General features: G+C 46.5%; 113 protein-coding genes and 3 pseudogenes (1 of these 116 running past the window's edge). 54 read left to right on the top strand and 62 right to left on the bottom strand.

From position 1 onward, the window contains the following. Positions 1-348, top strand: partial view of a PAS domain S-box protein gene (locus Y696_RS08665; RefSeq protein WP_121510285.1) — the 3' end only. It extends 2,811 nt beyond the left edge of the window; only the last 348 of its 3,159 coding nucleotides appear in the window; the start codon falls outside the window, past its left edge; it ends in the stop codon at positions 346-348. Between the two features lie 42 nt (positions 349-390). On the opposite strand, the gene Y696_RS08660 is transcribed toward Y696_RS08665, so the two are convergent. Genes Y696_RS08660 through Y696_RS08645 form a run of 4 tightly spaced genes read right to left on the bottom strand, consistent with a single transcriptional unit; the run spans position 391 to position 5,143 of the window. After that, on the bottom strand, positions 391-1,305 hold the full coding sequence (locus tag Y696_RS08660; protein WP_259459901.1) for a hypothetical protein: 915 nt from the start codon (positions 1,303-1,305) through the stop codon (positions 391-393). A gap of 19 nt (positions 1,306-1,324) precedes the next feature. After that, positions 1,325-2,404, bottom strand: a complete 1,080-nt coding sequence (locus Y696_RS08655; protein WP_006488340.1) for an ABC transporter ATP-binding protein — start codon at positions 2,402-2,404, stop codon at positions 1,325-1,327. Between the two features lie 4 nt (positions 2,405-2,408). Next, positions 2,409-4,103: an iron ABC transporter permease gene (locus tag Y696_RS08650; protein WP_006488342.1), complete on the bottom strand. Its 1,695-nt coding sequence runs from the start codon at positions 4,101-4,103 to the stop codon at positions 2,409-2,411. A 59-nt stretch (positions 4,104-4,162) separates the two neighbouring features. Next, positions 4,163-5,143: an ABC transporter substrate-binding protein gene (locus Y696_RS08645; RefSeq protein WP_121510283.1), complete on the bottom strand. Its 981-nt coding sequence runs from the start codon at positions 5,141-5,143 to the stop codon at positions 4,163-4,165. A gap of 320 nt (positions 5,144-5,463) precedes the next feature. On the opposite strand from Y696_RS08645, the gene Y696_RS08640 reads away from it, so the two are divergent. Further along, on the top strand, positions 5,464-6,330 hold the full coding sequence (locus Y696_RS08640; RefSeq protein ID WP_014731314.1) for a MurR/RpiR family transcriptional regulator: 867 nt from the start codon (positions 5,464-5,466) through the stop codon (positions 6,328-6,330). A gap of 162 nt (positions 6,331-6,492) precedes the next feature. Further along, on the top strand, positions 6,493-7,398 hold the full coding sequence (locus Y696_RS08635) for an isoaspartyl peptidase/L-asparaginase family protein (protein WP_006488348.1): 906 nt from the start codon (positions 6,493-6,495) through the stop codon (positions 7,396-7,398). Here the strand turns inward: Y696_RS08635 and Y696_RS08630 are convergent. From Y696_RS08630 to Y696_RS08605, 5 genes and pseudogenes are all read right to left on the bottom strand, one after another. Next, entirely contained in the window at positions 7,364-7,816 is a 453-nt protein-coding gene (locus Y696_RS08630; RefSeq protein WP_147431779.1) for a hypothetical protein, read from the bottom strand. The two genes, Y696_RS08635 and Y696_RS08630, sit on opposite strands and share 35 nt — an antisense overlap. Continuing rightward, entirely contained in the window at positions 7,734-8,024 is a 291-nt protein-coding gene (locus tag Y696_RS14495) for an MATE family efflux transporter (protein ID WP_121510281.1), read from the bottom strand. Before Y696_RS14495 ends, Y696_RS08630 begins: the two co-directional genes overlap by 83 nt. Before the next feature lie 102 nt (positions 8,025-8,126). Continuing rightward, positions 8,127-8,690, bottom strand: a pseudogene (locus Y696_RS14490) (MATE family efflux transporter). Between the two features lie 926 nt (positions 8,691-9,616). Then, positions 9,617-10,510 carry an MBL fold metallo-hydrolase gene (locus Y696_RS08610; RefSeq protein ID WP_259459905.1) on the bottom strand — a complete coding sequence of 298 codons (894 nt, stop codon included), beginning with the start codon at positions 10,508-10,510 and terminating at the stop codon, positions 9,617-9,619. A 26-nt stretch (positions 10,511-10,536) separates the two neighbouring features. Continuing rightward, positions 10,537-11,172, bottom strand: coding sequence for a cyclase family protein (locus tag Y696_RS08605; RefSeq protein ID WP_121510277.1), 636 nt, complete (start codon positions 11,170-11,172; stop codon positions 10,537-10,539). A 178-nt stretch (positions 11,173-11,350) separates the two neighbouring features. Between Y696_RS08605 and Y696_RS08600 the strand changes: the two genes are divergently transcribed. The 4 genes from Y696_RS08600 to Y696_RS08585 all read left to right on the top strand — a co-directional run bounded on the left by Y696_RS08600 (position 11,351) and on the right by Y696_RS08585 (position 16,027). Further along, complete coding sequence (locus Y696_RS08600) at positions 11,351-11,728, top strand: hypothetical protein (protein ID WP_014731310.1); 378 nt, start codon at positions 11,351-11,353, stop codon at positions 11,726-11,728. A 139-nt stretch (positions 11,729-11,867) separates the two neighbouring features. Further along, positions 11,868-12,770 (top strand): HD-GYP domain-containing protein, encoded by a 903-nt coding sequence (locus Y696_RS08595; RefSeq protein ID WP_121510276.1) that lies wholly within the window; start codon positions 11,868-11,870, stop codon positions 12,768-12,770. Between the two features lie 166 nt (positions 12,771-12,936). Continuing rightward, the gene (locus tag Y696_RS08590) at positions 12,937-13,881 is read left to right on the top strand and encodes a pyruvate kinase (RefSeq protein WP_014731308.1); all 945 of its coding nucleotides are present in this window, start codon (positions 12,937-12,939) and stop codon (positions 13,879-13,881) included. Next, positions 13,874-16,027, top strand: a complete 2,154-nt coding sequence (locus Y696_RS08585) for a Tex family protein (protein WP_121510275.1) — start codon at positions 13,874-13,876, stop codon at positions 16,025-16,027. The genes Y696_RS08590 and Y696_RS08585 overlap by 8 nt, the downstream gene beginning before the upstream one ends. Before the next feature lie 143 nt (positions 16,028-16,170). Here Y696_RS08585 and Y696_RS08580 read toward each other — a convergent pair whose 3' ends face one another. Further along, on the bottom strand, positions 16,171-16,824 hold the full coding sequence (locus tag Y696_RS08580) for a YggS family pyridoxal phosphate-dependent enzyme (protein ID WP_121510274.1): 654 nt from the start codon (positions 16,822-16,824) through the stop codon (positions 16,171-16,173). A 116-nt stretch (positions 16,825-16,940) separates the two neighbouring features. Between Y696_RS08580 and Y696_RS08575 the strand changes: the two genes are divergently transcribed. The 3 genes from Y696_RS08575 (at position 16,941) to Y696_RS08560 (ending at position 19,208) form a co-directional block, all read left to right on the top strand. Then, positions 16,941-17,735, top strand: coding sequence for a hypothetical protein (locus Y696_RS08575; protein ID WP_121510273.1), 795 nt, complete (start codon positions 16,941-16,943; stop codon positions 17,733-17,735). A gap of 72 nt (positions 17,736-17,807) precedes the next feature. Beyond that, positions 17,808-18,428, top strand: a complete 621-nt coding sequence (locus Y696_RS08570) for a hypothetical protein (protein ID WP_121510272.1) — start codon at positions 17,808-17,810, stop codon at positions 18,426-18,428. 111 nt (positions 18,429-18,539) lie between these two features. After that, positions 18,540-19,208, top strand: a complete 669-nt coding sequence (locus Y696_RS08560) for a hypothetical protein (RefSeq protein WP_259459899.1) — start codon at positions 18,540-18,542, stop codon at positions 19,206-19,208. Between the two features lie 107 nt (positions 19,209-19,315). On the opposite strand, the gene Y696_RS08555 is transcribed toward Y696_RS08560, so the two are convergent. The 12 genes from Y696_RS08555 to Y696_RS08500 form a co-directional block, all read right to left on the bottom strand. After that, complete coding sequence (locus Y696_RS08555) at positions 19,316-20,083, bottom strand: prephenate dehydrogenase (protein ID WP_121510271.1); 768 nt, start codon at positions 20,081-20,083, stop codon at positions 19,316-19,318. After that, complete coding sequence (gene aroH, locus Y696_RS08550; RefSeq protein ID WP_006488387.1) at positions 20,080-20,439, bottom strand: chorismate mutase; 360 nt, start codon at positions 20,437-20,439, stop codon at positions 20,080-20,082. The genes Y696_RS08555 and aroH overlap by 4 nt, the downstream gene beginning before the upstream one ends. Beyond that, entirely contained in the window at positions 20,436-20,888 is a 453-nt protein-coding gene (gene aroQ, locus Y696_RS08545; RefSeq protein WP_006488389.1) for a type II 3-dehydroquinate dehydratase, read from the bottom strand. The genes aroH and aroQ overlap by 4 nt, the downstream gene beginning before the upstream one ends. Beyond that, positions 20,885-22,372 carry a bifunctional shikimate kinase AroK/3-dehydroquinate synthase AroB gene (aroB, locus tag Y696_RS08540; protein WP_014731304.1) on the bottom strand — a complete coding sequence of 496 codons (1,488 nt, stop codon included), beginning with the start codon at positions 22,370-22,372 and terminating at the stop codon, positions 20,885-20,887. Before aroB ends, aroQ begins: the two co-directional genes overlap by 4 nt. Further along, a complete protein-coding gene (gene aroC / locus Y696_RS08535) occupies positions 22,320-23,447 on the bottom strand; it encodes a chorismate synthase (RefSeq protein ID WP_121510270.1) in 1,128 nt (375 codons plus the stop codon). The genes aroB and aroC overlap by 53 nt, the downstream gene beginning before the upstream one ends. Continuing rightward, a complete protein-coding gene (locus tag Y696_RS08530; protein ID WP_121510269.1) occupies positions 23,444-24,226 on the bottom strand; it encodes a shikimate dehydrogenase in 783 nt (260 codons plus the stop codon). Before Y696_RS08530 ends, aroC begins: the two co-directional genes overlap by 4 nt. Next, positions 24,223-25,482, bottom strand: a complete 1,260-nt coding sequence (gene aroA, locus Y696_RS08525) for a 3-phosphoshikimate 1-carboxyvinyltransferase (protein WP_121510268.1) — start codon at positions 25,480-25,482, stop codon at positions 24,223-24,225. Before aroA ends, Y696_RS08530 begins: the two co-directional genes overlap by 4 nt. 17 nt (positions 25,483-25,499) lie before the next feature. After that, the gene (gene aroF / locus Y696_RS08520) at positions 25,500-26,516 is read right to left on the bottom strand and encodes a 3-deoxy-7-phosphoheptulonate synthase (protein ID WP_121510267.1); all 1,017 of its coding nucleotides are present in this window, start codon (positions 26,514-26,516) and stop codon (positions 25,500-25,502) included. Between the two features lie 361 nt (positions 26,517-26,877). Next, positions 26,878-27,594 carry a GNAT family N-acetyltransferase gene (locus Y696_RS08515; RefSeq protein ID WP_121510266.1) on the bottom strand — a complete coding sequence of 239 codons (717 nt, stop codon included), beginning with the start codon at positions 27,592-27,594 and terminating at the stop codon, positions 26,878-26,880. Between the two features lie 86 nt (positions 27,595-27,680). Next, entirely contained in the window at positions 27,681-28,037 is a 357-nt protein-coding gene (locus tag Y696_RS08510) for a DUF4345 family protein (RefSeq protein ID WP_006488403.1), read from the bottom strand. Positions 28,038-28,087: 50 nt separating this feature from the next. Next, positions 28,088-28,699 carry a TMEM175 family protein gene (locus Y696_RS08505; RefSeq protein WP_014731298.1) on the bottom strand — a complete coding sequence of 204 codons (612 nt, stop codon included), beginning with the start codon at positions 28,697-28,699 and terminating at the stop codon, positions 28,088-28,090. Between the two features lie 12 nt (positions 28,700-28,711). Beyond that, positions 28,712-29,338, bottom strand: coding sequence for an NAD(P)-dependent oxidoreductase (locus tag Y696_RS08500; protein WP_099773092.1), 627 nt, complete (start codon positions 29,336-29,338; stop codon positions 28,712-28,714). A 277-nt stretch (positions 29,339-29,615) separates the two neighbouring features. On the opposite strand from Y696_RS08500, the gene Y696_RS08495 reads away from it, so the two are divergent. The 3 genes from Y696_RS08495 to gpmA all read left to right on the top strand — a co-directional run bounded on the left by Y696_RS08495 (position 29,616) and on the right by gpmA (position 31,713). Further along, positions 29,616-30,011 carry a hypothetical protein gene (locus Y696_RS08495; protein ID WP_236609133.1) on the top strand — a complete coding sequence of 132 codons (396 nt, stop codon included), beginning with the start codon at positions 29,616-29,618 and terminating at the stop codon, positions 30,009-30,011. Between the two features lie 35 nt (positions 30,012-30,046). After that, positions 30,047-30,868 carry an aminoglycoside N(3)-acetyltransferase gene (locus Y696_RS08490; protein WP_014731296.1) on the top strand — a complete coding sequence of 274 codons (822 nt, stop codon included), beginning with the start codon at positions 30,047-30,049 and terminating at the stop codon, positions 30,866-30,868. 98 nt (positions 30,869-30,966) lie between these two features. Next, positions 30,967-31,713, top strand: coding sequence for a 2,3-diphosphoglycerate-dependent phosphoglycerate mutase (gene gpmA, locus Y696_RS08485; RefSeq protein ID WP_121510265.1), 747 nt, complete (start codon positions 30,967-30,969; stop codon positions 31,711-31,713). 59 nt (positions 31,714-31,772) lie between these two features. Here the strand turns inward: gpmA and Y696_RS08480 are convergent, their stop codons facing one another. Further along, positions 31,773-33,119, bottom strand: coding sequence for an FAD-dependent oxidoreductase (locus Y696_RS08480; protein ID WP_099773090.1), 1,347 nt, complete (start codon positions 33,117-33,119; stop codon positions 31,773-31,775). 90 nt (positions 33,120-33,209) lie between these two features. Between Y696_RS08480 and Y696_RS08475 the strand changes: the two genes are divergently transcribed. Continuing rightward, positions 33,210-34,445: a radical SAM protein gene (locus tag Y696_RS08475; protein WP_121510264.1), complete on the top strand. Its 1,236-nt coding sequence runs from the start codon at positions 33,210-33,212 to the stop codon at positions 34,443-34,445. Here Y696_RS08475 and ylqF read toward each other — a convergent pair. Next, positions 34,415-35,251 (bottom strand): ribosome biogenesis GTPase YlqF, encoded by an 837-nt coding sequence (gene ylqF, locus Y696_RS08470; RefSeq protein WP_121510263.1) that lies wholly within the window; start codon positions 35,249-35,251, stop codon positions 34,415-34,417. The genes Y696_RS08475 and ylqF overlap by 31 nt on opposite strands. A 108-nt stretch (positions 35,252-35,359) precedes the next feature. Between ylqF and Y696_RS08465 the strand changes: the two genes are divergently transcribed. Genes Y696_RS08465 through pncA form a run of 3 tightly spaced genes read left to right on the top strand, consistent with a single transcriptional unit; the run spans position 35,360 to position 37,899 of the window. After that, positions 35,360-36,211, top strand: coding sequence for a DUF4438 domain-containing protein (locus Y696_RS08465; protein WP_014731295.1), 852 nt, complete (start codon positions 35,360-35,362; stop codon positions 36,209-36,211). A gap of 41 nt (positions 36,212-36,252) precedes the next feature. Beyond that, on the top strand, positions 36,253-37,266 hold the full coding sequence (locus Y696_RS08460) for a glycoside hydrolase family 10 protein (RefSeq protein WP_259459898.1): 1,014 nt from the start codon (positions 36,253-36,255) through the stop codon (positions 37,264-37,266). Positions 37,267-37,290: 24 nt separating this feature from the next. Next, a complete protein-coding gene (pncA, locus tag Y696_RS08455) occupies positions 37,291-37,899 on the top strand; it encodes a bifunctional nicotinamidase/pyrazinamidase (protein WP_121510261.1) in 609 nt (202 codons plus the stop codon). A gap of 674 nt (positions 37,900-38,573) precedes the next feature. On the opposite strand, the gene msrA is transcribed toward pncA, so the two are convergent. From msrA to heR, 17 genes are all read right to left on the bottom strand, one after another. Further along, positions 38,574-39,275 carry a peptide-methionine (S)-S-oxide reductase MsrA gene (gene msrA, locus Y696_RS08450; protein WP_121510260.1) on the bottom strand — a complete coding sequence of 234 codons (702 nt, stop codon included), beginning with the start codon at positions 39,273-39,275 and terminating at the stop codon, positions 38,574-38,576. Between the two features lie 1,062 nt (positions 39,276-40,337). After that, positions 40,338-40,835, bottom strand: coding sequence for a ferritin family protein (locus Y696_RS08445; RefSeq protein WP_121510259.1), 498 nt, complete (start codon positions 40,833-40,835; stop codon positions 40,338-40,340). After that, positions 40,835-42,664, bottom strand: coding sequence for an FAD-dependent oxidoreductase (locus Y696_RS08440; RefSeq protein WP_014731289.1), 1,830 nt, complete (start codon positions 42,662-42,664; stop codon positions 40,835-40,837). The genes Y696_RS08445 and Y696_RS08440 overlap by 1 nt, the downstream gene beginning before the upstream one ends. A gap of 12 nt (positions 42,665-42,676) precedes the next feature. Continuing rightward, complete coding sequence (locus Y696_RS08435) at positions 42,677-43,783, bottom strand: NADH-quinone oxidoreductase subunit D (protein WP_099773150.1); 1,107 nt, start codon at positions 43,781-43,783, stop codon at positions 42,677-42,679. Beyond that, the gene (locus Y696_RS08430; RefSeq protein WP_121510258.1) at positions 43,776-44,291 is read right to left on the bottom strand and encodes an NADH-quinone oxidoreductase subunit C; all 516 of its coding nucleotides are present in this window, start codon (positions 44,289-44,291) and stop codon (positions 43,776-43,778) included. The genes Y696_RS08435 and Y696_RS08430 overlap by 8 nt, the downstream gene beginning before the upstream one ends. Continuing rightward, positions 44,275-44,814, bottom strand: coding sequence for an NADH-quinone oxidoreductase subunit NuoB (gene nuoB / locus Y696_RS08425; protein WP_006488760.1), 540 nt, complete (start codon positions 44,812-44,814; stop codon positions 44,275-44,277). The genes Y696_RS08430 and nuoB overlap by 17 nt, the downstream gene beginning before the upstream one ends. Before the next feature lie 4 nt (positions 44,815-44,818). Further along, positions 44,819-45,727, bottom strand: coding sequence for a respiratory chain complex I subunit 1 family protein (locus Y696_RS08420; RefSeq protein WP_099773080.1), 909 nt, complete (start codon positions 45,725-45,727; stop codon positions 44,819-44,821). Positions 45,728-45,731: 4 nt separating this feature from the next. Continuing rightward, positions 45,732-47,564 (bottom strand): proton-conducting transporter membrane subunit, encoded by a 1,833-nt coding sequence (locus Y696_RS08415; protein ID WP_121510257.1) that lies wholly within the window; start codon positions 47,562-47,564, stop codon positions 45,732-45,734. Further along, positions 47,565-49,013, bottom strand: coding sequence for a complex I subunit 5 family protein (locus Y696_RS08410; protein WP_121510256.1), 1,449 nt, complete (start codon positions 49,011-49,013; stop codon positions 47,565-47,567). Then, positions 49,010-49,360 carry a sodium:proton antiporter gene (locus Y696_RS08405; protein ID WP_099773077.1) on the bottom strand — a complete coding sequence of 117 codons (351 nt, stop codon included), beginning with the start codon at positions 49,358-49,360 and terminating at the stop codon, positions 49,010-49,012. The genes Y696_RS08410 and Y696_RS08405 overlap by 4 nt, the downstream gene beginning before the upstream one ends. After that, positions 49,357-50,115, bottom strand: coding sequence for a Na(+)/H(+) antiporter subunit B (locus Y696_RS08400; protein ID WP_121510255.1), 759 nt, complete (start codon positions 50,113-50,115; stop codon positions 49,357-49,359). Before Y696_RS08400 ends, Y696_RS08405 begins: the two co-directional genes overlap by 4 nt. Further along, a complete protein-coding gene (locus Y696_RS08395) occupies positions 50,112-50,354 on the bottom strand; it encodes a hydrogenase subunit MbhD domain-containing protein (RefSeq protein ID WP_014731281.1) in 243 nt (80 codons plus the stop codon). The genes Y696_RS08400 and Y696_RS08395 overlap by 4 nt, the downstream gene beginning before the upstream one ends. Next, entirely contained in the window at positions 50,351-50,695 is a 345-nt protein-coding gene (mnhG, locus tag Y696_RS08390; protein ID WP_014731280.1) for a monovalent cation/H(+) antiporter subunit G, read from the bottom strand. Before mnhG ends, Y696_RS08395 begins: the two co-directional genes overlap by 4 nt. Next, a complete protein-coding gene (locus Y696_RS08385) occupies positions 50,692-50,946 on the bottom strand; it encodes a cation:proton antiporter (protein ID WP_014731279.1) in 255 nt (84 codons plus the stop codon). Before Y696_RS08385 ends, mnhG begins: the two co-directional genes overlap by 4 nt. Beyond that, the gene (locus Y696_RS08380; protein ID WP_014731278.1) at positions 50,943-51,434 is read right to left on the bottom strand and encodes a Na+/H+ antiporter subunit E; all 492 of its coding nucleotides are present in this window, start codon (positions 51,432-51,434) and stop codon (positions 50,943-50,945) included. Before Y696_RS08380 ends, Y696_RS08385 begins: the two co-directional genes overlap by 4 nt. A 225-nt stretch (positions 51,435-51,659) precedes the next feature. Then, positions 51,660-52,397, bottom strand: coding sequence for a class I SAM-dependent methyltransferase (locus Y696_RS08375; RefSeq protein ID WP_121510254.1), 738 nt, complete (start codon positions 52,395-52,397; stop codon positions 51,660-51,662). A 72-nt stretch (positions 52,398-52,469) separates the two neighbouring features. Continuing rightward, on the bottom strand, positions 52,470-53,234 hold the full coding sequence (gene heR / locus Y696_RS08370; RefSeq protein WP_121510253.1) for a heliorhodopsin HeR: 765 nt from the start codon (positions 53,232-53,234) through the stop codon (positions 52,470-52,472). A gap of 454 nt (positions 53,235-53,688) precedes the next feature. Here heR and Y696_RS08365 point away from each other — a divergent pair, with 454 nt between their 5' ends. From Y696_RS08365 to Y696_RS08275, 19 genes and pseudogenes are all read left to right on the top strand, one after another. Next, positions 53,689-54,102, top strand: a complete 414-nt coding sequence (locus tag Y696_RS08365; protein WP_409071681.1) for a protease inhibitor I42 family protein — start codon at positions 53,689-53,691, stop codon at positions 54,100-54,102. Then, positions 54,075-54,317, top strand: a pseudogene (locus Y696_RS08360) (hypothetical protein); the annotation flags it as partial. The gene Y696_RS08365 and the pseudogene Y696_RS08360, both read left to right, overlap by 28 nt. Before the next feature lie 138 nt (positions 54,318-54,455). Beyond that, a pseudogene (locus tag Y696_RS08355) lies at positions 54,456-55,130 on the top strand (bifunctional 4-hydroxy-2-oxoglutarate aldolase/2-dehydro-3-deoxy-phosphogluconate aldolase). Then, on the top strand, positions 55,117-56,016 hold the full coding sequence (locus tag Y696_RS08350) for an ROK family protein (RefSeq protein WP_121510250.1): 900 nt from the start codon (positions 55,117-55,119) through the stop codon (positions 56,014-56,016). The pseudogene Y696_RS08355 and the gene Y696_RS08350 overlap by 14 nt, the downstream one beginning before the upstream one ends. Before the next feature lie 119 nt (positions 56,017-56,135). After that, positions 56,136-57,161 (top strand): LacI family DNA-binding transcriptional regulator, encoded by a 1,026-nt coding sequence (locus tag Y696_RS08345; protein WP_259459897.1) that lies wholly within the window; start codon positions 56,136-56,138, stop codon positions 57,159-57,161. Between the two features lie 40 nt (positions 57,162-57,201). Further along, positions 57,202-58,620: an L-fucose/L-arabinose isomerase family protein gene (locus tag Y696_RS08340; protein WP_006489189.1), complete on the top strand. Its 1,419-nt coding sequence runs from the start codon at positions 57,202-57,204 to the stop codon at positions 58,618-58,620. A gap of 43 nt (positions 58,621-58,663) precedes the next feature. Next, positions 58,664-59,311 carry a transaldolase family protein gene (locus Y696_RS08335; RefSeq protein WP_099773063.1) on the top strand — a complete coding sequence of 216 codons (648 nt, stop codon included), beginning with the start codon at positions 58,664-58,666 and terminating at the stop codon, positions 59,309-59,311. Beyond that, positions 59,308-60,297 (top strand): carbohydrate kinase, encoded by a 990-nt coding sequence (locus Y696_RS08330; RefSeq protein WP_121510248.1) that lies wholly within the window; start codon positions 59,308-59,310, stop codon positions 60,295-60,297. Before Y696_RS08335 ends, Y696_RS08330 begins: the two co-directional genes overlap by 4 nt. Then, positions 60,294-61,703: a rhamnulokinase family protein gene (locus tag Y696_RS08325; protein ID WP_121510247.1), complete on the top strand. Its 1,410-nt coding sequence runs from the start codon at positions 60,294-60,296 to the stop codon at positions 61,701-61,703. The genes Y696_RS08330 and Y696_RS08325 overlap by 4 nt, the downstream gene beginning before the upstream one ends. A gap of 181 nt (positions 61,704-61,884) precedes the next feature. Beyond that, complete coding sequence (locus Y696_RS08320) at positions 61,885-62,628, top strand: IclR family transcriptional regulator (RefSeq protein WP_121510246.1); 744 nt, start codon at positions 61,885-61,887, stop codon at positions 62,626-62,628. A gap of 8 nt (positions 62,629-62,636) precedes the next feature. Continuing rightward, complete coding sequence (locus Y696_RS08315) at positions 62,637-63,401, top strand: ABC transporter ATP-binding protein (RefSeq protein WP_121510245.1); 765 nt, start codon at positions 62,637-62,639, stop codon at positions 63,399-63,401. Further along, positions 63,401-64,183: an ABC transporter permease gene (locus tag Y696_RS08310; RefSeq protein WP_121510244.1), complete on the top strand. Its 783-nt coding sequence runs from the start codon at positions 63,401-63,403 to the stop codon at positions 64,181-64,183. The genes Y696_RS08315 and Y696_RS08310 overlap by 1 nt, the downstream gene beginning before the upstream one ends. Further along, complete coding sequence (locus Y696_RS08305) at positions 64,183-64,965, top strand: nucleoside phosphorylase (RefSeq protein WP_121510243.1); 783 nt, start codon at positions 64,183-64,185, stop codon at positions 64,963-64,965. Before Y696_RS08310 ends, Y696_RS08305 begins: the two co-directional genes overlap by 1 nt. Before the next feature lie 16 nt (positions 64,966-64,981). After that, positions 64,982-65,947, top strand: a complete 966-nt coding sequence (locus Y696_RS08300; RefSeq protein WP_121510242.1) for an ABC transporter substrate-binding protein — start codon at positions 64,982-64,984, stop codon at positions 65,945-65,947. 28 nt (positions 65,948-65,975) lie between these two features. Further along, complete coding sequence (locus Y696_RS08295; protein ID WP_121510241.1) at positions 65,976-66,743, top strand: ABC transporter permease; 768 nt, start codon at positions 65,976-65,978, stop codon at positions 66,741-66,743. 10 nt (positions 66,744-66,753) lie between these two features. After that, positions 66,754-67,980, top strand: a complete 1,227-nt coding sequence (locus tag Y696_RS08290; RefSeq protein WP_121510240.1) for a hydantoinase/carbamoylase family amidase — start codon at positions 66,754-66,756, stop codon at positions 67,978-67,980. Then, on the top strand, positions 67,967-69,184 hold the full coding sequence (locus Y696_RS08285) for a dihydroorotase (protein WP_121510239.1): 1,218 nt from the start codon (positions 67,967-67,969) through the stop codon (positions 69,182-69,184). The genes Y696_RS08290 and Y696_RS08285 overlap by 14 nt, the downstream gene beginning before the upstream one ends. After that, positions 69,181-69,951, top strand: a complete 771-nt coding sequence (locus Y696_RS08280) for a dihydroorotate dehydrogenase electron transfer subunit (protein ID WP_121510238.1) — start codon at positions 69,181-69,183, stop codon at positions 69,949-69,951. The genes Y696_RS08285 and Y696_RS08280 overlap by 4 nt, the downstream gene beginning before the upstream one ends. Then, positions 69,941-70,867, top strand: a complete 927-nt coding sequence (locus Y696_RS08275; protein ID WP_183084202.1) for a dihydroorotate dehydrogenase — start codon at positions 69,941-69,943, stop codon at positions 70,865-70,867. The genes Y696_RS08280 and Y696_RS08275 overlap by 11 nt, the downstream gene beginning before the upstream one ends. Here the strand turns inward: Y696_RS08275 and Y696_RS08270 are convergent. The 3 genes from Y696_RS08270 to Y696_RS08260 are packed head-to-tail and all read right to left on the bottom strand — an operon-like array spanning position 70,848 to position 74,058. Further along, complete coding sequence (locus Y696_RS08270) at positions 70,848-71,456, bottom strand: bifunctional 4-hydroxy-2-oxoglutarate aldolase/2-dehydro-3-deoxy-phosphogluconate aldolase (RefSeq protein WP_121510236.1); 609 nt, start codon at positions 71,454-71,456, stop codon at positions 70,848-70,850. The two genes, Y696_RS08275 and Y696_RS08270, sit on opposite strands and share 20 nt — an antisense overlap. 25 nt (positions 71,457-71,481) lie before the next feature. Beyond that, positions 71,482-72,402, bottom strand: a complete 921-nt coding sequence (locus Y696_RS08265; RefSeq protein WP_121510235.1) for a hypothetical protein — start codon at positions 72,400-72,402, stop codon at positions 71,482-71,484. A gap of 27 nt (positions 72,403-72,429) precedes the next feature. Further along, positions 72,430-74,058 (bottom strand): ABC transporter substrate-binding protein, encoded by a 1,629-nt coding sequence (locus Y696_RS08260; protein WP_121510234.1) that lies wholly within the window; start codon positions 74,056-74,058, stop codon positions 72,430-72,432. 199 nt (positions 74,059-74,257) lie between these two features. Between Y696_RS08260 and Y696_RS08255 the strand changes: the two genes are divergently transcribed. The 7 genes from Y696_RS08255 (at position 74,258) to Y696_RS08225 (ending at position 81,024) form a co-directional block, all read left to right on the top strand. Beyond that, entirely contained in the window at positions 74,258-74,407 is a 150-nt protein-coding gene (locus Y696_RS08255) for a hydrolase-like protein (RefSeq protein WP_121510233.1), read from the top strand. Between the two features lie 1,249 nt (positions 74,408-75,656). Then, complete coding sequence (locus Y696_RS08250; protein ID WP_121510232.1) at positions 75,657-76,397, top strand: GntR family transcriptional regulator; 741 nt, start codon at positions 75,657-75,659, stop codon at positions 76,395-76,397. A gap of 30 nt (positions 76,398-76,427) precedes the next feature. Next, positions 76,428-77,672: an ABC transporter substrate-binding protein gene (locus Y696_RS08245; protein ID WP_121510231.1), complete on the top strand. Its 1,245-nt coding sequence runs from the start codon at positions 76,428-76,430 to the stop codon at positions 77,670-77,672. A gap of 48 nt (positions 77,673-77,720) precedes the next feature. Further along, on the top strand, positions 77,721-78,587 hold the full coding sequence (locus Y696_RS08240) for a carbohydrate ABC transporter permease (RefSeq protein ID WP_121510230.1): 867 nt from the start codon (positions 77,721-77,723) through the stop codon (positions 78,585-78,587). 9 nt (positions 78,588-78,596) lie between these two features. Beyond that, positions 78,597-79,439, top strand: a complete 843-nt coding sequence (locus tag Y696_RS08235; RefSeq protein WP_121510229.1) for a carbohydrate ABC transporter permease — start codon at positions 78,597-78,599, stop codon at positions 79,437-79,439. 4 nt (positions 79,440-79,443) lie between these two features. Further along, entirely contained in the window at positions 79,444-80,256 is an 813-nt protein-coding gene (locus Y696_RS08230; protein WP_121510228.1) for a nucleoside phosphorylase, read from the top strand. A gap of 6 nt (positions 80,257-80,262) precedes the next feature. Then, positions 80,263-81,024 (top strand): SDR family NAD(P)-dependent oxidoreductase, encoded by a 762-nt coding sequence (locus tag Y696_RS08225; protein WP_121510227.1) that lies wholly within the window; start codon positions 80,263-80,265, stop codon positions 81,022-81,024. Positions 81,025-81,095: 71 nt separating this feature from the next. On the opposite strand, the gene eis is transcribed toward Y696_RS08225, so the two are convergent. After that, on the bottom strand, positions 81,096-82,280 hold the full coding sequence (eis, locus tag Y696_RS08220) for an enhanced intracellular survival protein Eis (protein ID WP_259459896.1): 1,185 nt from the start codon (positions 82,278-82,280) through the stop codon (positions 81,096-81,098). An 84-nt stretch (positions 82,281-82,364) separates the two neighbouring features. Between eis and Y696_RS08215 the strand changes: the two genes are divergently transcribed. Next, on the top strand, positions 82,365-82,514 hold the full coding sequence (locus tag Y696_RS08215; protein ID WP_121510225.1) for a hydrolase-like protein: 150 nt from the start codon (positions 82,365-82,367) through the stop codon (positions 82,512-82,514). A 1,320-nt stretch (positions 82,515-83,834) separates the two neighbouring features. Here Y696_RS08215 and Y696_RS08200 read toward each other — a convergent pair. Then, on the bottom strand, positions 83,835-84,680 hold the full coding sequence (locus tag Y696_RS08200; RefSeq protein WP_121510224.1) for a formate/nitrite transporter family protein: 846 nt from the start codon (positions 84,678-84,680) through the stop codon (positions 83,835-83,837). Between the two features lie 1,103 nt (positions 84,681-85,783). On the opposite strand from Y696_RS08200, the gene Y696_RS08190 reads away from it, so the two are divergent. Continuing rightward, complete coding sequence (locus tag Y696_RS08190) at positions 85,784-87,349, top strand: tetratricopeptide repeat-containing diguanylate cyclase (protein ID WP_099772493.1); 1,566 nt, start codon at positions 85,784-85,786, stop codon at positions 87,347-87,349. A 91-nt stretch (positions 87,350-87,440) separates the two neighbouring features. Here Y696_RS08190 and Y696_RS08185 read toward each other — a convergent pair whose 3' ends face one another. The 3 genes from Y696_RS08185 to Y696_RS08175 are packed head-to-tail and all read right to left on the bottom strand — an operon-like array spanning position 87,441 to position 89,544. Beyond that, positions 87,441-88,172 (bottom strand): ABC transporter permease, encoded by a 732-nt coding sequence (locus Y696_RS08185; RefSeq protein ID WP_014731249.1) that lies wholly within the window; start codon positions 88,170-88,172, stop codon positions 87,441-87,443. Continuing rightward, the gene (locus Y696_RS08180) at positions 88,169-89,134 is read right to left on the bottom strand and encodes an ABC transporter ATP-binding protein (protein ID WP_099772492.1); all 966 of its coding nucleotides are present in this window, start codon (positions 89,132-89,134) and stop codon (positions 88,169-88,171) included. The genes Y696_RS08185 and Y696_RS08180 overlap by 4 nt, the downstream gene beginning before the upstream one ends. 59 nt (positions 89,135-89,193) lie before the next feature. Next, complete coding sequence (locus tag Y696_RS08175) at positions 89,194-89,544, bottom strand: helix-turn-helix transcriptional regulator (protein WP_257212040.1); 351 nt, start codon at positions 89,542-89,544, stop codon at positions 89,194-89,196. Between the two features lie 376 nt (positions 89,545-89,920). Between Y696_RS08175 and Y696_RS08170 the strand changes: the two genes are divergently transcribed. Beyond that, positions 89,921-90,163, top strand: a complete 243-nt coding sequence (locus tag Y696_RS08170) for a hypothetical protein (protein WP_014731246.1) — start codon at positions 89,921-89,923, stop codon at positions 90,161-90,163. Beyond that, positions 90,150-90,587 carry a MarR family winged helix-turn-helix transcriptional regulator gene (locus Y696_RS08165; protein WP_121510223.1) on the top strand — a complete coding sequence of 146 codons (438 nt, stop codon included), beginning with the start codon at positions 90,150-90,152 and terminating at the stop codon, positions 90,585-90,587. The genes Y696_RS08170 and Y696_RS08165 overlap by 14 nt, the downstream gene beginning before the upstream one ends. Before the next feature lie 18 nt (positions 90,588-90,605). On the opposite strand, the gene Y696_RS08160 is transcribed toward Y696_RS08165, so the two are convergent. The 3 genes from Y696_RS08160 to Y696_RS08150 all read right to left on the bottom strand — a co-directional run bounded on the left by Y696_RS08160 (position 90,606) and on the right by Y696_RS08150 (position 94,402). After that, on the bottom strand, positions 90,606-91,844 hold the full coding sequence (locus Y696_RS08160) for an anaerobic sulfatase maturase (protein ID WP_121510222.1): 1,239 nt from the start codon (positions 91,842-91,844) through the stop codon (positions 90,606-90,608). A gap of 40 nt (positions 91,845-91,884) precedes the next feature. Continuing rightward, positions 91,885-93,495 (bottom strand): arylsulfatase, encoded by a 1,611-nt coding sequence (locus Y696_RS08155; RefSeq protein ID WP_121510221.1) that lies wholly within the window; start codon positions 93,493-93,495, stop codon positions 91,885-91,887. Between the two features lie 574 nt (positions 93,496-94,069). Then, positions 94,070-94,402 (bottom strand): hypothetical protein, encoded by a 333-nt coding sequence (locus Y696_RS08150; RefSeq protein WP_259459904.1) that lies wholly within the window; start codon positions 94,400-94,402, stop codon positions 94,070-94,072. 199 nt (positions 94,403-94,601) lie between these two features. Between Y696_RS08150 and Y696_RS08145 the strand changes: the two genes are divergently transcribed. Further along, positions 94,602-95,111, top strand: coding sequence for a PH domain-containing protein (locus Y696_RS08145; RefSeq protein ID WP_121510219.1), 510 nt, complete (start codon positions 94,602-94,604; stop codon positions 95,109-95,111). Between the two features lie 960 nt (positions 95,112-96,071). On the opposite strand, the gene Y696_RS08130 is transcribed toward Y696_RS08145, so the two are convergent. Beyond that, positions 96,072-96,299, bottom strand: coding sequence for a hypothetical protein (locus Y696_RS08130; protein WP_099772484.1), 228 nt, complete (start codon positions 96,297-96,299; stop codon positions 96,072-96,074). 106 nt (positions 96,300-96,405) lie between these two features. Between Y696_RS08130 and Y696_RS08125 the strand changes: the two genes are divergently transcribed. The 5 genes from Y696_RS08125 (at position 96,406) to Y696_RS08105 (ending at position 102,124) form a co-directional block, all read left to right on the top strand. Next, positions 96,406-97,095 carry a response regulator transcription factor gene (locus Y696_RS08125; protein ID WP_121510218.1) on the top strand — a complete coding sequence of 230 codons (690 nt, stop codon included), beginning with the start codon at positions 96,406-96,408 and terminating at the stop codon, positions 97,093-97,095. After that, on the top strand, positions 97,096-98,352 hold the full coding sequence (locus Y696_RS08120; protein WP_121510217.1) for a sensor histidine kinase KdpD: 1,257 nt from the start codon (positions 97,096-97,098) through the stop codon (positions 98,350-98,352). A gap of 93 nt (positions 98,353-98,445) precedes the next feature. Then, positions 98,446-99,171, top strand: coding sequence for an ABC transporter ATP-binding protein (locus Y696_RS08115; RefSeq protein ID WP_121510216.1), 726 nt, complete (start codon positions 98,446-98,448; stop codon positions 99,169-99,171). Further along, positions 99,168-101,672, top strand: a complete 2,505-nt coding sequence (locus Y696_RS08110) for an FtsX-like permease family protein (protein WP_121510215.1) — start codon at positions 99,168-99,170, stop codon at positions 101,670-101,672. Before Y696_RS08115 ends, Y696_RS08110 begins: the two co-directional genes overlap by 4 nt. Positions 101,673-101,770: 98 nt before the next feature. After that, positions 101,771-102,124 (top strand): VOC family protein, encoded by a 354-nt coding sequence (locus tag Y696_RS08105; RefSeq protein WP_121510214.1) that lies wholly within the window; start codon positions 101,771-101,773, stop codon positions 102,122-102,124. Between the two features lie 84 nt (positions 102,125-102,208). On the opposite strand, the gene Y696_RS08100 is transcribed toward Y696_RS08105, so the two are convergent. The 8 genes from Y696_RS08100 to Y696_RS08065 form a co-directional block, all read right to left on the bottom strand. Beyond that, entirely contained in the window at positions 102,209-104,317 is a 2,109-nt protein-coding gene (locus Y696_RS08100) for an InlB B-repeat-containing protein (protein ID WP_183084200.1), read from the bottom strand. Between the two features lie 778 nt (positions 104,318-105,095). Continuing rightward, positions 105,096-105,302 (bottom strand): ATP-binding cassette domain-containing protein, encoded by a 207-nt coding sequence (locus tag Y696_RS08095; protein ID WP_121510212.1) that lies wholly within the window; start codon positions 105,300-105,302, stop codon positions 105,096-105,098. Between the two features lie 87 nt (positions 105,303-105,389). Then, positions 105,390-105,653 (bottom strand): hypothetical protein, encoded by a 264-nt coding sequence (locus Y696_RS08090; protein ID WP_147431778.1) that lies wholly within the window; start codon positions 105,651-105,653, stop codon positions 105,390-105,392. 186 nt (positions 105,654-105,839) lie between these two features. Continuing rightward, a complete protein-coding gene (locus Y696_RS14050) occupies positions 105,840-105,983 on the bottom strand; it encodes a BMP family ABC transporter substrate-binding protein (RefSeq protein ID WP_183084199.1) in 144 nt (47 codons plus the stop codon). Between the two features lie 163 nt (positions 105,984-106,146). Beyond that, on the bottom strand, positions 106,147-106,317 hold the full coding sequence (locus Y696_RS14045; protein WP_183084198.1) for a hypothetical protein: 171 nt from the start codon (positions 106,315-106,317) through the stop codon (positions 106,147-106,149). Between the two features lie 215 nt (positions 106,318-106,532). Then, positions 106,533-108,494, bottom strand: coding sequence for an alkaline phosphatase family protein (locus tag Y696_RS08075; RefSeq protein WP_121510208.1), 1,962 nt, complete (start codon positions 108,492-108,494; stop codon positions 106,533-106,535). A gap of 398 nt (positions 108,495-108,892) precedes the next feature. Then, positions 108,893-110,116, bottom strand: a complete 1,224-nt coding sequence (locus Y696_RS08070) for a YibE/F family protein (protein WP_259459895.1) — start codon at positions 110,114-110,116, stop codon at positions 108,893-108,895. 64 nt (positions 110,117-110,180) lie between these two features. Next, entirely contained in the window at positions 110,181-111,584 is a 1,404-nt protein-coding gene (locus Y696_RS08065) for an alkaline phosphatase (RefSeq protein ID WP_099772476.1), read from the bottom strand. 593 nt (positions 111,585-112,177) lie between these two features. On the opposite strand from Y696_RS08065, the gene Y696_RS08060 reads away from it, so the two are divergent. After that, positions 112,178-114,259, top strand: a complete 2,082-nt coding sequence (locus tag Y696_RS08060) for an SIR2 family protein (protein WP_121510206.1) — start codon at positions 112,178-112,180, stop codon at positions 114,257-114,259. Positions 114,260-114,494: 235 nt separating this feature from the next. Here the strand turns inward: Y696_RS08060 and Y696_RS08055 are convergent, their stop codons facing one another. Continuing rightward, positions 114,495-114,677: a hypothetical protein gene (locus tag Y696_RS08055; protein WP_099772474.1), complete on the bottom strand. Its 183-nt coding sequence runs from the start codon at positions 114,675-114,677 to the stop codon at positions 114,495-114,497. Positions 114,678-115,343 lie beyond the last annotated feature (666 nt).

Genomic DNA, 115,343 nt, shown 5'->3' with positions numbered 1-115,343 from the left:
AATCTCGAATACGATTTAGTCAGAGAGCATTCAAAGAAGGGGTACGACATACTGAAAGAGGTTTACTTCCCATGGCCGATAGCTGACATCGTTGCTCAACACCATGAGAGACTTGATGGATCCGGATATCCAAGAGGATTAACGGGCGATGAAATCAGAATAGAGGCCCGTATTATTGCCGTTGCCGATGTAGTTGAGGCAATGTCTTCTCACAGACCTTATAGAGCATCTCTTGGAATAGAGGCGGCACTGGATGAAATACGGCAGAACTCCGGAAGGTTCTACGATCGCAGAGTCGTCGAGGCCTGCCTTGAACTTTTCGAAGAGGGGTTTCAATTCACCGAGTAATCCAGGCCGCTTTTCCAGTGATAAGGAAGTTCCAAGCGACTTTCAGTTAAGCCTTCTTTCCAGGTGATTCAGGTAAAACTTCACTCCCGAAGAGAGATTACGAAGTACCTTGCAGCTTACTTCATCCAGTCGACGGGTATCCTGGGAACTGACGAGTTTGTCATAATACTCCTTTGACAACTCTGGTGATGGATTCTCGAATGAATTGCCGCCGATAAGTCTTTTCACAGACAGTTCTACCTCGGGCAGAAGATCGAAGGCTCTCCTTCTAATTGTCTTCGCCATTTTTTCGAGCCTATCGAAGACGCCGGCCTCAGTCCCCTCTATCTCCTCCAAAAAAGGTTCGTAACCTCTCCACAATCGGTAGCCCAGGTATCTGTCGTGAAATTTGTGATAAAAGCCGATTTTCTTGAACTGCTTCCTGTACAGAAAGGGTATCTTGAATATTTCGATGGGAGTGCCCGGAGAGGCGTGATACGGTGTTCCGCAGTCCTCAAGATAGTGGAGAGCCCTGGCTGCAAATCTTAGAGCCCAATACCTATCTCCCTTTTCATTGGCCAGCATGCTCATACGGTCGAAGTGTAGAAATCTGTCTGTCACTTCGCCGAATCGGAGAATAATATGAAACTCCTCATGACGCCACGTTCCACTTCCTCCCATGAATTTCTGTAAAGGTGAAAGACTTAAGCCTTCATCCATGCCAAAGTCTGGTTCATATGAATAAACTGTCAGAATCTGCCATGCGGGAGCTCTGCCGCTTCTGGGGGCCTTATTGTCGAAAAAGGGTAAATACAGCTCTTCATCTGAGCGAGAGAGGTACGGCCTTCCAAGGTAATCTTCAAAACCATCCTTAGAGCTATTGTACGGACCCTGATCATAAGCCCGATAGCAGTACGGTTTAATCTCGACTTTCTCAGATAGAAAGGCTTTTTTCATATCCATGCATTTGTTAGTCAAGACATCGTGGCCATCCATCTCAGTTGTTTATAACCCAAGCGCTCTCCTTCGAGAAATACAGATCCGTTTCCTTTCCTACGACTGGAAACTTCCTCTCAATCGGGTTGAAAGTCACTGCGTTTAGTATCTTTCCATCGGGAAGCTCAATTTCGTACTCGACGTTCGATCCCAGAAACACGTATTTCAACACCTTTCCACTTAGAACATTGATCTTGTCTTCTTCTCTGTCAGATAAAGACTCCGGTCTTAAGACTATCCTTACACCGTCTCCAGGGGAGAGCTCTCCACCTTTTCTGCCCACAAACTTCTTTCCCAGTGAACTGGATGAAACAGTTACCGAGTCTCCATTGATAGATTCTACCTCGCCGTCAATGAAGTTAACTCTTCCTATGAAATCCGCTACGAAGCTGTTCTGAGGTCTCGCATAAATGTCGAACGGGCTCCCTATCTGCATAACCTTCCCATCGTTCATTACAACAATTATGTCGGAAATACTCATCGCCTCGACCTGGTCGTGAGTAACATATACACTGGTAATATTTACCTCCTGCTGAATTCGCCGGATCTCAAGCCTCATAGACTCTCTCAGTTTCGCATCCAGATTCGAAAGCGGCTCATCGAAGAGCAGAACACTTGGTTCCATAACAAGACTTCTTGCTAGTGCCACCCTTTGTTGCTGACCTCCCGACAACTGATCCGGTCTTCTCTTTTCAAGTCCCTTGAGTCCTACGAGATCTGTCATTTCCCTTATCTTCTTCTTCATGGTGCTTCTGTCCAGTCTCTTGAGCTTCAAACCAAAAGAGATATTTTCTTCCACTGTTAAATGGGGGAAGAGAGCGTAACTCTGGAAGACCATCGAAATGTTTCTCCGGTTGGGAGGTAGGTTTGTGACGTCCTTTCCATCCAGCAAGACGCGCCCGTTTGTAGGAACTTCAAAACCCGCGATGATCCTCAATGTGGTAGTCTTTCCACAACCCGAAGGCCCCAGAAGCGTTACCAGTTGCCCTCTTCGGATCTCCTGATCGAAATCGTCTACGGCAACCGTTTCCGTTCCGTAGCTCGTGAAGACCTTTCTCACATTTTTTAATATTAGACTCATCAAATCACCCCTGTCCTGCCGTTCCACCACTGGATAGACTAATTTTGTTCTTAAGGAAGATCTTCAGAATCAGAATGAAGCCCATAATCATACCAATCAATAGCACTGAAAAGGCACATGCTTCCGATAGACGTCCGGAATCGCTCTGACTCAGTATTTGAACTGTTATCAGGTTCCATCTGGCCGAAACAAGAAATATCGCCGCGCTGATTGCAGTCATAGCTCTCACAAAGGCAAAGACTAAAGCAGAGAAAAAGGCCGGCATAATCAAGGGAAGCGTGACTTTCGTGAAAACCTGCCTGTTATCTGCGCCAAGCGTGTATGCCGCCTCTTCAATCGCTGGATCTACCTGGTTTAGCAAAGCAACACCCGACTGTATTCCAACCGGTATATACCTGAAAACGAAGTTGAGAACAAGTATCGCCAGAGTTCCCGTGAGCAGCAACGGGGGTTTGTTGAATGAAAGAATATATCCTATTCCAATAACCGTTCCAGGAACTGCAAAACTCAGCATCGAGGTGAACTCCATCACCCTTCTTCCAGGAAAGACCTTCCTGACAAGGAGAAAAGCAATTATCATACCAAGGACGGCAGATATCGGCGTAGAAGTGAAAGCAATAACGAGAGTGTCCTTTATTGCCTCGAGTCCGACGTCGAAGACATACTTGAAGTTCTCCAGAGTAAGAGTATTGTTCATTCCCCACGCCTTCACAAAGGCTCCCCAGAAAATTGTGGCATAGATTGTGAGTGTGAAGACAGCGATAAGCATACACAGTGAAAAGAGAATCCATTTTACCGGTTTACTTACACTCTTAAGGACAGAAGTCGTCGGTTTACCGGTCACCGTGACATACTTCTTCTTTCCAACCCAGTATTTCTGTATAATAAATGCGGCTATTGAAGGAAACAGGAGCCATACTGCAAGCGCTGCTCCCCCTTTAGTATCAAACATCCCCGTTATTTGAAGATAAGCCTGGACGGAAAGCACAGGAAATTTGCTGCCAGCCAGAATAAGTGGATTTCCAAAGTCGGCGAGCGACTCTATGAAAAGAACAAGCATTGTGCTTGCAATACCCGGAACCGACATCGGAAGAATTACTTTCCTGAAGGCCTGCCACCGATTTGCACCGAGATTGAAGGCAGCATCCTCAAGCGTCGGACTGATAGTTCCTATAACACCATCCAGTGTGATGAACGCAACCGGAAAAAAGCAAACCACCTGGGCCATCATGAGACCCCATAAACCGTACACAGGAAAATTTCTTATCCCGAATATCCCGGCGGTAATGATCCCGTTGAACCCGAATAGCATTATGATCGAAAGTGCGCCAATAAACGGCGGGAAGACTATCGGCAGAACGGCAACGGTTCTGAAAAAGCCCTTCAGCGGAATATCCGTTCTGTTAAGCGTGTACGCAAATAGATACCCTACAAGCATTCCGAATATTGCCGTAAGGCCGGCCACCAGAAGACTGTTGAAAAAGCCCTGCCTCATGTATCGATTCGAAAAGGCATGACTGTACGCGCTCAGGTCAAACCCGCCTTCCTTGTCGGTCATACTAACCGCAAAAACCCTGAATAGGGGATAGACAATGAATATGGCCAAGGCGGCGAAAATCAGAACTATTATCAAAAGCAGAACTGGATCCTTAAGAAGATTAAGAAACCTATTTTTTGCTTCTTCTCCCCTTATAGCCACAGGACGACCTCCTATTAAAGAGGGGGATTTCTCCCCCTCAAAGCAAATCTAAGTGATCGTTAGTATGGAAGTACTTCGTTAATCCATCTCTCGATAAGTCTGGTCTTGTTTTCTGCGGCCCAAGCAGGATCGATGGAAAGAAGATTGATCGTTGAAAGCGGCTGTAGGCTGCCGAAATCGACATCGGGTCTTATGGGGTAGAAGTATGTCTTCTGGTCAACTATCTGCTGCTGACCGGCCTTGGAAACGACCCAATCGATAAGCTTCTGAGCATCCGCAAGGTTCTTGGCTCCCTTCAGAATCGAGACTGAAGCCACTTCGTAGGGCACTCCTTCCTTGGGGAACACAACGGATACAGGGTATCCCTGTTCCATGAACTGGAAGAAAGCCGGGGTGAACTGAATTCCAAGCGCAACCTGACCAGGGCCGACGGCCTTGGAGGGTCCAGTTCCGCTCTGTGTATAGGTCTGGATATTTGGAGCTAGATTCTTCAGGTACTGGAAGGCCCCATCTTCACCGTAAATCTTTACTAAACCAGTGATCAAGCTGTAGGCAGTTCCAGAAGACTGGGGATTTGGATACTGAATCATTCTTCTGTATTCGGAAGCGAGGAGATCTTCCCAGGATTCCGGCAAAGAGGCCTTTATCTGCTCCAGGACGGAGGTATTAACTCCAACACCGAGAGGATTCATATAAATCGGATGGTAATAACCCTCAACGTCATAGAACTCGGGTGAGACACCGTATACACTTAACGTCTTGTAGGTCTGTGTCAACCCACGTTCTTTTGCGATAATATGGTTTTCCAGTGGTGCGCCAAACCACACATCGGCCTGCGGATTGCTGGATTCGGCTTCAATCCTTGCCAGGGCAGGTCCCGAAGAAAGGAAGACAAAGTCAACTTCGATCCCCGTGTCCTCAACAAATGCATTCAATATCTTCCTCGCATTTGCCTCATCGACGCTGGAATAGACCACGAGATTTGCAAAGGCTGATGCAAAGAACACCAAAAAGATCACAGAGATAAGAACTCGCTTCATACAAACACCTCCTAATTAATGTAACTATATTCTATCATCTGCGCTGTTACGTGGAATAACTCCCTCTTGAGTAGATTTAATTATGATGCATTACGGCTCCAAACTACTCCAATGGATCTTCAACATATCATATCAATCAGACTGAATCTCTCAAAGTGGAGGATCAAGATCCAAGCTTCCATAGTTCAGTTATCAACTTTGTTTCTAGCGAGAAGAAGTATATGCTGTTATGAAAACATAGTTTCAATATGCTATCATTATGAAAAGATAGTTTCATGAGTCAGATAATTAACTAATTTCTTGCCGAAAGGTTGATGGGAATGGTATCCGAAGAGATAACGAAAATCAAAGATGACTTATCGCCTGCATACAAAAGGATAGCAACCTTCATTCTCAAAGAATACTCTCAGGTAGGGTTCATGTCTATTGAAGAACTGAGCTCAATGGCCGGTGCGAGCAAGGCTTCTGTAGTCCGATTCTCGAGACGTCTCGGTTTCTCGGGATTCAATGAACTGAAGAAGACTATCCAGCATGAACTCAGGAAAAGACTTTTACCATATGAGAAGATCGCGACGACAGAACTTGACAGGGCCCCGGTGGAAAACCAGCTAAAATTGCTCAGACAGAATGAGATCAACAACCTTAAGAATACTTTATCCGGGATCGGAGAAGAGGAACTTCACAAATGGATCGACACTATTAGAGCAGCCAGTAACATCTATTTTGGGGGCTTCGGCGCAACAAAACACGTGGTCTCGCTGATGCGGTACACAATCTCCGTTCTTCAGCGGAAGCCAACCTGGCTGCTTTCTGGATCGGTCTCCGACTTTTCCTTCAAAATAAAGCTCATGGAAAGAAATGACGCTTTGATAGTGATGACCTTTCCTCCATATTCAAAAGAAGTGGAATACATGGTCGACTTTGCACTGGAGAGAAATGTGAGGACTCTTCTCGTTACAGATTCCGTTGACTGTCCGGTCTACTCGAAAGCCTATTCGTCGATTCTGTGTGAGAACAATTCACTTCTCTTTGGAAACTCCTTCGTTGGTCCCATAGCGGTCGCGGAAATGATAGGTAACTTCATCATCCTAAGCGAAAAGAAGACCGGTATGGAGGAGATGAAAAGGCTGTTTGAGGTAGAGGAGAGAGGATACAAAGCAATAAAGATTGACGGCAAGAACAAGTAGATTCATCGTTTGCTCGTGAATGCATCTAATTACTGAAAAGAAGATTAAGGGAATCGAAGAGGGGAATTGATTTAGCCCGCTGTGGCATCTGAGTTCTTTTTTAGAGAGGAGTGTTCTAGTTTTAATCAAGGAAGATTCTTTTGCTTGAAACGAGGTGTTTGTATGAAGGCCATCATTGTGCACGGCGGTACCGGAAGTTTCAAGAGCGTAACTGACGCCGATGAACACAGAAGGGGAATCGAAGAGGCAGTCAGGCAAGGATTTCTAACTCTCGAGAAGATAAACAGCGCAGAAGAAGCCGTTGTTACCGCCGTGTCCGTGATGGAAGAGGACCCGACCTTCAACTGTGGCAGGGGATCGGTGCTTACTTATCGCGGCGATATCGAAATGGATGCTGCGATAATGGACAATAATTTAAATGCGGGAGCTGTTTCCGGTTTGAAGAGGATTCTCCATCCCATAACGGTTGCACGGGCCGTCATGGAACAAACTGATCATGTTTTACTTGCCGGGGCTGAACTGGAGGAATTCGTTACGGTTCTAGGGTTTCCGAGGGAGGATAACCTGATCGTTCCGAAAAGGCACCTACAGTGGAAAGAAGAACTTGAGAAAATTGCCAGAGGCGAGAAGACCAGATTTGGAAAGAGCGTCAAGCTGGCGAAAAAGGCCGAGGAGTATCATTCTACCTGTGGTGCAGTCGCGATAGATGACCACGGAAGAATGGCAGCCGGAACCTCCACGGGCGGAATGATGATGAAAAGCTTCGGCAGGGTGGGAGACAGCCCCATTATAGGCGCGGGAACCTACTCGGATTCATTCGGCGCAGTCTCCGCAACGGGTCATGGAGAAAAGATTATGAAGCTCACTCTGAGCAGGCTGGTTGCCTTCTTCATGGAACAGTACCCCGCTCAAAAGTCCGTCGACATCGCTCTCGAGAGAGCCAGATACTTCGACTGTGAGTGCGGTTTAATTGCGCTCGACAGATACGGCAATATCGGAATAGGGCACACTTCAAAGGATATGTCATGGGCGTTCATAAAAGATGGTCATGCACCGGTGATATTCTAATAATCACTGGCTGCCTTTCTCGTAGAGAAAGCTCCCTGCTTTGAGACTTCAGTTTTTTGAAAATTGCTACGGAAAGAAAAGCTGCAACAAATAGCGCAAAGTAACTGGCAACTGTCCGAGAAAAATGATCCTCATTGAGCTCGAAGATCTTTTGCAAAAAGATAATCGCAGGTATAAGGAAGAAATCTTGTTTCGACATCGGCAGCAATCTCGCTGCGATTCCCTTTCCAAAAACCTGAAGCAGGTCCGTAGAAGTTATCACGAAGCCGAATGTGGAAAAGAAGATGTTTACCACCCTAAAGGCTCTGGAGCCCGCATCGATGATTTCTGGGTCGTTACAGGAGATGCTTATAATCGAACTCGGTATAGTCAACCCGATAATGGCAAAAACCACTGCAAAGACCGTAATCACTATCAACAAAAATCTCAGAGTTTCCAAAAACCCTAGAAGACTTCTTCGCGCCGTAATTATAGCCAGCAACCGGTTGAAATGCAAGATCGTATCCGAATAGAACCATCATCCCCAACATGAGAACCCTCATTGTTGTTCCGACGGCCGAAACGACATGATCCTCGTAGTTTCCGGCAGCGTGATTCAGAAGTGCGGTGCGAAACTTGACAGAGATTGCCTCAGGAGTGTCGAAAGACGGATTTTGAAGATTTCAGAGTATATCTGAAGAGAGAGAGCCTGTACAGTCTTATAGATAGATTCGTGCTACTCTTCTTTCTTATGTAGTACTCGGAAAGATCATCGTCGAAACAAACTGAGAGATGACTGACGCAACGGCCGCTCCCACGATACTCATTCCACATCCGAAGATGAAAACAGGAAAGAGCGCAACATTGAGAAGGACTCCAGAGACCATGGCAACCATGAATTTCTGGGCGTTGCCCTCCGCTCTTACGAGATTATTCATGGTCATGTTCATCATGGTAAATATCGACCCCATAATGATCATCTTTGTGTATTCTCTCGCGTACTCCATAATAGTCTCGGTAGGCCCGAAAGCGGTAAGAAGAGGGTCCAGGAATATCAGTCCAGGTACGGTGAAGGCAGTTCCCGTTGCAAAACTTGTGAAGAGAGCCGTGGATGCCGCCTAATCGGCTTGCTTCTTATCTCCGGCGTTCAGTTGACGCGAAACATTTGAAGCGGCTCCTACACCGTATGTCAGGCCAACGGCACCTGTAAGATTGAATATTGGAAAGGCAAATGAAACTGAGCCTACGGAGCTTGTTCCTATCCGCCCAATGAAGAAAGTATCGACAGAATTGTAGAAAGAATTTCTCAACATTGCAATTATTGAAGGAATCGAAAGATCTATGAAAAGCTAAGGGATCTTCATCTTCCCCATCGACCCTCGCTCTTTCCTCGGAACTTCTTAATCTCAAGAAAAACCGCCATTTCAGAGACTACCTGCTATCATAGTACACTAATCGAATCCAGTTGGCAGGCATGGAAGGAACGGAAAGCCAACGAATCTTGTTTGCGCGGTCTTTCCGAAGTATTCTCATTAACTTAGAAGCAAACGTAACCCTTCAGTTCCTATTTCGGGGTTTATACTCTCGTTGCGAAAGGAAAAAACCTATAAGCAAATCGTTGTTGCATAAAGCGATCGAACCGATAAGAGACCTAATTGGCCCGAGGAGGAGACTACTGAGAAGAAAGAAGGTATTATCAGCTTTCTCTTAGTCTCACTAATACTTTTGGCGGATCGGTCTTTTCTGAAGAACCGATAGACGAGATGTACGAACCTACTGTTGAAGAAACATTCAAAGAGATTCACTGAAAAAAGAAAGCATGGAGGCGAGAGGATTCTACAGAGAAGGAGAGGAAAGCTGAGATCCCCAATTCTACTATTTTGCATCTTCAGCAGCTTTATCTAGGGAAGGAGATGAACCCGTAGAAGAAGCCGACGGCTGCCCTTCAATCGTTTCTTACGTTTGAGGGGCAGCAGTTTAAGATGGAAGAGCAATGATGCCCGAAAATAACATTTTATGCCAATTAATCAAAAAGAAATTTCACTTGACCGTGATAAGGAAAATAAGATCTATGTTGGCTTATGAACCTCTGTCTCTCGTTTCACCTTGCAATCGTGAAGTACATAATCAGTCCCACAACCACCGTGATACCTATAATCAAAGGAATAATCGCAAATCAAAACATCCTCTCACCTCCATCGAATTCATATGGCACTCAGTTTTCTACTCTCTTTCATTTCTAATCCTTCCTCTTCAACTGCTCTTCAAATTGCGGCCAGATCTCTTCAAGTCTTTCAGAAGGAGTCTGTCGGATCAATCTCGATTCAAATCTCAGAGATTCCCTTTCCACTCCGAGCATCTGCCAAAACTCTCTCATGAACTGCACGAAGTCAAACCTCTCGCCAAGAATTTCTCTTGCTTTGTCTTCATAATGCAGAAACTCGAGATACTTTGTGTTGAATGAATGTGTCTCTTCGCCTTCTTCAACATCTATTTCTTCACCAAGGAAAAGAGATTTCAGATACTCCAGATTCCTTCTTATAAGACTCTCAGCGACGATTCCAGAGTGTCCAGAAATTACGGTCTGACACGACATCTTAAGTACAGTCTTCAAACTCTCCGTGAAGGTTACCAGATCGCTCCAGAGAGTTAGTGGTAAAGGATCTTCCACAAGATCTCCTACGAAGATCACCGAATCTCTTCTGTCGATGCATACAGAAGAACAGAGAGTGTGCCCCGGCAAATAACGAAACTCTATTTCGTCATCTTCAAAGACTAACCTATCGCTGAAGGTGACATTGGGAAGTCTCTTCAAAACATCTCCGTCTCGAAATCTTTCCAGATTTTCGAAATCGTACTCCCATCTTTCTTCCATTCTTCTTCTTGCAAGTTCATGAGCGACGATTTCGCACCCGTCGAACGCTCCGTTTCCCCAGACGTGGTCGTAGTCAGAATGTGAGTTGAAGATTACGAGATCCTTTCTGGGGCTTTCTTTAATTCGATCCTTAACAACGTTCATAAACCGACTTCCTAGAAACGTGTCACACAAATAAAAGCGATCTCCGCCTTCTATCAAATAGACGGACGTTTCCCCACCCATCGGTGAATCTCCGTCTTGAAAGGTAAACAACACTCCCCTTCTGCCGACTGTCCGAATCCTCAAGGGTCTCCTCCCTGTTTGACCGCGGCAAAGATTCGGGCTATAGAGGAATCAGCATGGATCTTCAACGGAATCGCGAAGATTTCCAGTTCTTTCGAATTCGACAGGTTTTCAAGACCGGTAAGATTCTCTGCGATGAAGCAGCCTCCACGGAAAAGAATTCTGTGGATATCGTAAGGGTATCGATCCGGAGAAGATGAGTCGAAACCAACCATTCTCGTTTTACGCTTTACCAGAAATTCGGCCAGATCGGAAGTCAGGTATGGGTTCTTCAAGAAATAGTCCTCGCTACCAAACAGGGAATCCCTTCCAGTCCAGAAAAGAACAACCGAGTCTTCGGAGATCGCTTCTTCATACTGCGGCTTAATTGTTATCTCTGTTTCGCCCCTCACATCTAGGAGAACTCCCTTGCCTATAAGTCTATCGATCTCGATCTGATCTACATAGAGATTTGATTGGGTGAGATGCATGGGACCGTCTATATGGGTTCCCGAGTGCATACTTATTTCAAGTCTGTGGTTGTTGTATCCATCTTCGCTCAAGGCTCTCGACCTGTGGAGCCTCGTCTGATCATCACCTGGATAGACCGGCTGATTGTCTTCGATTACTCTTGTAAGATCGACATATCTAGTCAAAGCATCACCTCGCTATTATTATACGAAAATACAGCAACTACAGAATAGCACAGCACAGGCTTTACAGAGCGAAACAAATCAAAGGTAGTTTTCTAATAATGAAGGAAAGATCTTTATTTGAAATCAATAGATTATATGATATGATTGATACATTCGAAAGAAAAAGGAGGAGATTTGTATGAGAAGAATTCTTGCTTATCTATTAGTACTCCTCTTCGTTGTGTCGTCTGCATCGTCTCTAATCGGTTCTTCATTGGACGTAGCGAAGGAGATAGCGGAATCGGCAAACGAGCGGATCGAATCGCTAATTGAGACCGCCATAGAGAAAGCAGAGTGCTTTACAGAGCGTTTTGAAGAAACCGGTCTTTCTCTGGAGGCCTATGAGAATCTGATCGACGATCTGGGGAACGATCTCGTGAACACGGCTCTACGCATTTCACAAAGTGCCATTGAGAAAATCGAAGAGATCGGTTACAATGCTATTTGTTACTATGTGCCGGTAAAACTCGGTTACAAGATCTTCATGGTCGATCCCATTCTGATAATCGACGACTAGAAGGGCCAAATAAACTAATCGTGCCAGAAATGCCGTAGTCATCTACGGCATTTCTGATTAGCTAAAACCTTCAGAGTATATGTGATACACTGTATTTGAGCATTAACGTATTCTATAGGCTTTATTTTTGGGGGAAGAGATGGAAGGTTTCAAAGTTTGCAAGTCAAGCGAAACCATCGAAACGGTTGCCCAGAAGAATTCTTCGCTCTCTCTGCTGGCTCACGGCGATGGCGTAGAGATTTCGATGTATGAATTGCGCTCCGGAGTTGTAACGTTCCTGGATACATTTTCGGGCGGGGACCTGCTCGAATTCTACTACATCATAGAGGGAACCATTTCGTGCAATTACTCCGAAAAAGAAGTCAATTTAGGACCCGGAGATTACTTTTATGCCCACAATCTCAAGTCTCCTGTCGAACTAAAGCCCCAGACGGACGTTAGGTTGCTTCATGTATCTTCAAGACCGCTGTTCAAATACATAAGCAATAATATGGCGGTAATGAAGGATATTCTTTCCAAAGTGGAGATTAAAGACTCATACACTCATGGCCACGGAAAGAGAGTGAGAGATGTTTCTCTGGCAATTGCAAGAAAACTTGGCGTTCCTTCAGAGAAACAGGAAGTTATTGCGATGGGAGCTTTGTTCCATGACATCGGAAAGATTGAAATAGACGATTCGATATTGAAGAAACCCTCTCGATTGAGTAAGGAGGAGTTCGAGATAATCAAGCTTCATCCAGTTACTGGTTGCGAGATGGTTAAGGGGAACTTCCTTGAAGAGACCCAGGACATAATAAGGCATCATCACGAGCGACTTGACGGGTCGGGCTATCCCGATGGGCTGAAGGGGAGCGAATTATCTCTGGAGGCTAGAATCGTCGCCGTTGCAGATTCATTTGACGCCATGACTTCAAAGAGACCGTATAGAGAGGCGATGAGCTGCAATGAAGCCCTTCAAGAGCTCAAGTCCAAAGCCGGCTTGCTGTACGATTCCAAAGCCGTCAAGGCTCTTGAGGAATGTATAGACGAGGGCCTAATATAGCTGCAACCGAGCATGAAAATCCTTTCTTTCCCGACTTCTTTCCGCAGAGTAATCGACTAAATAAACATCAATTCACATACTGGCTGGAAACGAGATGTTTCATCGTTTTGAAAACGCTGAGTTCTCAAATCCCGTTGCTGATATAATCTCTTTAGAGGTGATCTAGATGGGAGAGTTTTCAATCGTTGCTACAATAAATGAACGTAGACTTCTCAAGTCGATTGAAATGTCGGGAGCATCGGCCATACGTTTCAATTCCTCTCACGTTTCTCTTGAAGAGCTTCAAAAATTCATCTCTTACTACGAGGATAACTGTGCTCTTCCTCTGTATATCGATCTACAGGGTGCCAAGCTTCGGCTGTCCAGAAGTCAGCCGATAATGGAAGTGAAGGCTGGTGAACAGGTTGTTCTTGGCTGCCGGTCCTCTCAACTAAGAAGCATAGCGGTTGATCCCAGAACCCTTTCATACCTCTCTCCCGGAATGAGGGTCTCAATAGAAGACGGCAGGATTGAACTGCAGGTACTCAAACTCGAGGCAGATTTTGCAAGAGCTATGGTTCTGAGAGGCGGCGTTATTCGACCGGCCAAAGGTATGAATATCTCTCCCCATCCGATAAACCAGATAGAACTCTCCTCGAGAGATTCTGACATCGTGCTTGCCACAAGGAAGTACGGCTTCGTTAGATATGCGCTCTCCTTTGTTTCCAGTCCAAGCGAGGTAATCGAACTGAAGGAACTCTCCGGAAGAGAAGTAGCTTCCAAGATCGAAAGAGAGCTGCCGTTTTCCAGAATAGAGGAGATCTCGGCTTCAAGTGACGAGATCTGGTTCTGTAGAGGTGACCTCGGAGCCCAGCTAGGGGCGAGAGGTCTCGTGGATTTCTATGCATTCTTCTCGGATAATCTCCGTAAACTCTACAAACCTGTGCTCATGGCTGGTGAAGTTCTTGAACACATGGTAGATGCACCCTTCGCCACCAGGAGTGAGCTTTGTCATCTAAAGGACATTCAAAGGCGAGGATTCGCGGGAGTGGTTCTCTCAAACGAAACGGCTTACGGTTCCTTCCCGATAGAGACCATAAAGACGGTTCTGGAGGTCACATCGGATGAATGAAATTGTAACAGACATTGCTAACTCGCTCTCTCTACCGAGATGGAAAGTGGAAAGTGCCGTTGAATTGCTGGAAGAAGGAAAGACTATACCATTCATTGCCAGATACAGAAAGGAAAAGACCGGTGAATTGAACGAGATACAGTTAAGAGAAATCTCCGATGCACTTGAATATGCAAAGAAGCTTCGTTCCAGAAAAGAAGAAGTTCTCAGAATCATAGAAGAAAAGGGCAAACTCACTGAGGAACTGAAAGCCGCCATCAATGATGCAAAAAACCTTCAGCTGGTTGAGGACTTATACCTTCCCTTCAAATCGAAGAAGAAAACCAGAGCGGACAAAGCGAGGGAAAAGGGGCTACAACCGCTGGCAGATTTCCTGAAGACATCAAGGATCAAGGACGAAACCTTTATCGTTACTTTTGTCAATACCGAACAGGAGATATTTCAGATAGAAGAGGCTCTAGAAGGAGCCAGGGATATTCTCGCCGAAGAGTTCTCCCTGGAGATATCCGTGAGGGAAAGGCTGAGAAATCAACTTAAGGAAAAAGGGACAATCAGAAGCTCTCATTCAGATAAGCAGGACGAGCGCGAGGTTTACAGGGACTACTACGATTTTTCTCAACCGATCTCTAAGCTGGCCGCTCACCAGATTATGGCTCTTTTCAGGGGAGAACGGGAGGAGATTCTCTCGTTGAAGCTGGAGTTACCCTTCGATATTCTGCCTTCTCTGAGAGACTCGATAGGGTGGAAAGAGTATCTTGCTTACTATGAAGAACTGGTAGAGGCTTCGTCGGATTCTTACTCTAGATTGCTCATGCCTTCTATTGAACGAGAAGTGAGAAACATGATAAGAGAAGAGGCTGAGGGAAGGGCGATCCATGTTTTCGCCAGAAATCTCAGGGATCTCTTCCTCCAGCCTCCTCTCGGGGAAAAAGTCGTAATGGGTATCGACCCGGGTTACAGGACAGGATGCAAAGTGGCGGTAATTGGAAAGGACGGCTCTCTTCTCTATCATGATGTGATATATCCGACCTCACCTCAGAACGACTACATAAACTCTTCGATGAAAGTGGTTCAGGCCATAAAAACCTTAGAGGTTGAACTCATATCTATCGGCAACGGTACAGGTTCCAGGGAAACAGAGGCCTTTGTAAGCAGACTGATAAAGGAGCACAAACTTCCGGTCAAATATATGATTGTAACGGAGTCGGGCGCTTCGGTCTACTCGGCCTCAAAAGTTGCGATTGAGGAGTTCCCGAACGAAGACGTAACAACAAGAGGAGCGATCTCGATTGCGCGGAGGGTTCAGGACCCAATGGCCGAATACGTGAAAATCCCTCCGGAGGCTATTGGTGTCGGCATGTACCAGCACGATGTAAATCAGTCGGAATTGAAGAAGACGCTCGACAGAGAGGTCGAATCCGTTGTGAATCTAGTAGGCGTCAGTCTAAACACCGCATCGGAACATTTACTCAAATACATATCTGGATTGAACTCAAGAGCGGCCTTGAACATTGTAAAACACAGGGCGGAAAACGGAGGGTTCAGGAACAGAAAGGAACTGCTGAAGGTCTCCGGTCTAGGCCCAAAGGCCTTCGAGCAGGCGGCCGGTTTCTGTAGAATCATCAATGGATCAGAGGCTCTCGATGGGACTTCCGTTCATCCCGAAAGTTATGAGATTGCCAGGGTTATCCTCAAGAGCGCTGGCTTCAACCCTGAGGAGTTGTTCACGAGGAAAGAAGAAGTCTCGGCAAAACTCGACGGGATCGATCTCGACGCTTTTTCTAAGGATAAGGGATTCAATCCGATAACCGTGAGAGAAGTTGTAGGCATGCTGAAAAAGCCGGGTTTGGACCCCAGGGAGGAACTCGAAAAACCGATCCTTAGAACGGATGTCCTTTCAATGGAAGACCTGTCCACGGGGATGGAACTGGAGGGGACTGTTCGAAATGTCGTAGATTTCGGAGCCTTTGTTGACATAGGGGTCAAGCAGGATGGGCTTATTCACAAGAGCAAGATGGGAAGAAGGGTTAGAGACCCTCTCGAGGTACTGAGCGTGGGCCAGATTGTGAAGGTAAGGGTCCTGGAAGTCGACACGAAGAGAATGAGGATAGGACTTGAACTTCTCTCAAATGCCAGCAGCACTTGATCTTCATAGGCTGAAGACTTTGTGAAGCCCTTTGTTCGCATCTAATCTTTCTAGGCATTGAACCTCTGAATCTCGAAAGAAATCCCGCGAAAGATTGACCCTGTTGACTCCCTATCGCAACCGAGATCAGCTGGCCAGAATCATTATTGTCGCTCTCCGAAGATAATCGTTCCCAGTCTAACCATATTTGAACCCTCTTCGATCGCTACCCTGTAGGAATTGGACATTCCCATCGACAGGTACTTCATCTCGACTCCTTCGATCTTCTCTTTTGAGATCTCTTCGAAAAGTCTTCTCGTAAGCCTCAAACTAGGTCTTATCTCTTCAGGATCCTCTGTGAAAGGCCCCATAGTCATTAGACCGACCACCGCAATATTCTTGAGCGGTGAGATTTCGGTTATCAGCTGTAGAACATTTTCCGGCAAGACACCGGCCTTGTTCTCCTCCTTGCCGCTGTTAACTTCGACCATGACCGGCATCTTCTTACTAAGGTATGAACATCTCTTGTCTATCTCCTCTGCGAGCTTGAATGAATCTATGGTCTGAATTATATCGAATATCTCTATGGCCCTCTTCACTTTGTTTCTCTGTAAGTGCCCAATACAATGCCATCTAGCTTTGTTGCCTATGGCTTCGAACTTTCCTTCTGCCTCCTGAACGTAGTTCTCACCGACATCTTTCAAGCCACTTTCCAGAATCTCCAAAATTTCTGAAGCGGTTCTCGTTTTCGATGCAGCTACAATTGTAACATAATCAGGTATTTCACTTCTCAGCCTTTTCACATTCTCAGCAATCATCTTCGGACCCCCTTTTAGTAAATTATATTGCATCGAATCCCATTGTGTTTGAGCTAAGACGAAAGTCGTGATATTATTCAAATTGCCGGGGTGAATACTCAGTAGGAGATGGTGTTATGAGTAAGGGCATCGCATGGTTATTGGTTGTATTGATTTCGGCGGCTGCAATCGTTAATCTCGCAACAACAGTTATTACATCAAACAAACTCTTGGAAGAGATTTCGACAGTTCGCACCGACCTTTTCACTCTCAAATCGAGAGTTGCCTCTCTCGATACAGTTGTATCCGATATTCGAAACCGAATCGAGCAATCCGGTGATGTTGTCAAATCGGTTCACTTCACCAGATCTTCGACAACTCTTGAAAAAGTAGCACTCAAGGCCTCAGTTACTCTTTCTGAATTCACTGAAGGAAGTCAGTTGTTTCTCAATATAATCGATGAAGATGCAGAGGTTCGTTCTTATGAGCTCAAATCAGAGAACGGTGTCTTTACTGCCATGATCGAGCTCTTGCCTGGTGAAACATATCACGGTCAGGTTAGAGTTATAGATGGAAACAAAGAGACATTGAGCAACGAATTTGCCATTCCTCACGATCTTTACAACGTTCAGCGCTATCAACTGCTTGGACATGCCTGGCTTCTTGAAACGGACAAGATCCACTACTCATTTGATCTCTACACGCACTATTGCAGAGATGAAGAGCTTAGAATTTCTGAAGTGGCAATAAAGGTTGTCGAAGGACAGGATACGAGAGAGACTCTCTTTCTACCGTTAGGCAATTCGCAGGAATTAGCAAAAACTGTCTATTATGAGGCCGATAGAGACGCATCACCAACTTTTGTAGCAGAAATAACCTATGGCTTTGGAGAGTCGAAGACTGAAGAGGTGAAGATAAATTACCATTTCTGACAATTAGAGTCAAGACTTTTGTTTGATAATCTTCCCTGCTTGGATACAATCTCAATATAGTAGGTGAGTAGATTGCAAAGACGAGAATGGCTTGAAAGATATAGAAATGATGTACTTGAGCAAACCTGTACCGGTTTAGAAATAGACAAGTCGCAACTGCAGGACTTTATTCTTAGGATGACTGGCTTTCTTGAAGAGTCGAACATTATCGCCGATTTTGGCTGTCATGCACAGGACTTCTGGCCCTTGTTGAGAGAAATGAAACTGAGAGTTGTGGGCGTTTCCTGCAGTAAGGCTATAAAACAGACGCAGGGAATCCGAGTCATGAACATTGGGTTTTCAGACTTTAATTTTCTCGGTATCTTTGAGGGGTTTGTCGCCTCAGGAATACTTCAAAACCTCCACCCCGAATTATGGTCAAAAACGCTTCTAAGGATCTCTCGATCCGTTAAGACCAGCGGTGTAGGACTCCTGGTAACCGGTATAGGCAATGAAAAAGAGTCAAAAAAGAGATGCGAGACTCTTAAGAAAAGCGGCCTTCCCGTCGTCATTGGCGAGTATATAGATGACGACGGGAACTACAATTTCAGACCCTTGAAGAGTTGGTACGATCAATGGCTTAAAAACGCAGGCTTCTACGTTTTCAGAGAAGAGATGATCCGGGATACTGTCTACTCGCTCATAAAGAAATAGAGAAGATCTTCCATGTCTTGCAAAGAGATCAGAGCTCACTATTTTGGAGACCAGTGCCCCTGAAATTCACTGGCTCTTGAACAGGCAAGAATAGCTGCCGACTCTCTCGGCTTGAATTTTGTAAAATTCGATCTCTCGGGAACTATTTCCGATCTTCCCTTATTTTTCCCCTTTACTTTGATTTACAGTGATCTAAAGATCGCCGGTCCAGTTCCTTCTGACTTTATTGTTGACGTACTTGAAGGGCGAAAGACGGTTAGACCTTTCGGGGATGCAAAGAGAAGACCCACGAAAAACTGTGATCGGATTGAAACACTTTCAAGGGAGTCGTTGAGGGATGCGTGCCTTGTGTGCACTAATGGAACGGGAAATGGCTCCGAAAAAATCGGCTGGTATGAAGGTTTTAACGGTAGAGACAGCCTATTCGGCTTCGTTTCTTATGCCAAAGAGATACCTGTAGCTTTCTTTGAAGTCATGCCCTCGCTTCTTTCTCCATACTCGATCCCGAAATCCCTTTCAACCGCGCTCATCTCGTGTATCTACAATTCACATGACTCCACATACGATTATCGTTCCGAGCTTATTCAGCTTTCCGTTGAAGAGTGCAGAAAACGCGGTTTCGGCAGTGTAGAAGCTCTATCTGGGAAGAAAAGCTCATTTCCGAACGGGCCGGCAAGCTTTTTCCTTCAAAACGGATTCGAAGACCTGGAAACTGTCGATAGCTCCGTAATAATGTTCTCCGGAAGAGACGATATTGATCTCCTGATAAGAAATCTGTGATTATCCGATGTTTCAGAGAAACTATGCGGGAGTTCGAGTACATCAAGAAACCAACGAGACCGTATCATATAGCTCCAGACACCTCTTTTCAGAGAAACTCTTCGTTCCTAATATCCCGATATCAGTTCTTCAAGCTTACTGAGATCCCCCTCCTCGATTGCAGTTCTTATGTCATGGAGATAACTCTCCGCTTCCTCCAGCGACGAGGCGATATTCCTGCCATTGAATCTCGCCATATCGAGAACCATATCCATGTTCTGTCTTCCAAGCCTTGAGGTCGAAGCGTAACCGGGTCCGGAATACTTCTCAAAATCACCACCCAGTCTCAGAAGAGTTCTCGAAAGAAAATAGGCTGTTTGGCTTATTCTACCGACTATATAATCGTGCCTCTCTGGCGGGAGGTATTCGGGAGAAGACCCCAGTTCAGATACCACCATCAGCACAAGGTCAAGGTCCTCTCCGGTTGCGAACTCTCCCGGAGAAAACAGGAATACGCGGCCATCGAACATAGATTCGTCCCAGCCGGCCGGACCCTTGTGTACGTTGCCGGCCATGGGATGGCCGCTTATCAATCTTATCTTCCTGAGTCTAGCTATCTCCTGGAAGGGTTGCATTACGCTCGCAACATCAAATACCGGGCCGGTGAAATCGGCCGACAGTAGCAGCTCCTCTTCGGAGTTCATTGGTAGTGCGATAACGGTCAGGTCCCCTGGCGTAAAGGCATCTGAAGATACTTCAATGCTTGGATCCTTCTTCCTAAGCATCTCTGTTGTCACAACATTCTGGTCAAAGATCGAAACCCTATGGCCGCGCTTCGAAAGCCTCAATGCAATCGATCCCCCGATCGAACCGGCTCCTATTATGTGGACCTTCATGCCTTCGAATCTCCTGCCTGCACCTTGTCGGGCCGGAGATTTTTAGCTCGTCGCAGATAAACGAAATTCTTCGTCTCCGACTCACAGTGGAGAAGCACTCTGATAATCCCCCCGGGAGAGTTTTCAAAGGAGGCTTCATATAGGCACAGAAGCGCAACATCGCTTTGATTGAACACTTTTCTGAAAGCAGTCGCTGGATTGTATGAAGTTATGTCATTAGTTACGGTAAATATCACGGAGTGCAGTTCGGTGATCTTATTCCTGCTGAATATCTCCTCCATGAGTTCAATCACGGAGTTTCTTATCTCTTCAGGGCAATCTGCTTCAATAGATGTTGCTCCCCTTATAGCTTTCACTCTGTCGCCTCCCGATCTGTTAACGATTTAAGATGTGAAACTGCATATTCTATCGCAAGCAAGTATCCATTCAGTCCAAGTCCTGCGATCGTTCCGCTGCATACCGGAGAGATAACCGACTTGCTTCTGAACTCTTCTCTGGCGAAGATGTTTGAGATGTGGACTTCGATTTTGATCCCTCTAAACAATTCAAGCGCGTCTCTTAGCGAGTAGCTGTAATGAGTTAGTGCACCTGCATTTATAACGATCGCATCATAGTCAATGTTATGAATCCTCTCTATAAGGTCTCCTTCGTGATTGGACTGGAACAATTCACTTGAAGCCCCGCTTTCCAGGCACTTTCTTTCGATGGCTTCACTAAGTTCGCTGTATGTGAAGCTACCATACAGACTTTTTTCTCTCATTCCAAGCATATTGAGGTTTGGCCCGTTCAATATAAGTATTTTCATACGACCACGGCCAATAGATCATCTAGTCTCACCTTTGCAAATTCAAAGGAACCTGGCTTCCTTACGAGAGGAATCTCTATCTCCATGCTCTCCGAGGTCGTTGCCTTCTTATCATTTCTAAGTAATCTTAGAGCATCTTCGACAGGTAGCTGTGGGAAATCAAGACCGACGATTTCGGATAGCGTTTCCGAGACTTCTCTGTACATTTCCTCATCTATAAGGCCTAGATTTGCGAAGTAGTGCATCTCTCTTTCCAGCCCCCACGCCACCGCCATGCCGTGCGAAACTCCGGCTAATGGCTCGTAGAGATGCCCCAGTGTGTGGCCAAGATTCAGAATCCTTCTCATTCCTGTTTCACGCGTATCAATCGCCACTATTCTATCCTTCTGCCTTACGGCTTCTTCCAACATCTCACTCAGGGCTCTCAGATTCCTATTCTTCAGGTCTCTGCATCGGCTCTTGAAATTCTCATACCATCGGCCCGTGATAAGGAATATCTTGAAGGCCTCTACCAGGCCTTCTTCAAACCGTCCTTCGTCCATCGAAAGCGTTACTACTGGATCTATGATTGTCTCATAGGGCATATAGAAGTTGCCGACAACATTCTTGCATCCTTCGAAATTCAGCCCATTCTTCCCGCCTATTGAAGCATCTACTTGAGCAAGAAGAGTCGTTGGATATAGGGTTATTGGAACACCTCTCTTAAATGTCGAGGAAGCGAATCCAACGAGATCCGTTACGGTTCCTCCACCTGCACCGACCACCATGTCACTTCTAGAAACTCCTCGATCCATTAGATATTCATAGATTTGAAAAAGTGTATGAAATCCCTTTGCTTCTTCACCGTCATCTATGGAAAAAGCCGAAGAGGGAATCCATTCGGAAAAGATCCTTTGAACCCTTTTTGAGACTACCGTGTTCGGCATCCTACCTATGGATTTGAACCCACCCGGGGATATTGAGACAGGGTGAGAACTGCTATTAAGTGTCTTTCTTTCACCGGCGGCGATTTTCATAGATATCGCTGCAACGGTCTCCCACTGTGTTTGACTCGAAGTATCAACGGAAGGAAACTGCTCATAGAGCTCCCTTCGTTCTTCCCAAATCCTGAAAATGCTTTCCTTCCCTTCCCTCAGTAGAGGGCGACCCTTCACACTTACCCTTCTGTATAGATCGGCTGGAGGAAGTCTGAGATAGATGGAATTCTCTCCCTTTAATGTCTGACGGTTCTCATTATCCAGTATTACACCCCCTCCCGTCGATACGACAATCTCGTCGCTCCGGACTAGCTCTTTCAGAAGGTTCTTCTCCAGTCTTCTGAATTCTTTCTCACCCTCTTTCTCAAAAATCTCACTTATGCTCATCCCCTTAGCCCTTTCGATCTCCGAATCCATATCTATGAATTTTTTGTCGAGAACCGAAGAGAGGATTCTACCTATCGTGCTCTTCCCCGAACCCATCATTCCAATGAGGAATACTCTCATCCTTCACCCTCCTTTTTATCGAGCAGAAATCACCATTTCCAAATCTTTCGAGAATCGCCTCAAGTAACAAGAGCGCAAGCATAGACTCTCCTACGACTGCAGCCGCCGGAACGGCTGTAGTGTCGGAACGAACGTAAGGAGTCTTTGTCTCATTCAAGTCGCTCAAGTCAACGGAAGAGATTCCCCTCCTCAACGAAGGGATCGGCTTCACGCTTGCCTCAACAACGATTCGTTCGCCGTTTGATATCCCACCCTCGATACCGCCGGCGTTATTCGTCTGCCTGAAAACTATCCCGTCTTTGATGTAAAGCTTATCGTGGTATTCGCCTCCTCGAAGGCTCACATCGGGATTTCCAATGAATATACCCTTAACGGAGGGAATCGCCATGAAGTGCTTCCCGATTCTCGAATCGAGTCTTTCAAAGAGACTGCCATATCCGCCGGTCCCCGCCGGTATCCCATCGGCGATTACAACAAATCTTCCCCCAAGGGTTTCCCCAAGCTCCCTTGCCGTATCGATCTCCTTCAACATCTCTCGGTAGGCGATTTCATCGTGGCAAAAAACCGAAGATCTAAGATCCCTCGAAATCCATTCTCTCCATGAGGGGCGTTCACAGCTGACGTTTCCGATCGCTATGACTGAACTGCACACGGTAATTCCAAGTTCATGAAGAATCTGAGACGCGACCGAACCGATAGCCGTAAGTGCTGCAGTCCATCTCGCACTGCTTCGCTCTGCATAAACCGCCAGATCATTCAGTTTGTATCTCGTCCACGCAGCATAATCGGAATGTCCGGGCCTTGGGATGCTTCTCACGCTATTCTCGGCACTGGAAACCTTATTCTCTATCTCAATCAGAAGAGGGGCACCAGTCGTAAGGTCCTTCCACAGACCCGACTTCACGATTGCCCTGTCCTGTTCGCCCTTCATCCTCTCTCCCCTGCCATAGCTCTTCTGCCTTCGCTGTAGCTGTTTATTTATCTCTTCGATTGAAAGAGAAACACCAGAGGGCAACTCCTCGATAAGCCCGAAGACGCCGCTGCCATGAGAGTCTCCGGCTACGGTAAACTTCATTGCATCACTTCCCAGAACGCCTTTTCGAAGACCTTGCCTGAAGGCAGACCCCATATTCTGAGATTCTCGAGAGCTTGATGAAGCAGCATCTGTCTTCCGTCAAGAACGGTTTCCACTCCGCAGTTGTATGAAAGCTCGATCAAGGGCGTCTTCCAGTAGATCAGATCGTAAACGAGGCTCTTGCCGTCCAGTTCTTTAGAGGTGATCCCCGTTTCCTCTCCATTCATTCCAAGAGAGGAAGCGTTAACTATACTCATGCTCCTCGAAGCAACCTCTCTGATTGACTCAATTGGAAAGACACCAACTTCAAACCGCCCTGGCATCTCGAACTCCTCTTTGATCTTCTCCGCCCTGGAAAGCGTTCTGTTCAAGAGTTCTATCCTCTTCACGCCCGCTTTCCTCAAGAAAAAAATCACTGCCCTCGCAGCACCTCCGGCTCCAATAACCATTACAGGCTCCTCTATCGATCTCTCGAGCAAAGGCTTACCAAAACCGACCCAGTCCGTGTTATACCCCATTCCCTCGAAGACGCAATTTACTGCCGAGAGCGGAGGTTCAACCTGGCTGACCACGTAAGCGATAACCTTCTCCTTGAAAGGGATGGTAACGTTGAACCCGTGAAAATCCTGAACAACTGAAGCTATCTTTTCTGCGAATTCATCTGGAAGAATGTCAACTGCCTCGTAGGTTGCATCGATGCGCATTCTTTCGAAAAACCGTCCGTAAATGGCCGGCGATAGACTGTGGGAAACTGGATGTCCAATTATGCATAACTTCACTGACAAACCTCCTCGAGTGTTTCGAAGAACCCCGGAAAGGAAACATCGACTGCTTTCGAATCGCCTACCTCCACTCCTTCACCGCTCAGCAGTCCGGCTATTGAGAAAAGCATCGCAATCCTGTGATCACCATAAGAGTCGACCTTGCCTCCCGTTATTCTTTGAGGACCTTCAACGCTAAAACCATCTTCATATTCAAGGATCTCTACGCCAATTCTTCTGAAGTTCTGAACGGTAACGGATATCCTGTCCGACTCTTTCTTTCTCAACTCCCCGGCCCCTCTGAGAGTCGTTGTGCCTTCCGCAAAAGCTCCGGCAAGCGCAATCAGCGGAAGCTCATCTATCATTGAAGGAATCAAATCACTTCCAACATCCACTCCTCTAAGGCGGGAAGTCCTGGCCACGATTGCGCCAACCGGTTCTGGCAAGCTCTCTTCAATCTCCAGCTCGATGTCTGCACCCATACTCATGAGAAGTCTTAGGAATCCGGTCCTCCCTTGATTCAGTCCGACATTTCGAATCGTCACCTTGCCATTTTCATGAAGAACCGCCAGAACTATCAGAAAGGCGGCCGATGAAACGTCCCCGGGAATCGAAAACCGGATCGGTAGAAGCTCGCTCTTTTCTACTTCAACTCTCTTATTACTTACACTGATTTTGGCACCCATTGATCGGAGTAGTCTCTCTGTGTGGTCCCTGCTGCAGTGTGGCTCAGTAACGGCCGTAGTACCTTCCGCTTGAATCCCCGCCAGCAAAATCGCACTCTTGACCTGAGCGCTGGCAACTGAGAGAGAATGCTCAGATCCGCTCAGCTTTCCACCAGTTATACACATTGGAAGAAGTGAATCCTGGCGGGCCGATATGCTTGCCCCCATCTCTTTCAAGGGTCTAACGACTCTCTCCATTGGCCTACCTGACAGAGAATCATCTCCAAAGAGAACGTGAAAACCTTCCTTTCCCGAAAGAACTCCGGCCATCAGTCTAGCGGTAGTCCCGGAATTCCCACAGTCAAGAGGCCTTAACGATTCTTTCCACGACGCCAAAGATATTTCCATTCTGTCGAAGCCGCCTCTGAAGTTCCCTCCAAGTTCGCCGATTATTCTAAACGTCCTCAGAGTGTCTTCGCTTTCAAGCAGGTTGTGGACGACACTAACGCCGCTACTCATAGAGCACATCATTAGAGCCCTGTGAGAAATCGATTTATCCGGAGGTACAGCAATTTCTCCGACAACTTTCTTTGAAGGTAGTAACCTCATCTTTTCCTCCCAACCTATCAAGTGAGCGAAAGCTCTGTGGCATCGGCCAACTGTTCGAGACTATTCATAAGCTTTTCAAATTCGCCGAAACTGAGACTCTGTTTGCTGTCCGAAAGAGCCTTCTCCGGCCTTGGGTGAACCTCTACTTCGATACCATTTGCCCCGACAGCCAGAGCTGCTCTGGAAAGTGGTATTATCAAGTCTCTTCTCCCCGAGGCGTGGCTCGGATCCACGATGACCGGCAGAGGCGATTGCAGCTTTATTAGAGGTACGGCAGAGATGTCCAGCGTGTTCCGCGTGGCCGTCTCAAAGGTTCTGATTCCCCTTTCACAAAGGATTATCGACATGTTTCCCCTCGATGCGATGTACTCTGCTGAAAGGAGAAGCTCTTCGACCGTATTCATGAAGCCCTTCTTCAGAAGAATAGGCTTTCTCTTTTCGGCCACTTTCTGTATAAGCTGAAAGTTCTGCGAGTTTCTCGCGCCAATTTGCAGTATGTCGCTCATTTCACTCACGGCTTCAAGCGTCCCTTCGCCAGTTACTTCGGTCACCGTCTTGAGGCCATAATGATCTGCGGCCTCTCTCAAGTATCTCAAGCCAATCTCTCCGAGACCTTGAAAAGAGTACGGGGAAGTCCTCGGCTTGAAGGCTCCCCCTCTAATTACCCTAACTCCCATTTCCGAAAGAAAGGCTGCGCTCTCTTCCATCATAGGTCGATCTTCAATCGCGCATGGACCGGCCATGACTATGAACTTGCCTTCTCCAACAGACAAATCCCCGATCTCCACTGAGATATCTTCACTGTGAAACTCTCTCGATACGAGCTTGAAAGGCTTAAGAACACGTACAACCTGCTCAACACATTCAAGAGCCTCAAAGCGTTCCACCGACATATATCGGTCGTCTCCAATCACACCTATTACCACTCTTTCCAATCCTCTGGAAACATGACAGCTGAGATTCAGACTCTCAGAAAGAGACTCCACTTGCTTAATCCCCTCTTCGCCGGTACCTCTCTTAAGAACGACTACCATCTCACCACCCCGCATTCCTGTTGAAAAAGAAAAGGGTCTCCGGATTGGAGACCCTTTCATATCTTTCATCCGGAGTAAATGCAAGAAGCACTTACCCGGAGTTAATCACTCACAAGCAAATGCTTCTGTTGTTATAATAATAAGAATATGCATTTATCCAGGAAAACCTGAAGTCTATCATTTACTCAACTCCCCGCTGGTATGAAAGGATTCTACACTTTTGTCTTCTACCGTGTCAAATCCTAAAGCTACAATTCGATCTCTAATTAGAAGAAGTTCTGACTTACAGGTTACAATATCAAGGACAGATGATCACTCACCGGAAGAGCCCCTGTCACTTCTATCTTTCACCCAAGAAAATCTAACCTTTGTATGAGTATTCCTGATCTACAATGTACTCTCTAAACCCCAGAGCGCGAGAAACCTTAAGCGATCCATAGTTCAAGACGTTATGCCTGTACTGAATCAATTTTTTGTTTATGACAGCCCACTCGCTCGCTCTAGAACCAAGAGCCTTGCCCAGACCGAGCTCTCTGAAATCAGGCATCGTAATTATACCGATATCTGCAATTTCATCCCAAACAATTATGCTGGAAACCGCAACGATTTCGTCTTCGTACAGGGCTCCGAAAACGGCAACATGATCAAGCTCTACAAACCCCTCGGCCAGATCCTCCCTGGTGCACTGGTTTCTGAAGCGATAGAATGCCGTTCTGTCCCCTTGATTGAGCCTTCTTACACTGAACTCGGCGGGCGGGTAAAAAGGAACGTAATTTGAAGGATTGAGATATTTGATGGAAGTCTTCTTCAAAAGAAGAAACGAGTCTCGAATCAAATCGGCCAAATAATCGCCGGGATTCTCATCCTGGGTTTCTATAGACTTGAAAACATCTTCTAGCAAGGGATCGTATAAGATGACTGTCTGCCTTTCAAAGCTCAGTTGCTCGATCCCGCCCTTTCCTCTCTTGCTCTCATCGGGAAAAAAGAAATACGTTCCAAGAAAAAATCTATCGGATGAAAAACCCAATCGTTTTGACCATGCTTCAAGTATTGCCCTTTTCAGATCTTCCTCTCTCAATTTCTTTTCCTCCATTTCTTCAGTCGAGCTCACAAGGGTAGGGATTCTTTGCATAAAAAAACCGACCTAAGTCGGTTTTTATAAGTTCATACACGAATCACCATAATTAGACCAAAAGCCATTTCAACAAGAAGGATAATTAAATTGGTGAACGTGAATGACTTGTCCACAAACATTGATAAAATCCGCGTTGCCGCGATGAACAAATAAACTATTCCCAGAAAAATGAAGGCAATCGTTGAGCCAAGGAGAATTATTGGAGCCACTCCCAGCCCTATAAAGGTTCCCCCCATAATAGTCTTTACCTCGGTTCTCCCTCTTGAATTGCCGGTCGAAAACTCGGCAAGTTTTGCGTAGGATTCAGGTCTCAATACTATATACACACCGGTTACGGCAGTTAGAACCGCAACTATAAAACGAATAATGGTGAAAGCTATTTCCATCGCCCCCTAGATTATGGATATATTCTAGCAATTATTTATGTTCCGTAGTATTACCTGCGGATAAAGAACACCCTGAAAAATATGACGAGATAGACAAGGTTGCTCCAAACGGGAGTAAACACCGAGACCGCAATACCGAGCAAAGGAACAATTACATGAAAGATGTAGACTTTTCTATAGTAGATTAAATTTGAATCATCTATTGCATCTTCACGGATCAGATCCTTGTTATTCATCAGATACTGCCACTGAACTAGAGCGATTGTCTCAAGTATCAAGATATCTAAGTGGAAGAGCACCTCTGCAAATTCATACTCGCCGTAATCTCCCAAAAGGGATGTAGTGAAAGGAATCGTCGTGACGAAAAAGAGATTGAGCATGTTGAGCCAAAGGTGTTTGTAATCGGTCTTATTGAGAATGTGTGTTCTCCTTATAGTCGAGATCCAGATCGATCCAATAACGAAGAAGGATATGAAGTAGCTCAAAAACTGATAACCCTTGCTCATGATGTTCTGAACAAGTTCGCTTTGGCTCGTGACCTGACTTCTGCTTGGTACTTCGAGTGATAGGACGAGAATAGTCATGGCAATGGCAAAAACACCATCGGTAAGTGCCTCCAGCCTGTTAATACGTATTTCCGAACCGGGGCTTTCTCTTTTCAAGATAACTCCATTCTAATAGGCTATTCCAACTCTCTTCTGAGAGTACTCAGAGGTGAACAACTGTTTGAAGGCAAATTCAGCGACATCCTGAACCGAAATCTTCACTCCATTTTCTGGAAGGAAATCGGCAGAAACCCTGTAACTCTGGTTGCCCTCCGAAAAAGTCATGAATGGAGGACATACGACAACCCAATCCAGTTCAGAAGTCTTGAGGATTTCGAACGCGTCCAGAAATTCTCTTGAAGATTTTTTCAGGTACTGAGGATAGTTGGGAGAATCGAGCCTTAGCTCTCTAGGGGAAAGCTGAAGAATCCCGGAATTCGCGATCGTGACTATCTTGTTTACCTCGGTTTCTCTTGCGCCACTGACAATATTTCTCATAGCTACTGCCAGGGTATCGTTGACACTGCCTGAATTGTCTGGACCGAGGGCACTGATTATGGCATCCTGACCTCTTATTGCGTCCCTTACACTCTGACTGTTGAAGACGTCCCCCTGGAAGATCCTAAGATTCTCTTTTCTTACGGTCAACTTTGAAACGTCTCCAACGAAGACTGTGACTATATGATTTTCGCCTAAGGCCCTATCTAGAATGACCCTCCCCACTCTTCCGGTACCACCAAAGATAATTATCTTCAAGGCAGTTTACCCCCTTTCAACTATCTCTATAACAATAATATAGTCTCTCATGTCCAAAACCAAATGGATATAGTGAATGCGAATCTAATATTTGAAAACGGAAAGCCATTAATTCTAGACATGAGGCTCATAATTATCCTTTCAATTATACATCGACTGAAATCGTCCTAATTAGACGTGATTACAGTCTCAAATTTCTGCTCTATCAGCGGTTCTAAGAACGACATCTCGGATTAATTCGGTTATAATTTATCTAATACAGGCTACTACGGAGGTAATGACTTTGACCCTTATCGATGTAGGTCGTTTTTTTACAATTCTGGGAATAATCGGGCTTGTGATCTTGACACTCTGCCTGGCTGGATTCGACGGCTACGAGAGTAAGACACTCTATGCCAGAGATTCGGGAAACAGCTTTGCCACCGTCTCACTCAGGCCGGGTCAGCAGCTTATAGCGCGAATGGACAAAAAAGTTATGATCGGCAACAACGCATATCTGGTAGTGGAAAGGGACGGGAAAGAAGTCGCCAGTCTCGCCGATGATTGGGAAGAAACGAAAAATGAATTGATCTTTGAAGGCGATGGTGAATACAATCTGAAGGTCATTTTTGAGGACTCTTCCGCAGACAGGAGAAGCGCCGAGATTGAAATAAAATGGTTGATCGCGAAATGATGAAGTTCATTGTGATCGATTTTCGGGAGTAGTAAATGAGTGAAGCAGAAGCAGTGAAGCTGAGCAATAACGGGCCGGTAACTACGAAGAGTCTTATCTCCAGTCTTAAACAACTTGGAGTCAAAAGGGGAATGGTATTGCTAGTACATTCTTCCCTGAGCAGGCTGGGCTGGGTATGTGGCGGTGCTGTTGCCGTAGTAAAGGCACTTGAAACAATTCTAGACGAGGATGGAACTCTTGTTATGCCGGCTCATTCCGGAGATCTAAGCGAGCCATCTAACTGGACAAATCCCCCTGTTCCAGAGAGCTGGTTCGACCCAATTAGAAGGACAATGCCTCCCTTCAACAGGGTCGAAACCCCCACCAGAGGAATGGGTGTAATCCCCGAGACCTTTAGAAAGATGAAGGGTGTTATCAGGAGCGATCACCCCCAGGTTTCTTTCGTTGCGAGAGGCAAGAGAGCCTCTTACATAGTAGATAACCACGAACTGGAGTTTGGAATGGGAGAGGGATCGCCTCTGGCCAGATTGTATGATCTCAATGCTTACATATTGCTCCTGGGGGTGAGCCATCGGAATAACAGCTCTTTACATCTTGCAGAGTACCGCGCCGATTTTCCATCGAGAAAACTTTGCAAAGATGGAGCCCCTATAATTGAAAACGGAAAGAGAGTCTGGAGAGAGTTCATCGACTATGAGCTTGAAACGGAAGACTTTGAAACGATAGGAAAAACTTTCGAAGAAGCCTTCCCAACAACTGTCAATAGGGGAGTGGTTGGATATGGAAAAGCAGTCTTAATTCCCCAAGTAGAACTGGTAGATTTCGCGGTCGAATGGATGACAAAGAACAGGAAATAAGACCGTGAACTATTGAATTTTCTTTCAAAAGATGGACCGATCTACCTCAGTTTGAAGAATAGTTTATAATGTAGGAGATATAAGGAAGGAGGAGAAAGATGACCAAACTCGTACTGGTAAGACACGGAGAAAGCACATGGAACAAAGAGAACCGTTTCACCGGCTGGACCGATGTTGATCTCTCCGAAAAGGGAAGAGAGGAAGCAGAGAATGCGGGGAAGGTGCTGAAGGCCGATGGATACGATTTCGATCTTGCCTACACTTCAGTTCTGAAGAGGGCAATAAGAACCCTTTGGTACATAATGGACGAAATGGATCTCATGTGGATTCCGGTGATCAAGGACTGGAGACTGAACGAGAGACACTATGGAGCCCTCCAGGGCCTTAACAAAGCTGAGACCGCCGCAAAACACGGCGAAGAACAGGTGAAGATCTGGAGGAGGAGCTACGATATTCGGCCGCCTGCGCTCGAAGAGAGTGACGAGAGATTTCCAGGTCACGACCCGAAATACAGGTCTCTTTCAGACGAGGAACTCCCCAGAACCGAATGTCTTAAGGACACAGTAGCAAGATTCCTGCCACTTTGGAAAAATGAGATATCCACACAGATAAAGTTTGGAAAGAAAGTACTGATAGTAGCCCACGGAAATAGCCTTAGGGCACTTGTCAAGTATCTGGACAATATCCCAGACGAGGAGATCGTAGGATTGAACATTCCGACCGGAATACCTCTAGTCTATGAACTGGATGACGGTCTAAAACCAATAAAGCACTATTATCTGGGCGACCCCGAAGAGATTGCAAAGGCACAACAGGCCGTCGCTAATCAGGGGAAAGCAAAGTGATATCCTTCAACATAAAAAGAAGCTACCCTAAAGGTAGCTTCTTCTATTTGTAGTGTTTCTTATTCCTTTCTCAAATTCATTAGAGCATTTTCAGCCGCTAAAGTTAACGGATAGCTAGTAGGGGCAGCCGTGAGTAGTGGATGGGAACCGATCTGCATCGTGAGGAAATCGTTCACGGTTATTCCTTTCTGCAAACCTAGCCCGATAATATTGATCATCTCTCCGACACTCTTTCCGCCTGCCATCTGGGCTCCAAGAAGAATCCCGCTCTCCTTGGAGAAGACCATCTTGACAAAGATTTCCGACTTGTCGGGAAGCGAACCGGGATGTCTGTCTATTCCCTTTGCAACCCCGACCACGTAATCAAAATTCTCCATCTTTGCTGTACACTCAGTAAGACCTGCAGCAGCGACCGTAAGCCCGGCCACCGAAGTGGAGAACACTCCAAGATTTCCGTGATTCTCCCTTACCATCTTTAGGCTGAAAAGATTCGAACCAGCCACTCTTGCCTCAAAAGCAGCTGTGGAGGCCAGCATCAGTCTACTGGGCTTTCTCGTGAAGAAGCACTTGTGTTCGACGCAGTCACCGGCTGCAAAGACGTCTTGAACACTGGTTCTCATGTATTCATCGGCCCAGATTCCACCGGTTATACCCCTGTGAACGGGGATGTTCTCCAGAAGCTTCACGTTCGGCCTGTACCCTATTGAAAGTATCACCATATCTGCTTCGATCTCTTCACCATTGTCAAGTACGACTCCGGAGACCTTGTCTTCTCCTTTGATCTCACACAGCTTCATCCCGGTGCGCAGTTTCATGCCTTTCTTTTCAAGTCTTTCGCTTACCATGGTTCCGAATTCCTTGTCAAAGGCCGCCATCAATATCTGGTCAACGGCCTCGACCAGATAGACTTCTTTGCCGTCGGAGAGGATCTCGTCTGAAACCTCAACTCCTATAAAACCTCCACCAACGACCACTACTTTCTTCGCCGATTTGGCGGCAGCGTATACACTCTTCAGATACTCTTTGTCCTTGGCTATGGTAAAGACACCAGGAAGCTTGCTGCCCTTTATTGGAGGAAATATCGGTTGTGAACCAGTGGCGATAACCAGCTTCTCATATTCGATAGACTCCCCACCGGAGAGCTTAACCATTTTGGAATCAGTGCTGATCTCATCAACTTCATCGAAAATAAAATCGATTCCCAGATCCTCAGCGCCTTTAATAGGCATGGTATTGGCATCTACAGTCGGAAGAGTATGGAATATGTAGGGAATTCCACAGGGGACTACTCCTTCACGTTCCCTTCTAATAACCACAATGCTCTTGTCGGGATAGGTCTTCTTTGCCGTCGTCGCCGTGACGATTCCGGCGGGACCTCCTCCCACTATTACTACGTCCTTTTTCATGTAACACCTCCAGATAGGATAAGATATATGCTCAGAACATATATTATATTAACACACTTTACGTACTAGAATGGAGCGGGAGGGCGAAAAATGGGTCTGGCCGAAAGAGTCATGGAACTTGGAAAAAAGCTGTTCAGAATACAAAACGTGGATGGTAGTGGCCCGATGGCCTTCGATTCATCTCCAGGGCTGTATATTCACGTGCCATTTTGCCCGGAGTTTTGCAGCTTCTGCCCCTACAACAAAATCAAATACGACTCTAAACTGACAAACAAATACTTGACGGCTTTGAAGCGCGAATCCGAACTACAGAGAGTTGGACAATTCAGTTCCATATACATAGGGGGCGGGACACCTTCTTATGACCTGGACCTTCTAAAGGGAGTCGTCTCCCATTTCAGGGAAATGACTGATGGCGAAATCGCTCTTGAAATCCACCCGGCAGATGTCTCCAGCAAGAGGCTTGAGGAAATAAGAGAGACTGGCGTTAACTTCGTTAGTCTCGGGATCCAATCCTTCGACGATTTCACTTTGAACTCGATGGGGCGAAGGAGACAGGATTCCGTCGTTTCGCTGAATTCGATAGCCGCGACTACTTCGGCGGGCTTTGACTTTGTTGACGTTGACTTGATCTTCGATTACCAGCTTGCGCGGAGAAGAATCGTAGAGGATCTTGAGACGGCTATTTCTTACGGCCCGGAACAGGTATCAGTCTATCCAATGATGCGTTTCGCAGATACGGCGTACAAAAACACTAAGAACGATCCCGAGAAGGAACTCGAGATTCTGGAAGAACTGGAAAACGTCGCTCTCTCAAAAGGTTATATTAGGGACTCACTCTGGACCTTCAAGAAGAGAAACGAAGGAAGAAAATACAGCTCTGTTTCACGCGAGTTCTTTATGGGAATTGGCACGAGCGCTTCTTCCTTTAATGGAAAGGAGTTTCGAACCAACACCTTTTCGCTCGATGAATACTACTCATTTCTCGATTCTGGAAAGCTTCCTGTCAGTAAGACAATCAAAATGGTGAAGTTTTCAGCGATTCTTTATTACTCTTTCTGGGCACTTTACGGTGGTCAACTAGATCTCCGCCGTCTTGAAGAACACTTCGGAAGGCTTCCGGTGAGGATGAGATATCTCCTTCACTCCGCAATAGCAAGGGGATATTTCCAAAGAGAGGAGGGCATCGTCAAACCAACCAGAATCGGCACGAGAAAACTGCACATAGTAGAAGAGTGGCTGACCTATAGCTTCATTGATCGCATATGGAGCGATTTGAGAAACAAAGCGAGAAATCACTCCGCTTCTGGCGAATCACTGGTGTAAAAGCTTTCAGGATCTTCGAAAGAGAGTCTGCCTGCCTTCCCGGCAGCGACCTCCCTGAGAAAAGTGTGGGCTCCTCTGGTAGTGTCGAGCGCCCCCTGTTTGGCAAGATAGTTTCTTCTTCTGCAGAACTTCTCGACAAACTCTTCTTGATTGGAGAATTCCTCACCGAGGTAATCCTCGAGGAGACCTTTCCCATACCTCTCGACAATTAGGGCAAGCACCCTTTCGAAGGCGTCAAGAGGGTCAAACTTCTCGTACGGTAGGGAACCAACCGCAAGAAGCTTCGTAGTTATGTGTGGAGATCGGAGATCTGAATATAGTATCCCCGGCGTGTCGAGAACTGCTATACTCTCCGAGACGTTTATCCACTGGACCCCTCGAGTTATTCCCGGCCTATTTCCAACGGCCAGTGATTTCTTGCCTTTGAGTCTGTTGATAAATGTCGACTTCCCAACGTTGGGCATTCCTACAACCATGAATCTCTTTTCGTAGAATCTGCTTTTCAATAACGGTACTATTTCTCTTATAATGAACTGCTTTGCGTCGGTCGATCTCAGCGAGGCTTCGACAACGTCACTTCCCTCTGACTTGAAATAGTCTCTCCACATCGAAGTGATCTTCGGATCGGCGAGATCGGATTTGTTTAGAACGACAATGCGCTGTTTCTTTTGAAACAATTTCTCTGCTTCATAGGCTCTGCTCGAAAGAGGGATTCTCGCATCGAGCAGCTCGACTATTCCATCAACCGATTTTATGTAATTCTGAATCTGTCTTTTTGCCTTCTGTATATGTCCCGGATAAAACATCTTATAACCTCCAGCGTGGATTATATCACGGTTCGGACAAGCGTTATCGGGTTGATATAATATATATGTACTTCAAAACAACACAACGATTGAATGGAGGAAAGTACATTGCGTACAAACAAAGCTTCTGTAGTGAAGATCTCGGTAAGCGGAGAAGTTGCCCATCCCTTGAGGAGAAGCCCCTTCAGACTGGAAGTCGATGGGACTCCCAGACTCTTTCCCGGCACTGGTGGAATAACCTATAACTTCGCTCTTGGGGACAGCGCATTCAAGATGGTGGGCGACCATGTTGAACCGGATGTTTCTACGAAGAACCCGGACAACGACAAAAACGCGGCATATGTCGGCTATTCCTGTATCGGCAATTCGGCCACTTTGATCAGCGGAGATGCAAAAGGGGAGAAGGGAATAGTAATAGGCAAACATGGCGGCATAAATCATGTCTTGATTCACTTCAAAGAAGACATAAAGAAGAAGATGGCGATTGGAGACAAGATACAGGTTGTCGGATTCGGCCAAGGATTGGTGCTTGAGGACTATCCTTCGATAAGGGTTTACAATATCGATCCAGAACTTCTCGATAGAATTCCCGTTGGAGAAGGAGATGGAAAGATCCACTTTCCAGTTAGGGCAATAGTACCGGGCTATCTCATGGGTTCCGGCTCAGGATCGGGAGATCCTTCCGGCGGAGACTACGACATCATTACAAATGACAGGGCACTCATAAAGAAAGTCGGTCTCGACAGGCTAAGAATAGGCGATTTTGTAGCCCTTGAGAACCACAACGATTCTTTCGGACTTGGAGGTTATATGGAGGGCTCCGTTACTATCGGAGTAGTTGTGCACGGAGACTGTATAATTACCGGTCACGGCCCCGGCGTAACGGTAGTAATGGCGGACGGCAAGGGCATAATAATCCCGGAAATAAGCGAAAAATCTAACGTGATCGACTTCATCTGATAGTCTGGACAGAATTGCCGACATATTGAATGGAGGAGAAGATGAGCGGATTCAGACCGGAAGTGTGGGTTCCTAGCAAGGAACTCGTATCTCGGGAATCTCTGAGCAGAATGATCGAAAAGCTAGACAGGATTAATGCCTTCAGGGCTTACATACAGGTTGTTAATCGCGCCGATTCTTACTACTCCTCAAATATGCTCCCTCCCGCCGAAGAATTAGTTCAAGACTTTGATGCACTTCAGATGACCATAGAAAAGGCTTGCGGAAGGGAGTTCAAGATTTCGGCATGGATGAACGTTAACCTTGTTTGGGGTTTTGGAAAGCAAAGACCCCTTTCCGAAAAGCATGTATTGAACAGGAGACCGGAATGGATCACCGTAGACGAGAGCGGCAATTCTATGCTTGAGTGTTCATCTAGCAATTTAGAAGAAGTATTCGGGCCGTACATAGATCCCGGTATCCCAGATGTGAGAGAATTCACTGCCCAAATTGCTTCGGAAATTTCAAATTACGATGTGGAAGAGGTTCATCTTGACTTCATAAGGTACCCGTTCAAGAGCTTCGGCTACAATCCGCTTGCTCTGGCTGAATACAGAAAGTGGCTCAATCGAGAGGAACTTATCGAAAGTAAGGACACCTTCGTTCGCTTCAGAATCTATTCCATCACGAGACAGGTCTCGATGATCTCCGAAGTCGTAAGAGCCAAAGGGAAAAAGTTATCCTGTGCGGTCTACGATGATTATTCAGAAAGAGCTGTAAGTGATCGTCTGCAACCCTGGATAGAGTGGTTGAAGAGCGGGTTGATTGATTCGGCCGTCGTTATGGCATATGGAAAGGAACCGGATGAAGTGATCACCAGGATAGAGAAGATCCGCAGTCTTCATGGATCGCTGAAAGATATTAGAATCGGACTTGGAGCATTCAATTACACAGGTCGATGGGACGAGTTCGCTGAACTGATCAAGAGGGTTCAGAAGCTAAGACCGGACGAGATCACGCTTTTCGCCCTTGGCTCAGTTGATGAAGAACTTCGCAAAAAGTTAAGGGCGCTTTAGAAATTTGAAAGTGAGGCGATTGAAATGCGTAAAGCACTGCTAGTCGTAGATGTTCAGAACGACTTCTATGAAACCGGCGCACTGCCCGTAAACGATGCAAGCAAGATCAACACAGTGGTAAACAGAACAATGAAAGACCCCGTGTACAAGGTGATAGTTGCGAGCCAGGACTGGCATCCTTCGAATCACATGAGCTTTGCGGTCAATCATGGGAAAGACCCTTTTACACCGTTTGACAACGGAAAAGGGATCGGCCCCGTTTTGTGGCCTGTTCACTGTCAACAGGGAAGTCATGGAGCAGAGTTTCATCAAGACATAGAGAGTTGGCGCTTCGACTATATAGTAAGAAAGGGGACTCACCCCCACGTCGACAGCTACTCGATTTTCAGAGAGAACGATGGAACACAGCTTGGAACCGACGGACTTCTCAAGGCACTTGGAATCGAGGAACTGGACATTTGCGGGCTTGCTCTTGACTACTGCCTAAAATATACCGTTCACGATGCCCTCCTGGCAGGCTTGAAGATAAACGTAATAATGAACGGAACAAAAGGGGTTGAGGCTAACCAGGGCGATGTTCAGAGAACACTAGAGGAATTCAGGAACGCGGGAGTGGAATTGATTGAGAGATGAGTTGTAAGACCGGGGTTGGGGGTAGCAGGTAGGGGGTTGGAAAGAGCGAAAAATCAGTTGCAAGATGCAAGTTCCAAGTTGCAAGTAAAAAGACCTAACAAGACGGGTCTCGTCTCGAGTCTGGGGTTTCGTGAACAAAACCGGGTCACCAGTTCAAGGTTTTGCTGCAACTTAGGAAGTTATCCAAACATCGACTTTCGGAAGCTCCTCACTCTGTCATCCCGAACTTGTTTCGGGATCTGGATTTGATCTTCTCGGTAGGTACGAAGGACCGTTGACGGATAACGTGGTTTTTAGCAGCGTTCATCCGCTCTTTCCCCGTGAAGCGGGCATTGCGACCTGGGCAGTTCTTGCCCAGCCTTGCGTCCACTGATGCTCCTCAGTGCATTGCGTCCCGGCACGATCTTTGCCGGCATTGCGTCCAATGTTCTATAAGTGCATCACTTCCCTGCGGAGTCGACCTTGCGTGGGCCGATGCTTTTCGGCGCCTTGCGTCTAATCACAACAACATTACTCCCAGCTCTCGCTGATGACCGTAGACCGTTGACAGACAACTTTTATCAAGTCTCGTATATTGAAGTCACACTCTCGATAATGAGTTTTATCTACTTCTCTCTCTTACCCCTTAATCCAGACCAGGCTCTAACTTGGTTTTTTCCGAAACTCTTTTCTCTCTAATAGAGCATCTTTCTCACCTTTTCGAGAGCTATATCCTGGAGACCGTAGCCTTCGTACTCGTTTTTCATGAGATCTCGGTCTCCCTTGCCTGCCAGAAGAGAGTTGAGCCTCGCGGCCACAGTTGAATCGTTCAAAGCGAAGATATCTTCGTAGTATCTTAGAAGATCGTTGAGAATCTCCTTTTCTCTCTGGAGGTAGAACTTGAGATGGTAATCCTCGGCTCTGTAGAACTCGGTCATTCGCGAGACTTCTGTGGCCGCCTTCCTGCCGGCTTCGTTCTCCTTCGAATCAATGAACATTTCGGCGGTCTCTTTCTGTTGCTCACTGTTATAGAGAATTAGAGACATGTATTGAACCTTGTAATTCACATAAGGGTTGTGAGAAAGCCAAAAAAGCTCCAAAAGTTCTTCGTACGAGATTACTGAAGAATCAAACTGTATCTGAACTACCTCAGTGTGGTCTCCAAGAGAATAATAGCTTGGATTAACCTTCGTGCCTCCTGCGTATCCAACGGTGGTTTTATATACTCCGCTTATCCCTCCAAATACCGCTTCAGAACCCCAGAAACAGCCCAATCCGAAGGTTGCGGTTTCTAAGTTTTCTGGCAAATTAGCATCAACTGCTGGTATTTCAGTACTGGCCATAGTAAACACCCCTATCAATGCGAGTAGAAACATTATTGAGACAATCCTTTTCATAAATACCTCCATGTAATTCTAGACAAATATTATCGGTCTTCTTATGACTATTTAGAATGGTTACAAGTTCAAGGCATGGGTTATCCGTCGGGCTGTTCACCGTTCACGAGAAGAGCCGCTCGCCGATTGCTAAGAGACGCTGAAAGCTGGAAAGGCCGGGGTTGGGGTTGCGCGTTCGTGGTAGGAAGAGCAAGAGAAACTGGTTGACCGTTGAGCAGTTCTCCGTTCTCCGAATAAAAAACTTGTACTTCGTTCCAGAGCGAGGATCTGTTCTTCGTTCTTCGTCAAATCGTGAAGCAAGAGCATCCGGATTCCGACCTGGAGCTTTGTCGGAATGACGGAATCTATCCTTTTTTGAATAATCATTCGCTGTCATCCCGAACTTGTTTCGGGATCTGGGTTTTGGAGAAACCGTGGTTGGGGGTCGCGGTTCGTGGTAGGAAAAGCAAGAGAAACTGGTTGACCGTTGAGAGGTTCTCTGTTCGCCGAGGAGAGCCTTGAAGCAAGAGCATCCGGATTCCGACCATGAGCTTTGTCGGAATGACGGAGTATAGCATTTTCGCATTAATCGTTAGTTGTCATCCCGCTGAGCCTGCCCCAAAATGCCCCTGTTTGGGGTCTCTGTTCAGGGTTCCTGTTTGGGGCCTTTGTTAAGGGTCATCCCAAACTTGTTTCGGGATCTGGTTTTGAACCGATCGGGGTTGCAGGTAGGTGGTTGCAGGTTGGAAAAGAGCTACGGAACACAAGATGCTGATAATAGTTCATGATGTTGGTATGTGATGTTTGATCTTGATCTTCATACGTCTACCCTCATACCTCTGACCTCTTTAGTTTCTTTGATCTTATCGAAGGACAGGCTCTTCTCGGAAGACCGTTGACGGATAACGTGGTTTTCATCAGCGTACAGCGGTAATTACGAGGGACGGGTCCATGTTCTTGGGAAGGACCAAGGATGGTTCTTCATAGCATTCAGCGGGTTCTCCGCTTTTAAGCGTGCAGCGGCTCTTCTCCCGCAAAGCGTAACGGCTTCTTCGTCTCTCTTCTCGAGAACGTTCTCTCCAATCAAAAGGGATAGAAGCCAAGATCAATTGCGTTCTTTTCGTATATCTTTTCCATGAGGTCTTTGACAAGAGTAACATGCCCTTTTTCCCAGTTCATTAGCTTTACCATGAGTTTCTTTGCACTCGTGTCTTCCACGTTTTTGGAGGCATTTTCGTAGTAATCAACAAAATCCCTCTCAATGAGGTAGGCCATTCTTAAAATCGAAAGATCGGCAAGATCGCTGCTGTAAGAGTTGTTTGAGAGCGCTTGCGATTTCAGCCTCTCTACGAATATCTCCTCCGCTTCTTCCTGTAGGGCAAAATCAACCTCCTTGTTATCTTCAAGAGCTTCGATCATACCCTCAATGAACTTCACATGAGAGTCTTCCATTTCCATAAGATATTCGAAGGTCTTTTTGGCAACGGATTGATTGACCTTCTGCATATTATTTTTATAGAACTCCCGGCCTGATTTTTCGAAACTGAGTGCTACCTCCAGAATGCTCTTGAAATCGCTCATCACTTCACCCCTTTACTAAGGTACTCGTCGATACCAACTGCCGCTTTGTGACCGTCGGCAACGCCATGAATGATGTCCGGACCATTCACGATATCTCCTCCCGCAAAAAGCCAGGGAAGATCTGTTTGACCTTTCTCGTTAACGAGTATTCTTCCCCTTACGAACTGTATCTTCTCTCTGATCGATTCTGGAAGATAATCGTAGTCCGGCGCCTGACCTATTGCCTCAACAATCATTTTTCCTTCGATCATACTTTCGTCGCTTTCATCGAATCTTGGGTTGAATCTTCCGTCTTTATCAAAGACTGCTGTGCAAGCAATCGTAGATAATCCGAAGACTTTGCCGCCCTTGAGACAGACTTCCTTCGGTCCTCGACTAGGGAAGAATTTGATTCCCTCTTCCCTTCCCTCTACTATCTCCTCAAGGTCGGCTGGCATCTCATCCGAGGATTCGAGACATGTTACTTTGACATCTATCGGCATTCCTTCCATCTTCTGGAGACGGGCAACGCTACGAGCCACGTCCATTGCAACGTTGCCTCCGCCTATTACGACAAGGCTTTCTGGCACCTCCGGTTTCTTGCTTGAATCCCCTCTGAGATAATCGCGAATAGACTCGAGAAGAGGCATGGCCATCAAAACCCCTTCGCTGTCAGCTCCTTTGACTCCGGTGCTTCTTCCCTTCATGAACCCCGTTCCGAGAAAGACCGCATCGAACTTCTCATGAAGGTGTTCTATAGTGACGTCCTTTCCAACTGTCTTGCCGCATTCGATCTTCACACCCAAGGCTTCTATTACTTCTAAGTCTGCATCCAATGCTTCATCGGGGAGACGATAGCGTGGTATACCATACCTCATGACACCGCCCGCATGCTCTTTGCTTTCATAGACTGTAACAGAGTAGCCCATTAGCGAAAGGTAATATGCGGCAGACAGACCGGCCGGGCCACTGCCTATTATCGCAACTCTGCCACTTCCCTTTCTGACTATCTCTTGTTCTTTCGCATATCTTATAACGTCTTCCGTCTTCTCCTGATCCATGAGATATCTCTTCAGCCATCTTATGGCAACGGGCTCTCCCCTGTTACCTATTGAACAGACGGTCTCACACTTGTGGGTACAGACGCGTCCACAAACCGACGGCAAAGGATTGGTCCTGTATATCCATTCGACGCCCTTTTTTGTATCGTTCTTGAAGACGCTCTCTATGTATCTAGGAATATCCATTTTTGCCGGGCAGGCATCTATGCAGAGTTCGCAGTCCACACATCTTGCCGCCTCCGCTATGGCCTGCTCTTTCGAGAATCCCTTGACAAATTCTATAAACGACTGAACTCTCTCTTCACCCGAGAGCTCTTCCATTTCTACCCTTTCAAGATCGAGCAGTTCCGAGTTTTCGTCGCGTGAATAGCCTATAGGTTGACTATCATGATGGATGCCAGTTTCATCTGGTAGGAAGAAAAAACTATCAGGGTCGTCGGATATATGAATATACTCCCTGGTCATGTTCAGTGAACCCGTCGTACATATGTCAACACACATTCCGCAGAACGAACATCTTCCATAGTCTATAGCCGGTCGCTGTGCCTTCTTTCCGATATCGACCGTAATATCCACTGGCACCATCTTAATGGCGTCGGTGGGGCATATCTTTGCGCAAGTTCCACATCCGGAGCATTTGTCCCAATCGTTAACGTGGAACCCCCTGTATCTTTCGGCTGCTTCGCGATAAACCTGTGGAACTTTTATTGTAACCGGCTTCGTGAACAGTCTCTTCCAGGCTACAGTAGGACCCCAGAAAGTCTTTTTGAAATCATCGTATACGCTCACGTTACCAGCCCCCTATCTGTCGATCTCTGGCGGACAGAAGTCCATAGTGGTTAGCCAGAGAGCAACGTCTTCTATTCTTGTGCCTGCTAGCAGTTTCTCGACACCGTACAAACCCTGAGGAAAGGAAGCCCCTCTGACGTTTATCCTGTAGGGTCTTTCCCCTCCATCTGAGACAACAAAGTATCCGTACTCGCCCCTGGATGACTCTATGTGAGTGTAGACAGTTCCCTCCGGCACCCTCCATCTGAGAGCGCTGCCAGATGAGATCTTTGCGTTCACAGGTCCCTCCGGCATTTTCTCAAGTACCTGCCTCAGTATCCTGATACTCTGCATCATCTCATAGTATTTCAAAGTGAATCTGGCAAATGCATCCCCTTCAGTTGCGGTGGGAATGTCGAAAGCCACACTGTCATATTTTGCATAAGGATCGATCTTTCTTATGTCATAGGGCAGACCTGTTGCTCTCAGTCCCACGCCGGTTACACCTATTTCCAGCGCCTCTTCTCTGGTTAGAAGCGCGAGACCCTCTGTCCTCGTTCTGATTATCCTGTTTTTCAGGAGCAGGTTCTCAAATTCATCGCTCCTGCTTTCTATGTAATCCAGGAATTCAACTATCTCAGATTCTATCCCTTCGGGCAGATCCTTTCTTACACCCCCAGGAACGATATACATGTGATAGACCCTTGCGCCTGTAATTTTCTCGAAAATATCTAGAATCCTGTCCCTGTCGGCAAGAGTCCAGTGCGAAATCGTGTAGAGACCCGTAGATCCTCCGACTCCACCCAAAGCCATTAGATGGGAAGCTATTCTCGCCAGCTCGAGAATTATCATCCTTATCCAGTGAGCCCTTTCTGGCACTTCCGTCCCGGTGAGCGCTTCGACTGCCATTGCGTAAACCATTTCGTTTATGTCCGGTTCGGGCACGCAGATTCGGGGGATCAAGGCCAGGTTTTGCATCCAGCCTCTTCTCTCCATCAACTTCTCGAAGCCCCTGTGAAGAAAGCCAGGAACGAGTCTCGATCTGACGACGGTGTCACCCTCCACGTAGAGGTGAACGCTTGAATTGCCATGCATCCCGGGGTGGTTAGGGCCCAAGAACAGCTTGACTTCCTTACTCATTCTCATCGCCCCCTTCGACCAGGAACTCTGTTTCGTAACTCCTGTCCGGAAAGTGCTCGTTTGAATATTTCTGCGGATCGAAGTCTTTTCTCATCGGTGGCATTTCCTTCCAGTTTTCGAGTATGAGTGGTTTGAGATCGGGGTTGCCATCGAACACTATACCAAAGAACTCGTGAACGTCTCTTTCATAAAACCTTGCTGTAGGCCAAAGGTGCATCACGCTAGTAATGACGGGCCTGTCTCTACTAACAGAACTCTTCACCAACAGAGTCTCTCCCGTCTCCCATCTGAAAAGGGTGTAGAACACCTCGAAGACTCCGTCTTTTATCCTATCGACGCCGGTTATTAATGAGAGATGAGAGAAGCCTTTTCTCTTCAGGAGCTCAAGAACCGCGTTCAGCATTGAAGCTTCAACGGATACGATCGACTCACGGGCGGTTACTTCCTTGACCGACAATTCTCCGGCAATAGTCGTCACTTCTGCAAGTATCTCATTCATGAAATTCATCGTGTACATACACCTCCCCGAGAGCCTCTATCTGATTCTTCTTGTACCAATCGTTCTTCTCCTGATACTCTTTCCAGCCGTTGGCCTCTCCTCTGTCAATCTTGCTCATCAGCGCGGTGAATCCGCTTACTATAGCTTCCGGGCGGGGCATACAACCGGCCAGATAAAGATCCACCGGCACATAGAGATCCAGTTTGTTTATCGTTGCGTACGAGTCGTAGTATATTCCCCCATTCAGCGTGCAAGAACCAAAGCCGACTATATACTTCGGCGACTGCATCTGTTCGTACGAATAAATGACTCTCCTGAGAGTCTTCGTACTTAGGTATCCTGTGATTAACATAATGTCAGCCTGCCTAGGAGTTGCCATAGGCCCAATCCCGAGACGCTCCATATCGAAGCGCGAAGTCATCGTTGGAGGCAGCTCTATAGCTCCACATCCGGTACAGTAATAAAGCATCCACAACGAGCGTGATCTGAGCATATTTGCTACTTTTTCCCATGCTTTGCGTTCTTCGCTCATGCCATCACCTCCCCATCACAAAGACCACTATGATTACTTGAACGAAGGAGAGAATGAGCGGCCATTTCCAGTAGAATTTGATCGCCTGCTCGACCCTGAATCTTGGAATAGTGGCGGAGATGATTACTATGGAGAAGTACACTATAAGGAACTTCAAGAGGAATTCCCATAAAGTCCTACCGCCTCCAAGGAAGAGGTTCACAAACAATCCGATCTCAATGAATGTCGCAAATGCGTGCTGGATCATCAGCATACCGAGATACTTCCCGCTGTACTCCACAAGTGGTCCGGAAGCTATCTCGGCCGGTGCAATGAAGGTGTCGAAGGGCTTCTTTCCGAGCATCCCTATCAGAGAAATAAAGGCAACTACTCCGCCAATCGGCATTAACCAAGCGTTGTAAGCGCCCTGCGCTATCTGGATGCTTACAAGATCGGATAGAGATGAAGTCCCATGGTGGAAAAAGACCCCGAGAATCACTATCATGAAGGGAAGTTCGTATCCAAGCATCTGGGCCAGTGCCCTTCCGATTCCTATGGATGCATTTGGATTTCCCGACCCTACGGCAGACATCGCCATTCCAAGAAGGCCAATTGCCAGAAGATAGATCACTACAAAGACATTGTCGATTCCCGGAAAGACGGCGAGACTGCCGGCCGGGACGAAGAAGACCGTCGCAATCGTCCCTCCCAGAGCCATAAGTAAACCAAAGTCGAAGATGAAGCCGTGGGAAATCGAGTGCTTCGTCAGAGACTTGAAAATATCTATGAAGTTCTGCCAGAAAGGCGGGCCGTATCTTCTCTGAATTCTTGCATCTATCTTTCTTGCAATTCCTTCAAGGGTTACGGTATATACGAACGCGACTATTAGAAGCGCGATCCCCGAAAGTATTGTGATTATGATATTCATAAACATGTCATCACCTCAACCACCAGAAGGCGCCAAGAAGCACAATAACAGTCAAAGCAATGTATACCTGAGGATTACGGTTGAAAAAGACTGCCTTGAACAGGGCTCCAAGCTCCTTAATCTTCTCAGAAGTCGATGAAAGCCAGTTTTCCATCGAAGGCCACTTTTCGAATAACCTGTCGAACGGCCTGTACATCCTGTAAGAAAAGTGATAAAGCTCTGCGGTGTACAGAAAATCCCCGCCCGTGTAATTGTCTAGAAGATCTACCTGTCTGGCCTTCTTTGCGCGCATGAAGATCAACAACGATATCACGAAGCCTATCGCGAAGGCAGTCGTAACCAAAACTGAATCCCATTCCCCAGTAAGTGCGACAATTCTCGAGAAAGTCACGTCGACAGTTCCTCCGCCAACCGATTCCGTAATCCTGTTGATCGATCTTATAGCGTTGCTCGGGAAGACTCCCCAGAAAACAGTAAGAAATGTCAGAAAGGCCATCGGAGCAAGCATAATCAGCGGCGCTTCTCTAACTTTCTCATGTTCGGGCTTCAGTTGTCCCAGGAAAATCCCCGCTAGAGGTTTGAAGACATACATGAATGACCCTATGCTTCCAAAGAAAGCGGCAAAGGCTAGAAACGGCAAACCATCCTGCACTAGCTGCTGATAGATCAACCACTTCGACACGAATCCGCTTGTAGGAGGAATTCCAGCCACCGAAATAATCGCAACGAGATAAACGGCGAAGGTGACGGGCATCTTCATTATGAGTCCTCCCATCTCGTGCATTTTCGTAGTCTTTGTCCTGTAGGCTACCGCAGCTATCGCCATAAACATGGCGGCAGATGCCATTGCGTGGTTGAGAATGTGCATCATCCCTCCGGCAGTCGCGTAGGTTCCACCAATGGCGAGGGCCAACACTATATAGCCTGAATTGCTTACAGTCGAAAAGGCGATGAGTTCTTTGGCGTCTTCCATTCGTATAGCCATAACCGTTCCCACTACTATCGAAATGCCCCCAAGGAGGGCAAATCCATAATTTACGATCGGAATGCCGTTAAAAAGGGGAAGTTTGCCGAAAACCTTAAAGGAGGGGAAAACAATCGTCATGGTGAAGAGCAGAAAGCCACCGAGTTTTGTGAGTCCTCCGGAAAGGATGGGGCTGAATTCGTCTGGTGCAGAAGAATGTGAGCCCCTAAGCCATGTATGGAGAGGGAAAGTTCCCATCTTTGCAAGAACCATTACCGCCAAGGCTATGAAGATTGTGAGCTGAACACCGATCGGTTGGCTCTCGATCTTCAAAGCCACACTGGAAAATTCGACGGTTCCCAGCCTGCTTTCCATATAAAAGATCGCGAACAACATTGAATAACTTCCCACCGCCGCGATAGCGGCATACTTTATCGCCTCTCCAGTCGACTTTTCCTTGTCTTGAATTATGAGAATCAGAGAGGCCCATGTGGAAATCTCCCAGAAGATCATCAAAGTAAGGAAATCGGCCGAGAAGACCGCACCGACCACTCCTGAAGTTACAAGACTAAGCAGAAAGACCTTGGCGGGGCTTTTCTTTAGAGGAAGCATGAAGACCGCAGTCATGGATATAATTAGCATCACTATCGAAGCGAAAAACCAGTTAACGGGGGTCATAGAGAAATTGAAGTTGAGTCTTCCAGTTATCCCAACCACTTCATATGATGCTCCGTTACCTCCCCAGAAAAATACATAGACAAAGATAAATATCTGGAACGCGGCGTACGCAACATATGCAGCATTCTTCTTAAATTTCGAAACCAGAAAGAACAACGGAGCGGCAAAGAGAGATGCCGCTATCACAAAGAGTATATTCATCTACATCCCTCCCAGAATGGCCTTTCCGATTGCCAGAACGCCATTTACAAGAGAATCCGCGGCTCTCTCAAACATTGTGAAAGCCTCCCCGGAGCTTACCCCGAGGAAGACTATAACCGTACTTAGCACCAGCCCGAAGGCAACGAACTCCACCGATGGAACCATTCTCTTCTCAGGCGTATGAGCTGTTCCGACCGGCTTGAAGAAGGAGAAGATCCAACTGAAGTAATATGTAACTTCAATGGCCGCTGCAATGAGAATTACTACAGGAACGGCGATAGAGGTTTCGAAACTGGCCGAGATTGCGTTCAGCTTTCCCCTGAATCCGAAGAAGAGTGGCATACCTGCGATAGAAAGCGCGGAGACAACGAATGTTACCCCGACTATCGGTGACTTTCGGCCGTACCCGTTAAGGGTGTTTCTATCGTCTCGGCCCAGTTCATCTATAACCTGGTCGTCAACGGAGAATAGCATAAATTTAGAGAGGGCGTTGTTTATAAGAAGCATTATCGATGCCGTGATTGCCTCAATGCTCCCGATCCCTACAAGAAAGATCGCTAGGCCCGACTGAGCAATGCTTGAATAGGCAAGCGTTCTTCTCAACGACTTCTGACTGAAAGCAAGGACCTCGCCTACAAGGACAGTTGCCGTTCCAAGAAGAATGACGAGAGTCATCGCGCGATCATCTCCAACGGCGAGAAGGACCTTTGAAAATGCATTCACCATTGCGAGCGGATAGACCGACGCAAGAACCAGTGTCGCCACACGCGACGATTTCGTCAGAACGTCGGGAACCCAACCGTTGAAGGGGAGCAATTTCGATTCGACGCCAAGACCCGCAACAATAAGAAGTGAAGAAACTAGTGTCACATCCCCGCTTATCTGGCCGGACGATACCCTGGCAGCAAGTTCGGAAATGTTCAGAGTGCCCGCTGCCCCGTAAAGAATCGCAATCCCAAGAAGATACAACAGCGATCCTACCGATCCTATCATCAGATACTTGAAAGATGCAACCTTTGAACCGCTGCCTTCTCCAGTAGATGCAAGAAGATAGGCGGAGATACCGGCGATCTCGAGAAAAACGAAGAGGTTGAAGAGATCGTTTGTCAAGAGGACCCCGTTCAGTGAGGCAAGAGCCACCAAGAAAACCACCGAGTACTTCGTTGTCTCATTCCCTTTTCGTAGGTAACTCAACACTGCAAAAAGAAAGAGAATATTTGCAACGGGAAGCAAAAGCTTCGTAGCGTCGTTGACGAGCAAGCTGATACCATACGGAGCCTTCCACCCGCCAATAGAGAAGCTTGTATCGGTGAGGAACATTACTCCGAAAACCCCAGCGAAAGCGTTGAAGAAGGCTGCTACAAGCAGAGCCCAACCGGATACACTTCTCCAGAAGGCGCTCACAAAGGCCAGCGCGAGGGGTATCGCAATTAACCATACGGGATTCATTCGGAATCTCCTCCTCTACTCGAGAGCTCCGAGATATCTATCGTGCCCCTTGATTTGTTTACAGAAACAATAAGCGCAAGTGCGAGGGCTGTTATGCCAACCCCGATGACTATAGAAGTCAGAACTAGAGCCTGGGGAAGAGGATCAACAAAGAGAAGAGACGAGTTGTCGCTGACCGAAGAAAGAATAGGAGCTGCTCCCCCTTCTATGTAACCAATAGAGACAATGAAGAGGTTGACTCCGATCTCTGCGATATTTAGAGATATTATTAGCTTAACGAGATTTTTCTGCGAAAGAAGGCCGTATAAACCCACGGCTACCAGCATCATAGAGAAGTACTGGATCATACTTCATCGCCCCCTTCCGAAATGAAGTCATCTACAATTCCGGAAAGCTCTGCTCCAACCTTGAGACCGATTACAGAGTAAACAACCGGTATAATTCCTGCGCTGAAAAGCTCTCCTACCACACCCGTGGGAAGGAAATTCTTAAGGAAGGAACCTGAGATCAACAGGCCGGCTATACCTATGAGAACGTAGAGAAGTCCCATTGTACCCTCCAGTATCTTAAGTCCCTTTGAAGCCCTCTTTTCATCGTCAACCGCAACGAGCAGCAAGAAACCGGCTGCGATTATTGCTCCACCGGGGAATCCTCCGCCCGGTGTTAGATGGCCGTGAACGAATATGTATATCCCCAGCACCATTAGCAATGGGGAGATTACGCGCGAGGCGGTCTTGACAACTGGACTGACAGATATTGCCGAACGAATCCTCTTTCTCCCCCCTCCAAGAAGCAGTCCAACCCCGGTCGCCGAAATGAAGAGAACCGTCACCTCTCCAAGGGTGTCGAATGATCTGTAATTGACGACTATCGAAGTAACCATGTTTGCCGAACCCGTTTCGGCGTTTGCAGTTACTCCGAACTTAATCTCATCTTCATTACCATTGACCGATTTCTCGATGTATTTCGCTGAGACTCTTTCCGAGAGCTTCACATCACCGTATCCTGGAATCCCCATAGAATCTGAAGAGTCGGTATTCAGAACGGTTACGATCATGAAGAAGAAAAGAAGAGCTATAAGTGCAGAGATCATCCGCTTCATTCTACATCAGCTCGTTTCAGCTTCCTAAGGGAGAGGAGGAATATGGCCGTAGTGAGGCCGGCTCCAACAGAAGCTTCCGTTATTGCGACATCCGGAGCTTTCATGATAACAAACAGTATGACAGACAGAAGCCCCATTGCGGAGAGCATTATCACGGAAGTCAACAGCTTATTCGCCTCAATCGCGAAAATAGCCAGTCCCACCATTACCACTCCGATTATGAACGAGAATACGTTCACTCTTCCCCACCCCCTTTGGGGAGACCGTCCGGTTCCTTATGAGATTCCTGATAAGTTATCGGTATTATTCCTTTCTTCAGGGCCGTTCTGGCTATCGCTGAACTCCCGACAGGATTTGTAATAGCAATGAAGGCGACTATGATTATGGTCTTCAGCAGCCACTGTGGATTTATCAGTCCCACACCGAGTATCACGGAGAACGAACCCAGTGTAGTTGCCTTCGTTCCGGCCTGCAGCCTGTTGAAAACATCGGGCATCCTCAGCATTCCAAGGCCTCCCAGGAAAAAGAAAAATGTGCCTACAGATAAGAGCCCATATCCCACAATATCTAGTATGATCATCTTCTCCCCTCCAGATACCTGGCAACCACTATGGTCTCAAGAAACGAGAGCGCAGCATAAACAAGCGCTATATCTAGAAAGAGAGGATTGCCATCGATTAGAGAAAACAATACTATTGCACTAGTAATCATCACGTTCAATATATCCAGTGCTGCGACTCTGTCGGGAACCGTCGGCCCTCTCAGTAATCTGTATAGAGTCAGAGCGGCGCCAATGAGTATTAGCGAAAAGAAGATGGAGAAGCCTATCATTCGAAGATCCCCCCTATTCTCTTCTCAAACTTTCCCGAGATCTCTTCTCTTATTCTCTCGGGTTCACTGGTCTTCTTGTCTATCCAGTGAACCAGGAGACGGTCTTCACCAATGTCAACTGTCAAGGTCCCAGGTGTGAGAGTTATTGAGTTGGCCAGAGTGAGCTTCGAGATCTCCCCTTTCAAATCCGTTTCAACTTCTACCATCGAAGGGTTTATCGGAAGAGAAGGATTCAAGACTCTTTTGGCTACATCGATATTTGCCTTTACCATTTCCATAATGAAGATTGGAAGGAAGGAGAATACGAATCTGAAGACGCGAACAGGAAAATCCAGACCGATCCGGAATCTTGAGTACTTGCTCAAGATTATGGCTACAACAGTCGAAACCACAAGCCCAAGAAGTATCTCGGCAAGGGCAAAACTCCCGGCTAAGCCCAGCCAGATGATAAAGGAGATCACCAGTAGAGAGATGAATTGCAGGGCCATTACACCACCCCTTTATGTGAAATTTGTGAAATATTCCACTTACTAATGAAAGTATCATACCATAAACTGGTATAGGGTATTACAATTCTTCTTTTCATGTTTCCACATCACTACCCCTGCAAGAAACCGAAAAACCACTGAACTTTCGTAACCCTATCGATCTGGGGAGAAAATATGTGTCCATGATAATTCAATAAGCAACTCGAATGACCTAAAAGATAGACTCTAACCATTTTCGCCTCTGGTTCTTTTCTTGAAGACGAATATTGAAAAGTCGTGTGAGAACTCGTTGCCGGAAAAGGCTTTCATGATTTGCCCCACCTTCTCGATCGGAAATTCCAGCGTAAGGGCCTTTTCGATTTCCCCACGGTTCTTTGCTCTCCATTTTGTTCTCACAATCCTTTCCAAAAAGCCCTTAGATGCGAAGTAATCGGAAATCTCTTTTTGAAGCCCTTTAAGGTCCCGACCATATGATAGTTCGAGAAAGTCCGCATACTGGCCTGAAGAGTAGTTGTTCTGAATATTGAAGAAATACCCGCCGGTCTTCAGGACCCTTTTGACTTCTTCAATCCCCTCTTCACAACTCTCTGTGTATTTCATGGGCGGGCCAAAGAAATACGCAAGTCTGGCGTGCACGATATCTGCCAGATCAGATTTCAGTGGAAGGTCCTCAGCAAATCCCTTCAACACACAGAAGTTCGATCTGAAGTCACGGGCTTGCCTCGATATCAATTGTTTTAACATTCCCGAATCCGGCTCCACGGCGTAAACCATGGAGGCAGTGCTTGCGTACATATGTGAATGAAAGCCTGAGCCTGCTCCAACATCGACAATCACGCTGCCTTCGAAATCGCAGAACTCTTCCATAACCTTCTCTATTTTCCTTTCTGGGTCGATCAATTCATTCTGAAGCTCGTACAGCTCCGGATTTGTTGAACCGGCATAGAAGTAGAGATTTGGCATCTATATCCTCCTGGAATTATCTTAACAAAGAGACCCCTTTCGGGGTCTCACGATACTCCTTAAAAACTTTTATCAAACTGGCCTGAGCGTTCCGGCAAAAACCTGCCACGCAAGGACACTCTTGGCAACAAGGCTGAGAAGAACATACATACTTTCGCCGAAGAGGTAGTTCTTCCAGGGACCGATCTTCTTGTACTGAAGAAACATGTTTATCGCAAAGCTGTTGAAGAAAACTAGGAAAGTAATGAGAATCGCATAAACAAAAGACGGGAATTCAACATTAGCCTTTCCAAGAGATGTAAAGAAGTATACGAAGACAGCTATCCATGTGACCGCCCCGGCAATACAGCCGAAGATAAAGGCCGTCCAGTTTGTCCTTTCGGTTGTCTGATTGTGAAGTTCCATCATAAGCCCGAAGAGGTTCATTAGGGCGTTGACAGTGAACAGCAGCATGAGGCTAACTATGTCAAGCATACCCGAGAACATAGCGATGGCAACAATCATCACCGAAGAGCTGATGGAATACTCGTACCATCTGGCGTAATTAATTCCTTTCTGAAGATTTCTTGCGTACCACCCAAAGCCAAAGGTTGAGACTATGAAATGCGCTATGGCGGACATGAAGAGGAAACTCGCGATGAAAGGACCCATCTTCAGATCCATGAAGTTCTCGGTTGATGGAACCAGTCGCATTATCTCCCGGTCAAACTCCAGGTAGTTTCTCGTAATCGTCAAAGAAGAATCGTTGCTTACTATCAGCATTATGATTCCCTGAACAAGGTGGAGAAAACCCATTATCAAGTTGTATATACGAAGCTTTTTGTAAACGGATTCCATTTACTTTCCCCCCCTTTTTCATAGCATGAAGAAATATTAACACAAATGATTGATTTGTTGAGTCATAAAAATCCACACTATTAGATAAAAGATGAAAAGTCGAAAGACGTCATTGGAGCTTGTCTTTCACGATTAGACGCGATTGAATTCGGCCGTTTTGACATTCCTCCTCTATGAAATACAAGAGAAGAGTTTAGCTGAAAACAGGACTTCTTCTTTGGATCCTTTCTTCCCGTTTGATCCTTTCTCTCTGGAGATCGTCAAATACCTACACTGTTAGGTTTTCTAACAGAAGCAGAATAGGCGGTATTTATCGCTTTCAAAGACTATCACATAATCTCTTTAATAATGACGATTGTATTTGTGGCTTTCTATGGAACTCTTCTTGCCGGCATAGGAGATTCAGAAGAATCAAATATCCCGATAATTAAACTGAATCAGCTACGAACAACGCTTGAAGGCCCAACTTGTGGAGAAAGCTTTGACCGGTTATACATGGCACTACTATTCATCAGAAGCTAACGCCTTTTCACTTTTTTCGAAGGAAAGCTCCGTTGACCAATCTGAAAAAGCTGTCCAAGGTGGCGGTTCGAAAGTGACCTGGTTATTCAGTCCAGAAACCTTGGGAAGCTTTGCGATTATTTTCAAGCTCTACAGAGAATGGGAAGGCGAAGAAAAAGCTGTTGACATAAGGGTATTCAATGTAGAAATGGATGACAGAACTCTAAGTGAGTGTATTCTTGATTATGTAACGGTCCTTGACAGTTCTCCGGGTTTCATAAGTCGGGTGATCTATTCGCAGCCACTACTGAGGAAGACTTATCGGCTGGATTTTCATGGAGCGTGCGGAGAGATAGCGAAATCCTGAGACTCATAGATAACAGGTACATCGACCCTTCGAAGAGCCAATCTTCTCCCGGTAACATCTCGAACTTTCCAATGGCAACCGCCGAACCCGGAAAGCGGTTATTCGATTTCGAAGCTCTAAAAATAGGAGTCTCTCTAATAGAGTTCGAATTCTATAGCACGGTTGAAAACCATGGAAATGTTTCGACACTTTACGCGGGTGTCTCTGTCGAATAGCGATGAGAGATCTGAAAATGTTTTCAGAAGCACATTATTACATTAACATGAGCAACGATATGCCACAAAAGACATAATACTCAAATGGACAGTTTCCTTTTCAGCGGGGAAATGTGGCGATACCTCCTGATATACTAAATGCAGAGATTATCTTCTGTCGGTAAGCGAAAGAAGGGGTATTTTACCGTGTTTGAAAGACTAATGACAGAAAAGGTCTTGACAGTAATTAGGGGTCTTACGCTTGATCAGTCGAGGAAGTTGTGTGAAATGCTGCTGGAAAACGACTTGACGATTCTGGAAGTCAGTTTCTCCGACGAATCTTCATCTGAGATACTGCACGAACTCAAGAAGGAATTCTACGGAAAGCTCGTGATCGGGGCCGGTACAGTATACGATGATACGGCTTATTCGAGAGCGCTTCGCTCGAATGCCGATTTCGTTCTCAGCCCTGGATTTAGTGAGAAAATCGCAAAGTTGTCGACAAGGGATGGAATAAGTTATATACCCTGAGTCTACACTTCTACAGATATACAGACGGCGCTGAATAACAGATTCAGCTTTCTGAAACTCTTCCCCGGCGATGCAGAGGGTCTGAATTTGCTAAAAGCGTACAGGGGTCCGTTTCCCACAGTCAAATTCATGCCTTTCGGTGGAGTAACGGCCGAAAACGCTACAGAATACATGAAAGCAGGCGCCGTTGCGCTCGGAATCGGTTCCTACATAGCAAACAGAAACCTTTTTGATGAGGAAAGAGAAGGGGAGGTTCTTGAAAGAATCCTGAAAATTCGGAGAGCAGTAAATGCCAGCAGTTGACATAGCGATCGACGTTGGAGGTACCAAGACTCTCGTATCGGCTTTCGATGAGAAAGAAGTGGAGCCTTATTCATCGGAAGAAATTCCCACCAGGCCGGCTGAAGGAATTGACAGTTTCTTCGAGCAACTTAGTAACATCTGTCTTCGCATGAAAGGAAGTAGAAATATCAACCGCTGGGGGCTTTGCACGGCAGGTGCCGTCAGTCCCGAAAAGGGCAAGTTGATCTGGTCGCCGAACCTCGGGTGGAAAGACGTGGAGTTCTTCAGAAGAGCCTCTTCCTTTCTCGGTACCGAAGGTGTAATCGAAAACGACTGCAATGCGGCGGCTTTTGGAGAATGGGCATTTAGAAAGGATATTGAATCGCTCATCTACGTTACCGTCAGTACGGGAATAGGCATGGGAATGGTCGTCCGGGGGAAAATCTTGCGGGGAGCAAACAACGCAGCGGGAGAGATCGGCCACACGATAGTGAAACCGAATGGCCCGCTTTGCACTTGTGGTCGCCGCGGTTGCCTGCAAGCGATTTCAGGCGGCAGGGGCCTTGAAATTAGAGCAAATGATTCGCTTGGAATCGAGATCGGCACAAAAGAGATAATAGATCGCGCAGAGTTGAACGAGCCGGTCTTCAAAGAAATGATAACCGAAGCTTCTGAAACTCTTGGACGATTTCTCTGCAACCTCATGGATTCTCTCGATCCTGCGGTACTGGTAATCGGAGGAAGTCTCGGGAAGAACCGGTACTATTTCGACAGAATACTCAAGACCATTGAAGAGAACTACTACAGAGTTCCAGGAAAGAAGGTAAAGATTGAGCTTTCCTCTATAGAACCCAATCCAAACATACTTGGAATACTCTCCCTATCAAGGAAAACACACAAAGACTGACTTATTCTACTTGAGCTCTCTCTACGTCTGTCTGCTACCACTTTGCTTTTCAATCAAGGACGACCCATAGTATAATGAAAATGAACGCAAACGTTTGCGAAAGGTTGCGATCCCCAGTGATGAAGAAGACAACGATAAAAGACATAGCAAACGAATTGAACATATCACCGTCGTCCGTATCGCGAGCGCTTTCCGATGAGCCGGGAGTGAGTCCTTCCCTGAGGAAAGAGATAGTCGACGCGGCCGAGAGATTGAACTACATTCCCAATTCCTCCGCAAAATCCCTGAAGACAAGAAAGACCCAGACTGTGGGTCTCATCGTGTCGGATATCAGGAATCCATTCTTTCTGGATTTCATGAGCGGAGTCGAGACCGTGCTCTTTCCTAGAGGCTACAAATTCATCGTCTGCGACATCGGCGAGGATTTCGAGAAAGAGAGAATCTACATCAAATGGCTCCTCGAACACGGCGTCGAGGGGATACTTTCCTCGCCCTGTGGGGGTGAGGATGGAAGAAACAACTCACGACTTTACAGAGAGGCAGTCAGGAGAAACATCGCCGTAGTCTTCTACGATAGGATTCTCGAAGGACTTGATAGGATAAGCTCGGTAACCCTCGACAACCGACAGGCGATTCTCCAGGGAGTGTTGCACTTAAAGGAGAACGGTCACAGGAAACTCGGAATAGTCCTTCACAAAAAGGGAATCTATACAATAGAAGAGAGACGTATGGGCTTTTTGGAGGCTTGCAAGATGCTGGACATTGAAATAAACGCAGACTGGATTATCGAGAATGCAGTGGACGCGGAAAGGGCTTCGCTGTCACTGGAGTCTGTTCTGAAATCGGACAGGAGACCGGATGCGATCATATCCACAAACCAGTTTCTCAATGAGGTCATAGTTGCAACCGTAAGGCGGATGGGCCTGAAAATCCCCGGTGATCTGTCGATTGTAGGCTTCGATGACCATTCCATGAACGAACTGATCGAGCCACCCTTGACGACGATCAGACAGCCTGTGAAGGACATCGGCAGGATTGCCGCCACGATTATGCTGAGCGAAATAGACGGAACAAGAGGTGATAAATCGAAAGTTGTGCTGAAGGCGGAACTGCTTCAAAGAAAATCTGTGTCAAAGCTCATATAGACAAGCTCGAACAAAACACCGAAAAGAGGAGGAATGCTCAATGAAAAAGAGAAAGGTTGGAGTGATCACTTTTTCCGACGGGCGCGATTTCGTTCACAACGATCTGATCGAAATGAACAAGGGGTTTCAAGACAGGCTGGTTAAGGCCCTTGAAGCAACGGGTGAAGTGGAAGTTGTCACAGCCTCCGATATAGTCTGGAAGCCTTCCCTCGCGAAGAAGGCCGGCAAGGAACTGATGAAGGCCGAGGTTGAGGCCACGATATTCAACTACGCTATCTGGTGCTGGCCGCATCTTTCCGTAATGGCCTCGCTTTATGCACCAGGTCCTTTCCTCACCTATGGACAGATCAATCCCTCTTACCCCGGTATGGTAGGCCAGCTGGCGGCAGCAGGTGCCCTCGAACAGGTCGGAATAATGCCTGAAAGGGTATGGGGCAATCCCGAAGATTCAGATGTAATTGAAAGGGTAATGCACTTCGTGAGGGCTGCTTCAGCGGCCGCAAGACTGAAGGGTGAAAGATACGGTATGTTCGGCGGCCGTCCGATGGGAATGTACACGGCTTCGGCCAACGGTGATCAGTGGCTGAAGGAGTTCGGTGTCGATGTGGAACAGATCGACCAGTATGAACTGGTAGTCAGGGCGGAGAAAGTACCAAAAGACGTCACAAAAGCAGCTAGAGAGTGGCTTGAAAAGCTTGCAACTGTAAAGTATGACGGCAAACAGCTTACACCTGAAAAACTGGAGAAGCAGATCGCGCTCTACGAGGCCGCGCTAAGTATCATAAAAGAGTACGAACTGGATTTTGTTGGATTCAAAGGTCAGCCCGAGATGACAAACAACTACGCAACGATGGACATAGTAGAGGCCTTCCTCAATGATCCGTATGACTGGCACGGTTCAAAGGAAACAATCGTTGCGGCCACCGAAACGGATATGGATGGAGCTCTGACCATGGAAATCTTCAAGCATATCGCTCAGTCTCCAGTTCTGTTTGCAGACGTGAGACACTACTTCGAGGAAGAAGACCTTCTCGACCTCTGTAACTCGGGCACTCACGCGACCTACTTTGCAGGAAAATCTATGAATCCCGAAGACAATCTCAAACACGTAGAACTGTATCCCGAGGACTTCTACTTCCCGGCCGGAGGAGCTGCCGTAAAGCATTTTGCGGCACCTGGGCGAGTTACCCTTGCCAGGCTTGCGAGACAGAACGGCGAGTACATCATGACAATAGTACCGGGAGAGTTCGTTAAGCTCTCCGAAGCAGAAGAAAAGAAGCTGTCGGAGAAGGTTCAGATCGAATGGCCACATGCCTATGTGAAGCTGGATACTGACATGGATACCTTCCTGAGATACTACCCATGCAACCACACTCACGGTGTTTACGGCGATTTCGTAGAGGAACTGGTACAGTTCTGTGATATAAAGGGTATTGATTACCAGATTCTTGGAGAGTAAACTGCATTTCGGGACATATAGTTACTAAGAAAGGAGCCTGATAATGTTATACATTGACGGTATTTGTGAAAAGAGCGTTGAACTCGTTGAACAGCCTGTCTTTGCCGGAATCACCACTAACCCCACAATACTGAAAAGAGATAGGCCGGGATGGGGTCTTATGGATGCAATGAAATTCCTCTCAAAGGTCCCGGGCGAGAGACACTTCGTTCAGGGTAGCCTCTCTTCGACCGACTGGATTCAGAAGGTGAAGGAATTCATAAAGAAGAGCGATTTCGATCCCGAATTCTTTACTATCAAACTGCCCTGGGATCCGCAGAAGGCCTCTAATATTGTTCCTCAGCTGAACGATATTGGAGTTGGAGTTTGTGCTACGGCCGTTTACACTTTACAGCAGTACTACGCCGCGGTCAGCATGGAAGTTGAGTATGTGGCCGTGTACTTCGACAGAATGGTGAAGGCGGGAATAGATGCTGACTTGAGAATTACGGAGATGTTAGACATTGGTGACTGGCACTCAAACGCCCCTAGAATCATTGCGGCAAGTATAAAGGATATCGAGAGCGCAAACAAACTTATCTCACTGGGTGTCCATGATCTCACGTTGCCCATCGAGATCGCAGCTGAATACGTTCAGGGTAGTTTTCCGGCAGATGATCTCAACAGGTTCGAGGCTGACTTCAAGTTATGAGAGATCGGTCCAAACCGGTTTTATGCTCTGGAGAGATCCTCTTCGATTTTATCTCTAGAGAACCTATGAAAGGCCTGGAAGGCACCACCCTGTTTGAAAAGAAACCGGGTGGTGCACCTTTCAACATATCTGTCGGTCTTCACAGACTGGGAGTTCTTATGGAATTTCTCGCCAAAATCGGCATGGACGAATTTGGTAGCGCACTTCTCGAATATCTGAAGTCTCTTGGAATTTCTACCAGCTACGTGATTAGAGAACATGGAACGAAGACACCTATAGCCTTTGCCGCTCTGGACGGCGAGGGAAAGCCGGAATTTAGATTCTACTGGGATCATGCAGCCCATCTATCGCTCAAATCAGAAGAAATCGAAGAGATCGACCCTCTTAACTTTTCCCTCTTTCATTTTGGCGCGATAGTACTCCTGGAAGAACCGTCGGCATCCACTTATCTAGAGCTGTTCGAAAGGTTCAGTTCAAGAGGAGTCAAGACTTCATTCGACCCCAACATTCGAAGAAGCGCAATAGAGGATCACGATTCATTCAGGGCCACAGTCAGAGAAATCATCTCCAGAGTCGACATTCTCAAGCTCAGCGACGACGATCTGCTATACATATGTGACAGCGACAATCTCGATGAGGCCCTGTCTCGGCTCGAAGTCAGACCGGACACGCTCGTCTTTCTCACCCTCGGAAGCAGAGGATCCACTGTTTATCGCGGAAGGACTTCTGTTAAGAGAGAGGGGTTCAAGGTGAAAGTGGCCGAGACAACGGGCTGCGGAGACTCTTTTATGGCCGCAGTAATCTCTAAGCTCTACAATATGGGCGATGAAGAACTGCGTAGTCTTACCGAAGAAGATCTGGGAAGCATTCTCACTTTCGCAAACGCAGAGGCGGCGATCGTCGCAACAAGATATGGCGGAGCAAGCTCGATGCCAGCCGAAAGCGAAGTGAACCAGTTCCTTAAAGAACGGGGTATGGACCATTGATCGGATTCCTCGCCATAGACATCGGTGCCTCCAGCGGCAAGGCCTTCGTTGGAAAGTACGGTCGAAACAGGCTGGTTCTGGAAGAAGTACATCGCTTTTCGAACGAGCCTATTCATGTCGCGGGTTCGACTCACTGGAACCTCATTTCGCTTTACAAGAATGTCGTGGAAAGTATAAAGGCGGCTTCAGCAATGGGAATTGAGATCCGGAGCGTAGGAATCGACACATGGGGAGTGGATTTCGGTCTCATCGACAGTTCTGGTTCGATTCAGGGTGATCCCAGACATTACAGAGACATGTTCAAAGATGATTCCATGGATTACGCAATAAAGAAGGCCGGCAAGCGATGGATCTTCGACAGAGCTCCAACACAGTTTCAGCCATTCAACACTCTCTATCAGCTCATATCTCTCAAACGTAAAAACAGCCGTTACCTTGAAAAGGCAGATGCCCTTCTCCCGATGCCTTCACTCCTGACCTACTTCCTCACAGGGGAGAAGCTGACAGAGTTCACTTTCGCCACTACCACACAACTCTTCGATCCCGATCGAAACGACTGGAGCGAAGAGCTTATAAGATTCTTCGATCTACCGGACATAATGACTCCGATCGTAGATCCAGGGGAAATCGCCGGAGAACTGCTCCCCTCAGTTGCGGAAGAGCTTGGCATAAAGGGCTTGAAGGTTATTCTGCCCGCAAGCCACGACACGGCGTCGGCCGTTTCGTCCATGGATCTTTCAGATGATTCGATGTTCGTCAGCGCCGGAACCTGGTGCCTAGAGGGGGTGTTGATCGACAAACCTTCCAGAAATGACGACGTTATCGAAAACAACCTTGCCAACGAGGGCTGCTACGGAAGAAGGTACCGCCTGCTCAAGAATCTAACCGGTCTATGGTTGGTTCAAGAGCTCCTCAGGGAGTGGAAGAAATCGAATCCGAATCTCGATCACTTTGCATTGACCGAGATGGCGCTGACCGTCAGAAGCTATGAGAGAAAAATAGATGTGGAATCCGAAGCCTTCAGAAAACCGAGAAGCATGGAGAAGGCTATACTCTCCGAAGCCGAGAAGCTCGGAATCTCTTTGAAAAATAGGGGAGAGATCGTGAGAGCCGCTATCGAAGGAATCGCTTACCAGACAGAGCAGACAAGAAAACAACTGCAGTCAATAACCGGCCGGTCAATAAGGAACATTAGAATGGTGGGCGGTGGCATTCGCAACAGCCTTCTCTGCCAGTTAGTGTCAGACTACACAGGGCTTCCGGTAGTCGCAGGACCGGCGGAAGGAACTGCCACGGGTAACATCATAGTGCAGATGCTTGGTCTTGGAGAACTAAGCGACCTATCGCAGGCTCACGATCTTATTCAACGCTCATTCAACTTTCAGGAATACACTCCGAAAAAGTAATGCCTCGAATCATTCAAATGAGTCTAAAATTACGAATTCATAAGATTGCGGTTATTAATCTAGCTTAATCATCTCTAGCCAGCCATAACATCTTCAGGAAAGGTTGGGTGATATGACGGTGGCCGTGTAAACTAGTCTTGATAATTCTACTTGGTAGAATTAATATCCCGCGAGGTGGAATATGACTTATCTCCAGAAAGTGCTCACAATGATAGAAATCGTTGCCTATTGTGATAGTGGCGGAATAACGGTTCAGCAAGCGGCGGGAAAATCCGGTTTTCCTATGTCCTCATCTCACAGAATACTTAATGATCTTGTAAACTGCGAAGTCTTGACCAAGTCTGAAGAGGCCAGGCGCTATAGATTGAGTCCAAGAATAATACCCCTGGTAAATGAGATCACTAGAAGGATGAATATTGTTAACCTTAAAAACTGTCTTGTTGGGCTGAAAGATAAGATAAATGAAACTGTCTTCTTCAGTGAGCTTACGGAAAACGGGGTAACCTCTGTGTTGACTGTTGAAAGCGATAGAGTCTTTAGTTTCAGGGCCAGATCGGGAGTTTATCTTCCTGTTCATTGCACGGCTGCCGGATTGGCTATTGCCGCAAACATTGACAAGGATAGAGCGTTAGACCTAATATGTAAATCTCACATCGGCAATAACCCTGAAATCGAGACTTGCCCAGCGGAGGATTATAAGGCTCGTCTAGAAAGAGTGAGGCAAGAAGGCTTTGCTTTCTGCGACGAGGAATTCGAGCCGGGACTAAGAGCTGTCGCGGTGCCCGTTTTCGATTCTGCGGGAAGTGCTGTCGCCAGTATAACTGCGATTGCGCCGAAAGAGAGATTCAGTACAAAAAGAATAAATGAGGAGATTGTAGCAAATCTAAAAAAGACTGCTGTGGACGTCAGCAAATACACTTTATAGAGGTTGGCATGAATGAACAGGTGGTAATTGTAAGTAACGTTGGAAGGGTTTTCTCTAGTGGGACAAAGAAGGGCAGAAAGGAATTCGTCGCACTGGATGGTGTTTCATTCACAGTTAACAGAGGTGAGTTCGTCTCGCTGCTGGGACCATCGGGCTGTGGGAAATCAACACTGCTAAAGATTATCTCGGGACTTCTTAAGGCAAGTTCTGGAACGGTGAAGATTACGGAGAAAGAGAATCGCAAGACCCCTCCGTTTGGTTTCGTATTCCAGGATTCCGTTCTTTTGCCCTGGAGAACAGCAATAGACAACGCTCTGTTTCCATTCGAAATCATGGGCAACAGGGAGAAAGCAGATGAAAGCAACGTCAGGAATCTTTTCAAACTCGCGAAGCTTGTTGGTTTTGAGAATTCCTACCCCAGACAACTTTCAGGAGGAATGAAACAGCGTGTATCTATTGTGAGAGCCCTGTCTTACAATCCCCCAATTCTACTTATGGACGAGCCTTTCGGAGCTCTTGACGCAATAACCAGAGACAATCTGAACAACGTGCTCCTCGAAATTTGGGAATCAACGAGAAAGACGGTTATCTTTGTGACGCACAGCATTAGCGAAGCAGTATATCTTTCAGACAGGATAATTGTCATGGGTACAAAACCCGGTAGAGTAATCGCGGATATGAAAGTTGAACTGCCTAGACCGCGAAATGAAGATTCAAAACTTACTCCGGAATTCTACTCCTACGTCAAAGAGCTAAGGGAGATGCTCAAATAATGAGCAAGAAAGTCCTAACAGCGATAATCTCGATTCTTTTCCTGGTACTCTTTTTAGGTTTTTGGAAGGGATACATAATCGTCAGAGATGTTCCGGGATTTATCCTTCCACCTCCAGAGGCTGTAGGGCAGAGGTTTATCTCTCTTATTGCAGACGGCACTTTCATAAGAGAAGGCTGGGTAACTCTGTATACGATACTGATAGGCTTCTCCGTTGGATCTATTCTGGGCTTTGTTGCCGGATACTTCTCGGCGAAATCAAGAACCTTCGAGGAAGTTATCTCACCGTATGTCATGCTTATTCAGGCTACGCCAAAAGTATCTCTCATTCCTCTCTTTGTTATTTGGTTCGGACTCGGGATGCCGTCAAAGCTATTGCTTATAGTCCTTTCAGCATTCTTCCCAGTGATGATAAACACAATCTTGGGACTGCGATCTGTCCCGGAGGACTACGAGAATCTTATGACAATTCTCGGCGCATCGGAACGCCAGTCAACTTTCAAGATGAGACTTCCGTTGGCCACTCCCTTAATCATGGCGGGACTAAAGATCGCAATGGTGCAGTCAGTAATAGGGGCAATAGTCTCGGAATGGATGGCGGGAGACAGAGGATTCGGTTACTTGCTTGTCTACGGCAGTTCTCTGTATGACGCAAATCTTCTGATGGCATCGATAATTGCTACCACTTTCCTGGGATTAATTCTCTACTGGAGTATCGAACTTGTAGAAAAGAAACTCTTGTTCTGGCATGAGTCGAAATTGGCCTTCACGGAGGGAACGTGATGAATGAAGGATTCAAAAAACCAACAGCGAGCAATCCCATTGAAAACGGTAAACTTCCGCATCTGAAGCTGAGCATAGATTCAAAGGTTCCGAAGCTTTTCTTCCTTCCAGGTGATCCAGACCGACTGAAGCTCTTCGAAGAGGCAGCAGATTCCTTTGAATATCTGTCCGTCAATCGAGAATTCTCAACGGGAATCGGCACTTTCGGAGGAAAGGAGTTTGGCGTCTGTTCAACCGGAATTGGAGGCGGTTCATCGGAAATAGTTATGGTGGAACTGCACGCTCTTGGTGTAGAAAGAGTTGTCAGAGTCGGAGGTTGTGGAGCGCTTAGAGAGGACATTAAGTGCGGAGACATGATAATCAACTCCGGGGCAGTAAGACTAGGCGGAAGTTCCAAAATGTACGTCAGAGTAGAATACCCGGCCGTTGCCGACCCATTTATGGTCGTCGCACTGGTCGAAAGCGCTTCTAGAAAGGGGATTAGTGCTCACGTCGGCATAGGCGCCACTGTTGAATCTTATTATGCCGGGCAGGGTCGGTGCATTGAAGGTTTTGAAATCCCTGGTTCCAGTTTGCCTGAAGAGCTCTCATCAGCCGGCGTTATCAATTTCGATATGGAAACCGAGACGATCTATACTCTGGCAAGCCTTATGGGAATGAAGGCAGCAAATATCCTGGCAGTTCATGGAAACAGAAAGACGGATGAATGGCTTAGTGACTATAGGTCAGCACAGCTTTGTGCAATAGAGACTGCACTTGAAACAGATTTTTTAACACTCTGAACGAGGAGGGATTGATTTGAAGAAGGCAGTACTTGTGTTCTTATTGGTTCTAGTAAGCATGTTTGTTTTTGCCCAGAAAGTAACCCTGCAGATTGAGGGTTCCGCAGTTCCTTACTACATTCCCATCTATATGGGAATAGAGCTCGGCTATTTTGAAGAGGAAGGTCTTGAAGTAGACTATCTCTTTGGAAGCGCCTCAGACATTATAAGAAACGTTGCGGTTGGAAATGTTGAATTTGGGTTCCCCAATGGCGAACCAGTCATAACGGCAAGAGCTCAGGGAATACCGGTAAATGTTATTCATACTACCTACCAACACGGGCTCGGCTCGACCATCTTCCTTAAGGAAAGCGGTATTGAAACACCCCAGGATCTCAAAGGGAAGAAAGTAGCAATAACAGCATATGGAAGCCCCAACTATGTGCAGCTACAGATACTCTTGAAGAAAAACGGGCTTTCACTGAATGACATCCAGCTTGAGATAGTGGGTACCGAGGCTATCGTGCCAGCTCTAGTAAACAAGAGAGTAGATGCAATTTGCTTCTCGATGCTCAGAACTTTTGAACTAAGGTATCAAGGAATCGAAGTAGATGAATTCAGGTCAGATGAGTTCCTTCCTTCATTCGGAAACGTTGTGGTAACCGGAGACAAAATTCTGAATGAGAACAGGGATCTGGCTGTTAGATTCACAAGAGCTTTGAGCAGAGTAATGGCCTATCTCTCAGATCCAGAGAACATGAAGGAAGCCACTGTAGTGGCAATCGCGAAGTATGCACCAACATATATTGGCAGAGAGGAATACATGGCCGAAATACTTTCAGAGATCTATGCGGGCTACCTCTGGCAGAGCGAAGATACCAAAGCCTTTGGATTCGGATTTGGAAACGTTGAAAGATGGCAGCAGACAATTGATATCATGAGAGAGTACGATCTGATAACCACAGATGTCAATGCGGCCGATTTCGTAATACCAAGACTTTAAATTAGATCTTCGGGTAGGAGGAAGGATTTTGAAAAAGAACATCAATTCAAAGCTAATGAGCTTTCTATTTCTTGTAGCTGTATTGGTCGTGTGGAAAGCAGTGGTCACGATTTTCAATACTCCAACACACATCCTTCCTCCGCCTGAAGATATTCTCTTCAAGTTCATTGAGTTGGTCAAGAACTCCGTTTTGCAAAAGAACTTCATGGCAACGCTCGAAGAGATTGCGATAGGTTTCAGTTCCGGAGCGGTGATTGGAATGGTACTTGGATACGTTCTTGCGAAGATAGAGATTCTCGAGAAGGCGCTTTCCCCGTACATACTCATATTCCAGACTGCTCCAAAGATATCGCTTGCTCCGCTCTTTGTGTTATGGTTCGGGCTAGGAATATTGTCTAAAGTGGTCCTAATTGCTTTGGTTACTCTGTTTCCTGTGATGATAAATATGATTCTCGGAGTAAGATCAACTGAAAAGAACTACTACAACCTGATGAAGGTTCTTAAGGCAAGCCGTCTGCAGATAATGTTCAAACTTGAACTAATGAACTCGATGCCGTATCTGATGACTGGATTGCGTGTAGCCCTTGTGTTGTCGATTACGGCTGCAGTCATAGGAGAAATGATGGGTTCGAGGGCTGGGCTTGGATTTCTTCTGATTCTAGGGAACGAGATGTACGATATCACGTTACTGTTGACAGTAATCACTGTAATTAGTCTTCTCAGCTTCTTCCTGGATATTGGAATGAAGAAACTGCAGGAAAAACTGCTGTTCTGGCATGAATCGGCGGTAAAGTGAAGGAGTTAGCTTGAGCGGTCTCGAATATCTAGCATCGGAAGAAATAGATAGGTTATCGAAATTCACCTCGACAGATGAAGGAGTTACTCGTCTTCCCTTCACAAGGGAGAACAGACTTGCCCTTGAGTATCTGGCGAAAAGGTTGAATGAAGTTGGAAAGAGAGTCTATGTCGATAGAATGGGAAACATCTTGACCTCCAGCGGGAGAGAAAGTCGGAGAGATGACAAAGTAGTTTTCTGTTCTCACTATGATTCAGTTCCAAATGGCGGCAAGTATGACGGAACTGCTGGCGTTGTATTTGGAACTCTACTTCTGAGCCTTCTAGGAAAGGCCGATGCCGAACGTATTGAATTATGCGCCTTCAACTGCGAAGAGTCCTCACTGTTCGGCCGGGCATCGTTGGGATCGGCGTTCTTCTTCAAGGGAGAGGAAGCTTTGGAGGACTATGAAACATTGATCGGCAAACGTGTATCCCTGACTAAACTAATTGAAGAAGCGGATTTTCAGAGCTTTTCACAAGTTGAAAAGCCGTCTGTTGAAGAAGGAACAAGTTTCATCGAAATACATGTGGATCAATCAAAAGAGTTATCAAAAAAAGCCTTGGATCTTGCATTTGTTGAGAAGATTGCCGGTCAAAGGAGACTCAGTTTCACTTTCAAAGGTGAGACCAATCATTCGAGCCTTATGAATCTCTCGGCAAGAAGAGACTCGCTTCTGGCTTCAACTTCTGCAATATTAAAGGCAAGCGAGTTGAGCAAGCTAATGTCATCAGATGAGGTCGTTGGGACCGTAACTAGGCTAGTTAACACTCCAAATGTAATGAATATGATTCCTGGAGAGACCGAGACTACCGTAGACATAAGAGGTTTCTCAGTTCGTTCTCTCGAAGAATTCAAAGGCTCTCTGACAGATTATTGTAGAGCCGTATCCGAAGGGGCTGCTATAGAATTCTCTTCGTCGGAGCTCTCCACCATGGATCCAGCGACAATGGATATCGCTTTGCTTGAATACCTTCAAAACAGTTTGACAGTTAAGGGACTTTCTTCTACAAGAATGCATAGCATAGCCTGGCACGACATTGCGGAGGTTTCGAAATACTTCGCATCTTCTCTTATCTTGCTGCCAAATCCTACGGGAGTAAGTCATTCACCAAGAGAGGCGATGGATCTAACTTCATTCTCCAAACTACTTAATGCGATGCTAGAGATCTTTGGAGGTTCACATGCTTCTAATTAGAAATTCAAATCTCGTAGATTGGAGAAGATCCAGCAGAACAACCTGTGACATTCTGATCGACGACGGTGTGATAAAGAAAATAGATTCAAAAATTGACTGTGGTGATGCAGATATAATTGAAGCCAAAGGACTTGTTGCAATACCTGGAATAGTAGATCCCCATGTACACTTGAGACAACCGGGGTATGAGTGGAAAGAGACTGTTGAAAGCTGCGTCCTGGCGGCGACCTCCGGCGGTGTTACCTCACTGTGTGCCATGCCAAATGTTATGCCATGTCCGGACTCAGTTGAAAACTATCATTATGTCAGGTCCTTTCAAAAGGATACGGTTATTAGAGTTCTGCAGTCTTGTTCAATAAATCAAAACCTGTCTGGCAGGCGAAATGACTGGAAAGAGCTTCATGAAGCAGGCGCAACAGTATTCACCAATGACGGTCTTCCCGTAGATCGAAATGGCGACATGACCGCTGTTCTCTGGTTTTCAAGGGAAACAGGTGTCCTTGTAGCCGAACATCCCGAGATTCCGGAATTTGAGAAAAGTCTGGGAAACACGGAGTATGCTGTCATTTGCAGGGATGTTATCCTTAACGAGAGGATCGGCGGTAGACTTCATCTTCAGCACGTCAGCTTAGCCAGTTCAATTGATTTTCTCAAACGAGCAAGAGAAAAGAATATCAGATTCACAATCGAAACGTGTCCCCATTATTTTGCAGAAACAAGCGAGGGGCTGCCCGACGGCTTTTATGAGGTCTATCCACCGATCAGAACACCTGATGATTTGAAAGCGATCAGATGGGCAATAGTCTCTGGTTTGATAGATATTATTGCTTCAGATCACGCACCACACACATTAGAAGAAAAAACATCTGAAGTACCTGCTAAAGGCTTTTCGGGAGTAGAACTACTTTTTCCGCTCTCGTACACTGCCCTTGTCAGCGAAGGGCTTCTCTCTCTACAAGCACTAACTAAGCTTCTGACATTTAATTCTTCGAATCTCTTGGGAATAAATCCCGCTCGTCTTGAAGAGGGAGAGCGTGCCGACATTGTGCTTTTCGATCCCAATGAGTCATGGGTTGTCGAAGAGTCCTCTATGTATTCAAAAGGGAAGAATACTCCATTCCTGGGTAAGAAACTAGATTCGAAGGTGAAGTATACCATCGCCTCTGGAAAAATAGTCTACCCCTTCACTGGAGAGTCAGTATGAATGTTGTGAATGAAAAATGCAAAGTGATCAGAAACGAAAGGGTCAGTTCCGACGGGCATGTACTGGTTCTTAATTCTAGAGATATCTCCCGACAGACCCTCCCCGGACAGTTTGTTGAAATCGGTTGTTATGGAGAAGATATGATTTTGAGAAGACCTTTTTCCGTCTTCGATGTCTCAAATGAAAGCCTATCCCTATTCATAAAGATTGTTGGAAAGGGGACAAAATGGTTGAGTGAACTCAATTCCGGATCCATTGTTGATCTCATAGGACCGCTGGGAAATGGATTCACCGTGTCAAGCAACAGCAGATCGCTTTTGATTGGAGGGGGATGCGGAATTGCTTCACTGAATCTTCTTTCTCGAAAGCTATTTGATTCAAACAGTAACGCGGACACTATTTTCGGCTTCTCAAAACCCGAGGAGATCCCTCAAGAAATCATCGAAGGATTTCAGAAGAGATCAAACGGAGTTTTAGTCACCATTGACAAAGGATCTTACCCTATCATCGGAAATGTTGTGGATAGGCTGAAGGAAGTTGATCTTGAGAATTACGACAGATTCTACTGTTGCGGCCCAACAAGAATGTTGAAGGCGCTTGACCCCTTTCTCTACAAGAGAGAAGTCGAGGTATCTCTTGAAGCACGAATGGCATGCGGAATCGGGGTCTGTTATGGCTGTACCATCAATACGAAACAGGGTAGCAAACGAGTCTGTCTGGATGGACCCGTTTTCAAAATGGAAGAGGTTGAATGGAATGAAATGTGATTTAAGAGCAGATCTTGGGCGTATAGGCATTTTGCGTACTCCCGTAATCATTTCTTCGGGGACCTTTGGACTGTCCAAACCGTATTTTGATCTGCTGGAATCTGAATATGTCGGAGCGGTAGTAACAAAGACAATCACTTTGAACCCGAAGACGGGTAATGCTCAGCCAAGAATCCTTGAGGGTCCCTCCTCAATGATAAATTCGATCGGCCTCGAAAACCCCGGTGTTCTCAGTTTCATCAAAGACTACAGAAACGGGTATGGAAAACTGGAGATTCCAGTAATCGTTAGTATAAGTGGAAATTCAGTATCTGAGTTTGCTGAGATTGCTGACAGGCTTAATGATATCGACGGGGCAGCCGCCATCGAACTAAACCTTTCCTGCCCAAATGTCGATTCAGAAGGTCTTTCTTTTGGATCAAGCGCTGAGAGAATCGGCAATGTCATATCTGAATGCAGCAAGACCAGCAAATACCCGCTGATCGCTAAACTTAGCCCTTTCCAATCTATTGACGCTTCCTTCGCCAGAAGTGCAGAAATGGCAGGGGCATCGGCAATATCGCTGATAAATACTGTGCCATCCATGAAGATTGACATAAACAGATTCAGATCTGCATTAGGTGCCCTATCCGGAGGAATGTCAGGGCCTGCGATCAAACCAATAGCGATAAAGATGATCTATGAAATCAGCAGAGAAGTAACCGTTCCTTTAATTGGAATGGGAGGTATCTCCTCAGGAGAAGATGCTGTTGAGTTCATTATGGCAGGTGCAGGCGCAATATCCATTGGAACCATGAACATGGTGAATCCGGGTCTGCCCAAATCCATCGTCGAATTCATAGAGACCTTCATGAGAATCCATTCACTATCTAGAATACATGAGATCACTCAAAGATTTATCCAAAGAAATTCTTGACTTTGGCGACGTACTGTCTTGCCTTCTCCTCTATTTCTTCCGGGCTCCCCTTAGTCAGATCGGATCCTATACCGACGGCGGCGGTGCCTGCCTTGAACCACGTGTCTATGTTGTCAAGATTGACTCCTCCCGACACCACACACAGCGCCTCGGGGAAGGGACCCCTAAGTGACTTCACAAAGGATGGCGAAAGGACATCGCCGGGGAAGACTTTGACCATCGAGCTGCCCAGCGCAGTTGCCTTTACATACTCCGTCGGCGTCATTATTCCGGGAAGATAGAGCGTCTCAAGCGCTCTGGACTGAATCGCAAGCTCTTCGGAAAGATGCGGACTTACAACGTACTTTGCGCCGCTCTTAACTGCCTTGCTGAACTGGTCGTCAGTGATAACCGTTCCAGCTCCAACGTAGGCACCCTCTATTTCTTTTGAGAGAATTGAGATCGCCTTGGAGGCGTCTGGAACCGTGAAGGTTATTTCCAGGATCTTCACGCCTCCTCTGAAACAGCTTCTTCCAATCTCGACACATCTCTCCACGCTGTCGCTTCTAATGACAGCCATTATCCTTTCCTGCAGGATAATATTCTTCACTTCTATCCCCCCATTCGAATTCTATTTAGAGCAATATTCTTCCAAATGATTTGAGAATCAAAAGAACTCTCAAGGTTATTATAGCAACCCACTCATCCCAGGCCCTGCTCATCTCGCCATCGTAGAAGCTCTTGGACCAGGTGGGCTTGATCTTCCCGTGTGTATGAAGCTCGTTAATATAGTATTCGATATTCTTTTCAATCAGCTCTCTATCGACGCAGAAGAACTCTTCGGGAGAAGTAACGAAATCCAGCGGCTTGGCTACATACTCCGTCCGCCATTCCTCCTCATCCTTGCTGATCAAAGTGCAGACTGCTTCATAGAGCTTTGGCCTTAAACTTGCGGCCGTCTTTTCGTCAAGTAATCTGTAGAGCCTTACAAAGCATAATATCTCGTGAAAAGAGGTAAACGTGTTCATACTTTCCAGATACCTGGTTGCCTGAGAAATAAGCTCATCTACATCTAGATTGGTGAACTCCCTGTACCTGGTTAAATATCCTATGATCTCGGCCGTTGGGTTCCCCCAGTTTGCATCGATTGCGCAAATTTCCTTCTCTTCATCGCATCCCCACCAGGGAGCATGGGGGTAGTCATTGACTGTTCGTGGAACGGCGAACCATCCCTTTCTTTCCGAAACATATGTGTTGTCCAGATAAGCAATCGCTTTCGAGATTACTCCCTTTGCAAGTGGCAAATCATCGAAGTGAACAAGGTGTTGAAGCGCTACGGACGTTGCCATTGGAGAAGACGCTGGCAATCTGAAGTCCGGCTCTATAGCGTTTCCAAACCCGCCATCGACATTCTGATATCCGGCTATCTCCTCAACAACAATGTTTGCCGGGCCATCCATGAAATAATAGGCGAATAGTCTCTTTTCCAGTTCTCTACCGTTCTCAAGGATCGTATATTGTGCTCTCCTAAAAGGCTCCTTTTCAAGATAGAGCATTTTTAATACCCCCTTTATGTTGTCCTTTCATTTCTGTAAATACCATTCAGCAAGATTCTCGTAAAGCTCCCCTCTGCCCGGGACCGGCCCGCTGAGCTGGCTATTCCAGAAAGCGTAAGAGAGATTGTAGGCAAGAACTAGAACCGGTACATCGTTCGTCCATATCCTGTATGACCCAAGATAATAGGGAGCACGTTTTCGCCAGTCAGTTTCAATGGCGGCCCTTCTCATAATCCTGAAAATTTGTGGATTTACATAACCCACTTCCCAGCCTGTCTTCAAATCATGCTCATACTCATTGGTCCATGGGGCTATCTCGGGATAATCAAAGGCCTCGACTCGAAGATAGACCAGCTCGTAATCACCTTCGTCTATGTCACGAAGAAGGCTTCCCCAATCGAGCCTTTCAACTTCGAGTTTCACACCTATCTTGTCCCAGCTCTTCTGGAGCTCCTCCAGCAATATATTCTCAACTCCATGATAGACCTTGATCGACAAAGTTATGCTACCCGGATAACCTGCATTTGAAAGAAAGGTCTTTGCCTTATCCGGATCGTACGGAAGATCCACTATCTGAGCTTGCAAAGTCTTAAAAATGGACGTCCTGGGATCCACAGGGATGAAAGTCCCAATGGAGTTGGGGAGGGCTTCAAGAAGAGATTCGTAGTCAAGAGACATCTTGAGTGCCTGTCTCACTCCCCTTTCTGCCAGGAGCGCGTTTCTATGATTTATGAGGATAACGTGATAACTACCATCCGGGAAACTTCCCGATTTGAACTTTCCGGAAGCCGCTTCACTAAGAAGAGACTCGTTATGGTCCGGTTCACTGAAGAGAAGATGCAGCTCGCCCGCATCGAACATCTCAATTCTGTCAAGAGGCTCTGCCACTTCCACGAGCCTTATTTCATCTAGAAGGCTCTTTCCAGGCCAACTCTCGAATACTAGCGGAAAGAGATCGTCTCCAGATCCTCCGTGCCAGTTCGGGTTTCTCTTTAGAATAATGTTGCCTTTTACGCTTGCCGGATCGAGCATGAACGACCCTGATGTAGCTTCCACGGGTGGTTTATCCATCTCCATGTTCTCTTCCAGGCTCTCCGGTTCGATTCCAAGTCTGTCGGAGTAAATATGTTTGGCGAGTATGCCCGTTCTCAAAGAGTTCAAGAATTCGGGATACGAATCATTGAAATTGAAAACCACGGTCTTGCCGTCGACGACGGAAAACCAGCCAAACCGCGGATCATTGAGAGCCTCATAGACCGGAGAGCTTTCGGTGCTCTTCCAGGCTTTTATCGAGTACTCTAAATCCGCACTGGTTATAGGCGTTCCGTCATACCAGAAAATATCGTCTCTGAGCTTTATGATAAGTGACTTGTTCGAATTCAACAGCTCGTACTTTTCCACCAGGCAAGGACTCAATTCGTCGCCGCTTGCCCATCTGAAAAGCGGATCCTGGATCGCAAAAGTAACCCAGAAATCACCCTCCGAAAGCTCAAAGCCTGGAATGAATCTGAACGTAGTATCGACCGGCAGTGTAATCGAACCTCCGGCTAACTCCGAGTAAGAGAATTCTTCTTCCGTACCTCTTCTTTTAAGAACCTCGGCGAAACTACTGGTCAACAAGATTAGCAATATACCGACTAGAAATAATCTCCGCACAGGGTACCTCCAAAGCTTCAAGTCTCTCCACTATTATATTAGATAAACCTAATTCGATTTCATTCGCAAAGACAAAGAGCAGGAGAAAATGGTTCTTCGTTGAATGGTTCACCGTTCACTGAATAGAGCATGTTCTTGGTTCCAGAGCAAGAATCTGTTCTTCGTTCTTGGTCAAACATTTGCAAGTGGTCGGAGGTTGGTGGCATCAAGATCAGAAGTGATGCTGCCTCCGGCAGGAAGTGAGGCTCGCTGGCGCGAGGAAGTGATGCCTGGAAGGTCATCCGGGGAAGCGATGTTGGCGTTTACGCACCAGGAGGCAAAAACCAAAGAAAAAGAGCGGGCAAACTAATGTAATCTGATTAGAACAAACCTATTCTGTAATCCTGAAGTGCTCCTGTTCAGGATCTGGGCTTTGGAGAAGTTAGAGGTTAGAGGCCAGTGGTTGGAAGGGAAGACGAAAAACCAGTTGCAAGTTGTGAGTTGTAGTGTGCCAGGTAAAAAAGCCCAGCAAAACGGGTTTCGGGTCTCGGAAGATCAAGACAAACCGGTTCTCGCTTGATGGTTCTCCGTTTATCGAGAAGAGCCGCTTCCCGCTTGCTAAGAAACGCTGAACGCTGGAAAGAGCGAGATTCTGAATCAAGTTCAGAATGACGCGAAGGGCGGGGTATTGATTACAGGGTATGGGTCTCGTGAACAGAACTAGCTTACAATTCAAGGTTTTGCTGCAACTGAGGAAGCTTTCCCGACACCGATTTGTGGAAGTCCCTTACTCTGTCATCCCGAACTTGTTTCGGGATCTGCACTTTTGAAGACGTGGTTGGGGGTTGGGGGTCGGAGGTTGGAAAAGCAAATGCAACTGGTTGACCGTTGAGAGCTTCTCCGTTCTCCGAATAAAAAACCTGTCCTTCGTTCTTGGTCAAAGTGAAAAAACGAGAGATTCTGAATCAAGTTCAGAATGACGGATTCTTTCGCTCAGCGACCAGCGGGTTCTCACTCTTAAGCGTCCAGCGGTTCCAGGACCGGGATGCTGAAACAAGTTCATGACGCCGAGTACGGGGTTTCGATTACAGGGTCGGGGTCTCGTTAACAGAAACGGCAATCAATCCACGGGCTCACTGCAACTAAAAAGATTATCCTGCAACAGATTCAAGAAGCCCCTCACAATGTCATCCCGAACTTGTTTCGGGATCTGGGTCTTAACCGCTTGGCGGGGACGGTGGACCGTTGACGGACAACGTGTTTTCAGCAGCGTTCATCCGCTCTTTCCCCGCGAAGCGGGCATTGCGACCTGGGCACTTCTTGCCCAGCCTTGCGTCCACTGATACTCCTCAGTGCATTGCGTCCAATGTTCTATAAGGGCATCACTTCCCGAAGCAGTCGGCCTCGCGTCCCGGCATGTTCTTAGCCGGCATTGCGACCTGGGATGTCCCTGCCCAGCCTTGCGATCCAGCACGATCTTTGCCGGAATTCCGATTCCAAGTACAGTGGACCGATGATGGCAAATCGCAAACTAAAAGGGTTCTACGGTCTTTGTTTCTGAAGATGAATAGTGTATATTAAGTTGTAGGACATCCTACAACATTCAAGAGGCGGTGCGAATGAGGGAGATAGGTATCGACCACAATTCCCATGTCTCACTTTCTGGGAAGATTCATAGCGAATTGAGAAAACTGATCTTGAATGGTGAACTCAAAGCAGGAGAGAGATTGCCCTCGGAACCGGACCTTGCTCATGAGCTTGGGGTTAGCAGGAATTCCCTGAGAGAAGCTATCGGCCTCCTTCAAAGAGAGGGTTTGCTACTTAAGAAGCATGGAATTGGGACTTTCGTTACAGATAGATATCCGATCATTAGGGGAGGAATCGAGAGGCTCTCAAGCATAGGGAGCTTTATCGAATCCCAGGGTCATTCTGCCAGAAGCGAGATAAGCCGATTCGATCAGTGTGTTTGCGAAGAAAAAATCTGTGAGTTCCTCGACCTGGAAGTCGGCTGTCTGGTTCATGTTCTTGAGACTACCAAATACGCTTCGGAAATGCCCGTTGCCGTTTGCATTGATTACATTCCGAAGTCCATAGTGAAAGATATAGATCCCGACAGAATTCACAATTCTGTCTTTGAGGGACTGGGTAAACACTATAATATCGATATCAGATATGCCGAGTGCGATTTAATTCCTTCAAGTTGTGACGAAGTCCTATCTGAAAGGCTCAAGGTCGACGTGGGTACTTCACTTCTCTTACTGGAGCAGATTCATTACGACGTTTTGGATAGAAAGGTTCTGTATTCGAAGAGTTACTTTCCGTCGGGAAAATTCACTTTCAAGCTCATCAGAAGACGTTGAGATAGATAGCTAAACAGGAGGTGTAGGGAAATGAGAAAGCTTTTACTGGTGACGGTTCTATTACTGGGTGTTATGCTTTCAGCCACAACCATTGAGGTCCTATGGATGGGGTGGCCCCAGGATCAGGTTATGCAGCTCGTCAATGCGTTCAAAGAAGAGACAGGAATCGACGTGGATATTCAACTGGTCCCCTTCGGCCAGCTTTTCCAGACGATCGAAGTCAGACTTGCGGCTGGCGATGGTACACCGGATGTGTATATTGTGGATGGTCCAAACACGGCCTCTTATGCGGCACGAGGCTATCTCCTTCCCCTGGATGAACACTTCAGCGATGAGGAGATGTCTGCGTGGTTCGATGCCTCTATAGAAGAGGGCAGCTATCAGGGCACTTTCTATTCGGTTCCTTACGGAACTTCATCGGCCGGCATATTCTACAATAAAGCTATCTTCGAGGAATACGGTGTTCCATTTCTGCCGGAGACAATAGAAGAGAGACTTACGTGGGAAGAGGTGGCCGAAATTGCGAAGAAACTCACCAAAGATACCAATGGTGACGGACTTACAGATATCTGGGGTCTTGTGATTGAACAGATAGACAGACCGTATCTGATCTTCCCCATGGTTCAGTCACTAGGCGCGAAAGTCCTTTCTGACGACGGGCTTGAATCTCAGGGATATATCACTTCAGATGAGTTTGTTGAAGGAATCACCTTCTACTGGAAACTCTTCAACGAATGGAAGGTCAGTCCCCAAGGGCTCAACGACTCGGCTATTTCACGAGAGTATTTCGGAACTGGCAGAGCCGCAATGATGCTTGGAAACGAGTGGAACTTGAGAAGGATGCTCCAGTATCCCGACGTGGATTATGGACTTTCCCCCTTCCCCTATTTCGAGGGCGGAATTGCAGTCACCCCGACAGGCAGCTGGCATGTTGGAATTAACTCCAAGACAAAGAAGCTTGAGGAGGCTCTGGCCTTCACAAAGTATATTACAGGTAAGGAAGCGGTAATAACCTGGCACAAGCTGAACGGTATTGCACCGGCAAGGCCAGATGTTTACGAGGCCCTTCCCGAGGTTTTCGATAACCCAATGTGGCAGCTCTTCGTTAAAGAAATGGAGACCACCGCAGTCCCGAGACCGAGAACACCCGGATACTCTCAGTACGAGCTAATGCTGCGGGAGGCATTCAACTCTATTCACTACGGTGCCGATCCAAGAAGCACTCTTGAAGAGGTCGCCGTACGAATAGACAGAGAACTTAGAAAGTACAGATAGTTTTCCAGGGATCGTGCCTGAATCTAGATTATTCCGGATGGTGTGCAGATGTTTCGAAATAACAAAGTAGCGTGGCTTTTTGTTCTGCCCGCGCTGGTATTTCTTCTTGTATTCAAGATCTGGCCAATAGGCGTCTCGGTTATTGAGAGCCTTACTATGACGAGTTACACCGGGACAAAGTCATTCGTAGGTTTTGAAAACTATGAATACCTCTTCAAGCATGATCCCGTTTTCTGGAAATCCTTTTCTGTTACTCTCTTGTACTCGATAATCGTTAATCCCTTGATTGTCCTGACCTCATTGTTGATGGCGTTGCTTCTGAATTCCAGCCACTTCTTCACCAAGTTCTTCAGGACTGTCTTCTTCTTGCCGACGGCGATCTCGTTCGCCGTTGTCTCGGTAATCTGGATGATAGTCCTCGATCCGTATAACGGGCTGGCAAACAGCTTTCTGACCATGTTCGGCTTCAAACCTCAGCCCTTCTTCGCCTCTCCCGATCAGGCGCTTTGGGCGCTGATACTTCTTAACGTCTGGAGAAGCTCGGGTTACTGGATGATGTACTTTCTGGCCGGATTGCAGAACATTCCCGAGACACTGTACGAAGCTGCCGAGATCGACGGGGCCTCAACTTTGAGGAAGACTTTCAAGATAACGTTGCCTCTGCTTACTAGGACCATTTCATTTGTTCTCGTTGCAAATACGGCCTTCAATTTTCTTAGTTTCGCGCCGGTCTACATAATTACCAAGGGTGGCCCCATGGGCTCGACAAATCTCCTGATGTACGAGTCTTACAAGAGCGCCTTCGTAAATCTCGACATGGGAAGGGCCTCTGCGATCACTACTATCTTGTTGGGAATCATCCTTGTTTTCAGTTTCTTCGAGCTGAGATTTACAAGAGCTCGATTCGAGTATTGAGGTGGAATCATGAAGAAGCGAAGCCTTTGGAAAACACTTATTCTCTTTGCCGTTCTCGGCATTATAAGTCTTTTCTTTCTGATCCCACTTATCTGGGTCGTTGCATCCGCTTTGAGGCCTGCCAGTCCGCTCTACGAGTACGCCAATCCTCTGACCTGGAAGAGTTTCATTCCGACTCAACCGACGCTGGAGAATTTCGTACATATATTTGTCAACCTCAACTTTGGCAGGGCTCTCATGAACAGCCTTTTCGTTTCGGTGTCGACCATAGTTCTTACGGTCCTGGTCGCCTCCATGGCAGGCTTCGCGCTTGCGAAGTTCGAATTCAGAGGCAAGGCTGCGCTCTTCACAATAGTGCTAATTACTTTTATGGTTCCCTTCGAGTCTATTGTCATACCGCTTTATATACTCATAAAACAGCTACATATAGACAACACATACTGGGCTCTCATTCTTCCGGGCGTAGCCAACGGCCTTGCGATATTCCTTTTCAGGCAGTTCTTCTCTGAAGTGCCTTCAGAGATCATGGAAGCGGCAAGAATAGACGGCGCGTCCTGGTTCAGAATCTACTGGAGGATAGTCCTTCCGCTGAGCGTTCCGGCCATAGTCACGGTAATCGTAATGGTCTTCATGTTCCAGTGGAACTCGCTGTTCTGGCCTCTTGTAGCAACCCATTCAAGCAGATTCGAAGTTGTACAGGTAGCCATCGCTGCACATAGATCAACGGAAAATACAAGTTGGGCAAATCTCTTCAGCTCGGCCATCGCCGGCAGTCTGCCGCCGGTAATTCTCTTCCTATTCCTCCAGAAGTACTTCGTAAGGGGGATAAGCGGAACGGGATTGAAAGGATGATTTCATGAATAATTCGAAGAAGGCGAAAAACCACTTGCAGATTTCCAACGACTCCCTTCCCGAGATAGCTCTTCTGCCTGGTGATCCGGCAAGAGTTTACGAGATCGGAGAGTGTCTGAGTAATGTGGAGGAAATAGGAAACAACAGAGACTACGTAACCGTTACCGGAACCTATAAAGGCCTGCCACTTACTGTATGTTCAAGCGGAATCGGAGGACCGTCGACTGAGATCGCGGTGGTCGAGCTAAACAGGCTAGGCGTTAAGACAATTATCCGTGTTGGAACCTCCGGAGGACTTGCCGACGATGTGAAACCGGGAGACTTGATCGTGCTTTCGAGTTGCATAAGATACTCGGGGACAGCAAACCTCTTCATTCCGGAGAACTTCCCGGCCGTAGCCGATTACCGGCTACTTACGGCGTTGATCTCAGCCTGTGAAGAGGCCGGTGTGGTCTATCACGTGGGAATCGGTCTTTCACTCGATTCCTTCTATGCAACAAAGCCTGATCTCTTGAGAGAATACTTCCCATCATCTATCTACGGAAAGCTCGAAGAATGGATCGCGGCAGGTGCCTTGCAGCTCGACATGGAAGCGGCTACTCTCTATGTGCTTTCTTCTCTTCTGAAGATCAACGCCGCCGCCATATGCACCGCAGGATCCAACATCTCACGAGGTGAAAGACCGGAGACTCCTCCTTCGAACAAAAACGCTATAAGAGCAACCTGCGAAGCAGCTTATAAATTCAATAACTGGAAAAAGATCTCAGTGAAGCGGGGGAGGAATTTCACCCTTCCTCCGATTGCAGAGCGGGGGTAATGAACAATGAGTGAGAGACTGACCGGAAAGACGGCCCTTATCTTCGGAGCTGGCAGAGTTGGAAGCTCCGCTGCCAATGCCTTTGTAAACGAGGGTGCAAAGGTTATTCTGCTGGATAGAGACGAGGAAAGGCTCGAAGCTTTGAAGAAGAAACTTGAAGAATCGAGAAAGGGATTCTGTTCGACGATATGCGCAAACATTGACAGTCAAAGAGATGTGGATGAGATCTCAGATCTACTGGCAGAAAAGACATGGAAGGTCGACATCCTTCTTAACTGCCCGGCCTACATCTACAGGGCACCATTTGTCGATCATCCAATAGAAGAGATTGACAGGCAGTGGCATGTCAATGTGAGAATAGTCTTCATGTTGTCGCAGGTTGTTGCTAAGATGATGTCGAAAAACGGCGGCGGAAAGATCATCAACCTGGCCTCGGTTGGCGGCCTCTTTCCGGAAAAGGAGCACGCAGGCCACTGCGCAGCAAAAGCGGCGATTATTGCGATTTCAAAGGTAATGGCGCTCGAACTAGCCTCGGCCAATATTCAGGTAAACGTCATTGCCCCCGGTCCAACAGAGACCGTTCCATTTACTTCTCCCTTCTATTCTCAACATCCCGAAGTACTGAAAAGAATAGAGGAAAAGACTCCGGCCGGGAGGATTGGTCATCCCGAAGACCATACAGGCCTCATGGTATTCCTGGCTTCGGATGAATCGAACTGGATAACGGGCCAGGTGATAATGTCCGACGGTGGACTTGGTCTGGTTTGATGCTACAAAGCATAGAAGAATAAGTATGCCCCGGATCGAGCCGGGGCATATTCATTGGTGTCAGGATAATACTAGAAGTGTTGAAGCTCGAAGGGCAAGCTCTTTGGAAGATCCTGACCTTTGTAGCCGTCCGATACCTTAACCCTGCCGAACTCGATCATCTCTTTGAAATTAGTGCTGCCGCCAACAACCGAAGACAAGGTCGAGATATCACACTCAAGATCAAAAGAGTCACTCGGCGAGAAGCTAAGTTCTCCATTCTCAACGCATAGTTCGAAAACTCCGTCGTTCCAGGATGCCTGACTGTCGTCGATTTTGATTCCGACCCGCATGTCCGGAGCGTCAATTCTCAGACCATTTAGTAGCTGGAGGTCTACGATTCTGATCATAGTCCTGGGTACTATCTTCATCTCGGACGGCCTTTCCTTTAGATACGGCCAGAGAAGGAAATCAGGCGGAAGGAAGGCGTGGATCTGATCGATTTGAAGAGAAAGACCTTTCAAGAAACGGAACATTGCATGCCTTGTTTCGACATCGTCCGCAAGGAAGATCGTGACTAAAAACTTAAGTCCGCTGTCCTTGTCAAACTTATCGTAGAGAAAGACGTAGCGGAGCATCCCCGTAGTCCTTCCTTCTCGCTTGAACTTCACGAATTTCTTGGAAACATCGTTATCGGTTCGAAACTCGAAATCGCTTTTCCACATCTCTTCGTCTCTCAAGATCATGCTGTAGTGACTGCTTGCGTACTCGTTGTAGAACTCCCTGATTTCGCCGTCGGCATCTTCCATCTCCTCAATCATCACTTCGACCTTCTGATCGGGAAGATCTATAGAACCTGGGGAGAACTTCGCCCTGAGCATCGTGTCAAACTCCTCCCATCCGAGCTTTCTGTAGAAGCTCCTGCTAAAGGGATAGAGCAGAGATACGGCCTGCCCCTTCTCTCTCATGGTCTCGAGTGATCTCTCCAGAAGGAATTTGACTGCGCCCTTACCCCTGTAAAGGGGACTTGTACACACGTTGCCGATTCCACCCATCGGAATGACGGAATCTCTGAGTCGCATCTTCAAAGAAAGTAGAAGATACTCGGCGGCAAGAGTAGAACCGTCATAGGCCCCAAAGGGGTCCCTTAGATCGTTATTGAAGATCTCACCAGCATGTTTCGAAGCGACCCTCATCCAATTTTCTGTAATACCGAAAGAGAATTTCATAAGATCAAGATAATCCTTCTGATTGCTTATTCTCCTGCATTCAAACATCATTTCACCATCCCTGAATGTGGTGTAAAAATGATAGCATATCGCCGTCGTCGTACGAAGACCGTGGCTGGGGGTAGCAGGTTAGTGGCATCAAGATTAGAAGTGATGCTGCCTCCGGCAGGAAGTGAGGCTCGCTGGCGCGAGGAAATGATGCCCGGAAGATCATCCGGGGAAGTGATGCTGGCGCTTACGTGCCAGGAGGCAAAAACCAAAGAAAAAGAGCAAGCAAATTAAAGTGATCTGATCAGAACGAACTTATTTTGTCACTGAAGTGCTCTTGTTCAGGATCTGAGCTCTTGAAAAACCGTGGTCGGGGGTTGCGGGTTGGGGGTTGGAAAGAGCAAAGGATCAGTTGCAAGATGCAAGTTCCAAGTTGTAAGTAAAAAGACCTAACAAAACGGGTCTCGGGTTTCGAGTCTGGGGTTTCGTGAACAAAACCGGCTCACCAATTCAGGGTTTCACTGTAACTGAGGAAGTTATCTCGATATCGGCTTTCGAAAGTCCCTTACTCTGTCATCCCGAACTTGTTTCGGGATCTGCTCTTCGGGAAACCGTGGTTGGGGGTATCGGGTTGGTGGTAGGAAAGAGCAAGAGAAACTGGTTCGCCGTTGAATGGTTCTCCGTTCTCCGAAAAAAACCTGTTCTTCATTCCTGATCAAAGTGAAAAAACGAGAGATTCTGAATCAAGTTCAGAATGACGGGATGCGACGTCTTCGAAAAAGCCGATAACTGTCATCCCGAACTTGTTTCGGGATCTGCACTTTTGAAGACCGTTGTCGGGGTGTCGGAGGTCGGGGGGTGGAAAGAGCAAAGGATCAGTTGCAAGATGCAAGTTCCAAGTTGTAAGTAAAAAGACCTAACAAAACGGGTCTCGGGTTTCAAGTCTGGGGTTTCGTGAACAAAACCGGCTCACCAATTCAGGGTTTCACTGTAACTGAGGAAGTTATCTCGATATCGGCTTTCGGAAGTCCCTTACTCTGTCATCCCGAACTTGTTTCGGGATCTGCTCTTCGGGAAACCGTGGTTGGGGGTATCGGGTTGGTGGTAGGAAAGAGCAAGAGAAACTGGTTCGCCGTTGAATGGTTCTCCGTTCTCCGAAAAAAACCTGTTCTTCATTCCTGATCAAAGTGAAAAAACGAGAGATTCTGAATCAAGTTCAGAATGACGGGATGTGACGTTTTCGTAATCGCCTAACATTGTCATCCCGAACTTGTTTCGGGATCTTGGTTTAGGAGAAACCGTGGCTGGGGGTAGCAGGTTGGTGGTTGGAAAGAGCTAAGTGAAACCGGTTCGCCGTTTAATGGTTCTCCGTTCTCCGAAAAAAACCTGTTCTTCATTCCTGATCAAAGTGAAAAAACGAGAGATTCTGAATCAAGTTCAGAATGACGGGATGTGACGTTTTCGTAATCGCCTAACATTGTCATCCCGAACTTGTTTCGGGATCTGGGCGTCGACCTCACTATTAAATTAAGTACGCTGCCCTTTCTTATCGCTTTTCCAACAAATTAAATTTATACTTACGCTTTCTTTGAAGCTTACAGTCCGGGATCACCATTATTGTGCCGACTTTCCTTTCTTCAAGTAGACAAACCAGTAGATTGTACCGACAAAGAAAGCGCCTCCTACGATGTTTCCAAGAGTCACCGGTATTAGATTCTTCGTGAAGAGAGTTCCCCAGTTTAGATTGGCGATCTGCTCAGCACTGACTCCAAGAGAAATCGCGGCCTGGGCAAATTCTTCATTTGCCGTTGCGAGAATTCCTGCGGGAATATAATACATGTTTGCCACGGAATGTTCAAAGCCTGAGGTAATGAAAAGCCATATCGGGAAGAAGATGGCGAGAATCTTGCCGGCTATGTCTTTGGATGCGGATGCCATCCATATGGCTATGCAGACGAGCCAGTTGCACAAAATCCCCATAAAGAATGCGCTTTCGAAACTAAGACCCGTCTTATAAGCCGCAATCTTGATTGTATATCCACCCAGCAGACCTTCGGAAAAGCCGAGCTGGCCTGAATGGAAAACGAAGTAAGCTATAAGTAAGGAACCCGCAAAGTTTCCTAAGTAAACGAAGAGCCAGTTCCTGAACATAGAAACCCATTTCGACTTCTTTTGCAAACAGGAAATGACAATAAGACTGTTACCCGTGAAAAGCTCTGCTCCGGAAATGACTACCATCATAAGGCCCGTCGCAAATAATGCGCCTGCCAGGGTCTTGGAAAGCCCCACTGAATCGATAGTGTGTATCGCCACGTTGGACCCCTGCGCCGCAAATGCAATGAATGCACCGCCCAGAATACCCAGCACGAATTCCTTCACGATAGTCATATTGTTTTTTGCAGAACCTATCTCGACAAAACTCTCAGCATTTTCCGAAGGACTTACAACAGACCTTTCCATTTCAAAAACCCCCTGTTATCTATACATCTGGAAACCATTCATACGGAACTTCCCGAAAAGCCGACAATGATGAGGGACACTTAGATGTTATCACACACTAAGAGTAGCAGCGATAAGAACTAGAGTGGGGATCATATTCAAGAAGGCAATATCGACGCTTCTTTTCAGAGGAAAGAATCAGTTGCAAGAACGTGGTTGGGGGTCGGAGGTTGGTGGCATCAAGATCAGAAGTGATGCTGCCTCCGGCAGGAAGTGGGCTCTCTGGCGCGAGGAAGTGATGCCCGGAAGGGCATCCAGGGAAGTGACGTTGGCACTTACGCACCAGGAGGCAAAAACCAAAAAAAGAGCAAGCAAATTGAAGTAATCTGATCAGACGAACTCATTTTGTCAGTGAAGCGCTCCTGTTCAGGATCTGGGCTTTGGAGAAACCGTGGCTGGGCGTTCGAAAGTTCAAGAGAAACTAGTCGACCGTTGAGCGGTTCTCCGTTCATTGAGAAGAGCCGCTTCCCGCTTGCTAAGAAACGCTGAACGCTAGAAAGAGCGAGATTCTGAATCAAGTTCATGACGCCGCGAACGAGGTTTCGATTACAGGGTATGGGGTCTCGTGAACAGAATCGGCCATCAGTTTAGGGTTTTTCTGTAATTGAGAAAGCTACCCCGACATCGATTTGTGGAAGGCCCTTACTCTGTCATCCCAAACTTGTTTCGAGATTAATTCCAAGAACGAAGAGCCTGGACGCGTAGCGTCGGAACGAGGAACCGCGATTCTCGACGGGGACGGTGGACCGTTGACGGACAACGTAGTCTTCATCAGCGTACAGCGTGTACTCTCAAGCGTGAAGCGGCTTTTCTCGGCGAACCAGTTTCTCTTGCTCTTCCTACTTCTGACCACCGACGTCAAACCTCGGTAAACGATGGCATGAAATTGCTTAATTGGTGTGGCATAGCTTTCAATCATATGAAATAACCTTGTGTAATCATGTAATAAATTATGCAATCGAACAATTTTCAAGTCACTCTCTGTTTGTTTGCAAGCGCTTCTAATTTCTGTATTGTTGAAGAAGAGCAAAGAATTTTGCACGGCAGATGTGTGGGAGGCAATGATGACCGAGAAGAGATCGATCAAAGAGATTATGAAAGCCTATTCAGAAGTCCCCGATAAGGATTTCCGGCAAAAGCTCAAAATTTTGAATGAGCTTTCACAGACAATGTTCAAAGAGGGCAACCCTCTTCTGGCGTCGGAGACTGTTAAAGCGGAGCTTTCAAGAATTGAAGCCCCGGCATGTATCGAGCTGGCAAACATTACGCACAACATGATTAAGTACTCATGCGTTGTGGGCAATTACGATTCATCGATCGAATATGCCTTGAAGGCAGTTGTTCTTTTCAAGGAATTCGGAACGGCCGACGATGTCAACGACGTGATCGGAAACATTGGTGGTGTGTATGTCTACATGGGGCGGTTTGAAGAATCCCTCGAGTACACCGATAAGGCTCTAGAATACGTTCGAATAAAGGGTGATGATCTCGCGGTAGCTAACTTTCTGAACAACAAGGCCGTCGCATTGAAAAGTCTGGAAAGATTTGAAGAAGCCGTGGATTGCTTGATCAAGGCAATAGAAATAAAGCTCTCTCTAGGAAAGAAAGCAGATCTCTGCAACAGCTACTTCAATCTCTCCGAAGTGCTGATCAGCGGGGAAAGGTATGACGAAGTTCCCGCGATCTTCAAGAAAACCGAACCTCTAGTCAAAGAAATCGAAGATCCTGCAGGGTCTGCTGAATTCGATTTTCTTAAGGCTCAGTACTACATGGGAACTGGCAACTATGCAAAGGCTCTGGAAAAAATCGAAAGTTATATAGAGTATCAGAAAGAGTCTGGAAGCATGTCGAAAGTGCCTGGCGCACTAAGAAATAAGATTAAGATTCATGAAGAGCTTGGAGAAGAGGGGCTGGCTCTCGAAACGTACAGGGAACTTGACCTCTTGTCCCAAAGAACTTACAAGGAAACCTGCAGTGCCAGGGCCGCTGAGCTGGCGGCTTCATTCAGATTTCAGCAGAAGATGCACGAAATACAGTTACTGAGCAATCAGAACTTAGAACTTCAGGAAGCAAAGACAACTATCGAAAAGCAATATGAAGAACTTCTCGAAATCGACAGCAAACTCAAGAAGGCAAATGAGCTACTCGAGAAACAGGCCGAGATAGATCCATTGACCGGCCTCCTCAACCAGAAGAAGATGTACCCCATAATAGAAAGAGAGATAAATAGAGCCACAAGATACGGGACTCCTCTATCCATGATCATGATAGATCTTGACAACTTCAAAAACGTCAACGATACTTATGGTCACCTGCAGGGGGACATCCTTCTCAAGAATGTGGCGGGCATAATCAGGTCCTCTCTAAGAAAGGTTGACTTCGTTTTCAGGTATGGTGGCGAGGAATTTCTTGTTCTTTTGCCCTCAAGCGATTTGCAAATGGCAAGTTCTACCGCAGATCGTCTCCGGGATGAGCTGGCCAAGACCACATATCCTAAGGTGACGATGAGCGCTGGTGTCTCCAGCTGGTCAGGCGAAGATGCGACTCATTTCATTCAAAAGACCGACCACCTGTTATACGCAGCGAAAGGCAAAGGAAAGAACAGAGTCGAATTTCAGAAAGGCTCTTGACAGAGTAATCGGCGCAGCTTCAACCGAAAAGAAGACATTGTACTTGGTCCCAAAGGATTACTGAAAAATCAGACTCATTTAACCCTGGACTCTAGTAGATCCATCTTCTCTCAATATTCCGCGTACTTATTAAAAAGAGCAGTGCGGCAAAGCCCAGCAATATAAAAACGCTCGCCAGAGGATCTATGATTCCATTTCTGTTTATTGCGTGTTTAAGAGAATCGGCACCATAGGTCAGTGGAAGGACGAAGGAAAATGGTCTCAAAAACGCCGGCAGATTCTCTATAGGGATGAAGAGACCACAAAGAAACATCATAGGAAAACGGAAGAAGTTAGAAAACGTCTGCGCTTCGAATACTTCGCTAGCCGAAACTGCTATGAAAAGACCAAGAAAGGTCGAAGTCACGGCAATTAGCAGCACACTAACTGAAACCAGGAACCAGTTTATTCCAGATAGGTCGACAATCAAGAGGGCAAAGAGAACCGGAACAAAAGCGTTGATAATTCCGAAAAGTATTGCCCCAGTGGTTTTTGCAAGCATTAGAAGCTTGAGGCTTATGGGAGCTAGAAGCAAGCGTTCAAATGACCTACTTTTTCGTTCGAAAGTTATCGTAACTGCAAGCATCGATGTAGTCCCAAAGAGAACGGAGAGAGCCATAACCCCCGGCAAAATGTCTCTTATTTCTACGTCGCTTCCCGATCGCACAAAGAACATGAGGGTCCATGAGATAGGAAACACAATTCCCCAGCTTATGTTTGGTGGCTTCAAATAGTAGTTCTTCATATCCTTCATAAGGATTGTCCAGTAGGCTACTCCACTCATTTTTTCTTCCCCTCTTTCTCTGTCTTCATCTTCTCAACCTCTATTCCGGTCACTTTAACAAAGACCTCCTCAAGGGACGGTCTGACTATCTTCGCCTCGTACACATCGATCCCACGGGAACCGAAGAAGCTCATAAACGGCATCAGTTTTATTGGCTCCAAAGAGGTTATTCTAAGTGTGTTACCAGGTCGGAGGTTTATAGTCACGTTGCTGAACTCTTCAATCAATTGCTTCTTGAGATCAACGGGATCACTTCCAAGAGTGAATTCAACAATATTTTCTCTCTGAGCTTCTTTCATCAGGTCGGCCACGGTACCTATCTTTACAATTCTTCCCCCGACGATGAAACCAATCCTATCGCACAACCTTTCGGCCTCTTCTATGTAATGCGTGGTCAGAAAGATCGTGGTTCCCCGGTCGTTCAGTTCTCTTACCAAAGACCTTATCTGCCTTGCGCTTTCGACGTCGATGCCTGTAGTGGGTTCATCGAGGAAGAGAATCTCTGGATCGTGAATTAAGCCCGCGGCGATCGTGAGCTTTCTTTTCATCCCCTTCGAAAAAGCCTTGAACGGTCTCTTTCCTGTATCATCAAGGCCAAACTGCTTCAGCAGAGACCTCGCCTTTTCTTCTCTTTCAGACTTTCTGACCCCATAGAGAGCCGAACAGAAGACAAGGTTCTCATAACCGCTAAGATCATCGTAAAGGTTGCTCTCATCAGGAACAATCCCGATCAATCTCTGAACCTTCTTGATCTCTTTGATACCGTCTTTGCCTGCAATATCGATCCTTCCCGATGTCGGTCTTGCCAAACCTGTGAGCATGTTTATCGTCGTAGTCTTTCCGGCTCCATTAGGTCCAAGGAAACCGAATACCTCTCCCCTTTCAACCGAGAAGTCGATACTATTCACGGCAGTGAAGCCGTTGTAGTTCTTCGAAAGGCCCGAGACTTCAATAATTCCCAAAGCGATTACCCCCCAAACTTGTATATTTCACCAAATCCCTATAGACTTATCCTAGAAACCTAACCGCTTTCCCCACTGGAGTCCAAACTACCGCTAATCGATTCCTGCAGAATTGCAATGCTGTCAGAGAGAAGAGTATCTGAAGATTCTTCACAGAGCTCAGCAAGTTGATTCGACAACTCCTTCAACTTTCCTCTGTCCACAGAATAATGGGTGAAATATCCTTTCTTATGACCCTTGACAAGATGCGCGCTCCGAAGCACCTTAAGATGCTGAGAGACGGCTGGCTCGGAAATACCGAGTCTTCTTGAAAGAGCTCTAACGCAGAACTCCCTCCGAAGAAGCAGCTTAATAATTTCGTACCTTGTATTATCTGCAAGTGCCTTCAATACATTGATTTCGAGATTCACAAAAATGTTTTCTCCAATCCAATTAAGTGAATACTTAACCAAATTCTAGTCCATTTTTTCTACTCTTTCAACTAAGGGTCGCCCACGTTTTCTCATGTCTGCTTATTTCCTCAAGTGCTTTCTTCTAGCGGTCATGTCTATCTACCGACTGGTGTCTCACAAAAAACTCTTTGTTTCTCATTCAATACTGATTATCGTAATCATGATTATTATTAATATCGGTGTTGAATGAAGAAGGTGAATCCGATATAAATGACTGCTCATGCAGAGAAACGAAGTGCGAGTTCCACGGTATATGCGACAGATGCCGGGAAAAACACGAAAGACTCGGGTCGCTTCCTGCCTGTGAAAGGAAGAGAAGGAGGAATCGGAGGAAATGAGAAAACTGATCAACCGCATCCTGTTGGCTGTGGCGCTTTCTCCGCTCGTACCAGCGATTGTCACGCTTTTCCCGTGGGAAGCTTCAAAGCCAAACTGCGTCGGCTACTATTCTGTCTGCTCTTTTGCACCGTATAGCTCCATTATTCTTGCAGGGATTGCATTTGCTACTCTAGGACTTGTTATAGCAACCAAGAGGCTGCTGAAGAGGTTTCTGAGGTTGTCCGATGATCTTCGATGACAAGATTGGAAGCCTATTCGAGAAAATTGCTTCGTTGCACATAAACCTCAGCAGACATGCACGGCTTGCCCTGGAACCTCATGGTATTACCTACCCACAGTTCGGCGCACTGCTCGTTCTTTCAAGCCGCGGAGAGATGACCCAGAAGCAGCTCTCCTCACATCTCGAAACGGACACAACGAACACCATGGTGATATGTGTCGGACTGGAGAAGAAGCAGCTCATAACGAGAGAACAGTCCTCTGAAGACAAGCGGGCAAACATCGTCTCAATAACAGCAAAGGGAAGAGAGATATTTCAAAAGTCCATGGCAGTGCTTAGAGAGAGCTATGGTCCGACTGCTAATTCAATTTCGGAGAAGGAAAGAGACACGGTGAACTCAGTCCTGGACAAGTTACTTGAATCACTGAACACACTTCGGTAAGATGAGTTCCGGACTCTCTCACTTTCTCGACCGATACTCTTCGGCAAGCTTTTTCATGTATGGATCTATATGGGAGAAGTATTTTTTCAGTCCGGAGCAAAGGTAGTTCAGTCCCGGTTCTCCGTCTGGCGTTTTGACAAATCTGTTCTTCGGGCATTCTCCGTGACAGGCGAAAAGGTATTCGCACTTGTTGCAGTATTCCGGCAGTGTGGCAGCTTTCGAAACCCCGAAGACAGTCTGTGATGTCAAAGTCACCATTTCGAGCAACCTCCGGTCCTTAATGTTTCCGAGCCTGTGCTCGGGATAGACAAAGTGATCGCAGGAGTACAGACTTCCATCGGCCTCCAGCGCAAGTGCCTTTCCGCAAGTTTCAGAGAAGATGCACAACGATGCCTCCATCCCGAGCCACTGGGCAAGGGCACACTCAAAGAGGAAGACAAAGACTTTGCCAATATCCTCCCTGTACCAGATATCGAAAACTCCGTTGAGAAAACTCCCGTAGTCTTCTGGAACGACCGACCAGTCCGCAACGAGCGAACCGTGCTTACCTGGCAGGGCTTCACTAGATCCTGTAATCGGCATACTGTCTTCGGGAATGAATGTAGTGGGCGAACTTCTGAATACCTTCGGTTCTGCGATAGGGATGAACTGCATTCTGGTTGAGCCGGCTGTATCCCTCAAAAAGCGATACACCTCTCCAGGATACTTCGCGTTTATTCTGTTAACCACGGTCAGGGTATTGAAGGGAATTTCGTACTTGTGCAAAAGCCTTATGGCATTGAAGACCTTCTGGAAGGTCGGGCCGCCACTCCTGGTCTTTCTGTAGACGTTATGCAGTCTCTCCGGGCTGTCGATGCTTATTCCAACGAGAAAGTTGTTTTCTTTGAGAAACGAGCACCACTTTTCATCCAGCAGCGTTCCGTTTGTCTGGAGATCGTTGGCAATCTTCTTGCCCGGAGGACAGTAAAGCCTCTCGTAATCGACAACCTTTTTGAAGAAATCGATTCCAAGTAGTGTGGGCTCCCCTCCCTGCCAGGTGAAGACTATCTCCGGAACTGTCTGTGAGTTGATGTATTCATAGATGAACCTCTCCAGAACCTCATCGCTTATAACGTTTCTGCTGTTTATAAGCTCCTGTTTATGCAAATAAAAGCAGTAGGCGCAGTCGAGATTGCATAGGGCTCCCGTGGGTTTGACCATAACGTGAAACGCATTTATACTTTCCCTCGTTCTCCTATCGACTGCGCCCTCTGCCATTTACTGCTCTCCCTCTATGCGAGCTATTTCCTTATTCGTTCTAGTGACCCGTAATGATTTCAACTACAGGTGGATATTCAAGGAATGTGTCAATATGTTTCTTCATGGCTTCCAAGAAGAGATCTGTGAAAACCAGTTTTCTTATGGAGACGTTGTGTTCTTCCTTCGGATCCAGATAGAGATTGTACAGGTGATAATACGGGAAGGCCATTATGTAACCGGTAAAGCCTCCGGGATTAACGATTCCCTCTCCCGAATCCGATTCGGCAAACTGTACGTATTTGTACTCGGCTACCCTTACGGCAGAGAAGTAGCTCATAAGCCAGTAGTAGATGTACTTCCTGTTTGAGAGTCCCTCCTCGGCTAGGAGGAATGAAGTCTGGTCTACTCCGTCGATAAACCTGTCTGTAGGGATAGAATCGGTTGCGCCCGCAAGTGTAAGGCATGTATTGAAGATATCGGCAATGTCGAAGAGGCCGTCGGAGGCCCGTCCAGGTTCTATCATTCCCTTCCAGTAGAAGATTGCGGGTACTCTGACGCCACCTTCCCAGGTTGAACCTTTCGCACCTCTAAACGGCGAATAAGCGCTGTCCGGCCATGATTCCATCTCTGGGCCGTTGTCGGACGCGATGAAAATCAGTGTGTTCTCGAGTTGTCCAGTTCTCTCGAGCGCTGCGACCAGCTCACCCAGTATGTCGTCAAGTTCGACTATTGTGTCTTTGTAAACCTGCTTGGCCGGAGACGACCCCTCATACTCGTCTCTGGGATAGTTGTCAAAGTGAGCTCCCCTCGTGCAGTGGTAAAGGAAGAAGGGCTGGTCGCTATCGGCCATCTTTTCAATAAATTCAATCGAGTAGTCTTTCCAGTACTCGTCTAGATGTGAAGATACCTCGATATCTATCTCTTTAACCTGTTCGATGGTGCCGCCCTTTTCTGCGTGAACCCAGTACTTCTCGAAAGCCCACTCACGTATCATCTCGGTTCTCTCCTCGCTGTTGGCAATTTCGGGGTAGAAGTATGGATCCCGCCACTCTGTGTACAGGTCCGACACACTGAGGAAACCTGAGAAGTCATCAAATCCAACGTTTTGAGGCTGAGAACCGGGATTCTCTCCCATGTGCCATTTTCCAACAGCTTGAGTAACGTAGCCGGCATCGCTCAACAACTGGGCAAGTGTAACTGCATTTGTCAGTCCTCCGGGCTCGTTGTACAGCGTTGGCCTTAGTATTCCATGCCTGACTGGGAGCTGTCCCGTAAGAAGAGTCGCCCTGGTTGGTGAAGAAGAAGGTTGCGAATAAGCAGAAGTAAGCATGAGTCCGTCTCTTGCAAGTGCATCCATGTTTGGAGTCGGCGCTCCTACAGCGACACCTCCACCATAAACACCAAGGTCCCCCCAACCGACATCATCCATTAGATACACAAGTATGTTGGGCCGCTTCCCAGTTCTGCTCTCAAACTCGGCCAACTTCGCCATTGCTTCTTCTCTCTGCTCCGGATGAGGTAATACCTCCTCCAGATTCGGGGCCGGCTTCACGGTTTCGAGCGGCATAGTGTCTTCATAGTTGGCCGCAAGCGCAGATGTGAGAGCGAGAGCGCTTCCAGTGGCTCCAATAATCACTTTTCTAAGTAGCCTGGAACTTTGAACTTCCATACAACCATCTCCTCTTGGATTCACTTTCTAATAACCTTTCTGGAAGTGAAAAACCACGAAACAATTCTTGAAACCAGCATTCCGAGATCGCTCTCGGATAACCCTATTGGCATAGAAGAAAACGATCGAAGATAGTTAATATAGTCACACAATAAATGCCTTCAAGATACTATCACAAAGACCTTCGAAATCAGAGCAAATGCCAGATGTCTACTCGAAGAAACCTTCGCCCTTCGAATAATGAACAATCGCAAGCAATGTCATTCCTATTGAATTATCCTGGCAGGTTCCAGATATCTGCAATAACTCGCTTATGAAGAGATCTTCGAAAATTAACACGTTTTAAAATCTAAAATTTGCAAAGCAATAATGGAAAGAAAAAGTGATAAGCTCGTTTGAGTTACATTGATTAAACTTGCTTGCCATGACTAGAACCGGTGAAATATTAATACTTGGATTCGGAATCTACCATACAAAAGAAAACTCCCAGACCAAAGTCTGAGAGTTATATTTTCAAGAATACTATTGGTTTTCGCTGTGGTGGGGCAGCCGTATCTAAGCCAGAAGGACAACGCTATTTATACAGGAAGCCATCGCCAATTAGATCGCCGTATTCATCGTATATCTCTATCCACAGTGCACCACCGTAATTCTGCAACTCGGCCTCAATCGTTCTCTCAACCCAGTGGGAGTCGTACCAACCGTATTCTCCGACAAAACTCCGGTTGGCTCTTCTACTTACTATGTCCACGTTGTACGGGTCATTGTCGAAAGATATCCATCCGGTATTGTTCGAGTTCACTATGAGAACAACATTGTGGTTCCCATAATAATCATTCAGAACACCACTCCACGTTCCGTCTAGCATGTCGTCAAATGAAAAACATCCGCCAAGCAGCAATACCATAATCACGGCTAGAGACACCAGGTATTGCTTCTTCATGGAGGTCGAACGGCGTTACGATAGAAGTTTTGCAGTTTGAACCCTTCAGATAAAGAGCTCTCTGTCCGAACCGCCACAAAGTCATAATGTCTACAATCATATGAAGATCAGGAGAACTCGAATATGTAATAATTGAATCGAATTTCCTGTGAGGAGGCAAGATATGGAGACAATCGTATTCAAGTTTTCATTACCCACATCTGCGATCATGCTGAATATTGGAATCGTTATTTTCGTTGGGGCGATATTCATTTTCTCTCTATTCAAAACAAAGGGCTGGCAGAAGACTATTTCACTAATAATCACAGGCAGTCTGTTCGTCTTCTTCATATTTCTCTTCCTGATATTTCCATTCACAAACGCCGTGAAATTTGACGGCGAAAACGTTGTTCTGAATGCACTTCCCTTCGGAAGGAAAACGATAGCGATAGATTCGGCTGAAATCGTTGGAATTATCGACTGGACTGAAGAGAGGGACTTCGAGCCGACGGTAAGAACCAACGGAGCATCTACAGGTCTATACAAAGTGGGCTGGTTCCGACTCAGAAATGGCTCCAAGGCCTTCATCATGACTGCAAGATCGAAAGTCTTCGTCATGAAATCCGAGGATATTTACTACTTGATCTCTCCGGATGAGCTTCAGGAATTTGCGGGCGTGATTTCTTCGAATTAGGAACGTTTTCTTGTAAGAAACGTGGTAGGGAGTAGTGGGTTGGTGGCATCAAGATCAGAAGTGATGCTGCCTCCGGCAGGAAGTGAGGCTCGCTGGCGCGAGGAAGTGGTGCCCGGAAGGACATCCGGGGAAGTGATGCTGGCGCTTACGTGCCAGGAGGCAAAAACCAAAAAAAAGAGCAAGCAAATTAAAGTAACTGATCAGACAGACTTATTTCGTCACTGAAGTGCTCCTGTTCAGGATCTGGGCTTCGAAAGAAACCGAAGTTAGAGGTCAGTGGTTGGAAGGGAAGACGAAAAACCAGTTGCAAGTTGTGAGTTGTAAGTTGCAGGTAAAAAAGCCCAGCAAAACGGGTCTCGGGTCTCGGAAGATCAAAACAAACCGGTTCTCCGTTTGATGGTTCTTTGTTCGCCGGGGGGAGTTGTGAAGCAATAGCATCGAGATTCCTACCAGGAGCTTTGTCGGAATGACGGAATTGGGCGTTTTCGGAGTAACCATACGCTGTCATCCCGGACTTGATCCGGGATCTGTTCCAAGAACGAACAACCTGGACGCGCAGCGTCGGAACGAAGAACCAGTCTTTCCGAAGGACGGGTTCATGGTTTGGGACAAAGGACCAAGGACGTTTTTTCACAGCGCTCAGCAACTTCTTACTCTTAAGCGTACAGCGTTCTTAGGATAGAGATGCGGAAACAAGTTCAGCATGACGCCGAGTACGGGGTTTCGATTACAGGGTCGGGGTCTCGTTAACAGAAACGACAATCAATCCACGGGCTCACTGCAACTAAAAAGATTATCCGGCAACGCATTCAAGAAGACCCTCATAATGTCATCCCGAACTTGTTTCGGGATCTGGGTCTTAACCGCTCGGCGGGGACGATGGACCGTTGACGGACAACGTTGTCTTCGTAGCGTTCAGCGGGTTCTCCCCTTTTAAGCGTAAATCAGATCTTTAGGCGTTCAGCGGTTCTTCTCCCGTGAGGTGGCACTGGCGAAGGCGAAGCCTTCACTTGCGGCGATGATTCTCGCCTTTTGGCCGGCCAGCGCAGCAGACTGGCTCCCTTTTCCCTCCTGCGAAGCAGCCTCACTTCCCCGGATGATCCTCCGGGCATCACTTCCGCCGGGATCTTTCGGCGCATCACTTCCGGGGATGCTCTTCCCAGCATCACTTCTCAATGGAGTCGGCATTGCGTCCGCCGATATTTCTCGGCGCTTTTCTATACATTTACATTCCATATATAATAGAAACGCCGGATCTACAAGGACCGGTCATGGCCATTCGGAGGTGATGCGATTGCTCAGGATTCTGCTAGTTGAAGACGACGAAAACCTTGCGAACGGCATAAGCTATGCGCTCACGCAGGAGGGGTGGGCAACGACCTTAGCCGGGAGTGTGTCGTATGCTCTCGAAATGCTAGAGAGCGGAGACTTTGATCTGGCGCTCCTAGATGTAATGCTCCCCGACGGAAACGGATTTGAACTCTGCAAGAAGATACGCGAAAGATCAGAGATGCCAATAATCTTCCTTACTGCAAGGGACGAGGAAGTGAATATCGTAATGGGTCTCGAGAGCGGGGCGGACGATTACGTAACGAAACCATTCAGACTAAGGGAGCTCATATCGCGAATCAAAGCCAATGCACGGAGAATCCAGAAGCGTTCCGTTGAGGAAGGCAATTCGCTCAAGTCAGGCCCCGTAGAACTGGACACCTCTAAGCTGAGGGCTTACAGATCCGGGAAAGAGATAATACTCACTCCAACGGAGTTCAAAATACTCAGAACTCTTATGGAGAACGAAGGTATTGTCCTCGGAAGGGATCGGCTCCTTCAGAAGGTATGGGATGTAGACGGTGAATTTATTGATGACAACACCCTCTCTGTTCATATCCGAAAGCTCAGAGAGAAGGTGGAGGAAGATCCCTCAAAGCCGAAGCTTATTGAAACGTTGAGAGGCCTGGGTTACAGGTGGAATGGGGAGAAATAGATGTTAAGATTCCTCTTCAGAGAAAAAGCCAATAGACTGGCCTCAGTTGCCGGCATTGTGATCTCTCTCGCGGTCGTCATTATCGCCGTGCTGCTCATATGGTCTGCATTGCAGGAACAGAGAAGTCGTCAGTATGAAAGGGAGATCTCGTTAATTGGAAGGCTGGTTTCGCTGGGTGGTCTTTCGGATGAGACCCTTCAGAGGCTGCTTTCTGAGAGTTGGCAGGAAGACTTCGAAGCTGCGCTGAACCTTCTCAAGCCCTATGGATACACAGAAGCGCCTCCCGAAAGCTATGGATCTACTTACAAGAATTTCCGCTCCAGGATAGTTACGATAATTTCGCTCTCTTCTATAACTCTTGTTCTTCTCTGGGTTTCACTCCTTTCCCTCATAGCGAAAAAACAGTCCGACTTTCTGAAAGAAACATCGCTGAGATTGGACGCCCTGATGAGCGGGAGATACGATGGTAAATCGATTTTCGACGGCGAGGGGGACACGGCCATCCTCTCGGCACAATTGAATGCTCTCAGCAGAAGACTGGAAAAGACCATGGAAAGCGTTGATTCCGAGCGCGACAGGATGAGGGCCTTCATCTCTTTCATCTCGCATGAACTAAAGACGCCCCTTGCCTCCCTAAAAACGATGAATGAACTAATGATAGACGGAAAAAATATGGAAAGAGAACAGATTGAAGAGTTTCTGAGTAGAAGCGGCGAAGATATCGAGAGAATGGAATGGCTCATCGGCGACATTCTCAACATAGCAAGGATAGAATCGGGCGCTATCAGATTTAAATTCAGAAAGGCAGATCTCGCAGAACTGGCGAGAGATGTAATGAGAAGCTACATCGAGATAGCTCGCGGAAAGAAGGTCGAGATTTGGCTTAATACCGAATCGTCGGCTATGGTCTTCTGTGATGAGAAGTGGATTTCGCAGGCTATTGGCAATCTCCTCAAGAACGCCATCGATTACTCCTCTGAAGGCGGCTCGGTAGCTGTGTCAATTTCAAGGAGCGAGACCTACGCCTATATAAGCGTCTCGGACGAAGGCCCCGGGGTCTCGCAAGAAGATTCATCGAAGATCTTTCAGAGTTTCTACCGGGGCAGTTCTGCCGGTAGATCGAAAAAGGGTTCAGGGCTCGGGCTATCGCTGGCTAAAGCGATTATTGAGAGACACCAGGGCGACATAAAGCTGACGTCATCTACAGAAAGAGGGTCGACTTTCACAATAGAGCTCCCCGTAAGACGGGAAGAATGAGGGCTTAACCTTGCGATTTCTTAAGCTTATCCTTCATCTACGAATAAGAAAGACTCCTTATACTCTGAAAAGAAAACAATAAGGAGGCGGATTATGGAAGTACTCAAAACTACTGGACTGAGAAAAGTATATGGATCTGGCGCGAACGCAGTCACTGCGCTCAAAGGGGCGGAGCTTTCCGTCGAGGAGGGCGAGTTCATCGCGATAGTCGGGCCTAGTGGCTCGGGAAAGAGTACGCTCCTTCATCTGCTTGCGGGGCTTGATCGGCCTACCGCGGGAAGCGTCCACATAGACGGCAAGAATCTCTACGGCATGACGGATACCCAGCTTTCGATCTTCAGAAGAAGAAGAATCGGGTTTGTCTTTCAGTTTTTCAACCTGATTCCCGTCCTGACTGCCAGGGAAAACATTGAACTCCCGCTGATCTTGGATGAAAGAAAAATAGATGAGCCCTATCTGAACGAACTCATAAGGCTTATGAAACTGGAAGACAGAATCGATCACCTCCCGTCTGCCCTTTCAGGCGGCCAGCAACAGAGGGTGGCCATAGCCAGGGCTCTCATAACGAAACCCGCTATCGCCTTTGCCGACGAACCGACAGGAAATCTCGACAGCAAGACGAGCCAGGAAGTCATGGACCTGCTTAAAATAAGCGCGAGGAAATTCCACCAGACTCTCGTAATAGTGACTCATGAAGAGGGTATTGCAGAAAGAGCCGACAGAATAATCACTCTGGAGGACGGCGAGATCGTTTCGGACTACTCGAATGCAGACGTGGGCAACGTCTTTTCTTCGGCCTTGGGAGGTCAGAAGGTATGAAGCGTTATACAGAACTAAGCAGAAAGTACCTTTCGAGACGACTTAGGAGAACGTTGTACACACTCCTGGGAGTGGCCCTCGCCGTAGCCTTCATAACCGCAATCATGATCACTTTCGAAAGCATCGAAGCTTCGCAGCTTCAGAGCATGGAGAACTCTGTGGGGAGATACCATGGCAAAGTAGTAGAGACAAGTGAATCCGAGCTCATGGACTTGAAGATACATGTTTTGATTGAAAAGCTGGGTATTCAGAAAATAGCCGGAACAATTGAATTTCCCGAAGAAAGGGCTTCTCTGTTTGTTGAAGAGGCAAATGAGTTGACGCTCAACCTGAGAGGAAAGAGCATAGAAGAAGGCCGTTTACCGGAAAAACCTGGAGAGATAGCGTTAGACTCATTTTCGGCGCAGCTTCTGGGAATCACTCCGGAAACCGGCCAAATGGTCTCACTTGATATTGGAGGCAAGAAACGTACCTATGAAATAGTAGGGATAGTATCAAAGGCTATACAGGAGAGTGCGATGTCAAAGGCCTTTGTGGAAATTTCACCTGAGGAGTTTTCAGAGATTTCTGAAGAGTCGAGAGTGGTGAAGAACGCCTACTTCACCGTTGATGCGCCAAACAACGGAATAAGAGCTGCAGCGCTTAAGGTTGCCTCGGATCTCGAAATAAGAGATAAGACAACTTACAACGGTTCGTTGATCTACTTTCTCGAGAACCTATCTCCCGTAAACTGGCCGGCCGTCGTTCTGGGACTGCTCGTCGCAGTCGCTTCAATGGTCTCTATCTATAACACCGTACAGATTTCCGTTCTCGAGAGAATACGTGAATTCGGGCTTCTCAGGGCGGCCGGTGCCACTCCCGCACAGATAAGGAAGGTCGTCTTCCGAGAATCGATCCTCGTAAGTCTTGTTGGTATTCCCTTAGGACTGGCGACAGGCGTTTTGCTCTCCTTCGCCATAGCGCTCTATGCGGGATCTCAGCTTACGGGGCTAGGCGGCTTCGCAACCATGATTTCACCCCTATCACTCTTACTTGGAGCCATTCTCGGATTCCTGTCGGTAGTCGTATCTTCTCTTATTCCCGCACTAAGGGCGGGGAAAGTCTCACCCGTAGAGGCGATGAGACAGTACGGTGTCGAACCCTCTGACTTCGAAGTCAGAGGGATCGTTAAAGGACAAAGTTCGTTTGGAGAGAAGATCCCGTTGAAACTTGCGAAAAGAAACATGAGGAGAAATCTTCGCACGACGATTATTTCTGTCATTTCAATGACGATGGCGGCAACTCTTTTCATAGCCTTCTCGTACTTTGCCGCAAACTTCGATACTGAGAGAATTGCGCGGGGCGTTGTGAAGTCGGATTTCTCAATAAGAGTGGCAAGCATGTACGATGACGGACCCGATGAGGAAACGATCGAAGAGATACTCTCATTTGAAGATGTACAGACAGTAGCGGCTGCGAAGTTCATTACGGGAAGACTGCTCACCGAATGGGAAGACCGCGACCTTGATAACAAGTCATTCGCAACCTTCTCCACCCCTGAGGCTGGAATGCGCGCGACAATAGTTGATAATAGCGGAATGTTCATGGCTCTCCTCGCTTACAACGATCTCGGTATCGAGCTGATGAAGACGAAAGTCATTTCGGGATCGATAGATTTGACGAGAGCAACTTCCGAACCGGTAATCATTATCGACATAGAAAACAGCAACAAGCACGGAATCGAGGCAGGAGACAGAGTTTTGCTCAAGACGTACTATCTGAACGAGTCTATGGTACAAGTTCCCGTCGCCTCGGAGTTCGTCGTTGCCGCTGTGGTGCAGGAGCTGCCATCAGTCGTCGGCTACACGGTCGAGGGCGGAATGCTTGTTGCGGCATGCAGCGAGAAGATAATTGAGGTTTTCAGGCCTGAGAGCGACGATGTTCATCTCACCATGATGGACTACATGGACCACTACTCGTATGTAGATATATACCTTCGAAGGGGAAGCGACGCTGAAGCTCTCGAATCAACAATCGAAGAGATCGCTGACAGATACAGGAACTCTACCTTCATCTCATACAGTGAATACAAGAAAGAGGCTGAAGACGCGATCAGCACACTTTCAACCCTAGTGTACGGGCTTATTGCAATAGTTGGCTTCATAGGCATCTGCGGTATAACAAACACCATGAACACTACTATCATCCTGCGTCGCAGAGAGTTTGGAATACTCAGAGCGGTGGGCATGACCGGAAAACAACTCAAGGCCATGCTTACTTACGAAGGCCTGATCTTCGGATTCATAAGTGCCATATCGTCTGTCGTTCTAGGCCCGATTCTCTCTTACACGGTCTATTCGCTCTTGAGATCCGAGATGAGTCATCTCAACTGGTCGATACCATGGATCGGAATTGTTCTAGCGGTTGCCGGCGCGATAGGGGCAGGAATACTGACCACGCTCGCTTCGTCGAGAAAGGTGACGTCTCTAAGCATAACCGAATCGATCAGAACTATAGAGTGATGTAGAAATGAGTCTTTCAGTTTGACTAAAGTCGGACTTTGATAGGTTTTATCGCCGGCCTTATTCTTCTTAAAACAAATTAATGTTGGGAGGCCTAAATGGAAATTCAAGTTGCTACTATATCTGTTAGCTCTCTTGAGATAGCAAAAGTCTTCTACGAAGAGATCCTCGGGTTCGAACCGGATATTTTTTACGAACAGACCAACTGGCAGTCATATAAACTCGATGGAACGGCAGGTTTTGGGATAATCGAAACTCCGGGATTGAAAAGAAACAGGAATTCAGACATCTTGAACTTCCGAATAACCGGTGTCGAGGAACTGTGGAATAGAATCAAAGACTCTGTTGAGATTGATACTCCTCTCGAAACGACTCCCTATGGAATCCTTAAATTCGTCATCAGAGATCCGGACGGTTTTAGAATCGGTTTTGTTGAAAAGATAGAAGCCTGAGGATTTGCACCTCAGGCTTTTTCTTAAGTGCACTCAAATTAAGTAAACTAAAAAGCTATGTCTCGAAAAGAAAGCTTCAATCTCTTAAGGCTTGTGGAAAGACGCAAAAAGAGCCAAATCAAACTGCAAATTGCTTAGAGTCAAAGTCTGAGAATCACTGAAAGGGGTCCCACATGGATCATAGTACCAGCCACTAAACTCATATCCAGAATTTGGAACGGCGCTAATAATGGTGCTCGACCCCTTTGGAAATTCGCCTCCACCGCTGACTTGACCACCCTCCGGTGGTTCAGCTCTCAAGTCCACAGTTACTGTATCGGGTACATCCAGGTCAAACTTCGCCGTAAAAGTGAAACTGTTTTCCGTGCTTGTTACGGGAAGCGTATGGGTATCCAGGAAGCTGGCGGTGTCAAGGGTGAAGCTTGGCGATCCGCTCATGTTCTCTTCACCGTAGTACCAGCCATCAAAGGTGTAGGACTCATTCGGTGAGGCCATGAATAAAACGCTCTCCCCGTATTTGGCAGTTCCTCCGCCGCTCACCGTTCCGCCTTCAGGGGGGTCTGCAACTGCGTTGAACTGATACTCTATCGGCGGGAACCAGGCTTCTATTGGAAGAGTATCGGTCACACCTTGTGTCGGCAGCCATTCGGAAGTGTTAAATGTATATGGAAGATCCTCACTCAACATTTCCCCGTCGGTGTACCAGCCTCCGAAATCGTAGTAATCAATCGGTGTAGCTCCAAGCGTGACATCTTCGCCATATGAGTATTTGCCGGCCCCGCTCACCTCTCCCTTGCCAGTCGGCGAAGCATCGATCGTAACGAACAGCCATCCTTCTGGTGGAGGCTGAGTTTGGAACTTCGCCGTAAAAGTGAAAATGTTTTCTGTGCTTGTTACGGGAAGCGTATGGGTATCCAGGAAGCTGGCGGTGTCAAGGGTGAAGCTTGGCGACCCGCTCATATTCTCTTCACCGTAGTACCAGCCATCAAAGGTGTAGGACTCATTCGGTGAGGCCATGAATAAAACGCTCTCCCCGTATTTGGCAGTTCCTCCGCCGCTCACCGTTCCGCCTTCAGGGGGATCTGCAACTGCATTGAAACTGTATATTATATCTACAAACGCGCCCACTAAGGGGAGCGCGGTGTATGTAACGCCCTCAGTGTAGTAGTCATTTGCCGGGAAAGTGTAAGTTGCGCCCTGGCTTAGCTCTTCCCCACCGACATACCACCCATCGAAATTGAAATGCTCTGAAGGCGTAGCCCCGACAGTCACATAACTACCGTATGGATAAACTCCCTCGCCCCAGGTCTCACCACCATCAACCGGAGTAGCTTCAATAGTAATGTCTAATTGCCACTGGGGGGCCGAAGGATCAAATCTCCCCTCGATGGTGTATTCCGTACAGGTAATGCATGCCGTATGACTGAGAATTTCCACTGTACTAACCAGATCAGCGGCCTGATCACTGAACATATAGCCGTCTATCCACCATCCCGCAAAGCCATAGCCTTCATTAGACAGCGCGCTCAAACCTACAGAGTCACCATAATTCACAGCGCCTCCGCCGGCCACTTCCCCACCTTCAGGAGGAACAGGCACAAGATTGAAGGTGTATTCCATTGGATTGAATCCTGCCAAAAGACTTACATCCTTTAAAGCCGGGAAAGTGGCGACCGGATCGGTGTATATTGGGTCGTCACCGCTCTCCTCAAAACTCTCTTCTTCAGGCTCAAGATACCATCCACTGAAAGTGTGATGAATGGATGGTGTGGCCACTATAGTTACGAGATCCCCGTAGATGTATTCTCCGTCTCCGCTGAATTCTCCTCCATCAGGAGGATCGGCCACAATCGAAATCGCTACCTTCATTGTAAAGAAGATACTGTAAGTTAGACTTGCCTTTCCATTAAGAGAAGTGACAAGAACCGTTGCAGTGCCGGGAAGCGTCTCGGCGTCGGTTATAACTATGTTTACCCCCTCAACTGCAGGAATGGCCGTAACAGTGGGCGGTTCCGTAGTGCCCGCCGGAAGTACAACCGAATACGAGGTCTTCTTCGCACTGAATTCGGGAACTTCAACTTCGTTGTACATAAGCTTCTTCAAAGTGGCATCGGCTGCCTTCCAAAATGCCGGACAACCGGTAATCATTATAAGAAGCAGCAACACCACAGCATACACGCAAGTTTTCTTCATTCTCATGCCTCCTCCATGAACGACAATCGGTAATCTTACACAAACCCAATATGTGATTTCCAATAACCTTTCAAATAACTGCAAGGAGCCACAACATGAAATGAAGCGCTGAGTGAGTGAAGGAGAGTGGCGTATTTAATTTCTTGACTTCAGTGTAGCATTAGAGAGAGAAAATACATTCAACTTTTGTCTCTTTGAACAACCACATTTTATCGTCATTTTAAATCATTGCGTTTCGATGAATTGTGCTTCTTGTAATACTTATCCTTTGATTAGCATCTGAAAACACCCCAAGCTAAATCACTTGAAAAATAAATTTGTCGACCACTATTTTGAGAAGGCTTCTGATTGGAGAGATAACCTGAAAAGTTACCAGGTAAAACTTGAATTAAGCCAGTTAGGGAATTTATACATATATTTTCAATTAATACTGCTTAAATATTCTTAATGTAATTAAAATGACGTGCCTTGTTAATTCAATAAGGACAACGGATTTTCCTTCAAGGAGCTTGTAATCTTGGTATGAATAGTCTCTTTAATTATCAATCAAAAGTTTGACTTCATTTGTGAATCTGTATCTGGGGTGGGGCCAGCAAAATATGATCTATTTCGACGATCAACTGTTCTTACTATAAGCCAAGAGCACCTGTCCAGAATTGCCAGCGGATCGAAGCAGCGGCTCTCAGGAAGCTTCAAAGAAAAATGATGTCTTAAAGCGCTACTGCGCAAGGTTCGAGCTCCGCTCTTATTCTGAGGCGCGTCCTTTTCCTTCGTTTTACTACAACTGAAGACCTGTCTTTTCGCCAGACACTGCTGTTTCCAGACCAAACAGTATTTTCATCAGGGTAGTCTTAACTGCGCCATTTTCCTTAACAATAGAGTCTATTTCGCCCCTATTAACGCAGAGGTTAGCTTTATTATTAGAGATAACACCGTTCGGATAGGTTATAATAATTTTCATCATTTCTAGAATCGGCTGACTCACGTTAGCCTCCAAAGAAGTCAGCGCGACCTTTCGCGTTATTACGCTCCTAAAAGACATTTGTACTTGTAGCACAAATTTGTTAAGGTCTCACACAGAATCTCTTAGCTCCTGGAATTCATTGCTTTCCACCATTAGACCACTTTTCACAACAATCTCTCCATTAATTGTCTTGTCTTTGATAACCTTAAATTTCTCGATGAATTCCTCTGGAACATTCTCAAGGAAGAATTCGTTTTCTGCAAGTCCCACTGCGCCTTTTTTAAGACCCAGATGTTCGGTTTCGCCATATTCATGTTTGCCTTCAAGATAAAGAGACAAGTCTCTAAAAAGTGAGTTATCAACCCTCTTCATCATGAACGTCAAGGTTTATTCGGATTTTGCAGGATCAGTTTCTGCGAAAAGCGTAGCTTGGTCAAAACCAAATGTGTATTTTTCTGCTTGTTTAGCTGTATTAAGTTGTCCAAGACCTCTTGATTAGCAACATTAAATGCGATATCAACTCCCCTATTGTATGTTGTATTGTGCAAGCGCCATTTCTTAACCTTTTGCAGCATCGAATAGATCCCCTATGTAGGAAATTGCGACTTTTATTTCCGGATCTTCATACAGTGTTCTTTCTATAAAACCTACCAAGAAGTCGTTTATTACTGAACTGCCTATTCCATCTAAGAATCCAATCATCTTTTCTTCGTTAGCATTTAGCATGTCCAAATTTTTGTTAACACAGCAGCAAGAGCCCTGCAAGGAATGACCCTTCATTGTTTTTGTTCGTAAGTAACTGCATATACTTTATCTAGATTTCCAAGAGACTATTTCACCGAACTATCGAAGATGAAAAATCGCTTTAAGGACATTGAGGCGCAATTTCTTCAATATGGGGAGCCATTTGCCAGGCATCAACAATTATTACGCCGTAATCCAGATCAGCAAAATCTTCAAGAACGGGTTTATGAGCACTAACGTCATTACCCATTTTCACTATCCGGGCCGTAATTCCAAGCTCTTCTTGTGCCATTTTTTATACCTGACGCTGCATATCAAAGAATGAGATGTCGCCCAAATTTCCATGCAGCAATAAGGCAATCTTTAGAGGTTCTGTTCCGATCAATAATCCCGAAAAACCTAGCATGACTGTTAGAAACAATACGACACCAAGCTTAATTCTCATAAGATTGATCTTCTTAAAACGATTTTTGGCGCAACATCAGTTCTGATACTCTTACAAGAAAATTAATCAGAGATTCCTACTAATTCTTTCTCATAAAGAATCTCTGTTAATGCTAAGCCATCTGCAGTTGCCGGTTCTCTTATTCCAAGAATAGCAGCCATAGTTGGAGCAATATCTACCAAAGATACAGTATCGGGTAGTCCAACCTGTGGTTTTATTAAGGCTCCACCAACAGCAAACAAAGTCCTTATATTTCCTCTCATTTCAGGAACAGTTCCGAACAAATAGCCGTGCTGGCCAGTGAAGTAAGGTACAGCATCTGTAACTATCTGCCCTGGAGTTGCAGCATCGAACTGATAGGGCGAAGCAGCAAAGGCTAACACATCCCCTGTGCTTTTCTCATTGAATAAGCTGAATGATCTGCCTGCAAGATCAATATCTTTGGTTTCCTCTTTAGTGAAAGCTTTCGCAATTACTTTTGCACCATTCTCATCAATCCACGAATTAAGCGCATCAATGATCTCTTTTTGAACCGCTTCGTAATCATCCGGGCTTACCACTCCTGTAGGTTCTCTACCGATAAGGTTAATATAAATCTGTGTAGCAGCTCCAGCAGAATAGGCTATAGCTTTACTAGAAGATGGGTCTGAAGAGTTGTATAACCCTACTCTGGCGAGTCTTTCGTTGATGTTGGCAATTCTCCAGTAAGAAACAAATCCATGATCACTAACAATGAAAAGATTTGACTCTTCTGGGCCGCCAAAACTGTTCCAAAGAGCTTCCGTAGATTTATCTAACTGTTGATAAACCTTTCTAAACATATTGTATCTACGTTGGTATTCTTCTGCGCTGTAGACTGGAGATTCCTTATCAAGGAATCCGAACATTCGATGAGCAAACTCATCAATTTCCCAGAACCAAGCGAATACAACATCGGGATTCGTTCTTTCAATTACATACTGATAAGCTTTCTCGTACCATTCTATTTCCATTAAGCAAGATTCAAAGAAAGTCTCTTCGTCAACAAAACCCCCAATTATTGCATTTCTATCAGCGTTGATTGGAATTGGTAAGACTTCTGCCATTTCCGTATCTAGCCACTCTGGGAAAATCTGAGTGCTTTGCATTGCAGACACAAACAACCTTAGTTGCTGCGCGTCATCGCTTAAATTTAGAAGTTTCACATATAAGCCTGCTCTCTTTCCTCCAGGAAGTCTTGTTTCTAAAGGCAACCACTCTCCAACACGAATACTTCCTGTTACTTTAGACCATTCAGAATCAACAGAAGCAAGTAAATCATAATTAACTATGGAATCGTCTGTCGTATCCACAATCAGTAAGTTGCTAACAAAATCCTCTCCGTGATAAGTAGGAATCTTCATCGCAAAAGTCAAAGGATGCGAATAGCTATTTAATCTGGTTTGGTGAATCTTCTGCATCTCAGCATCTACTAACTCCACCTTGTAATAGTCCATGAAAAGAAACGGAAAAAGAACAGCTCCTTCGATATCGTAGTTACTGATAACAGTGGTCTTACTATGCCAGTTTCCCCAACCCATATTTGGTCCGGTTAAGCCAGCGTCGTTTGCAGGCCAACTTGCCCAAGGACCTCCCAGAACTGCTGTTCTGTAGCCCTCTAATTCAGCAACAACGGCAAAGCTCTCGGCCTGCAAAGTATGGGGACCGCCATACTGACTAGCAGTAATCGGGGTTCCAGAATAGTGGAAACTATTGTTTGTAATTCCGTGTGTTCCCGGAAATGACCCCGTAATAACAGACGGCCAAGAAGCGTTTGTGTTTGCTACAACAACAGGAAGACCACCTTCATAAGCAAAGTTTCCGTTCTCCATCATCCAAGAAATAGTTGGCATTCTCCCTTCAGCAGCGAATTCTTTTACCATTTCAGGAACAGCTCCGTCCCAACCAACTACCATTACTTTGGAAGGAGCTGAGAACAGAACTGCTGCAAATAGAATAAGAAACCAAGTAGTTACAAATGTCCTCTTTAGATAAATAGCTTTCATATTTACCACCTCCGTAAGTTTTGATTTTTCCTATCTTCCTATTCCAAGGCGACATAACTGACAGGAAAACAGCGTGAAATCCTTTTCATGCTTAACGTTAAAGCACCTCCAACCTAATTCGAAATACAGCTAAAGGCCTCGACACACTCTCAATCTTCACAAACTCAATGACCGTTTCAGGGAAATGATCTCTTGCATTTTGCTTATCTATGTGATGTCGAACTCGGACAACTTCACGCCGTTTTCCCGATATTCATCTTCAGAAGCAATTCAGCTGGCTTGATTCAAGAAGGATACTTAGTCTACCGCATAATATATACCGAAATGTCAAATATCCATGGTAAACAACCAAACACTTTGCCAAAAAGCTCTACCAGAGGGGCCATACCAGTCATTCCTCAATCGACGGAATCGTTAATGGCGGACCCAAGTTCTCGAGCCTTCTTGCCCACACTTTGTCCGGCTTCTTGGTTCGCTGTGATAAGAAGCTCGCTCCCTTTTCTGGTGAATACGAAGGCTCCGATTATGGCTGTGAGAGGCGCGGTAAGAACCAGTCCGAAACTCCCGACTACAGTTATGAGTACTTCTGACGAAAAATAGTTGAGGTTCAGCATCGCTGATGTATTCACGCCCTGAGCCATGAAGGCCATGAGAAGAGTCAGATAGCCACCTGAGTAAGCAAAAAGAAGAGTGGTCGTCATTGTGCCCACCACGGCCCTACCCACACGAAATCCGGAAAACATCAGTTCTCTTGTGGTAATGTCGGGGTTTTTGAATACCACTTCTTGCATAGATGCAGAAAGATCCATACCGATATCCATTACTGCCCCTGAACTCCCGATAAAAATGCTGGCTAGAAAGAGCTGGTTCAGATCAAGGTGTGCAAACCCTGAATAGAGAAGTGTTTCAGCAAACGGCATCACCGAACCGTTTATGTAAAATGGGTCTGAAAAGCTTAAAGAAAGAATCAGGGTTACCAAGACTCCCGATATCGATCCAAGGAAGGCAACAAATCCCTTACGGGTGAATCCTCCAACAAGAAAGATGATTGCCAAAGTGAGTGCTGAAACAATTGCGAAAGCTATCAGTACAGGATTGAAGCCTTGTAAATAGAGCGGAATCATCACTTTCCACAGAACCAGAAGCGTCGTGGTGAACGAGAGTAGTGTTTTGAGTCCGGTGAACCCCGCGAAGAGTATAAGCATTACTCCGAATACCGTGAAAAGAAGCATCTCAGTACCAAGACGGTAGAAATCTACGACCTTAACGTAGATTGATCCGTCACCGATGGTTGAGTATTCGACATAGACGGTATCGCCTTCACTGAGTACTTTATCAAGTTCCATTTTACCTATAAGGTTGTTGTCTGTTTCAAAAACCTGACCTTTCAGTTCGCCGCGTTTGATCTCAACGGTCAAATACTGACTCCCCTGTTTTATCAGTCCATACTGCTTGAGTTCGGTATTGTCTACTTCAACAATCTTTCCAACTGTGTAGCTGTAATTTGAACTCTTATCATACCTGTTTGGCATGATGATGAGCACAATGTTCACAGCCACCAAGATCAATACAAAGAGCAGCTCGTACCGTTTTTTGGATCCACTTATGCTCACTTTTCTCATCTCCAATCAGAACAAGAGACCAGTGCGTTTTTCTGCGCACTGGCCACTACATTTATCGATACTATTAGTCAAGGAGTTTGAAGAGATTCTTGCCGATATCGGTATTGTCGTAGAAACCTGCGAACATTTCTTGGCCAACACCCATGGCGAATGTTGCAACTGGAACACCGGTATGCGAGTAAGATGTCCAACCGAGTCCGGCTTTTTCGTTCAGAATATGAGTGAGTGTTACGCTAACTGGATTGTAACCACCGTAGAGGATGTATGTTCTGCTATCCTTTGGTACGCTACCATTCACGTAGTAACCGAAGGCTTCCCGAAGTCTTTCAATCTCTGTATCGTTTAGAGGGATGCCCTGAGGTTTGCCAGTGGTCACAAGACCAAAGTTGTCCTCAACAAGAACGAGAAGATCTTCGAACGTGTTGAGTTTGCCCAGAGCCTTTTCAGAAGAGAGGAGAGCATCGAAGGCCTCGTAGGACATCTTCTGATTTCCGATTGTTGGAACGTTGGCAACGTACTTTGTTCCAGCAAAACCTAGTGTGAGTCCTCCCGTTTCGTGATCACCGGTAACAACAATAAGGGTGTCTTCCGGATGTTCATTGTAGAACTTTATTGCTTCCGCTATTGCCTTATCGAAAGCTATCGTATCTCCAACTGAGGCTGCTGCGTCGTTTGCGTGGCACGCCCAGTCTATCTTGCCTGACTCGACCATTATGAAGAAGCCATTGTCATTTGAGAGAAGCTGTATTGCTTTTGCAGTAATATCTGCCAGAGAGAATTCGTTCTCTCTATCGATTTCGTAAGCCATCGCTCCGCTGCCAGGAATTACTTCGTTTGTGATAATGACCTTTCCTTCAACTGATTCAAGTGATTCGAACTCTTCCTGAGTTCTTACAACCGTGAATCCATTTTCTACAGCTATCTCAAAGAGATTTCTGTCTTTACCTTTGTTGTCAGGCCTGTTGAAACTTCCGCCACCGAAGAGGTCGTAATTACTTGTTACTGCCTGAAGCCCAATTGAGTAGTAATTGTTTCTTGATTTCTCATGAGCGTAAAAAACTGCCGGCGTGGCATGGTCGATGGAGACGCTTGAAATGATCCCGACTTTCATGCCCCTGCTTTTGGCAAATTCTGCAACCGTTTGGTAGGATTCAGTAAGTGTTGGATCCATGCTAATAACGCCATCATTTGTCTTCCTTCCTGTTGCTATCGCAGTACCGGCCGAGGCTGAGTCGGTTATGAAGGAGTTTGAGGAGTAGGTTGTCGTCATACCCTGGACTGGAAACCTAAGCATGTTTAGCTTAGGAGTTACCGCATCCTCAAATGATGAACTTAGAAACAGTTGTGCTGCGTTGATCTGCGGAAGAGCCATGCCATCGCCAATAAACAGGAAAACATACTTTGGACCCGCAAGAGCCGTTAAAGCAAAGAGAACCACAAGCGAGAAAAGTAGCAGTGCTTTCTTCATAATACTTACCTCCTGAAAGAATTTGACCCTATTACTATCCATAGAGAATTCTAGAGTGCAGTTTTTTCCACAGTAGATTCTGAATATTCGAGATGCCTAATCACTTAATGGAAAGCAAAAGTAAGTCATGTATGCGAAACAAGTGGCTTCTAGAACTACTGCGAGACATTTGAAAAGAGCGTCTTGACAAGGCACCGAAGAAAGGCTTTCAGGTAATCTCCGCTTGAAAGTCTTCTCGACAAATCACTGGGTAAATCAATAACTGATGTTCAGGATGTCACCTGAAGCTTGTTTCACAGTCATCAGGCAAACCAAATCTTGATCCCATTTGTTCGCAAAGGAATTTCCCTACACGAAGGTGGGCAGAGTTACATACGAAGAAAACGGCGTGAGAATTACGCATTTTCCCACCGTTCAAGACAGGCATGAAAGACGCCAGATTCGGTTTTTCTCTCTAGGTAAAGCCTCTTCGATTAAGCATCTTCCCCGACACAGGGTGCGGCAATGGAGTATCATTGCATCAAGGACGCTCTCTATACAGGTGTCCCAATTTGTGAATGAAGATTTTAGAAAGATAAACGGTGGGAGGAATAATGCTCTTAACAGACCATGTAGATATTCCGACAGAACTAATAAGGGCGCAAGAGGAAGAAAGGCTGGTAGTCTTCGCGGGTGCCGGCGTTTCAATGGCCTCTCCGTCAAACATACCCGGTTTTGTCGACCTCGCAAAAGCCGTCGCGAAAAGCTACGGCCAAAAATACTACGTCAAACAGCAGCGAGTCCAACCTCCGGACGTCTTTCTCGGCAGTCTAAACTCCAAGAATGGCGGACAGGGCGTCCACGAAATTGTAAAACAGATTATGAGTAGAGAAACCTCTAGACCGTCGCAGCTTCACAACCTTATTCCTCTTCTATTCAAGAGCGCCCGGGACCTCAAAATCGTAACGACAAATTACGACGCTCACTTTCTAACCGTCTTGAAGAATTATGGAGGGAGATACGATGGCTTCGATATCTTCAGAGCGCCCGCTCTACCGAGGGGCGATGACTTCAGGGGAATAGTATATCTTCACGGAAACGTGGAACAGGATTCTAGATGGCTTGTCGTTACGAACAGGGACTTCGGAAGAGCTTACCTAACCGAAGGTTGGGCGAGGGACTTTCTTAGGGATCTGTACCTATCGGATTACACTATTCTCTTCATAGGGTACAGTCACAGAGATACCATAGTCGATTACCTGGCAAGAGGACTGGACATAAGGCAATCGAATAGATACGCACTTGTCAGCGCGAGCGATGCCGAGAGGTGGAAAGAGATCAATGTGATTCCCGTCTCCTATCCCCTAACACCCGAAAAGAAGAAAGTTCATTACGAACTTCAGAAGGCTCTTGAAAACTGGACTTCCCTGGCCAGTTCAGATCTTGAAACCCATACCGACAGAATTAAAAGCATTGCCGGCAAGAAACCCGGAATAGATCAGAAGGTCGACAGTTACCTAACATACTGTCTCAACCGTGAAGACCTCACAGAGGTCTTTTGTCGTTTCGCTGAGGGCTTCGCATGGGTGGAATGGCTCGATTCGAAAGCGATGCTGGATAATCTCTTCCGCGAGGAAGAGCCGCTCACAGAGATCGAAAAGTCTCTAACCCGCTGGTTCGTAAAAACTGCTTTCGTAAGCAGCAGCCAGGAACACCTGACTTTCTTGGCCTCTAGAAGATCATCCTTGAACCCATATCTGGTCTCTTCGATCGTGGAACAAATGGCAGACAGTGATCTGGAGATTCCAGATACCTGTCAGGCAGAATGGTTGAATCTGATCCTCAACAACTGGCACAAAGGAGAAACTCCATGTCTCGCAATGCTGAAAGCCCTGAAGAAGGTCGATGTCACCACAAACCCATGGATAATCACGAAGGCCATACAGAGCTTCTTCTCTCTTTCTCAGACTGGAAAACCGGCGAAGCTTTCCCTCTTTCACAGGCAATACGATCTTGAGCCTCTCGTCAAAACCGATTGCTTGAAGAAATTTTGGTCCGAGATCATTGAACCAAACCTTGATATACTACATGAAGACATCCTTTCGATTCTTACCTCGCAGCTAATGAAGGCCGTCACAGACATGTCGGTAATCAACGGCTCGGTAAGAGAGTACGACAGCATTTGCAGCGCGAGAAAGACCATCGAAGAGAGCGAGCCGGAATCGAACCCGCAATGGCTTCATATCTATATAGATCTCGTACGTGATACGATCCTTCACTTGATAAAAACCGACAACAAAGACAGGAACTTCTATTACGAATGGTGGAGACGATCCAGGGCCCCTATCCTGTGGCGTATACTGCTTTATGCTGTATCCGAAGACCCTTCGTGCTCTGACGATGACCGCGTAAGGATCGTCCTGGATAATGGGTGGCTGATAAATCCCGTTCTGAAAGCAGAAACTGCGAAGATCATCTCTAACTCTCTTCGAACAACCTCCACATCTGTTCTTATGAAAGTCGTTGAAACAATCGAAAGAGAACTAGACAGACTGAGCAGAGTACCTGATCTTGGTGACGGTCAGAGATCTAATCCCGCTACTGGAGAAATCCTCTCGGCAATCGAAAAGTCAGGAGTCGACTCCCCCGAAATCAAAAAACTAGTCAAACCGCTTAAAGAAAAAGAACGGTCATAGCGCCTCAAAGTTGAGTCAGAATAGAATTTGATTCGCAGGCACAATGTAATGCCGGAGTTCTTCGTTGAAGAGAAAGACAGCCGTGGCGACCATTATGATGTGCCAAATTCAGAGCTTCATGAAGCGCCAAAGATACTGAAAGATCTTGAAATAAGAAAGTGAAACTTCAAACGAAAGGATTCATAACGAGATATCACAAATAAACGGCCCGGAGGATTCTCCGGGCCTTGTAATACTAAGAGTCCGACTTAGCCTTCTTGCCCTTGTCCATATAAGCAACAAGGACCATAATGGCACCGCCTATCCATTTTAATACAACGTGCCAGGCGGGTTCTACAACGGTTCCGATGTTGAATGAAGCTAGAAGAGCCATAACCAGGACTACCACACCGGCGATCATCAATACAGTTCTTGACATAACAATCACCCCTCCTGTTCACAGGTATCTGGTACAATCTTGACTCCGTCTGCTATCGTGATTTTATCACAACTTCACGCAGGAAAGACCATTTTTGTAGAAAAAAACTCGCCTTGGTTTCAATCTACACATAATAGGTCGGTTATTCAGTTGCATTGATAGATTCGTCGATGATATCTTGACAGGCAACTTCGACCGAGCGCTGAAGGCAGAAAACACTGTAGTTCGCTTCCTCTCTTTGAGATGAAGAATCTAAGGTCTTTTGAGAAACCGTGGTTGGAGGTTCGAAAGAACAAGAGAAAGTGGTTGACCGTTGAATCGTTCTCCGTTCACCGAGGAGAACCCGTTGCTCGTTCAAGAGCGAGGATCTGTTCTTCGTTCTTGGTTGAAATCGTAAGCAGTAGCATCAAGATTCCGACCAGGAGCTTTGTCGGAATGACGGAATCTAGCCTTTTCGCAATAACCGTCAGTTGTCATCCCACTGAGCCTGTCCTGAAACCCTGCGCCAAAATGCTCCTGTTTGGGGTCTCCTGTTCAGGGTCATCCCGAACTTGTTTCGGGATCTTGGTTTTGGAGAAACCGTGGTTGGGGGTCGGAGGTCGGAGGTTGGAAAGAGCAAAGGATCAGTTGCAAGATGCAAGTTCCAAGTTGTAGTGTGCCAAGAAG

Origin of the sequence: Mesotoga sp. H07pep.5.4, assembly GCF_003664935.1 — a bacterium.
GTDB lineage: Bacteria > Thermotogota > Thermotogae > Petrotogales > Kosmotogaceae > Mesotoga > Mesotoga prima.
The sequence above is the reverse complement of the archived record's forward strand: the minus strand, read 5'-3'. Positions and strand labels throughout refer to the sequence as shown.

Bases quoted from the DNA above. Each gene is read 5' to 3' on its own strand.
- Y696_RS08445 (WP_121510259.1), bottom strand. From the start codon at position 40,835: ATGAGCGATTTCAAGAGCATTCTGGAGGTAGCACTCAGTTTCGAAAAA.
- Y696_RS08330 (WP_121510248.1), top strand. From the start codon at position 59,308: ATGAGAGATCGGTCCAAACCGGTTTTATGCTCTGGAGAGATCCTCTTC.
- Y696_RS08070 (WP_259459895.1), bottom strand. From the start codon at position 110,116: ATGAGAAAAGTGAGCATAAGTGGATCCAAAAAACGGTACGAGCTGCTC.
- mnhG (WP_014731280.1), bottom strand. From the start codon at position 50,695: ATGATCATACTAGATATTGTGGGATATGGGCTCTTATCTGTAGGCACA.
- Y696_RS08060 (WP_121510206.1), top strand. From the start codon at position 112,178: ATGCTCTTAACAGACCATGTAGATATTCCGACAGAACTAATAAGGGCG.
- Y696_RS08285 (WP_121510239.1), top strand. From the start codon at position 67,967: ATGCTTCTAATTAGAAATTCAAATCTCGTAGATTGGAGAAGATCCAGC.
- aroF (WP_121510267.1), bottom strand. From the start codon at position 26,516: ATGGTAGTCGTTCTTAAGAGAGGTACCGGCGAAGAGGGGATTAAGCAA.
- Y696_RS08240 (WP_121510230.1), top strand. From the start codon at position 77,721: ATGTTTCGAAATAACAAAGTAGCGTGGCTTTTTGTTCTGCCCGCGCTG.
- Y696_RS08635 (WP_006488348.1), top strand. From the start codon at position 6,493: ATGAAGGCCATCATTGTGCACGGCGGTACCGGAAGTTTCAAGAGCGTA.
- Y696_RS08460 (WP_259459898.1), top strand. From the start codon at position 36,253: ATGAGCGGATTCAGACCGGAAGTGTGGGTTCCTAGCAAGGAACTCGTA.
- Y696_RS08435 (WP_099773150.1), bottom strand. From the start codon at position 43,783: ATGAGTAAGGAAGTCAAGCTGTTCTTGGGCCCTAACCACCCCGGGATG.
- aroQ (WP_006488389.1), bottom strand. From the start codon at position 20,888: ATGAAAATACTTATATTGAACGGGCCAAACCTCAATATGCTTGGAATG.
- Y696_RS08575 (WP_121510273.1), top strand. From the start codon at position 16,941: ATGAGTAAGGGCATCGCATGGTTATTGGTTGTATTGATTTCGGCGGCT.
- Y696_RS08065 (WP_099772476.1), bottom strand. From the start codon at position 111,584: ATGAAGAAAGCACTGCTACTTTTCTCGCTTGTGGTTCTCTTTGCTTTA.
- Y696_RS08305 (WP_121510243.1), top strand. From the start codon at position 64,183: ATGAATGAAGGATTCAAAAAACCAACAGCGAGCAATCCCATTGAAAAC.
- Y696_RS08350 (WP_121510250.1), top strand. From the start codon at position 55,117: ATGCCAGCAGTTGACATAGCGATCGACGTTGGAGGTACCAAGACTCTC.
- Y696_RS08510 (WP_006488403.1), bottom strand. From the start codon at position 28,037: ATGGAAATAGCTTTCACCATTATTCGTTTTATAGTTGCGGTTCTAACT.
- Y696_RS08405 (WP_099773077.1), bottom strand. From the start codon at position 49,360: ATGATCCAGTACTTCTCTATGATGCTGGTAGCCGTGGGTTTATACGGC.
- ylqF (WP_121510263.1), bottom strand. From the start codon at position 35,251: ATGTTTTATCCGGGACATATACAGAAGGCAAAAAGACAGATTCAGAAT.
- Y696_RS08235 (WP_121510229.1), top strand. From the start codon at position 78,597: ATGAAGAAGCGAAGCCTTTGGAAAACACTTATTCTCTTTGCCGTTCTC.
- Y696_RS08230 (WP_121510228.1), top strand. From the start codon at position 79,444: ATGAATAATTCGAAGAAGGCGAAAAACCACTTGCAGATTTCCAACGAC.
- Y696_RS08415 (WP_121510257.1), bottom strand. From the start codon at position 47,564: ATGAATATACTCTTTGTGATAGCGGCATCTCTCTTTGCCGCTCCGTTG.
- Y696_RS08345 (WP_259459897.1), top strand. From the start codon at position 56,136: ATGAAGAAGACAACGATAAAAGACATAGCAAACGAATTGAACATATCA.
- Y696_RS08055 (WP_099772474.1), bottom strand. From the start codon at position 114,677: ATGTCAAGAACTGTATTGATGATCGCCGGTGTGGTAGTCCTGGTTATG.
- Y696_RS08320 (WP_121510246.1), top strand. From the start codon at position 61,885: ATGACTTATCTCCAGAAAGTGCTCACAATGATAGAAATCGTTGCCTAT.
- Y696_RS08170 (WP_014731246.1), top strand. From the start codon at position 89,921: ATGAGAAAACTGATCAACCGCATCCTGTTGGCTGTGGCGCTTTCTCCG.
- Y696_RS08245 (WP_121510231.1), top strand. From the start codon at position 76,428: ATGAGAAAGCTTTTACTGGTGACGGTTCTATTACTGGGTGTTATGCTT.
- Y696_RS08200 (WP_121510224.1), bottom strand. From the start codon at position 84,680: ATGGAAAGGTCTGTTGTAAGTCCTTCGGAAAATGCTGAGAGTTTTGTC.
- gpmA (WP_121510265.1), top strand. From the start codon at position 30,967: ATGACCAAACTCGTACTGGTAAGACACGGAGAAAGCACATGGAACAAA.
- Y696_RS08130 (WP_099772484.1), bottom strand. From the start codon at position 96,299: ATGCCGACTCCATTGAGAAGTGATGCTGGGAAGAGCATCCCCGGAAGT.
- Y696_RS08150 (WP_259459904.1), bottom strand. From the start codon at position 94,402: ATGGTATTGCTGCTTGGCGGATGTTTTTCATTTGACGACATGCTAGAC.
- Y696_RS08585 (WP_121510275.1), top strand. From the start codon at position 13,874: ATGAATGAAATTGTAACAGACATTGCTAACTCGCTCTCTCTACCGAGA.
- Y696_RS08590 (WP_014731308.1), top strand. From the start codon at position 12,937: ATGGGAGAGTTTTCAATCGTTGCTACAATAAATGAACGTAGACTTCTC.
- Y696_RS08490 (WP_014731296.1), top strand. From the start codon at position 30,047: ATGAGTGAAGCAGAAGCAGTGAAGCTGAGCAATAACGGGCCGGTAACT.
- nuoB (WP_006488760.1), bottom strand. From the start codon at position 44,814: ATGAGCGAAGAACGCAAAGCATGGGAAAAAGTAGCAAATATGCTCAGA.
- Y696_RS08340 (WP_006489189.1), top strand. From the start codon at position 57,202: ATGAAAAAGAGAAAGGTTGGAGTGATCACTTTTTCCGACGGGCGCGAT.
- Y696_RS08400 (WP_121510255.1), bottom strand. From the start codon at position 50,115: ATGAAGCGGATGATCTCTGCACTTATAGCTCTTCTTTTCTTCTTCATG.
- Y696_RS08185 (WP_014731249.1), bottom strand. From the start codon at position 88,172: ATGAGTGGAGTAGCCTACTGGACAATCCTTATGAAGGATATGAAGAAC.
- Y696_RS08430 (WP_121510258.1), bottom strand. From the start codon at position 44,291: ATGAATTTCATGAATGAGATACTTGCAGAAGTGACGACTATTGCCGGA.
- Y696_RS08120 (WP_121510217.1), top strand. From the start codon at position 97,096: ATGTTAAGATTCCTCTTCAGAGAAAAAGCCAATAGACTGGCCTCAGTT.
- aroC (WP_121510270.1), bottom strand. From the start codon at position 23,447: ATGAAGTTTACCGTAGCCGGAGACTCTCATGGCAGCGGCGTCTTCGGG.
- Y696_RS14045 (WP_183084198.1), bottom strand. From the start codon at position 106,317: ATGGCACAAGAAGAGCTTGGAATTACGGCCCGGATAGTGAAAATGGGT.
- aroA (WP_121510268.1), bottom strand. From the start codon at position 25,482: ATGAGGTTACTACCTTCAAAGAAAGTTGTCGGAGAAATTGCTGTACCT.
- Y696_RS08315 (WP_121510245.1), top strand. From the start codon at position 62,637: ATGAATGAACAGGTGGTAATTGTAAGTAACGTTGGAAGGGTTTTCTCT.
- heR (WP_121510253.1), bottom strand. From the start codon at position 53,234: ATGGAATCCGTTTACAAAAAGCTTCGTATATACAACTTGATAATGGGT.
- Y696_RS08250 (WP_121510232.1), top strand. From the start codon at position 75,657: ATGAGGGAGATAGGTATCGACCACAATTCCCATGTCTCACTTTCTGGG.
- Y696_RS08600 (WP_014731310.1), top strand. From the start codon at position 11,351: ATGAGAAGAATTCTTGCTTATCTATTAGTACTCCTCTTCGTTGTGTCG.
- aroB (WP_014731304.1), bottom strand. From the start codon at position 22,372: ATGAGAGTATTCCTCATTGGAATGATGGGTTCGGGGAAGAGCACGATA.
- Y696_RS08580 (WP_121510274.1), bottom strand. From the start codon at position 16,824: ATGATTGCTGAGAATGTGAAAAGGCTGAGAAGTGAAATACCTGATTAT.
- Y696_RS08475 (WP_121510264.1), top strand. From the start codon at position 33,210: ATGGGTCTGGCCGAAAGAGTCATGGAACTTGGAAAAAAGCTGTTCAGA.
- eis (WP_259459896.1), bottom strand. From the start codon at position 82,280: ATGTTTGAATGCAGGAGAATAAGCAATCAGAAGGATTATCTTGATCTT.
- Y696_RS08645 (WP_121510283.1), bottom strand. From the start codon at position 5,143: ATGAAGCGAGTTCTTATCTCTGTGATCTTTTTGGTGTTCTTTGCATCA.
- Y696_RS08225 (WP_121510227.1), top strand. From the start codon at position 80,263: ATGAGTGAGAGACTGACCGGAAAGACGGCCCTTATCTTCGGAGCTGGC.
- Y696_RS08110 (WP_121510215.1), top strand. From the start codon at position 99,168: ATGAAGCGTTATACAGAACTAAGCAGAAAGTACCTTTCGAGACGACTT.
- Y696_RS08495 (WP_236609133.1), top strand. From the start codon at position 29,616: ATGACTTTGACCCTTATCGATGTAGGTCGTTTTTTTACAATTCTGGGA.
- Y696_RS08275 (WP_183084202.1), top strand. From the start codon at position 69,941: ATGAAATGTGATTTAAGAGCAGATCTTGGGCGTATAGGCATTTTGCGT.
- Y696_RS08655 (WP_006488340.1), bottom strand. From the start codon at position 2,404: ATGAGTCTAATATTAAAAAATGTGAGAAAGGTCTTCACGAGCTACGGA.
- Y696_RS08100 (WP_183084200.1), bottom strand. From the start codon at position 104,317: ATGAAGAAAACTTGCGTGTATGCTGTGGTGTTGCTGCTTCTTATAATG.
- Y696_RS08385 (WP_014731279.1), bottom strand. From the start codon at position 50,946: ATGATAGGCTTCTCCATCTTCTTTTCGCTAATACTCATTGGCGCCGCT.
- pncA (WP_121510261.1), top strand. From the start codon at position 37,291: ATGCGTAAAGCACTGCTAGTCGTAGATGTTCAGAACGACTTCTATGAA.
- Y696_RS08480 (WP_099773090.1), bottom strand. From the start codon at position 33,119: ATGAAAAAGGACGTAGTAATAGTGGGAGGAGGTCCCGCCGGAATCGTC.
- Y696_RS08155 (WP_121510221.1), bottom strand. From the start codon at position 93,495: ATGGAAGTTCAAAGTTCCAGGCTACTTAGAAAAGTGATTATTGGAGCC.
- Y696_RS08190 (WP_099772493.1), top strand. From the start codon at position 85,784: ATGACCGAGAAGAGATCGATCAAAGAGATTATGAAAGCCTATTCAGAA.
- Y696_RS08555 (WP_121510271.1), bottom strand. From the start codon at position 20,083: ATGAAGGTCCACATAATAGGAGCCGGTTCGATCGGGGGATCGATTGCA.
- msrA (WP_121510260.1), bottom strand. From the start codon at position 39,275: ATGAAAAGGATTGTCTCAATAATGTTTCTACTCGCATTGATAGGGGTG.
- Y696_RS08165 (WP_121510223.1), top strand. From the start codon at position 90,150: ATGATCTTCGATGACAAGATTGGAAGCCTATTCGAGAAAATTGCTTCG.
- Y696_RS14050 (WP_183084199.1), bottom strand. From the start codon at position 105,983: ATGATTGGATTCTTAGATGGAATAGGCAGTTCAGTAATAAACGACTTC.
- Y696_RS08595 (WP_121510276.1), top strand. From the start codon at position 11,868: ATGGAAGGTTTCAAAGTTTGCAAGTCAAGCGAAACCATCGAAACGGTT.
- Y696_RS08335 (WP_099773063.1), top strand. From the start codon at position 58,664: ATGTTATACATTGACGGTATTTGTGAAAAGAGCGTTGAACTCGTTGAA.
- Y696_RS08375 (WP_121510254.1), bottom strand. From the start codon at position 52,397: ATGCCAAATCTCTACTTCTATGCCGGTTCAACAAATCCGGAGCTGTAC.
- Y696_RS08145 (WP_121510219.1), top strand. From the start codon at position 94,602: ATGGAGACAATCGTATTCAAGTTTTCATTACCCACATCTGCGATCATG.
- Y696_RS08410 (WP_121510256.1), bottom strand. From the start codon at position 49,013: ATGAATCCCGTATGGTTAATTGCGATACCCCTCGCGCTGGCCTTTGTG.
- Y696_RS08420 (WP_099773080.1), bottom strand. From the start codon at position 45,727: ATGTTTATGAATATCATAATCACAATACTTTCGGGGATCGCGCTTCTA.
- Y696_RS08380 (WP_014731278.1), bottom strand. From the start codon at position 51,434: ATGGCCCTGCAATTCATCTCTCTACTGGTGATCTCCTTTATCATCTGG.
- Y696_RS08115 (WP_121510216.1), top strand. From the start codon at position 98,446: ATGGAAGTACTCAAAACTACTGGACTGAGAAAAGTATATGGATCTGGC.
- Y696_RS08075 (WP_121510208.1), bottom strand. From the start codon at position 108,494: ATGAAAGCTATTTATCTAAAGAGGACATTTGTAACTACTTGGTTTCTT.
- Y696_RS08280 (WP_121510238.1), top strand. From the start codon at position 69,181: ATGAATGTTGTGAATGAAAAATGCAAAGTGATCAGAAACGAAAGGGTC.
- Y696_RS08310 (WP_121510244.1), top strand. From the start codon at position 63,401: ATGAGCAAGAAAGTCCTAACAGCGATAATCTCGATTCTTTTCCTGGTA.
- Y696_RS08160 (WP_121510222.1), bottom strand. From the start codon at position 91,844: ATGGCAGAGGGCGCAGTCGATAGGAGAACGAGGGAAAGTATAAATGCG.
- Y696_RS08265 (WP_121510235.1), bottom strand. From the start codon at position 72,402: ATGCTCTATCTTGAAAAGGAGCCTTTTAGGAGAGCACAATATACGATC.
- Y696_RS08090 (WP_147431778.1), bottom strand. From the start codon at position 105,653: ATGAAGAGGGTTGATAACTCACTTTTTAGAGACTTGTCTCTTTATCTT.
- Y696_RS08640 (WP_014731314.1), top strand. From the start codon at position 5,464: ATGGTATCCGAAGAGATAACGAAAATCAAAGATGACTTATCGCCTGCA.
- Y696_RS08105 (WP_121510214.1), top strand. From the start codon at position 101,771: ATGGAAATTCAAGTTGCTACTATATCTGTTAGCTCTCTTGAGATAGCA.